The organism is Phytopseudomonas straminea, from assembly GCF_900112645.1.
GTDB lineage: Bacteria > Pseudomonadota > Gammaproteobacteria > Pseudomonadales > Pseudomonadaceae > Aquipseudomonas > Aquipseudomonas straminea.
Genome location: NZ_FOMO01000001.1, coordinates 511,530 through 623,882, shown reverse-complemented (window position 1 = coordinate 623,882; position 112,353 = coordinate 511,530). Strand labels below are relative to the sequence as shown.

Annotated in this window: 108 protein-coding genes (2 of these 108 running past the window's edge); 53 read left to right on the top strand and 55 right to left on the bottom strand. The window is 64.9% G+C overall.

The features are described from left to right. Positions 1-743 carry the 3' portion of a TRAP transporter substrate-binding protein gene (locus BM279_RS02835; protein WP_093500727.1) on the top strand. Its footprint begins 355 nt before the window's first position, so only the last 743 of its 1,098 coding nucleotides appear in the window; its start codon lies beyond the left edge, outside the window; it ends in the stop codon at positions 741-743. Positions 744-1,095: 352 nt separating this feature from the next. Here BM279_RS02835 and argB read toward each other — a convergent pair whose 3' ends face one another. The 4 genes from argB to coaBC all read right to left on the bottom strand — a co-directional run bounded on the left by argB (position 1,096) and on the right by coaBC (position 6,323). After that, positions 1,096-2,001, bottom strand: a complete 906-nt coding sequence (argB, locus tag BM279_RS02830; protein ID WP_013793381.1) for an acetylglutamate kinase — start codon at positions 1,999-2,001, stop codon at positions 1,096-1,098. Positions 2,002-2,024: 23 nt separating this feature from the next. Continuing rightward, positions 2,025-3,416 carry a phosphomannomutase/phosphoglucomutase gene (gene algC / locus BM279_RS23725; RefSeq protein WP_208604520.1) on the bottom strand — a complete coding sequence of 464 codons (1,392 nt, stop codon included), beginning with the start codon at positions 3,414-3,416 and terminating at the stop codon, positions 2,025-2,027. 1,211 nt (positions 3,417-4,627) lie between these two features. Continuing rightward, positions 4,628-5,083: a dUTP diphosphatase gene (gene dut, locus BM279_RS02820; RefSeq protein ID WP_027908551.1), complete on the bottom strand. Its 456-nt coding sequence runs from the start codon at positions 5,081-5,083 to the stop codon at positions 4,628-4,630. A gap of 31 nt (positions 5,084-5,114) precedes the next feature. Then, positions 5,115-6,323: a bifunctional phosphopantothenoylcysteine decarboxylase/phosphopantothenate--cysteine ligase CoaBC gene (gene coaBC / locus BM279_RS02815; protein WP_093500723.1), complete on the bottom strand. Its 1,209-nt coding sequence runs from the start codon at positions 6,321-6,323 to the stop codon at positions 5,115-5,117. Positions 6,324-6,487: 164 nt separating this feature from the next. Here coaBC and radC point away from each other — a divergent pair, with 164 nt between their 5' ends. Next, on the top strand, positions 6,488-7,162 hold the full coding sequence (radC, locus tag BM279_RS02810; RefSeq protein WP_093500721.1) for a RadC family protein: 675 nt from the start codon (positions 6,488-6,490) through the stop codon (positions 7,160-7,162). An 18-nt stretch (positions 7,163-7,180) separates the two neighbouring features. On the opposite strand, the gene BM279_RS02805 is transcribed toward radC, so the two are convergent. After that, complete coding sequence (locus BM279_RS02805) at positions 7,181-8,761, bottom strand: ABC transporter substrate-binding protein (protein WP_093501223.1); 1,581 nt, start codon at positions 8,759-8,761, stop codon at positions 7,181-7,183. A 379-nt stretch (positions 8,762-9,140) separates the two neighbouring features. Here BM279_RS02805 and rpmB point away from each other — a divergent pair, with 379 nt between their 5' ends. Both rpmB and rpmG read left to right on the top strand, forming a co-directional pair. Further along, positions 9,141-9,377, top strand: coding sequence for a 50S ribosomal protein L28 (rpmB, locus tag BM279_RS02800; protein WP_013793374.1), 237 nt, complete (start codon positions 9,141-9,143; stop codon positions 9,375-9,377). A 10-nt stretch (positions 9,378-9,387) separates the two neighbouring features. Next, a complete protein-coding gene (gene rpmG / locus BM279_RS02795) occupies positions 9,388-9,543 on the top strand; it encodes a 50S ribosomal protein L33 (RefSeq protein WP_013793373.1) in 156 nt (51 codons plus the stop codon). A gap of 63 nt (positions 9,544-9,606) precedes the next feature. Here rpmG and BM279_RS02790 read toward each other — a convergent pair whose 3' ends face one another. Both BM279_RS02790 and BM279_RS02785 read right to left on the bottom strand, forming a co-directional pair. Next, positions 9,607-11,985, bottom strand: coding sequence for a penicillin acylase family protein (locus BM279_RS02790; protein WP_093500719.1), 2,379 nt, complete (start codon positions 11,983-11,985; stop codon positions 9,607-9,609). Between the two features lie 145 nt (positions 11,986-12,130). Next, the gene (locus tag BM279_RS02785; RefSeq protein ID WP_093501220.1) at positions 12,131-12,700 is read right to left on the bottom strand and encodes a DUF6436 domain-containing protein; all 570 of its coding nucleotides are present in this window, start codon (positions 12,698-12,700) and stop codon (positions 12,131-12,133) included. A gap of 122 nt (positions 12,701-12,822) precedes the next feature. On the opposite strand from BM279_RS02785, the gene bipL reads away from it, so the two are divergent. Continuing rightward, positions 12,823-13,764: a phospholipase BipL gene (bipL, locus tag BM279_RS02780; protein ID WP_093501218.1), complete on the top strand. Its 942-nt coding sequence runs from the start codon at positions 12,823-12,825 to the stop codon at positions 13,762-13,764. On the opposite strand, the gene BM279_RS02775 is transcribed toward bipL, so the two are convergent. Then, complete coding sequence (locus BM279_RS02775) at positions 13,758-14,489, bottom strand: hypothetical protein (protein WP_093500717.1); 732 nt, start codon at positions 14,487-14,489, stop codon at positions 13,758-13,760. The two genes, bipL and BM279_RS02775, sit on opposite strands and share 7 nt — an antisense overlap. 82 nt (positions 14,490-14,571) lie before the next feature. On the opposite strand from BM279_RS02775, the gene BM279_RS02770 reads away from it, so the two are divergent. Then, a complete protein-coding gene (locus BM279_RS02770; RefSeq protein ID WP_093500714.1) occupies positions 14,572-15,195 on the top strand; it encodes a 2OG-Fe(II) oxygenase in 624 nt (207 codons plus the stop codon). Positions 15,196-15,259: 64 nt separating this feature from the next. Here the strand turns inward: BM279_RS02770 and serA are convergent, their stop codons facing one another. Beyond that, a complete protein-coding gene (gene serA / locus BM279_RS02765) occupies positions 15,260-16,489 on the bottom strand; it encodes a phosphoglycerate dehydrogenase (RefSeq protein ID WP_093500712.1) in 1,230 nt (409 codons plus the stop codon). A gap of 184 nt (positions 16,490-16,673) precedes the next feature. Here serA and BM279_RS02760 point away from each other — a divergent pair, with 184 nt between their 5' ends. The 4 genes from BM279_RS02760 (at position 16,674) to BM279_RS02745 (ending at position 20,369) form a co-directional block, all read left to right on the top strand. After that, a complete protein-coding gene (locus tag BM279_RS02760) occupies positions 16,674-18,065 on the top strand; it encodes an FAD-binding oxidoreductase (RefSeq protein WP_093500710.1) in 1,392 nt (463 codons plus the stop codon). A 25-nt stretch (positions 18,066-18,090) separates the two neighbouring features. Further along, the gene (locus BM279_RS02755) at positions 18,091-18,756 is read left to right on the top strand and encodes a fumarylacetoacetate hydrolase family protein (protein ID WP_093500708.1); all 666 of its coding nucleotides are present in this window, start codon (positions 18,091-18,093) and stop codon (positions 18,754-18,756) included. 251 nt (positions 18,757-19,007) lie between these two features. Then, a complete protein-coding gene (locus BM279_RS02750; protein ID WP_093500706.1) occupies positions 19,008-19,355 on the top strand; it encodes a NirD/YgiW/YdeI family stress tolerance protein in 348 nt (115 codons plus the stop codon). Between the two features lie 99 nt (positions 19,356-19,454). Beyond that, positions 19,455-20,369, top strand: a complete 915-nt coding sequence (locus tag BM279_RS02745) for an SdiA-regulated domain-containing protein (protein WP_093500704.1) — start codon at positions 19,455-19,457, stop codon at positions 20,367-20,369. Positions 20,370-20,405: 36 nt separating this feature from the next. Here the strand turns inward: BM279_RS02745 and rpiA are convergent, their stop codons facing one another. Further along, positions 20,406-21,077 carry a ribose-5-phosphate isomerase RpiA gene (gene rpiA, locus BM279_RS02740; protein ID WP_093500702.1) on the bottom strand — a complete coding sequence of 224 codons (672 nt, stop codon included), beginning with the start codon at positions 21,075-21,077 and terminating at the stop codon, positions 20,406-20,408. 131 nt (positions 21,078-21,208) lie between these two features. Here rpiA and ilvA point away from each other — a divergent pair, with 131 nt between their 5' ends. Together ilvA and BM279_RS02730 are read left to right on the top strand one after the other, a co-directional pair. Next, positions 21,209-22,723, top strand: a complete 1,515-nt coding sequence (gene ilvA / locus BM279_RS02735; RefSeq protein ID WP_093501216.1) for a threonine ammonia-lyase, biosynthetic — start codon at positions 21,209-21,211, stop codon at positions 22,721-22,723. Between the two features lie 102 nt (positions 22,724-22,825). After that, positions 22,826-23,266, top strand: a complete 441-nt coding sequence (locus BM279_RS02730) for a DUF2269 family protein (protein ID WP_093500700.1) — start codon at positions 22,826-22,828, stop codon at positions 23,264-23,266. Positions 23,267-23,314: 48 nt separating this feature from the next. On the opposite strand, the gene BM279_RS02725 is transcribed toward BM279_RS02730, so the two are convergent. Next, a complete protein-coding gene (locus tag BM279_RS02725) occupies positions 23,315-23,968 on the bottom strand; it encodes a histidinol-phosphatase (protein ID WP_093500698.1) in 654 nt (217 codons plus the stop codon). A 165-nt stretch (positions 23,969-24,133) separates the two neighbouring features. On the opposite strand from BM279_RS02725, the gene BM279_RS02720 reads away from it, so the two are divergent. Beyond that, entirely contained in the window at positions 24,134-24,613 is a 480-nt protein-coding gene (locus tag BM279_RS02720; protein WP_013793353.1) for an RNA pyrophosphohydrolase, read from the top strand. Positions 24,614-24,625: 12 nt separating this feature from the next. Continuing rightward, complete coding sequence (ptsP, locus tag BM279_RS02715) at positions 24,626-26,905, top strand: phosphoenolpyruvate--protein phosphotransferase (RefSeq protein ID WP_093500696.1); 2,280 nt, start codon at positions 24,626-24,628, stop codon at positions 26,903-26,905. A 247-nt stretch (positions 26,906-27,152) separates the two neighbouring features. Here ptsP and BM279_RS02710 read toward each other — a convergent pair whose 3' ends face one another. Further along, the gene (locus BM279_RS02710) at positions 27,153-27,899 is read right to left on the bottom strand and encodes an NRDE family protein (RefSeq protein WP_093500694.1); all 747 of its coding nucleotides are present in this window, start codon (positions 27,897-27,899) and stop codon (positions 27,153-27,155) included. A 2-nt stretch (positions 27,900-27,901) separates the two neighbouring features. Then, a complete protein-coding gene (locus tag BM279_RS02705; protein ID WP_093500692.1) occupies positions 27,902-28,267 on the bottom strand; it encodes a hypothetical protein in 366 nt (121 codons plus the stop codon). 122 nt (positions 28,268-28,389) lie between these two features. On the opposite strand from BM279_RS02705, the gene BM279_RS02700 reads away from it, so the two are divergent. From BM279_RS02700 to BM279_RS02685, 4 genes are all read left to right on the top strand, one after another. Further along, positions 28,390-29,172 carry a sulfite exporter TauE/SafE family protein gene (locus BM279_RS02700; RefSeq protein WP_093501214.1) on the top strand — a complete coding sequence of 261 codons (783 nt, stop codon included), beginning with the start codon at positions 28,390-28,392 and terminating at the stop codon, positions 29,170-29,172. A 9-nt stretch (positions 29,173-29,181) separates the two neighbouring features. Beyond that, on the top strand, positions 29,182-29,982 hold the full coding sequence (lgt, locus tag BM279_RS02695) for a prolipoprotein diacylglyceryl transferase (protein WP_093500690.1): 801 nt from the start codon (positions 29,182-29,184) through the stop codon (positions 29,980-29,982). After that, a complete protein-coding gene (locus tag BM279_RS02690) occupies positions 29,979-30,773 on the top strand; it encodes a thymidylate synthase (RefSeq protein WP_093500688.1) in 795 nt (264 codons plus the stop codon). The genes lgt and BM279_RS02690 overlap by 4 nt, the downstream gene beginning before the upstream one ends. Positions 30,774-30,847: 74 nt before the next feature. Beyond that, entirely contained in the window at positions 30,848-31,372 is a 525-nt protein-coding gene (locus tag BM279_RS02685) for an REP-associated tyrosine transposase (protein WP_093500686.1), read from the top strand. Positions 31,373-31,441: 69 nt separating this feature from the next. Here BM279_RS02685 and BM279_RS02680 read toward each other — a convergent pair whose 3' ends face one another. Both BM279_RS02680 and BM279_RS02675 read right to left on the bottom strand, forming a co-directional pair. Beyond that, positions 31,442-31,759: a hypothetical protein gene (locus tag BM279_RS02680; RefSeq protein WP_093500684.1), complete on the bottom strand. Its 318-nt coding sequence runs from the start codon at positions 31,757-31,759 to the stop codon at positions 31,442-31,444. After that, the gene (locus BM279_RS02675) at positions 31,756-32,679 is read right to left on the bottom strand and encodes a LysR family transcriptional regulator (RefSeq protein ID WP_093500682.1); all 924 of its coding nucleotides are present in this window, start codon (positions 32,677-32,679) and stop codon (positions 31,756-31,758) included. Before BM279_RS02675 ends, BM279_RS02680 begins: the two co-directional genes overlap by 4 nt. Positions 32,680-32,769: 90 nt before the next feature. Between BM279_RS02675 and BM279_RS02670 the strand changes: the two genes are divergently transcribed. After that, positions 32,770-33,651: a DMT family transporter gene (locus BM279_RS02670; protein WP_093500680.1), complete on the top strand. Its 882-nt coding sequence runs from the start codon at positions 32,770-32,772 to the stop codon at positions 33,649-33,651. A gap of 119 nt (positions 33,652-33,770) precedes the next feature. Here BM279_RS02670 and BM279_RS02665 read toward each other — a convergent pair whose 3' ends face one another. From BM279_RS02665 to BM279_RS02645, 5 genes are all read right to left on the bottom strand, one after another. Beyond that, entirely contained in the window at positions 33,771-34,088 is a 318-nt protein-coding gene (locus BM279_RS02665; RefSeq protein ID WP_093500678.1) for a cupin domain-containing protein, read from the bottom strand. Between the two features lie 15 nt (positions 34,089-34,103). Further along, entirely contained in the window at positions 34,104-34,376 is a 273-nt protein-coding gene (locus BM279_RS02660) for a hypothetical protein (RefSeq protein WP_075960828.1), read from the bottom strand. After that, the gene (locus BM279_RS02655; protein ID WP_093500676.1) at positions 34,373-35,758 is read right to left on the bottom strand and encodes a GTPase/DUF3482 domain-containing protein; all 1,386 of its coding nucleotides are present in this window, start codon (positions 35,756-35,758) and stop codon (positions 34,373-34,375) included. The genes BM279_RS02660 and BM279_RS02655 overlap by 4 nt, the downstream gene beginning before the upstream one ends. 147 nt (positions 35,759-35,905) lie before the next feature. Continuing rightward, positions 35,906-37,282 carry a DUF2868 domain-containing protein gene (locus BM279_RS02650; RefSeq protein ID WP_093500673.1) on the bottom strand — a complete coding sequence of 459 codons (1,377 nt, stop codon included), beginning with the start codon at positions 37,280-37,282 and terminating at the stop codon, positions 35,906-35,908. A gap of 68 nt (positions 37,283-37,350) precedes the next feature. Next, the gene (locus BM279_RS02645) at positions 37,351-38,457 is read right to left on the bottom strand and encodes a glycerophosphodiester phosphodiesterase (RefSeq protein WP_093500671.1); all 1,107 of its coding nucleotides are present in this window, start codon (positions 38,455-38,457) and stop codon (positions 37,351-37,353) included. Between the two features lie 101 nt (positions 38,458-38,558). Here BM279_RS02645 and BM279_RS02640 point away from each other — a divergent pair, with 101 nt between their 5' ends. Beyond that, positions 38,559-39,083, top strand: coding sequence for a dihydrofolate reductase (locus tag BM279_RS02640; protein WP_167363085.1), 525 nt, complete (start codon positions 38,559-38,561; stop codon positions 39,081-39,083). 60 nt (positions 39,084-39,143) lie between these two features. Here BM279_RS02640 and BM279_RS02635 read toward each other — a convergent pair whose 3' ends face one another. Further along, complete coding sequence (locus BM279_RS02635; protein ID WP_093500669.1) at positions 39,144-40,517, bottom strand: uracil-xanthine permease family protein; 1,374 nt, start codon at positions 40,515-40,517, stop codon at positions 39,144-39,146. Between the two features lie 283 nt (positions 40,518-40,800). Here BM279_RS02635 and tauA point away from each other — a divergent pair, with 283 nt between their 5' ends. From tauA to BM279_RS02595, 8 genes are all read left to right on the top strand, one after another. Then, on the top strand, positions 40,801-41,784 hold the full coding sequence (gene tauA / locus BM279_RS02630) for a taurine ABC transporter substrate-binding protein (protein WP_425272659.1): 984 nt from the start codon (positions 40,801-40,803) through the stop codon (positions 41,782-41,784). Between the two features lie 65 nt (positions 41,785-41,849). After that, on the top strand, positions 41,850-42,638 hold the full coding sequence (locus BM279_RS02625; protein WP_093500665.1) for a taurine ABC transporter ATP-binding protein: 789 nt from the start codon (positions 41,850-41,852) through the stop codon (positions 42,636-42,638). Next, entirely contained in the window at positions 42,628-43,443 is an 816-nt protein-coding gene (tauC, locus tag BM279_RS02620) for a taurine ABC transporter permease TauC (protein ID WP_093500663.1), read from the top strand. Before BM279_RS02625 ends, tauC begins: the two co-directional genes overlap by 11 nt. A 4-nt stretch (positions 43,444-43,447) precedes the next feature. Then, a complete protein-coding gene (gene tauD, locus BM279_RS02615) occupies positions 43,448-44,302 on the top strand; it encodes a taurine dioxygenase (protein WP_093500661.1) in 855 nt (284 codons plus the stop codon). A gap of 218 nt (positions 44,303-44,520) precedes the next feature. Further along, positions 44,521-44,736: a dodecin gene (locus BM279_RS02610; RefSeq protein ID WP_013789361.1), complete on the top strand. Its 216-nt coding sequence runs from the start codon at positions 44,521-44,523 to the stop codon at positions 44,734-44,736. Between the two features lie 108 nt (positions 44,737-44,844). Next, positions 44,845-45,069 carry a DUF1161 domain-containing protein gene (locus tag BM279_RS02605; RefSeq protein WP_093500659.1) on the top strand — a complete coding sequence of 75 codons (225 nt, stop codon included), beginning with the start codon at positions 44,845-44,847 and terminating at the stop codon, positions 45,067-45,069. 159 nt (positions 45,070-45,228) lie between these two features. Further along, positions 45,229-46,224, top strand: coding sequence for an LLM class flavin-dependent oxidoreductase (locus BM279_RS02600; protein ID WP_093500657.1), 996 nt, complete (start codon positions 45,229-45,231; stop codon positions 46,222-46,224). Positions 46,225-46,309: 85 nt separating this feature from the next. Then, positions 46,310-46,735: an OsmC family protein gene (locus BM279_RS02595; protein WP_075928408.1), complete on the top strand. Its 426-nt coding sequence runs from the start codon at positions 46,310-46,312 to the stop codon at positions 46,733-46,735. 51 nt (positions 46,736-46,786) lie between these two features. On the opposite strand, the gene BM279_RS02590 is transcribed toward BM279_RS02595, so the two are convergent. Then, the gene (locus tag BM279_RS02590) at positions 46,787-47,206 is read right to left on the bottom strand and encodes a PA0061/PA0062 family lipoprotein (RefSeq protein ID WP_093500655.1); all 420 of its coding nucleotides are present in this window, start codon (positions 47,204-47,206) and stop codon (positions 46,787-46,789) included. A 104-nt stretch (positions 47,207-47,310) separates the two neighbouring features. Here BM279_RS02590 and BM279_RS02585 point away from each other — a divergent pair, with 104 nt between their 5' ends. Next, positions 47,311-48,387, top strand: coding sequence for an aminopeptidase (locus tag BM279_RS02585; protein ID WP_167363084.1), 1,077 nt, complete (start codon positions 47,311-47,313; stop codon positions 48,385-48,387). A 33-nt stretch (positions 48,388-48,420) separates the two neighbouring features. Then, positions 48,421-48,675 carry a DUF1161 domain-containing protein gene (locus tag BM279_RS02580; RefSeq protein ID WP_093500651.1) on the top strand — a complete coding sequence of 85 codons (255 nt, stop codon included), beginning with the start codon at positions 48,421-48,423 and terminating at the stop codon, positions 48,673-48,675. A gap of 20 nt (positions 48,676-48,695) precedes the next feature. Here BM279_RS02580 and BM279_RS02575 read toward each other — a convergent pair whose 3' ends face one another. From BM279_RS02575 to BM279_RS02560, 4 genes are all read right to left on the bottom strand, one after another. Then, positions 48,696-49,343, bottom strand: a complete 648-nt coding sequence (locus BM279_RS02575) for an HAD family hydrolase (RefSeq protein WP_093500649.1) — start codon at positions 49,341-49,343, stop codon at positions 48,696-48,698. Between the two features lie 63 nt (positions 49,344-49,406). Continuing rightward, positions 49,407-50,369 carry a hypothetical protein gene (locus BM279_RS02570; protein WP_093500647.1) on the bottom strand — a complete coding sequence of 321 codons (963 nt, stop codon included), beginning with the start codon at positions 50,367-50,369 and terminating at the stop codon, positions 49,407-49,409. A gap of 59 nt (positions 50,370-50,428) precedes the next feature. Further along, positions 50,429-50,977, bottom strand: a complete 549-nt coding sequence (locus tag BM279_RS02565; protein ID WP_093500645.1) for a hypothetical protein — start codon at positions 50,975-50,977, stop codon at positions 50,429-50,431. 30 nt (positions 50,978-51,007) lie between these two features. Continuing rightward, positions 51,008-51,547, bottom strand: coding sequence for a CbrC family protein (locus BM279_RS02560; protein ID WP_093500643.1), 540 nt, complete (start codon positions 51,545-51,547; stop codon positions 51,008-51,010). A 94-nt stretch (positions 51,548-51,641) separates the two neighbouring features. Here BM279_RS02560 and BM279_RS02555 point away from each other — a divergent pair, with 94 nt between their 5' ends. After that, complete coding sequence (locus BM279_RS02555) at positions 51,642-52,703, top strand: ankyrin repeat domain-containing protein (protein WP_093500641.1); 1,062 nt, start codon at positions 51,642-51,644, stop codon at positions 52,701-52,703. Here BM279_RS02555 and BM279_RS02550 read toward each other — a convergent pair. From BM279_RS02550 to tssA, 14 genes are all read right to left on the bottom strand, one after another. After that, positions 52,691-53,305 (bottom strand): hypothetical protein, encoded by a 615-nt coding sequence (locus BM279_RS02550; RefSeq protein WP_093500639.1) that lies wholly within the window; start codon positions 53,303-53,305, stop codon positions 52,691-52,693. The two genes, BM279_RS02555 and BM279_RS02550, sit on opposite strands and share 13 nt — an antisense overlap. Further along, positions 53,302-53,460, bottom strand: a complete 159-nt coding sequence (locus tag BM279_RS23325) for a hypothetical protein (RefSeq protein ID WP_167363083.1) — start codon at positions 53,458-53,460, stop codon at positions 53,302-53,304. Before BM279_RS23325 ends, BM279_RS02550 begins: the two co-directional genes overlap by 4 nt. 38 nt (positions 53,461-53,498) lie before the next feature. Continuing rightward, positions 53,499-53,690: a hypothetical protein gene (locus BM279_RS02545; RefSeq protein ID WP_093500637.1), complete on the bottom strand. Its 192-nt coding sequence runs from the start codon at positions 53,688-53,690 to the stop codon at positions 53,499-53,501. Further along, positions 53,687-57,643: an RHS repeat-associated core domain-containing protein gene (locus BM279_RS02540; protein WP_093500635.1), complete on the bottom strand. Its 3,957-nt coding sequence runs from the start codon at positions 57,641-57,643 to the stop codon at positions 53,687-53,689. Before BM279_RS02540 ends, BM279_RS02545 begins: the two co-directional genes overlap by 4 nt. A 138-nt stretch (positions 57,644-57,781) precedes the next feature. After that, entirely contained in the window at positions 57,782-59,851 is a 2,070-nt protein-coding gene (locus tag BM279_RS02535; RefSeq protein ID WP_093500633.1) for a type VI secretion system Vgr family protein, read from the bottom strand. Positions 59,852-59,867: 16 nt separating this feature from the next. Beyond that, positions 59,868-62,570: a type VI secretion system ATPase TssH gene (gene tssH / locus BM279_RS02530; protein ID WP_093500631.1), complete on the bottom strand. Its 2,703-nt coding sequence runs from the start codon at positions 62,568-62,570 to the stop codon at positions 59,868-59,870. Between the two features lie 11 nt (positions 62,571-62,581). Further along, the gene (gene tssG / locus BM279_RS02525) at positions 62,582-63,595 is read right to left on the bottom strand and encodes a type VI secretion system baseplate subunit TssG (protein ID WP_093500629.1); all 1,014 of its coding nucleotides are present in this window, start codon (positions 63,593-63,595) and stop codon (positions 62,582-62,584) included. Next, a complete protein-coding gene (gene tssF, locus BM279_RS02520) occupies positions 63,577-65,436 on the bottom strand; it encodes a type VI secretion system baseplate subunit TssF (protein ID WP_093500627.1) in 1,860 nt (619 codons plus the stop codon). The genes tssG and tssF overlap by 19 nt, the downstream gene beginning before the upstream one ends. Then, on the bottom strand, positions 65,433-65,948 hold the full coding sequence (gene tssE / locus BM279_RS02515) for a type VI secretion system baseplate subunit TssE (RefSeq protein WP_093500625.1): 516 nt from the start codon (positions 65,946-65,948) through the stop codon (positions 65,433-65,435). The genes tssF and tssE overlap by 4 nt, the downstream gene beginning before the upstream one ends. Further along, positions 65,936-66,736, bottom strand: coding sequence for a type VI secretion system accessory protein TagJ (locus BM279_RS02510; RefSeq protein ID WP_093500623.1), 801 nt, complete (start codon positions 66,734-66,736; stop codon positions 65,936-65,938). The genes tssE and BM279_RS02510 overlap by 13 nt, the downstream gene beginning before the upstream one ends. Positions 66,737-66,902: 166 nt before the next feature. Then, positions 66,903-67,391 (bottom strand): Hcp family type VI secretion system effector, encoded by a 489-nt coding sequence (locus BM279_RS02505; RefSeq protein ID WP_013789377.1) that lies wholly within the window; start codon positions 67,389-67,391, stop codon positions 66,903-66,905. A gap of 73 nt (positions 67,392-67,464) precedes the next feature. Continuing rightward, complete coding sequence (gene tssC / locus BM279_RS02500; protein ID WP_093500621.1) at positions 67,465-68,958, bottom strand: type VI secretion system contractile sheath large subunit; 1,494 nt, start codon at positions 68,956-68,958, stop codon at positions 67,465-67,467. A 12-nt stretch (positions 68,959-68,970) separates the two neighbouring features. After that, positions 68,971-69,489 (bottom strand): type VI secretion system contractile sheath small subunit, encoded by a 519-nt coding sequence (gene tssB, locus BM279_RS02495; RefSeq protein ID WP_013789379.1) that lies wholly within the window; start codon positions 69,487-69,489, stop codon positions 68,971-68,973. A gap of 87 nt (positions 69,490-69,576) precedes the next feature. After that, a complete protein-coding gene (gene tssA / locus BM279_RS02490) occupies positions 69,577-70,614 on the bottom strand; it encodes a type VI secretion system protein TssA (protein ID WP_093501211.1) in 1,038 nt (345 codons plus the stop codon). Positions 70,615-70,972: 358 nt separating this feature from the next. Between tssA and tagH the strand changes: the two genes are divergently transcribed. From tagH to BM279_RS02405, 17 genes are all read left to right on the top strand, one after another. After that, positions 70,973-72,583, top strand: coding sequence for a type VI secretion system-associated FHA domain protein TagH (gene tagH, locus BM279_RS02485; RefSeq protein ID WP_093500619.1), 1,611 nt, complete (start codon positions 70,973-70,975; stop codon positions 72,581-72,583). A gap of 55 nt (positions 72,584-72,638) precedes the next feature. Continuing rightward, entirely contained in the window at positions 72,639-73,106 is a 468-nt protein-coding gene (gene tssJ, locus BM279_RS02480; protein WP_093500617.1) for a type VI secretion system lipoprotein TssJ, read from the top strand. Positions 73,107-73,120: 14 nt separating this feature from the next. Beyond that, a complete protein-coding gene (tssK, locus tag BM279_RS02475) occupies positions 73,121-74,455 on the top strand; it encodes a type VI secretion system baseplate subunit TssK (RefSeq protein WP_093500615.1) in 1,335 nt (444 codons plus the stop codon). 6 nt (positions 74,456-74,461) lie between these two features. Further along, positions 74,462-75,808, top strand: a complete 1,347-nt coding sequence (locus BM279_RS02470) for a DotU family type VI secretion system protein (protein WP_093500613.1) — start codon at positions 74,462-74,464, stop codon at positions 75,806-75,808. Next, on the top strand, positions 75,805-79,323 hold the full coding sequence (gene tssM / locus BM279_RS02465; RefSeq protein ID WP_208604512.1) for a type VI secretion system membrane subunit TssM: 3,519 nt from the start codon (positions 75,805-75,807) through the stop codon (positions 79,321-79,323). The genes BM279_RS02470 and tssM overlap by 4 nt, the downstream gene beginning before the upstream one ends. Next, the gene (tagF, locus tag BM279_RS02460) at positions 79,320-79,979 is read left to right on the top strand and encodes a type VI secretion system-associated protein TagF (RefSeq protein WP_075935572.1); all 660 of its coding nucleotides are present in this window, start codon (positions 79,320-79,322) and stop codon (positions 79,977-79,979) included. The genes tssM and tagF overlap by 4 nt, the downstream gene beginning before the upstream one ends. Then, positions 79,976-80,704 (top strand): PP2C family protein-serine/threonine phosphatase, encoded by a 729-nt coding sequence (locus BM279_RS02455; protein WP_093500610.1) that lies wholly within the window; start codon positions 79,976-79,978, stop codon positions 80,702-80,704. The genes tagF and BM279_RS02455 overlap by 4 nt, the downstream gene beginning before the upstream one ends. Before the next feature lie 83 nt (positions 80,705-80,787). Continuing rightward, positions 80,788-83,814: a serine/threonine-protein kinase gene (locus tag BM279_RS02450; RefSeq protein WP_093500608.1), complete on the top strand. Its 3,027-nt coding sequence runs from the start codon at positions 80,788-80,790 to the stop codon at positions 83,812-83,814. After that, positions 83,814-84,530, top strand: a complete 717-nt coding sequence (locus BM279_RS02445; protein WP_093500606.1) for an ABC transporter ATP-binding protein — start codon at positions 83,814-83,816, stop codon at positions 84,528-84,530. Before BM279_RS02450 ends, BM279_RS02445 begins: the two co-directional genes overlap by 1 nt. Continuing rightward, positions 84,530-85,726, top strand: coding sequence for an FtsX-like permease family protein (locus BM279_RS02440; protein ID WP_093500604.1), 1,197 nt, complete (start codon positions 84,530-84,532; stop codon positions 85,724-85,726). Before BM279_RS02445 ends, BM279_RS02440 begins: the two co-directional genes overlap by 1 nt. Continuing rightward, positions 85,719-87,419 (top strand): formylglycine-generating enzyme family protein, encoded by a 1,701-nt coding sequence (locus BM279_RS02435; protein ID WP_093500602.1) that lies wholly within the window; start codon positions 85,719-85,721, stop codon positions 87,417-87,419. Before BM279_RS02440 ends, BM279_RS02435 begins: the two co-directional genes overlap by 8 nt. A gap of 149 nt (positions 87,420-87,568) precedes the next feature. After that, positions 87,569-88,447, top strand: coding sequence for a type VI secretion system-associated lipoprotein TagQ (gene tagQ, locus BM279_RS02430; protein ID WP_093500600.1), 879 nt, complete (start codon positions 87,569-87,571; stop codon positions 88,445-88,447). 347 nt (positions 88,448-88,794) lie between these two features. Then, positions 88,795-89,400, top strand: coding sequence for a c-type cytochrome (locus tag BM279_RS02425; protein ID WP_093500598.1), 606 nt, complete (start codon positions 88,795-88,797; stop codon positions 89,398-89,400). A 149-nt stretch (positions 89,401-89,549) separates the two neighbouring features. Continuing rightward, positions 89,550-90,179, top strand: a complete 630-nt coding sequence (locus BM279_RS02420) for a thiol:disulfide interchange protein DsbA/DsbL (RefSeq protein WP_093500596.1) — start codon at positions 89,550-89,552, stop codon at positions 90,177-90,179. A gap of 21 nt (positions 90,180-90,200) precedes the next feature. Continuing rightward, positions 90,201-91,064 (top strand): endonuclease/exonuclease/phosphatase family protein, encoded by an 864-nt coding sequence (locus BM279_RS02415; protein WP_167363082.1) that lies wholly within the window; start codon positions 90,201-90,203, stop codon positions 91,062-91,064. Between the two features lie 2 nt (positions 91,065-91,066). Beyond that, positions 91,067-93,124, top strand: a complete 2,058-nt coding sequence (locus BM279_RS02410; RefSeq protein ID WP_093500594.1) for a GGDEF domain-containing protein — start codon at positions 91,067-91,069, stop codon at positions 93,122-93,124. Between the two features lie 161 nt (positions 93,125-93,285). Then, positions 93,286-94,182 (top strand): peptidoglycan DD-metalloendopeptidase family protein, encoded by an 897-nt coding sequence (locus tag BM279_RS02405; RefSeq protein WP_093500592.1) that lies wholly within the window; start codon positions 93,286-93,288, stop codon positions 94,180-94,182. Positions 94,183-94,198: 16 nt separating this feature from the next. Here the strand turns inward: BM279_RS02405 and BM279_RS02400 are convergent, their stop codons facing one another. The 7 genes from BM279_RS02400 to BM279_RS02370 form a co-directional block, all read right to left on the bottom strand. Beyond that, positions 94,199-94,942 (bottom strand): endonuclease/exonuclease/phosphatase family protein, encoded by a 744-nt coding sequence (locus BM279_RS02400; protein WP_093500590.1) that lies wholly within the window; start codon positions 94,940-94,942, stop codon positions 94,199-94,201. A 125-nt stretch (positions 94,943-95,067) separates the two neighbouring features. Beyond that, a complete protein-coding gene (locus BM279_RS02395; protein WP_093500588.1) occupies positions 95,068-95,823 on the bottom strand; it encodes an outer membrane beta-barrel protein in 756 nt (251 codons plus the stop codon). 235 nt (positions 95,824-96,058) lie between these two features. Then, the gene (locus tag BM279_RS02390; RefSeq protein WP_093500586.1) at positions 96,059-97,399 is read right to left on the bottom strand and encodes a hemolysin family protein; all 1,341 of its coding nucleotides are present in this window, start codon (positions 97,397-97,399) and stop codon (positions 96,059-96,061) included. A gap of 69 nt (positions 97,400-97,468) precedes the next feature. Beyond that, complete coding sequence (gene phoR / locus BM279_RS02385; protein WP_093500584.1) at positions 97,469-98,776, bottom strand: phosphate regulon sensor histidine kinase PhoR; 1,308 nt, start codon at positions 98,774-98,776, stop codon at positions 97,469-97,471. A gap of 52 nt (positions 98,777-98,828) precedes the next feature. Beyond that, positions 98,829-99,518 (bottom strand): phosphate regulon transcriptional regulator PhoB, encoded by a 690-nt coding sequence (gene phoB, locus BM279_RS02380; protein ID WP_013789402.1) that lies wholly within the window; start codon positions 99,516-99,518, stop codon positions 98,829-98,831. 98 nt (positions 99,519-99,616) lie between these two features. Further along, on the bottom strand, positions 99,617-100,507 hold the full coding sequence (gene ubiA, locus BM279_RS02375; RefSeq protein WP_093500582.1) for a 4-hydroxybenzoate octaprenyltransferase: 891 nt from the start codon (positions 100,505-100,507) through the stop codon (positions 99,617-99,619). 55 nt (positions 100,508-100,562) lie between these two features. Next, positions 100,563-101,105 (bottom strand): chorismate--pyruvate lyase family protein, encoded by a 543-nt coding sequence (locus BM279_RS02370; RefSeq protein ID WP_093500580.1) that lies wholly within the window; start codon positions 101,103-101,105, stop codon positions 100,563-100,565. A 144-nt stretch (positions 101,106-101,249) separates the two neighbouring features. Here BM279_RS02370 and BM279_RS02365 point away from each other — a divergent pair, with 144 nt between their 5' ends. The 4 genes from BM279_RS02365 to BM279_RS02350 all read left to right on the top strand — a co-directional run bounded on the left by BM279_RS02365 (position 101,250) and on the right by BM279_RS02350 (position 103,595). Beyond that, a complete protein-coding gene (locus tag BM279_RS02365; protein WP_093500578.1) occupies positions 101,250-101,417 on the top strand; it encodes a rubredoxin in 168 nt (55 codons plus the stop codon). 42 nt (positions 101,418-101,459) lie between these two features. Continuing rightward, positions 101,460-102,608 carry an FAD-dependent oxidoreductase gene (locus BM279_RS02360; RefSeq protein ID WP_093500576.1) on the top strand — a complete coding sequence of 383 codons (1,149 nt, stop codon included), beginning with the start codon at positions 101,460-101,462 and terminating at the stop codon, positions 102,606-102,608. A 168-nt stretch (positions 102,609-102,776) separates the two neighbouring features. Further along, positions 102,777-103,049, top strand: a complete 273-nt coding sequence (locus BM279_RS02355) for an HU family DNA-binding protein (protein ID WP_013789407.1) — start codon at positions 102,777-102,779, stop codon at positions 103,047-103,049. Between the two features lie 153 nt (positions 103,050-103,202). Beyond that, positions 103,203-103,595 (top strand): helicase, encoded by a 393-nt coding sequence (locus tag BM279_RS02350; protein WP_093500574.1) that lies wholly within the window; start codon positions 103,203-103,205, stop codon positions 103,593-103,595. Positions 103,596-103,643: 48 nt separating this feature from the next. Here BM279_RS02350 and BM279_RS02345 read toward each other — a convergent pair whose 3' ends face one another. From BM279_RS02345 to exbB, 6 genes are all read right to left on the bottom strand, one after another. After that, complete coding sequence (locus BM279_RS02345) at positions 103,644-105,044, bottom strand: aminoacyl-tRNA deacylase and HDOD domain-containing protein (RefSeq protein ID WP_093500572.1); 1,401 nt, start codon at positions 105,042-105,044, stop codon at positions 103,644-103,646. A gap of 94 nt (positions 105,045-105,138) precedes the next feature. After that, the gene (gene recG / locus BM279_RS02340; RefSeq protein ID WP_093500570.1) at positions 105,139-107,214 is read right to left on the bottom strand and encodes an ATP-dependent DNA helicase RecG; all 2,076 of its coding nucleotides are present in this window, start codon (positions 107,212-107,214) and stop codon (positions 105,139-105,141) included. Positions 107,215-107,222: 8 nt separating this feature from the next. Beyond that, entirely contained in the window at positions 107,223-108,146 is a 924-nt protein-coding gene (locus BM279_RS02335; RefSeq protein WP_093500568.1) for a hydrogen peroxide-inducible genes activator, read from the bottom strand. Between the two features lie 141 nt (positions 108,147-108,287). Further along, entirely contained in the window at positions 108,288-109,031 is a 744-nt protein-coding gene (locus BM279_RS02330; protein ID WP_093500566.1) for an energy transducer TonB, read from the bottom strand. Beyond that, a complete protein-coding gene (gene exbD / locus BM279_RS02325; protein WP_093500564.1) occupies positions 109,028-109,456 on the bottom strand; it encodes a TonB system transport protein ExbD in 429 nt (142 codons plus the stop codon). The genes BM279_RS02330 and exbD overlap by 4 nt, the downstream gene beginning before the upstream one ends. A gap of 4 nt (positions 109,457-109,460) precedes the next feature. Further along, positions 109,461-110,588: a tonB-system energizer ExbB gene (gene exbB / locus BM279_RS02320; RefSeq protein ID WP_093500562.1), complete on the bottom strand. Its 1,128-nt coding sequence runs from the start codon at positions 110,586-110,588 to the stop codon at positions 109,461-109,463. 167 nt (positions 110,589-110,755) lie between these two features. On the opposite strand from exbB, the gene BM279_RS02315 reads away from it, so the two are divergent. Further along, on the top strand, positions 110,756-111,613 hold the full coding sequence (locus BM279_RS02315) for an NAD-dependent epimerase/dehydratase family protein (protein ID WP_093500560.1): 858 nt from the start codon (positions 110,756-110,758) through the stop codon (positions 111,611-111,613). 39 nt (positions 111,614-111,652) lie between these two features. On the opposite strand, the gene BM279_RS02310 is transcribed toward BM279_RS02315, so the two are convergent. After that, the gene (locus BM279_RS02310; RefSeq protein ID WP_013789416.1) at positions 111,653-112,033 is read right to left on the bottom strand and encodes a RidA family protein; all 381 of its coding nucleotides are present in this window, start codon (positions 112,031-112,033) and stop codon (positions 111,653-111,655) included. A 181-nt stretch (positions 112,034-112,214) separates the two neighbouring features. After that, positions 112,215-112,353 carry the final stretch of a bifunctional GTP diphosphokinase/guanosine-3',5'-bis pyrophosphate 3'-pyrophosphohydrolase gene (gene spoT, locus BM279_RS02305; protein ID WP_093500558.1) on the bottom strand. 1,970 nt of this gene lie beyond the right edge of the window, so only the last 139 of its 2,109 coding nucleotides appear in the window; the start codon falls outside the window, past its right edge; its stop codon occupies positions 112,215-112,217.

Here is a 112,353-nt window from a genome sequence, read left to right as displayed (position 1 = left end):
TCTTCTGCGCCCTGCCGTTCGGCCCCAACGCCCAGGAAATGAACGCCTGGCTGCACTACGGCGGCGGCATCCAGCTCTGGGAGGAGGTCTACAAACCCTACGGTGTGCTGCCGATGGCCTGCGGTGCCACCGGCGTGCAGACCGCCGGCTGGTTCAACAAGGAAATCAACTCGGTCGATGACCTCAAAGGTCTGAAGATGCGCACCCCGGGCCTGGGCGGCGAAGTGCTGACCAAGGTGGGCGGCACCGTGGTGAACATGCCCGCCGGTGAAATCTTCACCGCGCTGCAGACCGGCACCATCGACGCCACCGAGTGGATCGGCCCGTACAACGACCAGGCGCTGGGCCTGCACAAGGCGGCCAAGTACTACTACACGCCGGGCTGGCAGGAGCCGAACGTCACCTTCGAGCTGGACATCAACCTCAAGGCCTGGGAAACCCTGCCGGCGGACCTGCAGGCCATCGTTCGCGCCGCCGCCCGTGACGTCAACGGCGACATGCTCGACGACTACAACGCCAAGAACATGGAGTCCATGGAGCAGTTAAAAAAGGACGGCGTCGACGTGCGCCGCCTGCCGGACGAGGTGCTCGCCAAACTCAAGGAAGTCTCCGCCGAAGTGGTCGACGCCACTGCCGCCGCGGATCCTGCCGCGCAAAAGGTCTGGGAGCAGCAGAAGGCCTACCTGGCGCGCCTGTACGAGTACGCTGAAGCGAACGAGAAGGATATCTACGCGATTCGGTGACGGGCTGATTGAAGGCAGAAGCAGACATTCGGCGAGTGCGTAGGAGAGGCTTTAGCCGCGAGCTTTATGAGGTTGCAAAGAGCTCGGGGCTAAAGCCTCTCCTACAAAAACCACGTGTTCACCGGCCGCTTGCGCCACCTAGCAGTCAGAGCCAATAAAACCGCTGCGAAGCTGATGCTGCAAAAACAACAACGCCGGCGATAGCCGGCGTTGTTGTTTTCAGCAGATCCAGACCAAGCGAGCTAGAGCCATGCAAGGCAAAAACAGGCGAGAAAGCGGAGTGTACTTTTGTACATGAGCATTTCGAGCCTGTTTTTAACGCAGCAGGGCCGACGCGCAGCTGGTCGCTTTTTTAAGCACGCTTGCGGTTGCTGATCATGGTGCCATTACCCACATCGGTGAAGATCTCCAGCAGCACGGCGTTTGGCACGCGGCCGTCGATGATGTGCGAGCTGGTCACGCCACCCTGTACCGCTTCCAGGGCACATTTGATCTTCGGCAGCATGCCGCCGTAGATGGTGCCGTCGGCGATCAGTTCGTTGACCTGCTCGGTGCTCAGCCCGGTCAGTACTTCGCCCTGCTTGTCCATCAGGCCGGCGATGTTGGTCAGCAGCATCAGCTTCTCGGCTTTCAGTGCTTCGGCCACCTTGCCGGCCACCAGGTCGGCGTTGATGTTGTAGGACTCACCTTTCGGGCCCACGCCAATCGGCGCGATCACCGGAATGAAGTCGCCCTTGACCAGCATGTTCAGCAGGTCGGTGTTCACCCCGGTGACCTCGCCAACGTGGCCGATGTCGATGATTTCCGGCTGGGTCATTTCCGGCGTCTGCCGGCTGACGGTGAGCTTGCGCGCACGGATCAGTTCGGCGTCCTTGCCGGTCAGGCCGATGGCGCTGCCGCCATGGCGGTTGATCAGGTTGACGATGTCCTTGTTGACCTGGCCGCCGAGCACCATTTCCACCACGTCCATGGTCGCCGCGTCAGTGACGCGCATGCCATCGATGAAGTGGCTTTCGATGGAGAGGCGCTTGAGCAGGTCGCCGATCTGCGGGCCGCCGCCGTGAACCACCACCGGGTTGATGCCCACCGCCTTCATCAGCACGATGTCGCGCGCGAAGCCTTCCTTCAGGTCATCACTTTCCATGGCGTTGCCGCCGTACTTGATCACCAGGGTCTTGCCAACGAAGCGACGGATGTACGGCAGTGCTTCGGACAGCACCTTGGCGACGTTGGTGGCGGCTTCACGCTCTAGGGTCATGCGGGGCTCCAGTGCTGGACGGGTCAGAACGGTAGTTTTACGTCAGGGGCGACGCGTTGCATCTGCGAGCGGAACAGTTCCTGAATCCGCTCCAGCTCGGCCTGGCTTTCCGCTTCGAAGCGCAGCACCAGCACCGGCGTGGTGTTGGATGCACGCACCAGGCCCCAGCCTTTGGGGTAATCGACGCGCACACCGTCAAGGTTGGTCACACTGCCTTCGCCCCACTGACCTTCACGCTGCAGGCGCTCGATGATCGGGAACTTGGTCTGCTCGGTGACCTGCACGTTGATTTCCGGGGTCGACACGTCGTTGGGGAACGCGGCGAACACCTGCTCGGCGGTGCGTTTGTCCTGGCTGAGGATTTCCAGCAGGCGCGCGGCGGCGTAGATGCCGTCGTCGAAACCGAACCAGCGTTCTTTGAAGAACACGTGGCCGCTCATTTCGCCGGCCAGCAGGGCGCCGGTTTCCTTCATCTTCTTCTTGATCAGCGAGTGACCGGTTTTCCACATCACCGGGCGACCGCCGTAGCCGCTGATCAGCGGGGTCAGGCGGCGGGTGCATTTGACGTCGAAGATGATGTCGGCGCCCGGGTTGCGCGACACCACGTCCTTGGCGAACAGCATCAGCAGGCGATCCGGGTAGACGATGGTGCCGGTGTTGGTGACCACGCCTACGCGGTCGCCATCGCCGTCGAAGGCCAGGCCGACATCGGCGTTCTCTTCCTTGACCTTGGCGATCAGGTCGACCAGGTTCTCGGGCTTGCCCGGATCCGGATGGTGGTTGGGGAAGTTGCCGTCGACCTCGCAGTACAGCGGGATCACGGTGCAGCCCAGCGCCTCGATCAGCTGCGGGGCGATCACCCCGGCGGCGCCGTTGCCGCAATCGACCACCACGCGCAGTGGCTTGGCCATGGCGATGTCGCTGCGGATCTGCTCCAGGTAGCGCGGCAACAGGTCGACGCGTTCGACGCTGCCTTCACCGCTGCTCAGGTCGTTTGTGTCGATACGGTTCTTCAGCGCCTGGATCTGCTCATTGGCCAGGGTATCGCCGGCGATGACGATCTTGAAGCCGTTGTAGTCCGGCGGGTTGTGGCTGCCGGTGAGCATCACCGCAGTCTTGCCAGCCAGCACGTGGGCGGCGAAGTAGACCACCGGAGTCGGCACCATGCCGACGTCGCTGACGTGGCAGCCGCTGTCGGCCACGCCCTGAATCAGCTGCTCCACCAGGCTCGGGCCGGACAGGCGGCCGTCACGGCCAACGGCGACGTTGGGCTCGCCCTCGGCCAGGCTCTGGGAGCCGATGGCGCGGCCGATCCAATAGGCGGTTTCCGGGGTCAGGCCTGCGCCCACCACACCGCGGATGTCATAGGCTCGGAAGATGTCTGCTGGGAGTTTCGGGGCTTGCGGCGCGCTCATGATCGGTGTCTGCTCCAGTCCCAGGAGATCCTGGTCGTCGTCGAGGATATCGATATCGAGAATATCGGTGTCTTGAAACAGCGGATTCACGAAATCCGCCGGCTTGGCTGCGACGCGGCTACTGGGTGCTTCACTGGCAACGGGCTCCGGGCGGGTCGCCACGGGCTCCTGGGCGCGACGGGGCAGTCGGCTCAGGTTCTGCGCCAGGTTGTTCAGGGCGGGCAGGCTCAAGCTGAAGGCTTTGACGGCTTTGCCCGCGGAGAGTTCTTTTACCAATTCGCTCAGTTGCGCGACGTCGCGCGCCAGGCGCTGCTGCAGGCTGCGGTTGACCAGCAGCAGGCCGACCAGCGCACCGGCCAGGGCGACCAGCAGGGCGAGCCCTAGCAGCGCGGGCGACAGGCCCGTGGCGCCAAGGCCGGCGGCCGGCGTGAAGTTCAGCGTCCAGTGCGGATTACCGGTGGCGAACGCCTGGGGCGTGCCCTCGGCCTGACCGCGCTGGGCCAGCACCTGGGCAGCGCCGGCGTCGAAGCGCTGCACCAGCTGGATCTGCCCGACGTCCGCCGGCAGCGGCGGCAGGTTGCCGAGCAGGCGGTTGAGGTCGACGGCCAGCAGCAGGGTGCCGACCATGGGCTGTTTGTCGTCCTGACGCACCGGCGCCACGCTGTAGGCCAGCCAGCGCTCACCGACCTTGTAGGCTTCCACGGCCGGCGCCTGACCGGCTTCCAGGCGGCGCAGCAGGTCCAGCGCAGCGAAATTCATCGGTGCGGCGCGCGAGCTGTCCGGAACTGCCTGGCCAGGAAGGTTGAGCTGGGCGTCGACCACGCCATTCCAGTAGCGCAGGCCGTTCTCGGCATTGCGCACCTGGGCGTCGTCGCGGCTTTGCAGCGCCTGGGCCAGCGCCGGATTGCGCGCGGCGGCCAGGGTGTCGGCACTGAGCTGCTTGAGGGCCTGCTGCAGGCTGGCTGCCTGGCTGCTGCCCCAGGCCTGGCTGAGCTGTTGCTGCTGCAGCTGCTGCGCCGGGTTCACTGCGGCGAACCACAGGATGGCGCCGGCCAGGGCCACGCCAAGGGCGGCGGCGATCACGCCGGGCAGCAGATCGGCCGAGGCCTTGGCCTGGCTACGAGGAGCGGGTTGCGAGTCGCCGGGGCGTTCTTCCTTGGGCGCGCGTTTGAAGCCTTTCATCCGACGTCTCCTGGCGAACTAGAAGGGGATCACTTGGTACCCGAGTGGCCGAATCCACCGGCGCCGCGTTCGCTGTCGCCGAATTCCTCGACCACTTCGAAGCGCGCCTGGATCACCGGCACCAGCACCAGCTGCGCGATACGCTCGCCGATGCTCATCTTGAAGCTGGTGTCGCCGCGGTTCCAGCACGACACCATCAGCTCGCCCTGGTAGTCCGAATCGATCAGGCCGACCAGGTTGCCCAGCACGATGCCGTGTTTGTGGCCCAGGCCCGAGCGCGGCAGGATCAGCGCGGCCAGGCCCGGATCGGCGACGTGAATGGCCAGGCCGGTGGGAATCAGCACGGTCTGGCCCGGCTCCAGGGTCAGGTCTTGCTTGAGCATGGCGCGCAGGTCCAGGCCGGCGGAACCGGGCGTGGCGTAGGCGGGCATGGGAAATTCACTGCCGAGGCGGGGGTCGAGGATCTTGGCTTGTAAGGCGTGCATGGGGCGATCAGGATTTCCGTGAAAATGAATGTCAGGATTTGGGTTGCTGCGCGGCGATGAAGCTCACCAACTGACGGGCGATCTTGCCCTTGCTGGTCTGCGCGAAGCTGGTCTGCTGCAGCGCGCGATCGATGATGGTGATCGCGTTGTCTTCGCTGTTGAAGCCGATGCTCGGGTTGGCCACGTCGTTGGCGACGATCAGGTCGAGGTTCTTGTCCTTGAGCTTGCGCGAGGCGTACTCCAGCAGGTTCTCGGTCTCGGCGGCGAAGCCGACGCTGAACGGGCGGTCATCACGATGCGCCAGGGTGGCGAGGATGTCGGGGTTGCGCACCATCTGCAACAGCAGACCATCGCCGCTGTTGGGGTCTTTCTTCAATTTGTGCTGGGCGACAACTTCCGGGCGATAGTCAGCCACCGCAGCGGCGGCGATGAGAATGTCGCAGGGCATCGCCGCTTCGCAGGCGGCGAGCATGTCGCGGGCGCTGACCACGTCGATGCGGTTGACCCGATCCGGCGTTGGCAGGTGCACCGGGCCGCTGATCAGGGTTACCTTGGCACCGGCTTCCACCGCCGCTTCGGCAAGGGCGAAACCCATCTTGCCGGAGCTGTGGTTGGTGATGTAGCGCACCGGGTCGATGTTTTCCTGGGTCGGGCCGGCAGTAATCAGCACGTGCTTGCCGGTCAGCGCCAAGTGCTCGAAGCAGTCGGCGGCCAGGTGCGCCAGGTCGTCGGCCTCGAGCATGCGGCCCAGGCCAATGTCGCCACAGGCCTGGCTGCCGGAAGCCGGGCCGAACAGCTTCAGGCCACGGCTGCGCAGCAGCTCGACGTTGGCAAGCGTCGCCGGATCGCGCCACATCGCCTGGTTCATGGCCGGCGCCAGGGCCACCGGGGCATCGGTGGCCAGCACCAGCGTGGTCAGCAGGTCATTGGCGACACCTTGGGCCAGGCGGGCCATTAGGTCGGCGGTGGCCGGCGCGATCAGCACCAGGTCGGCCCAGCGCGCCAGTTCGATATGGCCCATGGCGGCTTCGGCCGCCGGGTCGAGCAGATCCAGATGCACCGGGTGGCCGGACAGCGCCTGCAGGGTCAGCGGGGTGATGAATTCGCGACCGCCCTGGGTCATGACTACGCGCACTTCGGCGCCCTGATCCTTGAGGCGACGGACCAGCTCGGCGCTCTTGTACGCCGCGATGCCGCCACCCACGCCGAGGATGATGCGTTTGCGATACAGCCGCTGCATAACTCTGCCTTTGTCGTGTGTAGTTACAGACGCAGATGCCCGAGACCTCCCCAGGCCCGGCGCCCTGCGAAAAACCGGGCTACGATAGCACAGCGGCAGCAGGGGAGCAGCGGCGTGCCGGGCGAGTGATGGCCGGCGTCATAGCGATGGACAGGGAGCGTCTGATGAGCATTCGTGAGTGGCCCGCGGCAGAGCGCCCGCGGGAAAAACTGCTGGCCCAGGGAGCGGCCAGTTTGACCGACGCCGAACTGCTGGCGATCTTTCTACGCACCGGTGTGGCGGGGCAAAGTGCAGTAGATCTGGCCCGCCACCTGCTCGCCGATTTTGGCAGCCTGCGCGCACTGTTGCAGGCCGATCTGCCGTCCTTCTGTCAGCGCCTGGGCCTCGGCCCCGCCAAGTTCGCCCAGTTGCAGGCGGTGCTGGAAATGGGCCGTCGCCATCTGGCTGAGCAGTTGCGCCGCGACTCGGCGCTGGAAAGCCCCCAGGCAGTGCGCGATTACCTCAAGGCGCTGCTACGCCACGAACCTCACGAAGTGTTCGGCTGCCTGTTTCTCGATGCCAAGCACCGGGTGCTGGCTTTCGAGGCGCTGTTCCACGGCTCCATCGACAGTGCCAGCGTTTATCCCAGGCAAGTCGTGAAACGCGCCCTGGCCCATAACGCCGCGGCGCTGATCCTCACCCATAACCACCCTTCAGGCGTCGCCGAACCCAGCCAGGCCGACAAGGTGCTGACCCAGCGCCTCAAGGACGCCTTGGCGCTGGTCGAGGTGCGCGTGCTCGACCATTTCATCGTCGGTGACGGCGAGCCGCTGTCGATGGCCGAGCACGGCTGGATGTAGCCTGGCCGCGCGATAGCCTCAGTCCTTAAGGCTGACCCTAGAAAAGTCCTGCCGGCCGAACGGGCTTACGCTGTAACCCTCGACGCCCTTGCGGGTCAGCGCGTAGGCGGTCGGGTGAGCCAGGGGCAGCCACAGCGCCTGCTGCTGGATGATCGTCTGGGCATCATTATAGAGAGCGCTGCGTTTGGCCTGGTCGCTGATGGCTTTGCCGTCGGCGATCAGCTTATCGAGCTTGGCGTCGCAGAAGCGCGCGAAGTTGAGGCCCGACTCCACCGAGGCGCAGGAAAACTGCGGGGTTAGGAAGTTGTCCGGGTCGCCGTTGTCGCCGGCCCAACCCATGAACAACAGGTCATGCTCGCCGGCCTTGGCACGGCGGATCAGCTCGCCCCACTCGATCACGCGGATCTGCGCCTTGATGCCGACTTCGGCCAGATCGGCCTGCAGCAGCTGTGCGCCGAGGCTCGGGTTGGGGTTGAGCAGGCTGCCCGATGGGCGCGTCCAGATGGTGGTGCTGAAGCCGTCGGCCAGCCCGGCTTGCTTGAGCAGCTCGCGGGCCTTCTGTGGGTCATGGGCGTAGCCCGGCAGGCTGCTGGCGTAGCTCCAGGTGTTTGGCGGGTAGGGGCCATTGGCCGGTTCTGCGCTGTTCTCGAATACCGCCTTGATATAGCTGCTCTTGTCGAAGGCCAGGTTGATGGCCTGGCGCACGGCGGGCTTGTCCAGCGGCGGGTGCTGGCTGTTGATAGCGACGAAGGCGGTCATGAAGGCGGCGGTCTTCACGGTAGCGAGGTCGGCATCCTTGCTCGCCGCTTCGACATCGACCGGCTTGGGCGACAGGGCGATCTGGCATTCACCGCTGCGCAGGCGCTGCAGGCGCACGTTGGCATCCGGGGTGATGGCGAAGACCAGGTTGTCGACCTCGGGCTTGCCGGCGAAGTAGTCGGCGTTGGCCGTGTAGCGCACCGCGGCGTCCTTCTGAAAGCGGCGGAACACGAAGGGCCCGGTGCCGATTGGCTGGCTGTTGAGCTTCTCCGGCGTGCCGGCTCTGAACAGCTGGTCGGCGTACTCGGCGGAATAGATTGAGGCGAAGCCCATGCTCAGGGTGGCCAGGAAGGTCGCGTCCGGCTTGTTGAGGGTGATGCGCACGGTATGGGCGTCGACCTTTTCCACCGCCTTGATCAGCGCGGGCCACTGCATCGACTGGGCGTGGGGGTAGCCGCTGGCGGCGGTCTTGTACCAGGGATGGTTGGGGTCGAGCATGCGCTGGAAGCTGAACAGCACGTCATCGGCTTCCAGCGTCCGGCGGGTGGGCTTGAAGTAGTCGGTGCGGTGGAACAGCACGTCCTTGCGCAGGGTGAAGGTGTAGCTCAAACCGTCGTCGGAAATTTTCCAGCTGCTGGCCAGGCTGGGTACCAGCTTGCCCTTGGCAGCGTCGAACTCCACCAGGCGATTCATCAGCACGTCCGCCGAGGCGTTGGTGGTGGTCAGGGAGTTGTACTGCACCACATCGAAGCCATCGGGGCTGGCTTCGGTACAGACGCTCAGGGTCGCGGCCTGGGCGAATAGCGGGGCGACGAGCAGCGGCAACAGGGCAAGGCGCATGGTGATCTCCTGAACGAAACGGCGCGCATCCGGCGGGCCGGTCATGAAACACTGAGGGGAGAGGGTCGCGTTAACGCGTGGACAGACCCTAAACGATAAGATGCAGGCTAACAATGCAATACGGCGACGAGCGGTCGTTCGTGTCCATGCCCGCCGCCTGGGGCTCAGTGTCCGAATGGCGTGCATTTTAAAGTGCGTTTGCGCTTGTTGCTGTGGGGCCTTTCTGGTATAAAGCAGCGCTCTTTTCTAGGGGCCCGGTTGCTTGATCGCGATCTATCACCGGTAAGACCCTGAAGAAACGCGGCGCCCAGCGCCGAAAAACAGAGATTAAGCGGCCAACCCATGCCGGGTTGGGCATGTGGTTTTAGAGGGCTGAGGTATGTCGAGAGTCTGTCAAGTTACCGGTAAGGGTCCGGTAACCGGGAATAACATTTCCCACGCAAACAACAAAACCCGTCGTCGTTTCCTGCCGAACCTGCAGCATCACCGCTTCTGGGTCGAGTCTGAAAACCGCTTCGTCCGTCTGCGCCTGTCCACCAAAGGCATGCGCATCATCGACAAGCGTGGTATTGACGTAGTGCTGGCCGAGCTTCGTGCTCGCGGCGAAAAGGTTTAAGGAGACTGTCATGCGTGAACTGATCCGTTTGGTGTCCAGCGCCGGTACCGGCCACTTCTACACCACCGACAAGAACAAGCGCACCACTCCGGACAAGATCGAGATCAAGAAATACGATCCGGTCGTCCGCAAGCACGTTGCGTACAAGGAAGCCAAGATCAAGTAATTGATCGGCTGACTCGAAAAGCCCGCCCCATGGCGGGCTTTTTCATGCCTGCGATTCGTGGTTTCAGGGCGCGGACTGCAGGGTCAGGGTGCTGCGTGTATGGGCAGCGACGTCGTCGGCGCCGAGGTGCTGGGGCACGTACTGGCCCTGGATGAAACGCTGGGCCTGGTCGCTGTAGTGGCGGTCGAACGGTACGCCGCTCTGGCCCAGCGGGTTGATGCCCAGGCTGTGATCGGCATCGGCCAGATCGATCAGCCGGCGCGTCGACGGTCCGTAACTCACTGGCCAAGGTGCAGGCCCGATACGGTGCGACAGGTTGTTGGGCATCTCGTGACCGCCGGGCGCCGGCAGCGGGCCGACGTTGAGCAGCGCATCCAGCGGCCACTGCACGCCCAGGGGGTGCTGGTGGGTGAGGGTATGGGCCTGGCCCCAGTGCCATTGAGCCGGGTTGTCGCCCAGCGTGGTTCGTAAATGCTGGAGGCTGGCGCGCCAGGCCTCGGCCACTGCCTCGCCACGGCTGCGCGGCTGGCCATTGGCGCGCGCCCACCAGGGCGAATCTGCATCGGCGGTCAGGCGCGGCAGTGCGCTGTCTATCATTCGGGTCGACAGCAGTTGCTCGAAGGCCTGCGCGCCCAGGCGCGGCGCCAGTGCCGTGCGGCCCAGTTCATAGGTGAGCTGGTTGAACAGCGTCGCCGGCAGCGATTGCAGCGGGTGATCACCTTGCCAGGCGGCCAGGGCTTCGACCAGCTCACGCTCCTGCTCGTCGGCTGCCGCGGCGCGCAGCTCGCCAAGGATCGGTGCCAGCAGCCTGGGCCCGTAAGCGGTGGCGGTTTCCAGTTGCAGGGCCTGGCTATTGTGGATATCCCAGCGCACCTGCAGGTCGGCCAGCCGTTGGTTCAGGCGCTGACCGCGCTCGGGCGGATTGTAGTAGCCGGGAATCTCGATACCGCTGGTTGGCAGCGGTTGGAAGTTGGCTGAGACGATGTAACCGCGCGGTGGGTTCTCTTCCTGCGGGTTGGCGCTGAAGGGATGGAAGCCCGGTTTGTCGGCGGCGCTCGTGCTGCCATCGAGGATGAATGCCGGGTTCACCCCGGTGGGTCGCATCGGCAGCTTGGCCGCGGCCCACCAGGCGATGTCGCCGCTGGCGTTGGCCCACACCAGGTTGAGGCCCGGCGCATGGATGCGCTCGGCGGCGGCGCGGCCCTTTGCCAGGGTGTCGGCACGGTTCAGGCGGTAGAAGGCGTCGAGCAGCGGGTTTTCGGTTTCCAGAAAGGTCCACCACATGGCGATCGGCGTGGCACCAGCGCTGTCGCCTAGGGCATCGTTGATGATCGGGCCGTGGGGCGAGCGACGCAGTTTCAGGGTGACCGGCTCGCCGTCCTTGACCCGGATGACTTCCTCGCGCTGCTGCAGATCGACCCAATGGCCCCGGTACCAGACCTGCTCGGGGTTCTCCGGGTTGAGGCGTTCGGCAACCAAGTCCATGTCGTCGTTCTGGAACATGGTCAGGGTCCAGGCGAAATCCCGGTTGTGGCCGAGAAAGGCCACCGGGGTCGCGGGCTGGTGATGGCCGTAAAGTTCGAAGCCTGGGTATTTGAGGTGCGCCTCGTACCACACCGACGGTGCCGAGAAGCGGATGTGCGGATCGCCAGCCAGCAGCGGCTTGCCGCTGGCGGTGCGGGTGCCGGCCACTGCCCAGGCGTTGCTGCCCTCGAACTGCGGCAGGCCGCTGTCGGCCAGGGCCTGGTCGCTCAGGGCGGCGATCCGGTCGAGCATCCGCCAGTCGGCTTCGCCGAGTGCTGTGTCGAGCACGCCGTCGGGGTGCCAGTCGAGATTAAAGGTCTTCAGGTAGTCGCTGCCCAGTTCATCGCGAATGCGTGTCAGCAGGGGCTCGCTGCGCAGCGCTGCGGCGAAGCTGTAGGCCAGGTAGCCGGCGATGGACAGGGTATCGGCGGCGGTGAACGGGCGTTTCTCGATGCCCAGCAGGTCGAACTCCAGCGGCGCCGGGCGACTGTCCTGATACTGGTTGATGCCGTCGAGGTAGGCGGCCAGCGCCTTGCCGTGGGGGCTGTCGGGGTCCAGCTCGCGGGCCTGCTGGTCGGCACGCTCGCGGATCTGCAGGGTGCGGAACAGACGGTCGGTGGGCAGCAGTTTGGCGCCGAGCACTTCGGCCAGTTCACCGCGGGCCAGGCGGCGCAGCATCTCCATCTGGAACAGACGATCCTGGGCCTGCACGAAGCCCAGGGCGCGGTACAGGTCAGCCTCGTTCTGCGCCTCGATGTGTGGCACGCCACGCTCGTCGTAGCGCACCTGTACCGGCGCGCCGAGGTGCTGCAGTGTCAGCTCGCCGCTACGCAGCGGCTGCTTGTCGTGCAGGTACCAGGCGCCACCGCCCGCGACCGTCAGCAGGACGACCGCCAGGGTGATCAGGGTGCGTTTCATGCTGCCGTCCTTGTCTCACGCGAGCCGCCATGCTGCGGGCAATCAGCACGGACTGCAAGGCGGCCTGCTCAGGACGTGACGCAGCTCGGAGTGATGCGCAGTGAAGGGGGGACGGTGCTATTGATAACGCCAGGCACGACCGTTTTCATTTCGTCCACTCGCAGAAACAACCGCTGGCCAGGTTATTGTCCGCCAGCACCTTTCGCCCCTCCAGCAATGCATCGAGCAGCGGTTCGATGAAGCTGTTGCCCGAGGTGCAATTAAAGCCGCTGCTGTAGGGCCCGAAGTAGGCCAGCTGGCCGCGTTGATCCCAGATCGCCACGGCGGGGCTGGCCGGCAGTTGCTGGGTGCCCGTCAGTCCGGCCAGCGGCTGCAGTGCGCGCAGCGCTTCCGGCAACTGCCCCTGGCTGCCCGGCTTCTGCACGGCATAGAACTGCACGCCACGCTCGCGGTAGCGCTCCAGCAGCTCGCCGAGGTGCTGTTGATTGCCGACGTTGCAGGGGCAGGCGGGGTCCCAGAAGTGCACCAGGCGAATCTGGCTTGGGCCGGCCAGCTCCACCGGCAGACGCAGGTCGCTGCCGGAAAACAGCGCAGTGCGCTCATCGAAGGGGCGCAGGTAACGGGCTTCGAACCACCAGAAGGCAGCAAACAGGGCGGCCAGCCAAAGTGTCGCGGCGAGGCAGGCGAGGCGGGGGGTGCGGTGGGATCGAGCCATGCGGGCAGCTTTCATAGGCGATTCGGTGGCTTGCCATGGCGAGCCTGGCAGCAGAAGATCGTCACTCTAGCGAGAGTCCTGAGCGGCGACGCTGCCATAAATCAATGAGTCCGATGGTGCCGATGTCCGATCTCTTCCAACCCGAACCGCTGGTCGCCAGCCTGCGCCCGCTGGCCAGCGCTGCGCCGCTGTCGGCGGCGGAGCTGGCCTACCGGCAGTTCTACGGCTTCGTACCACGCGAGGCGGTCGACAGTCGGCTCGGCTGGTTCGAGGTGGACGACTACCGTATCGCCGCCCAACTCTGGCAGCCTGTTGCACCGCGTGCCACCTTGCTGTTGCTGCACGGCTACTACGACCACAGCGGTCTGTACCGTCATGTAATCGAGTGGGCGCTGGAGGCCGGTTTCGCGGTGCTTGCCGTGGATCTGCCAGGCCACGGGCTGTCCAGTGGAGCGCGGGCCAGCATCAAGGATTTTGCCGAGTACCAGGCGGTACTGCGCGCCGCGCTGCAGCAGGCCGATGCCCTGGGCCTGCCGGCGCCCTGGCATCTGTGTGGGCAGAGTACTGGCGGTGCGATACTGATCGACTACCTGCTCAATGACCAGCCGCTGGCCGAGGTGGGCGAAACCATTCTGTTGGCGCCGCTGGTGCGGCCGCGGCGCTGGAACTGGTCGCAACTCAGCTACCGCCTGTTGCACCGCTTCGTGCAGGAGATTCCGCGCCGCTTCAGCGAGAACTCCAGCGACCCGGAGTTCCTCGACTTTCTGCGTAACCGCGACCCGCTGCAGCCACGGATCGTGCCGACCCTCTGGGTCGGCGCCCTGAGCCAGTGGGTGCCGCGCATCGAAAAAGCGCCGCGCAGCACGCGCAGCCCGCTGGTCGTGCAGGGCGAGGCGGACATGACGGTGGATTGGCGACACAACCTGGCGGTGCTGGAGAACAAGTTCAGCGCGCCGCGTATCCTGCGCCTGCCCGAAGCGCGGCATCACCTGGCCAACGAAGTGGCGCCGCTGCGCCAGCGCTATTTCGCCTATCTCGGCGAGCAGCTGGATCGCGCTTACTGACCGACTGCCAGCCCTGCACGGACTGCGGCCAGGGCGGCCTTGTAATAGGCCGCGCCTTCGCTGGACTGGGCGAAGGTGACGAACTCTTCCAGCTCGGGATCCGACAGGCCGCGATAGACGTGCAGCATCGTGTTATCCAGGTCCTTGTCGATCTGTGCCATCAGACGCTGGCGCTGGCCATCGAGCAGGCCTTGGGCGGTACCGCCGCCGAGCAGGCCCGGGATCATCTGGCTGAGGCTGTCGGCCGCCACGCCGGCCAGGGCCAGACTGATTTCCGCACCGGCCTGGCTGGCCGGAATGGCCTGGGCCAGGTGGCGGATCAACAGGCGGCGGGTGGCATCGGCCTGGCTCAGCGGCAGGCCATCGGCGTACTTGGCCAGTTGGTCGGGGTGGGTGGCGAGCAGTTCGGCGCTGACGATCTTGCGGCCCAAGGGCGATTCGAAGAAGCGCAGAGCAGGCGCTGGGTCGGGCAGGTTGGCGCGCAGGCTGCTTTCGGCGCGCTCGTCCATGGCGCGGGCGGCGAAGCGGCGGTTGCTGTTGTCGACCAGCGCCTGGTACACCGCCGGCGGCAGGCTCTTGCTGTAACGCGCCTGGGCGGCGCTCAGAGCGTCGCTGAAATGCGCGCGCTGCTGCGGCCAGCCGGCTTTCTCATACAGCTCGGTATAGGTGTCGGCCATGGCGGGCAGGCTCAGGAGCAACAGCAAGAAACAACACAAGGCGCGCATACGAACTCCTGTCTGGGGCGCCTATTTTCGGCAGCCAGGCGGAGCTTGTCGAGGTGTACGCGACACAGGGTAGAATCGCGCCATGACCACAGACCTCTCCGATTCGCTGCTAAGCCGCATCATCGATGACCTTGCCGAGTTCGGATGGTCGTTGCAAACCCAGTTCGCCCCCGCTTCGCTGACCAGCGAGCTGGCCGAGGAGTGCCGCCAGCGCATCGCCCAGGGCACTCTGGCGCCGGCCGGCACCGGCCGTGGCCACGCAGTGGCGGTGCGTGAAGGCACCCGCAGTGACCACATCCAGTGGCTTGAAGCAGGCCAGTCGCCGGCCTGTGACGGTTACCTGCAGTTGCTCGACGAGCTGCGCGTGGCCATCAACCAGAGTCTGTACCTGGGTTTGGTGGACTACGAGAGCCACTTCGCCTTCTATCCGCCGGGCGGCTTCTACCTCAAGCACCTGGATCGCTTCCGCGACGATGATCGTCGCGCGGTGTCGGCCGTGCTCTACCTCAACGACGACTGGCAGGCTGAGGAGGGCGGTCAATTGCGCCTGTATCTGGCTGACGGCCAGGTGCGTGACGTGCTGCCCGAGGCCGGCACGCTGGTGGTGTTTCTGTCTGCCGATGTGCCCCATGAGGTGCTGCCAGCTACTCGCGATCGCCTGTCCCTGACCGGCTGGTTCCGCCGTCGTGGCGACGGCGTGTTCTGAATCTGATAGTGCAGACATGAAAAAAGGGAGGCTGAAGCCTCCCTTTTTCGTTACCGCGAACGGCTTAGAACAGCACGCGGCTACGGATGGTGCCGCTGACCTGCTGCAGTTTCTCCAGCGCAAGGTCCGAGTAGTCGGCATCGACGTCGATGACCACGTAGCCGACCTTGTCGTTGGTCTGCAGGTACTGGCCGGAGATGTTGATGCCGTTGTCGGCGAACACCTTGTTGATCTCGCTCATCACGCCCGGCACGTTGGCGTGGATGTGCAGCAGACGGTGCTTGCCCGGGTGCGCCGGCAGGGCCACTTCCGGGAAGTTGACCGAGGAGACCGATGTGCCGTTGTCGCTGTACTTGACCAGCTTCTCGGCCACTTCCAGGCCGATGTTGGCCTGGGCTTCGGCGGTGGAGCCGCCGATGTGCGGGGTCAGGATCACGCGATCCAGGCCACGCAGCGGGCTCTCGAAGACGTCGTCGTTGGACTTCGGCTCGACCGGGAATACGTCGATGGCGGCGCCGATCAGGTGTTCGTCCTTGATCGCCTGAGCCAGGTGGTCGAGCTCGACCACGGTGCCGCGGGCGGCGTTGATCAGAATGCCGCCCTTCTTCATGGCGCGGATTTCCGCCTCGCCGATCATCCATTGGGTCGACGGCAGCTCCGGTACGTGCAGGGAAACGATGTCACACATGCCGAGCAGGTCGTGCAGCTTGCCGATCTGCTGGGCGTTGCCCAGCGGCAGCTTGGTCACGGTGTCGTAGAAGAACACTTGCATGCCGAGGGCTTCAGCGAGGACCGACAGCTGGGTGCCGATCGAGCCGTAACCGATGATACCCAGCTTCTTGCCACGGATTTCGAAAGAGTTGGCCGCCGACTTGATCCAGCCACCACGGTGGCAGGAGGCGTTCTTCTCGGGGATGCCGCGCAGCAGCAGGATGGCCTGGGCCAGCACCAGTTCGGCCACCGAGCGGGTGTTGGAGTAGGGCGCGTTGAACACGGCGATACCGCGCTCGCGGGCAGCGTCCAGGTCGACCTGGTTGGTACCGATGCAGAAGCAGCCGACGGCGACCAGCTTCTTGGCGCAGTCGAAGATCTCTTCGGCCAGTTGGGTGCGCGAGCGGATGCCGATGAAGTGTGCGTCGGCGATCTTGGCCTTCAGCTCCTCGCCGGACAGCGCGGTCTTGAGGTACTCGATGTTGGTGTAGCCGGACGCCTTCAGGGTATCCACGGCATTTTGGTGGACGCCTTCGAGAAGAAGGAACTTGATCTTGCTCTTGTCGAGAGAGGTCGTGCTCATCGGAGTACCTGTTGCCCCACTAATTTAAGTGTCAGGAGAAGGATCGGCGCGCTCGCCAATCGGGCCGGCAAGTCGCTGTACAGGGCGATTTGCGGGGGGCATATGCTAGCATGGCTTGCCTTTTCCTTGCTCGGTTGCGACCTGAACGGTTCTCAGGGCGACCATGAACGATTCGAGAGTTGCTATGACCGATCTCAGGCCGATTGACGAACTCAAAACGCTGGTCGACCCCGGCAAGTTACTGACCGACGCCGCCTCCCTGGAAACCTACGGCAAGGACTGGACCCGGCAATACGCGCCAGCGCCCAGCGCCATCGTGTTTCCCAAGACGGTCGAGCAGGTGCAGGCCATCGTGCGCTGGGCCAATGCCCATAAGATCGCCCTGGTGCCGTCGGGTGGCCGTACCGGGCTGTCGGCGGCGGCTGTCGCCAGCAATGGCGAAGTGGTGGTGTCGTTCGACTATATGAACCAGATTCTCGACTTCGACGAATCCAACCGCACCGTGGTCTGTCAGCCCGGCGTGGTCACCGGCGTGCTGCAGCAGTTCGCCGAGGACAAGGGCCTGTATTACCCGGTGGATTTCGCCTCCAGCGGCTCCAGCCAGATCGGCGGCAATATCGGCACCAATGCCGGCGGCATCAAGGTGATCCGCTACGGCCTGACCCGCAACTGGGTGGCGGGGCTGAAGGTGGTCACCGGCACCGGCGAGTTGCTCGAACTGAACAAGGATCTGATCAAGAACGCCACCGGCTACGACCTGCGCCAGCTGTTCATCGGCGCCGAAGGCACCCTTGGCTTCGTGGTCGAGGCGACCATGCGCCTGGACCGCGCGCCGCGCAACCTCACCGCCATGGTGCTCGGCACACCGGATTTCGACTCGATCATGCCGGTGCTGCACGCCTTCCAGAGCAAGCTCGACCTCACCGCCTTCGAGTTCTTCTCCGACAAAGGTCTGGCGCGGATCATGGCCCGCGGTGACGTGCCGTCGCCCTTCGATACGCCTTGCCCGTTCTACGCCCTGCTGGAATTCGAAGCCAGCAGCGAGGAAGTGGCCAGCGAGGCGCTGAGCACCTTCGAGCATTGCATCGAACAGGGTTGGGTGCTGGACGGGGTGATGAGCCAGAGCCAGACCCAGCTGAAAAACCTGTGGAAGCTGCGCGAGTACCTGTCGGAAACCATCTCGCACCACACGCCCTACAAGAACGATATCTCCGTTACCGTTTCGAAGGTGCCGGCATTTCTGCGCGATATCGACGCCATCGTCACCGAGCACTATCCCGACTATGAAGTGGTCTGGTACGGCCATATCGGCGACGGTAACCTGCACCTGAACATCCTCAAGCCTGAGCATATGGACAAGGAAGCGTTCTTCGCCTCCTGTGCACGGGTCAACAAGTGGGTGTTCGAGACCGTCGAGCGCTACAACGGTTCGATCTCCGCCGAGCACGGCGTGGGCCTGGTCAAGCGCGATTACCTGCAGTACAGCCGTTCGCCGGCGGAAATCGCCTACATGAAGGCGATCAAGGCGGTCTTCGACCCCAACGGCATCATGAATCCGGGCAAGATTTTCGCCTGAAGCCAATACAACAACAGGAGCGACCATGAGCTACCAGCACCAGTACATCGACGGTACCCGTATCCATTTCCCGCTGGGCAAGGTGGTGTGCATCGGCCGCAACTACGCCGAGCATGCCAAGGAACTCAACAACCCGGTGCCGACCGAGCCGCTGCTGTTCATCAAACCAGGCAGTTGCGTGGTCGGCCTCGAAGGCGGCTTCAGCATTCCGCTCGACCGCGGGTCGGTGCATTACGAAGCGGAAATCGCCGTGCTGATTGGCAAGCCGCTGTCGCGCACACCTAATGAAGAGGAAGTGCTCGACGCCATCTCCGGTTTCGCGCCGTCTCTGGACCTGACCCTGCGCGATGTGCAGAGCAAGCTCAAGGACAAGGGGCATCCGTGGGAAATCGCCAAATCGTTCGATGGCGCCTGTGTGCTGGCGCCCTTCGTACCGGGTGACGCGATTAGCGACCTGGCCGCTATCGGCATCCGCCTGACCATCAACGGCGAAGTGCGCCAGGATGGCAGCAGCGCGGACATGATCTTCCCCATCGTGGCGGTGATCCAGGCGATGGCCGGCCACTTCAACCTGCAGCCCGGCGATGTGATCCTCACCGGCACACCGGTGGGTGTCGGCCCGCTGAACCAGGGCGACGAGTTGGTGCTGGAGCTGCCCGGCCATTCGAGCTTCGCCAGCCAGGTGCTGTAAGGCGCTAGCTGATTTTTGTGGGAGCGGGCCATGCTCGCGATTCGCGCGTATAAACACCTATTCGTGTGGCTCGCTGTTGCAGAACTCTGCTGGCGATGAGCCGTTCGCGGGCGCGGCCCGCTCCCACATTTGCTCACTTGGCGTCCCAGCTCTTCATATTCCAATTAAGCTTCGCTTAAGCCGCCTTTAAGCCTCGTTTCAGCTAGGCGTCTTAACCTGACCCCGTCATTTACAGATAGAGGGTCATCCCCATGAAAGCTCCCGTTATCGCACTGCTGCTCGCTCCGCTGTTCTCCACCGCCGCTCTGGCTGCCGGCTACACCGGCCCGGGTCAGGTCGCTCAGGTCACTACCGTTGAACAGGCGCTGAAGGCCGGCGACGACACCCCAGTGGTGCTGCAGGGCCAGATCACCAAGCGTCTGCAGGACGAGCTCTACGAGTTCAAGGATGCCACCGGCACCATCCATGTCGAGATCGACAATGAAGACTGGCCGCCACAAGCCATCTCCGAGAAAGCCACCGTCAAGCTCACCGGTGAGGTCGACAAGGACCTGACCAGCCGCGAAATCGACGTCGACATCGTCGAACTGGTGAAATAACCGCCACGCTGTTAGCTTCCCGTCACTGCACTGAATGGCCGCCTCTCGCTACACCGAGGGGCGGCGTTGTCATTTCTGTCGTTGCATATGTGAGTCGCCATGGGCCGTGTGTTTTCAATCAAGCGAGTCGTTCTGCTGCTGGTCGTTCTGTCTCTGGCAGCTATCGCTGTCGTGGGTTACGAATTTCGACTTTTCGAGCGGCTGTGGTTCAACGTCAACCAGCCCACGCGGGCGCCGGATCACTCACTGTGGCTGAATGACTACGAGGTGGTGATCGAAGGCAAACGCCTTGAGGGCGTCAAGGAAGATGTGTCGGCGCTCACCTACGACCCGGATCGCAAGAGCTTGTTTACCGTTACCAATCAGAACTCCCGCCTGATCGAGCTCTCGCTCGAGGGCGAGGTGCTCAGGCAGATCGAGCTGGTGGGCTTTGGCGACGCCGAGGCGGTGGAGTATGTCGCCCCCGGGCATCTGGTGATCGCCGATGAACGGCCCCAGCGTTTGGTCGATGTGCGCATTGATGACGCCACCACCTCGGTTAACGCCGCCGATGGCCAGCAGCTGTCGGTGACCCTGGATATGGGCCGCGCCAACAAGGGCTTCGAAGGCCTGGCCTACGATCTGATGGGCAAGCGTCTTTTCGTCGCCAAGGAGCGTGACCCTTTGCGGATATACGAAGTAAAGGGCTTTCCGAACCTCGATCCTTCGTCGCCCAGTTCGGTGCAGATCAGCGAAAACCTCAAGCGTGACGCCGCCATCTTCGTGCGTGATCTCTCCAGCCTGCATTACGACAGCCGTACCGGCCATCTGCTGGCCCTGTCGGATGAATCGCGGCTGGTCGTCGAGCTGGACCAGGATGGCAAGCCGATCAGCAGTCTGTCGCTGCTATCTGGCCAGCACGGCCTGAAGAAATCGGTGCCCCAGGCCGAAGGCATCACCATGGATGATCAGGGTGTGCTCTACCTGACCAGCGAGCCGAACCTGTTCTATGTGTTCAAAAAGAAGGCCGAGTGATCGCTCACCCGGCCTTGTCCTTTCCCGCCTGAGCGCTTAGCGCTGCAGCGATTTGACGCCTTCGGGAGTACCGAGCAGCAGCAGGTCGGCCGGGCGCGCGGCGAACAGGCCGTTGGTGACCACGCCGACGATGGCGTTGATGTCCGCTTCCAGCTTCGCCGGGTCGGTGATGCTCATGTTGTGCACATCGAGGATCACGTTGCCGTTATCGGTTACCACGCCTTCGCGGTACACCGGGTCACCGCCCAGCTTGACCAGCTCGCGGGCCACATGGCTGCGCGCCATGGGGATCACTTCCACCGGCAGCGGAAAGGCGCCGAGTACCGGCACCAGCTTGCTGCCGTCGGCGATGCAGATGAAGGTACGCGCCACCGCGGCGACGATCTTCTCGCGGGTCAGGGCTGCGCCGCCGCCCTTGATCAGGTTCAGGCGCTCGTCGCTTTCGTCGGCGCCGTCGACGTAGAACTCCAGGTCACTGACGGTATTGAGCTCGTACACCGGAATGCCATGGCCCTTGAGGCGCGCGGCGGTGGCTTCGGAGCTGGCCACGGCACCGTCGAACTCCAGCTTGTGCTTGGCCAGGGCGTCGATGAAGCAGTTGGCCGTGGAGCCAGTGCCGACCCCGATGATGCTCTTGGCGTCGAGCTTGGGAAGGATGAAGTCGACGGCGGCCTGGGCCACGGCTTGTTTGAGCTGATCCTGGGTCATGCGGGTTCCACGAGAAGGAAGGAAACGAAGCCGCGATTATAGCCGGCAAAACCCCGGAATTCGTATGGTCGCTCGGCGGATGGCTAGGTTAGACTCACCCGTTCCCCTCGAAGCCGCCTGCGATGCCCGCCATGCTCGAACAGTACGTCAAGAAGACCCTGACTTCCCGTGTCTATGACGTTGCCGTGGAAACCCCGCTGCAACCCGCTCGCCAACTTTCCGAACGCCTGGGCAATCAGATTCTGCTCAAGCGCGAGGATCTGCAGCCGGTGTACTCGTTCAAGATTCGTGGCGCCTACAACAAGCTCGCCCAGCTCTCCCCCGAAGAACTGGCTCGTGGTGTGGTCACCGCCTCGGCCGGCAACCATGCCCAGGGTCTGGCCCTGGCCGCCAAGCATATGGGCGTGAAGGCCACCATCGTCATGCCGCGCACCACACCTGAGCTCAAGGTGCAGGGCGTGCGCTCGCGTGGCGGCAAAGCGGTACTGCACGGCGATGCCTTCCCCGAAGCCCTGGCCTACTCGCTGAAGCTGGTGGAGGAGAAGGGCCTGGTCTACGTGCACCCCTATGACGATCCCCACGTGATCGCGGGGCAGGGCACCGTGGCGATGGAGATTCTTCGTCAGCACCAGGGCCCGCTGCACGCGATCTTCGTGCCGGTCGGTGGTGGCGGCCTGATCGCCGGTATCGCCGCCTACGTCAAATACCTGTACCCGCAAACCAAGGTCATCGGCGTCGAGCCGGACGACTCCAACTGCCTGCAGCAGGCGCTGGCAGCTGGTGAGCGCGTGGTGCTGCCGCAGGTCGGGCTGTTCGCCGACGGCGTGGCGGTGGCGCAGATCGGTCAGCACACCTTCGATATCTGCAAGGATCATGTCGACGAGGTGATCACCGTCAGCACCGATGAGATCTGTGCGGCGATCAAGGACATCTACGACGACACCCGTTCGATCACCGAGCCCGCCGGCGCTCTGGCAGTGGCCGGCATCAAGAAGTACGTCGAGCGTGAAGGCATTATCGGCAAGACGCTGGTGGGCATCGACTCGGGTGCCAACGTCAACTTCGACCGCCTGCGTCACGTGGCCGAACGCGCCGAGCTGGGCGAGAAGCGCGAGGCGATCATCGCCGTGACCATCCCCGAACAGCCTGGCAGCTTCAAGGCATTCTGCGAGGCCATCGGCAAGCGGCAGATCACCGAGTTCAACTACCGCTATCACCAGGACGGCGAGGCGCACATCTTTGTCGGCGTGCAGACCCACCCGGAGAACGACCCCCGTGCGGCGCTTGTGGAAAACCTTCGCAGCCAGGGCTTCCCGGTGCTGGATTTGACCGACAACGAGCTGGCCAAGCTGCATATCCGCCACACCGTCGGCGGCCATGCCGCGGCAGTGCCGAACGAGTGCGTGTTCCGCTTCGAATTCCCTGAGCGGCCCGGCGCGCTGTTCAACTTCCTCGACAAGCTGGGCGGGCGCTGGAACATCACCCTGTTCCACTACCGCAACCACGGCGCTGCCGATGGCCGCGTAATGGCGGCGCTACAAGTGCCGGAAGACGAGCGCCATCTGCTCACGCCTGCACTGGATGCCATCGGCTACCCGTACTGGGATGAAACCGACAACCCGGCCTACACGCTGTTTCTGGGCTGAGTGCGCTGCTTCACCCAGGCTACGCAGGTTGTGCCGGTAGCCTGGCGTTGAGCGCAGCGATACCCAGGGCCAATCTCTCTATAAACGTTGAAGGAAACCGTGATGGAGCATTATCTGCTGATCAGAATCCTCCATGCGCTGCCCGGCATTCTCCTGCTGCTGGGCGTGCTGGCCCATGCCTTCATGCTCTGGAAAGCCTGGCGCGGTGGTGATCGGGAGGTGCTGCAACGCAAACTGCAGCGCACCCGCACCATCAGCCTGCCGGTGTTCGCCGTACTGGCGCTGAGCCTGCCGGTAAGCGGCTGGTGGATGGTCAATCTGGCCGGCTGGCCGCTGAGCCAGCTGTGGTTGCTGCTGGGTAGCATCCTGTTCGGCGTGCTGATGATCGTCGGCCTGTTGCTGCTCGGCCGCCTAGGTGCCTGGCAGGCGCAGGTAGATGGCGTGGTGCCGGCCAAGTCGCTGCGCCTGGTGATGATCTACGCCGCGCTGATCGTCGTGCTGCTGGTGGTGATCATGGCCGTGATGGGCGCCAAACCGGTCTAGCCAGATCTAGATAGGGCGCTGCCGCTACGGTGGCGCCCTGTAACCGCTTCAGCGCAGCGACATCACCGGCCAGCCGCGCTTCTGCGCCTCGGCCAACAGGTTCGGGTCCGGGTCAACGGCAACCGGATAGCTGACCTGCTCGAGCAGCGGCAGGTCGTTCATCGAGTCGCTGTAGAACGTCGCGCCGTCCAGGGTGAAGCCGTTTTCCTGCATCCAGCGATTGAGGCGGGTGACCTTGCCTTCCTTGAAGCACGGCACGTCGGTGGTGCGCCCGGTGTAGCGGCCGTCGACCATCTCGCATTCGGTGGCCAGCAGGGTGTCGACGCCGAGGCGCTCGGCGATGGGCGCGGTGACGAAGCGGTTGGTGGCGGTGATGATCACCAGCTTGTCGCCGGCTGCGCGGTGCTTGTCGAGCAGCGCCAGGGCCTTGGGCAGGATGATCGGCTCGATGCATTCGGCCATGAACTCGCGGTGCCAGGCGTCGAGCTGGGCCATCTCGGTACGGCCGAAGATAGCCAGGGTGAAGTTCAGGTAGTCGGTGATGTTCAGGCGCCCGGCCAGGTAGTCTTGGTAGAAGGCATCGTTGCGCGCCTTGTAGGTAGCACCGTCGAGAATCCCGCGTTCGCACAGCCAGTCGCCCCAGGCGTGGTCGCTGTCGCCGCCGAGCAGGGTGTTGTCGAGATCGAATAAAGCCAAACGCACAGAATCACCTCTTCATACAGGGCCATGGAGGCGGCCAGAATAGCGGCTTTGCCGGCCCGGGGAAAACCGCGCGACGGGCCATTGCGCTGCGCCGCCCGAGCGCGTTGCCGCTGTCGCGAGCTTTGTGGAACAATGCGGTGACATGCGTTTACGAGGTTGTGTGCCGTGATCGATCCTGATGGTTTTCGCCCCAACGTCGGCATCATTCTCACCAATGATGTCGGCCAGGTGCTTTGGGCGCGTCGAATTAACCAGGATGCCTGGCAGTTCCCGCAAGGCGGTATCAATGACCGCGAGTCGCCGGAAGAAGCGTTGTACCGCGAACTGAACGAAGAAGTGGGCCTTGAAGAGCAGGACGTGAAAATTCTCGCCTGCACCCGGGGCTGGTTGAGGTATCGTCTGCCGCAGCGCCTGGTGCGCACGCACAGCCAACCGCTGTGCATCGGCCAGAAGCAGAAGTGGTTCCTGCTGCGCCTGACCTCCGACGAGCAACGGGTGCGTATGGACCTGACCGGCAAGCCGGAGTTCGACGGCTGGCGCTGGGTCAGTTATTGGTATCCGTTGGGGCAGGTGGTTACATTCAAGCGCGAGGTCTATCGTCGCGCACTCAAGGAACTCGCACCGCGCCTGCTGGCACGGGATTAGACAGGGTCAAGCATGCTCAACACGCTGCGCAAGATCGTCCAGGAAGTGAACGCCGCCAAGGATCTCAAAGCGGCGCTGGGCATCATCGTGCAGCGCGTCAAGGAGACCATGGGCACCCAGGTGTGCTCGGTCTACCTGCTCGACCCGGAGACCAACCGTTTCGTGCTGATGGCCACCGATGGCCTCAACAAGCGCTCGATCGGCAAGGTCAGCATGGCGCCGAATGAAGGCCTGGTCGGCCTGGTCGGCACCCGCGAAGAGCCGCTGAATCTCGAGAACGCCTCCGAACACCCCCGTTACCGCTATTTCGCCGAAACCGGCGAAGAGCGCTACGCCTCCTTCCTTGGCTCACCGATCATCCACCACCGCCGGGTGATGGGTGTGCTCGTCGTGCAGCAGAAGGAGCGCCGCCAGTTCGACGAAGGTGAGGAAGCCTTTCTGGTCACCATGAGCGCGCAGCTCGCCGGGGTGATCGCCCACGCCGAGGCCACCGGTTCGATCCGCGGCCTGGGCAAGCAGGGCAAGGGCATTCAGGAAGCCAAGTTCATCGGCGTACCCGGCTCGCCCGGTGCGGCGGTCGGTACCGCCGTGGTGGTGCTGCCGCCGGCCGATCTGGAAGTGGTGCCGGACAAGAGCATCGACGATATCGATGCCGAGCTGAAACTGTTCCAGAACGCCCTGGAAGGCGTGCGCGCCGACATGCGCAACCTCTCCGAGCGCATGGCCACTCAGCTGCGCCCCGAAGAGCGTGCGCTGTTCGACGTTTACCAGATGATGCTCGAAGACGCCGCCCTCGGTAACGAGGTGGTCAACGTCATCAAGACCGGCCAGTGGGCCCAGGGCGCCCTGCGCCATGTGGTCAGCGAGCACATCAACCGATTCGAGCTGATGGATGACGCCTACCTGCGCGAGCGTGCCTCGGACGTCCGCGACCTGGGCCGCCGTCTGCTCGCCTACCTGCAGGAAGCCCGTCAGCAGACTCTGGTGTACCCGGACAACTGCATCCTGGTCGCCGAAGAACTGTCGCCAGCCATGCTTGGCGAGGTTCCGGAAGGCAAGCTGGTCGGCCTGGTGTCGGTACAGGGTTCGGGCAACTCCCACGTGGCGATCTTCGCCCGCGCCATGGGCATTCCCACGGTGATGGGGGCGGTCGAGCTGCCGTATTCGAAGATCGACGGCATCCAGCTTATCGTCGACGGCTACCACGGCGAGGTGTTCACCAACCCCAGCGAGATCCTGCGCAAGCAGTATTCCGATGTGGTCGAGGAGGATCGCCAGCTAAACAAGGGCCTCGATGCCCTGCGTGCGTTGCCCTGCGAGACCCTCGACGGCCACAAGATGCCGCTGTGGGTCAACACCGGCCTGCTCGCCGACGTGTTGCGCGCTCAAGAGCGCGGCGCCGAGGGCGTTGGTCTGTACCGCACCGAAGTGCCGTTCATGATCAAGGACCGCTTCCCCAGCGAGAAGGAACAGCTGGCCATCTACCGCGAGCAACTAGCGGCCTTCCACCCGCTGCCGGTGACCATGCGCACCCTGGACGTTGGCGGTGACAAGGGCCTGAGCTACTTCCCGATCAAGGAAGACAACCCCTTCCTGGGCTGGCGCGGCATCCGCGTGACCCTCGATCACCCGGAAATCTTCCTGGTGCAGGTGCGCGCCATGCTCAAGGCCAGCGAGGGCCTGAACAACCTGCGCATCCTGCTGCCGATGATTTCCGGCATTCAGGAACTGGAAGAATCCCTGCACCTGATCCACCGTGCCTGGGGCGAGGTGCGCGACGAAGGCACCGACGTGCCGTTGCCGCCCATCGGCGTGATGATCGAGATTCCCGCCGCGGTCTACCAGACCCGCGACCTGGCTCGTCAGGTGGATTTCCTGTCAGTCGGCTCCAACGACCTGACCCAGTACCTGCTGGCCGTGGATCGCAACAACCCGCGGGTTGCCGACCTCTACGACTTCCTCCACCCGGCGGTGCTGCAGGCACTGACCAAGGTGGTCGAAGATGCCCACGCCGAAGGCAAACCGGTGAGCATCTGCGGCGAAATGGCCGGCGACCCGAGCGCCGCCGTGCTGCTGATGGCCATGGGCTTCGATAGCCTGTCGATGAACGCCACCAACCTGCCGAAGGTGAAATGGCTGCTGCGCCAGATCAGCCTGAGCAAGGCCAAGGACCTGCTTGGCCAGGCCATGCGCATCGACAACCCGCAGGTCATCCACAGCACCCTGCAACTGGCCCTGCGCAATCTGGGCCTGGGCCGCATGATCAATCCTGCTTCGGATATCCAGGCTTAAGGGCGGTTGTCAGGCAAAAGTGGTCCCCGGTTCATGGGCCAGCCTGCTCTACAGTTGGCTTTGCAATCTTGACCTGAGCTGACCAATCCTTCGCCCGGCGCCATATATTCGGGCTTCGTGAGAACTGCCGAACAAGAGTGGCTATTGCTGCGTTCTCCTGTGGGAGCGCGCCATGCGCGCGACAGCTTCGCTGGCATGGCCGCTCCCACATAAAATGCGCCGCGCCTACAGTCAGCCAGCTGCCACTCTAACGCTCGAACCGCACCTCACCACTCGGCCTTCCATCATGCCCGAAACTGCGCTCGATAATGCGCCGCGTTCCATCGGCGTATATGAACAGCAGCGTGCTGGCGCGGGTGCCATAGGTCGGGCTGGTGATGAACACGCTGCCGAGCAGCCGCTCCAGCTCCATGCCCACGCCGGTATCCGGCAGGGCTGCGTCGTCTGGCTTCGTAGAGTCGGCGAGCAGCGCGAACAACGACGGCTCGTCCGGTTCGTCCTGAACGGCGGCGAGCGCCGCTTTGGCCCGCTCGAGCTTGGGCCAGGGCGTATTCAGCCCGGCGTTGGAAACCCCATGGATACCGGCGGGCAGCGCCTGGACCTGTCCGCCGTGCGAATTGAAGTGCCATAGTGCGTGGCGGTCGCCGACCAGCAGGTTGAAGCCGCTGTATTCATCCGCCTCACGGCGCAACTCGTTCAGAAAAGCCTCTGGACCCTGGTTTCCCAGCAGAAAGCGCAGCGGCAATTCGCCTCGCGAACGAGAGCCCTGCTCGGCGTGCGGGTCACGGATATTGGTGAGGGCGGCAAAGCGCCTGCCAGGACCGATGCCCAGCCAGGTGCCGCCGGCCTGCAGGTCGCGCCCGGCGATCAGCCCGGGCGCATCCGGCCACTCGGCCATGGCGGCGGTCGGGCGGGTATGGAATTCATCGCGGTTGGCGGCGACCAGTAGCGGCAGGGCGTGGCCGGGGCGCCAGGCGAGCGCGATCAGGCACATGTTTATTTCAGCCTGATGCGTACGCCAGCGGCGTCGAGGATCTCGCCGACATGTACCACGACCTTGCGCGCCCCTGCGCCCATGCCGAGCTCCATCAGAATGCGCTCTTCCACCTGGGAAAGCCCGCCTTCCAGCATCTCGAGCGGCTGGATCAAAAGCTTGGGGGCGGCGTTGAGAAAGGCCAGACGCTTGGGCATCAGGCTCTGCACGGTTTCCTTGATCAAGCGGTCGGCGATGCTGAAATCCGCCACCAGCAGGCGTTGGTTGCTGAAGGGCGGGTCAGCCTCCACTACCGCCACGCGGCTACTTTCCAGGTGGGTGAGGTGCAGATGATTACAGGCGATGCGCAGGTAAAAGGTATTGGCCACGGTGCGGTTCGCTGTCTGGGAGAGCCCCCACTCTACGCAAAGCATCGTGTGGCATCCATCGCCAAAACTAGAGGCTGGGGGCTGCTTCCGCTACCATGCCGCATCGCTTCGCAGAGCACACCATGATCTTCCTTCTCTACATCCTGCTCGGTGCCGCCGCAGGCCTGCTGGCCGGACTGTTCGGCGTCGGTGGCGGCATGGTCATCGTGCCGGTGCTGATCTTCGCCTTTACCGCCCAGGGCTTCGATGTCTCCGTGCTGACCCATATGGCGGTGGGCACCTCGCTGGCGACCATCCTGTTCACCTCGGTCAATGCCGTGCGCGAGCACCATAGCCGCGGTGCGGTGCGCTGGGGGCTGTTCGTCTGGCTGACGGTGGGCATCGTGCTGGGCTCGGCACTCGGCGCGCTGACGGCTGATTCCATCGACGGCCTGGTGCTGCAGAGGATCATTGGCGTGTTCGCCCTGTGCGTGGCGCTGCAGTTGGCACTGGATCTGAAACCCAAGGCCAGCCGCGAGGTGCCGGGCAAGGCAGGGCTGGGCGCTGCCGGTGGCTTGATCGGCTGGGCCTCGGCGATCATCGGTATCGGCGGCGGTTCGCTGACCGTACCGTTCCTGACCTGGCGCGGGGTGTCCGTGCAGCAGGCGGTAGCGACCTCGTCGGCCTGTGGCTGGCCGATTGCCGCCGCCGGCGCCCTGAGTTACCTGTGGCTGGGTTGGGGCGACGCGCGTCTGCCTCACTGGAGCCTGGGTTACGTGTACCTGCCGGCGCTGCTCGGCATCGCGCTGACCAGCGTGTTCTTCGCCCGTACCGGCGCGCGGCTGGCCCATCGCCTGTCGCCGCGGGTGCTCAAGCGGTCGTTCGCCCTGTTGCTGTTTATCGTCGGCCTGAATTTTCTGTTGTGAGGAATCCTGATGCTGCCTTACCCGAATATTGACCCGGTCGCCCTCGACCTGGGCTTCCTGCAGATCCACTGGTACGGCCTGATGTACCTGGTGGGCATCGGCGGTGCCTGGTTCCTCGCCTCGCGGCGGCTGCACGCCTTCGACCCGACCTGGAGCAAGGAGAAACTTTCCGACCTGGTGTTCTGGGTGGCCATGGGGGTGATCGTCGGTGGCCGCCTGGGTTACGTATTGTTCTACGACCTGCCGGCGTACATCGCCAACCCGCTGCTGATCCTCGAAGTATGGAAGGGTGGCATGTCGTTCCACGGCGGCCTGATCGGCGTGATGCTGGCCACCCTGTGGTTCGCCCGGCGCAACGGCAAGAGCTTCTTCGAGCTGATGGACTTCATCGCGCCGCTGGTGCCGATCGGTCTGGGCGCCGGGCGCATCGGCAACTTCATCAATGCCGAGCTGTGGGGCAAGGTCAGCGACGTACCCTGGGCCATGGTGTTTCCGACTGGCGGGCCGCTGCCGCGTCACCCGTCGCAGCTCTACCAGTTCGCCCTGGAAGGCGTGGCGCTGTTCGTCATCCTGTGGATTTACTCGCGCAAGCCGCGCCCGACCATGGCCGTTTCCGGGCTGTTCGCGGTGTGCTACGGCATCTTTCGCTTCATCGTCGAGTTCGTCCGCGTGCCGGACGCCCAGCTCGGTTACCTGGCCTGGGGCTGGCTGACCATGGGGCAGGTGCTGTGCGTGCCGATGGTCCTCGCCGGCCTGGGCCTGATGGTCTACGCCTACAAGCGCCAAGCGGCTGCGGAGGTGGCCCGATGAAACAGTATCTCGACCTGATGCGCCACGTGCGCGAAAACGGCACCTTCAAGGAAGACCGTACCGGCACCGGCACCTACAGCGTGTTCGCTCACCAGATGCGCTTCGACCTGGCCGACGGCTTTCCCCTGGTGACCACCAAGAAGTGCCACCTCAAGTCGATCATCCACGAGTTGCTGTGGTTCCTGCAGGGCGACACCAACATCAAGTACCTGAAGGACAACGGCGTACGCATCTGGGACGAGTGGGCCGACGAGAACGGCGACCTCGGGCCGGTGTACGGCTACCAGTGGCGCAACTGGCCGGCGCCCAATGGCGAGTCGGTCGACCAGATCAGCAAGCTGATCGAGATGATCAGGAAGAACCCGGACTCGCGCCGCCTGATCGTCTCGGCCTGGAACCCGGCCCTGGTCGAGCAGATGGCCCTGCCGCCGTGCCACGCGCTGTTCCAGTTCTATGTGGCGGAGGGCAAGCTGAGCTGCCAGCTGTACCAGCGCTCGGCCGACATCTTCCTCGGCGTGCCCTTCAACATCGCCAGTTATGCGCTGCTGACCCTGATGGTCGCGCAGGTGTGCGGTCTGCAGCCGGGGGAGTTCATCTGGACCGGCGGCGACTGCCATCTGTACGCCAACCACCTGGAACAGGCCGACCTGCAGCTGACCCGCGAACCGCTGCCCCTGCCGACCATGAAGCTCAACCCCGACGTGAAGGATCTGTTCGCCTTCAAGTTCGAGGATTTCGAACTGGTCGGCTACCAGGCGCATCCGCATATCAAGGCGCCGGTGGCGGTCTGAGCCAGACTGCTACTCGTAGGGTGGGCTTTAGCCCACCACCGGCCATCTACTGACGACCAGGCAAAGGACTGCCAATGTCGAACTACCGCCGCCAATCGGTTCCTGGCGGAACCTACTTCTTTACCGTCACGCTTGCGGACCGGCAGTCTGGTTTGCTGGTCGAAAAAATTTCTTTATTGCGTCGAGCCTACGCCGAGGCTTGCGGTCGATTGCCCTTCGAGACCGTCGCTATTTGCGTGCTACCTGATCACTTACATGCGATCTGGACATTGCCGAATGGCGACAGTAACTACTCGCAACGTTGGGCGCTGATCAAGAGTCGCTTTTCCCGCGCGCTTCCCAAAGCTACATCCTTAAGCGCCAGCAAGTACAGAAAGCGCGAGAAGGGGATATGGCAGAGGCGTTTCTGGGAGCATCAGATACGCGATGAGAATGATCTTGCCCGACACGTCGATTACATCCACTTCAATCCCGTCAAGCATGGGTTGGTCAATTGCGTCGCGGATTGGCCGTTTTCCAGTTTCCATCGGTACGTTGAGCGAGGCGTTCTTCCGATGAGTTGGGGCGGTTACGATGATGCTGGAAACTTTGGCGAATGAAGGTTGGTTTTCGTATGGCAGCCCGGCCGGGCTTGGTGGGCTGAAGCCCACCCTACGGGATGGAGTCTGTCAGGGGCGCAATGAAAAGCGCTCGGCGATTTCCTCGATGTGTTCGCGTGGCCCGCTGAGCTTCCACTCGAACCAGTTGTCCCACTCCAGCCTCAGCTCATCCAGGCCACGGCGCAGGCGATAGCTGTCGTAATCGATGCCCTTGTCGAACGCCAGCGGGCTGTATTGCTCGACCTGCCGCCAACCCTCGGCCTTGAGGGTTTCCAGCAGGCGGTTGCCCACCTGCGTATCGATATTCTCCAGCGTGATGTGCTTGGCGGTATCCACCGGCTGCCGTTCCAGGCGCCGCCGTTTCAGCCACTGCCAGAGCCGGGTCATCGCGATGGGCCCTTGCCCAGCCCCTCGGCCAGGTGATCGATCAGCACCCGCAGTTTGGGCGGCAGGTGGCGGGTGGGGTGATAGAGAACCCACGCGGTGCCCTGGTACGAACCGGTGTAGCGCCACTGCGGCAGTACCCTTACCAGCTCGCCTCTGGCCAGTGCCGCGGCGGCGGTGAAGTGCGGCAGGCAGGTGATACCCAGGTGGCCGAGCACGGCGTTCAGGCGCACTTCGCTGTGGTTGCTGGCGAAGCGGCCGCCCACCGTCACCACGCATTGCTCCGGCCCGTTGCTGAAGTGCCAGCGGTGGTCGTCCGGGGTTTCGTCCAGGTACAGGCAGGCATGGCGCACCAGTTCGCTCGGATGCTGGGGCGTGCCGTGGCGCTGCAGATAGGTGGGGCTTGCACACAGCAACTGTTGGACATTGCACAGTGGCCGACCCGCGAGAGCCGGTGGTGGCTGGTCGGTGATGCTCACCAGCAGGTCGAACTGCTCGCTGATCAGGTCCGGGCTGCGGTCGCTGAGGTTGAGGCTGACGTCCACCTCCGGGTAGCGCTGCAGAAAATCCTGAATCAGCGGCATGACCAGGAAACGTCCAAAGGCCTTTGGCACACTCAGACGCACCCGGCCGCGCGGTTGGCTCATCAGCCGCTCACCAACATCCAGGGCGGCCTGGGCGGCGTCGAGCATGTCCTTGCAGCGCTCGAAGACTTCGCTGCCGGCTTCGCTCAGGCGCAGGCGCCGTGTGGTGCGCTCGAGCAGACGAACGCCGAGCGTCTGCTCGAGATGGGCGATCTGTCGGCTCACTGCCGACGCCGTGCTGCCCTGCTGGCGGGCCGCGGCAGAGAAACTGCCGGCCTCGACCACGCGTACGAAGATGGCCAGATAGGGAAGCAGCTGTGGGGTTAGATTCGTGCGCATGGAGAACAGGTCTTGTTCGGTGTTGGCGGATTATCACGCTCAGGGACGCAATGGACAATGCGCTCCCCACCGATTGCAGGAAGTACCCACATGTCCACCCTGGTTAGCCGTTCCCCTTCGCGCCTGATGCAGGCCAGTGATGTGCTCCTGTTGCTGGTCGCCATGGTCTGGGGCACCAGTTACGGCGTGGCCAAGGAGGCGCTGGTGTTCTATCCGGTGCTGGGCTTTCTCGCCGTGCGTTTCTGCCTGACCTTCTTGATCCTGCTGCCACAGCTGCGCGGCGACGGGCGCCAGGCCTGGGCACCCGGCATCCCGCTGGGCGGTGTGATGCTGGCGATCTTCCTGTGCGAAACCTACGGCGTGCTGCACACCTCCGCGAGCAATGCCGCCTTCCTGATCAGCCTGTGCGTGGTCATCACGCCGTTCGTGGAATGGCTGATGTTCGACCGCCGTCCCGACTCGCGGCTGCTGCCGGCCGTCGCGCTATCGCTGTTCGGTACCTGGCTGCTCAGCGGCGGTGTCGACCTGCAGTTCAACCTCGGCGATGGACTGATGCTGCTGGCGGCGTTGCTGCGCGCTGTGCTGGTATGCCTGACCGGCCGGCTGACCGCACACACCCAGGTGCCGGCCCTGGCGCTGACCGCGGTACAGACCGGAGTGATCGGTTTCGGCTGCCTGTTGCTCGGGGCGATCATCCTGCCAGGCGGCTTGCCTGTCTTGCCGGTAGAGCCGGCGTTCTGGATCGGCACGCTGTACCTGGTGCTGTTCGCCACTCTGTTCGCCTTCTTCGTGCAGAACTACGCGCTGCGGCGCAGCAGCCCGACCCGCGTGTCGCTGTTGATGGGCAGCGAGCCACTGTTCGGCGCGCTGTTTGCGGTGCTGTGGCTCAGCGAGCAGCTGAGCGTGCAGGCGTGGATCGGCGGCTTTCTGATTGTCGCGGCAACGCTGTGGACGAGCCTGCTCAGGCGCTGAGACTTGGGGAAGCGTCTTTCACCCTCCGGATGTTTCGTAGCCTGGGTTAGCCGAAGGCGTAACCCGGGTCGATGGCAAGGGCTTGCACAAATCCCGGGTATCGCTGCGCTCAACCCGGGCTACGGGTTGCTGGGGTGCAAATGGATGGCCAGCCACAGGGCGCCTTCGCTGGTGCGCTCCACCCGGTGTGGTGTGCCGGCTGCCAGGAACAGGTGATCGCCGGCAGTCAGTTCGATGGGTTCTCCGGCAATCGTCATGCTCGCCTCGCCGCGGGCCAGCAGTACCCATTCATCCTGTTCCTGCACGTAGTCCACCGACTCGATCCGTGACGAGCTGAGGATCCGCTCGATCTGCAGGTTGCGGTGGCTTAGCAGGGTGTCGAAGCGCTCGTCCTCGGCAGGTGGCTGGCTGTCATGGAACAGGTTGGCGATGGGCATCGGACGTGCTCGTGTTCAGCGGCGGCCGGGTTTGGGCACGCCGGCGACCAGCAGGTGGTGGTGATCACGGCAGTAGAGTTCTTCGTACCAGCCGTAGTGGGGATCGTTGCAGTAGCCATGTTGCAGGCAGGCCGGCAGATGCGCGAGGTCGCTCTTGAAATCATCGCGCAGGGCGGCGAACAGCGAGTCGGGCTGTGGCCAGCCGGCGCGATGCGGCGCCTGGCCGAGGCGGTTGCCGCTGCTCAACTCGCGGGCCAGCACCGCGGCCAGCTCTGCGCACAAGGTCATGACGCGCCTGGCACCGAGCCGATTTCCCGAGCCAGGCGTTCGACCTGTTCCTGGCGTTCGACCTGATCGACCCGCGCGCCCGGGTTCAGCGACGACCACTCCGGCCGTGCGCGGGCGACGCGCAGGGCGCCCGGCAGTTTGCCTTCGCGCCACTGGCTGTCCTGCAGGGCGCCGAGACGCACCGCTTCGACGGCCGCGTGGCCGCGTTGATCCAGCGCGGCCAGCAAGTGCTCCTGGCGCAGGGCGAGCAGGCGCAGCACGGCGTCGTCGACGGTCAGCTCGCGTTGGCCCTGGAGCTTGCCCTTGAGGCGCGAGCCGTAGTTGCGCAGGGTCTGCGCGCCACCGCCGAGCAGCGCGCCAGCCAGGGCGGCGGTGCCCAGGGTCAGGCCGCCGACCAGCAGATCCACACCCGCGCCGGCTGCGGCACCGGCGGCCGCGCCGCCGCCCAGGCGGATGCCCAGTTGCTTGATGGTTTCCGGGTTGAACAGATCCTCGCCCCAGCGGCCATTGAGCAGGGGCAGATCCTCGGTGCGGGCGTCTTCGCGGCGAAAGGCGTACAGGCGCAGCAGGGCTTCAACGCAGCGTTGTTCACGCTGGCGCACCTGGGTGCGCAAATCCTCGATGGCGCTTTTTTCCAGCTCCGGCTGGTTGGCGACGCTGCGCCGGCAGGCGGCGCAGTCGACCAGCAGCTCGGCGATCAGCCGCTTGGCGCTGCGGTGGCGAGCCACGCGCTGGGCTTCGTGATCGTCGATCAAGCGCTGCAATTGCGGGCGCGACTTCTCGTGCATCAGCGCCAGGCTTTCGTACAGGCGGCGCTCACCATCGAGCGGCGGCGCCACGCTGTCGAAACGCACCAGGGCATGCAACCCCAGGCGCGCCAGGGCTTCGCGCCAGTCGTCCTCACGGTGGTTGGCGCTGGCCACGAAATTCAGCACCGGCAGCAGCGGCCGGCCACACATTGCCAGCGCGTTCAGCTCGTCGCGGTACTTGGCCAACACTGGCTCGCGGGCGTCGATCACGTACAGGCCGGCATCCGAGGCCTGTAGCTGGCGCAGCACCTTGGCTTCCTGCTCGAAGCGCTGGCGCGCCTCGCTGCCTTCCATGAAGCGGGCCAGTCGCGCCGGGCCGTCGAGGCGCTCGCCGGGGCGGTCGAGCCCGTCGAGGTAATCGAGCAGGGCGATGGCATCTTCCAGGCCGGGCGTGTCGTAGAGCTCCAGCAGCGCCTCGCCGTCCACCGACAGGCGCGCGCCCTCGACGTGGCGGGTGGTGCTGGGGCGATGGGACACCTCGCCAAAGCCGACGTCACGGGTCAGGGTACGCAGCAGCGAGGTCTTGCCGACGTTGGTGTGGCCGACCACGGCGAGTCTCAGAGCCTGGGTCATGGTCTTTGACCTCCCAGGGCTCGCCACAAGGGCGCGGTTTCTACGCGATGCTTATGGTCATCGTAGGGTGGATGACGCTTCACCCATCCACCGCCCTCTACAGGTACACGGCGGATGAAAAGACTGTCATCCACCCAGCGGTTCTTTTCAGTCATGGCCGGTCTCCAGCCAGGTCAGCGGCGAGCTGCCGCGGTGGACCAGTTGCAGGTCGTCCAGCGCCTTGTGCCAGTCGCCGAGGCGCTCGCTGTCGAGGGTCTCGCCCTGGGGTGGCTGCAGCAGCCAGATGCGCGTTTCGCCGGCACTGCGGGCCAGTTCGGCGAGCAGTGCCAGGCTACCGCGGTCCGGTGAACGCCGTGGATCGCAGGCGATGGCCAGGCGCGCCGGCGGAAAGCGGGTGAGTTGGTCGAGCAACTGACGGCGCTGCTCACGGCTATCGATGATCCCGGCGTCGGCCACCGACTTGGGCAGCGCCGGCGGCCAGGGGCGGCGGTCGTCCAGTTCGATCGCCACCAGCAGTGCGCCGTCGCTTGCGGCCACACCGGCAGCCGGCTGCACCCGATGAAGCTGCGCTGGTTCGGCATCGCAGATGCCCAAGCGTTCGCTGTTGGGCTGCAGGCGGTCACGCAACAGGTCGTAGCCGGGTTGCGACAGGTCCAGGGTCAGCCTGGCCGTGCCGGTTCGCCAGCGCCACAGGCACACCAGGCCCAGTAGCAGGCGCGGCAGCAGCCCGTAGATCATCAGCACGCCGATCAGCCAGCCGGCCCAGGCGTGGCGCGCGGCTTCCAGCGGCAACGGGCTGTCGCCGCTGGCGCGGATGGTGGCGGCATCGGGCACTGGAAAACCGAGCAGGCCAGGCAATGCGCCCAGGGCCTGGGTCAGGGCGACGAAGGTGTTGCCACCGAGCAGGGTGGTTTCCCAGACGAAGCCATAGCGGCGGGTGGAGAGCAGCGCCAGCAGCATCACCAGGGCGGTGGTCAGTGCCACCAGCCAAAGGCCGTGTACGGCCATGCCGACCAGCCAGCGATTGAGGCGCTGGCGGCGCAGCAGCAGAACCAGGGCCGGGCCGGTATGCAGTGCGCTGGCATCGCGGGCCAGCTTTTCGCTAAGCCACAGCCACAGACGGCCGAGCACCGCGCCATGACCACCACCGAACAGCAGGCCGAGCACCCAGCCCAGCAGCATCAGAATATGCAGGCCGAGCAGGCTGCCCAGGGCCCAGAACACGTTCACCGGCGTCTGCCCGTCACCCAGAGCCGCTACCGCCAGGCCGGCGCCGCTGGCCAGGACCAGTAGGCCGAGCAGCAGCAGGGCCAGGCGCGCGCCTTGCAGCCAGTGGCGCTGTGCCTGCACCTGGCCGTCACGCTCGGCCAGGTGCAGGGCGCGGTGTTCGATACGGGTGGCCAGGTCGCCACCGGCTACCTGAGCGCGGCGGTTGGCTTCGCTGTCTTCGAGCAGGCCGGCATGTTCTTCGCGCAGGCGCACGGCCTCGCAGAGCCAGAGGCGTTGCAGCTTGGGTAGGGACACGCGATCTCCCGGTGAGTGTCAGTCTCCGGGAGCATACCCGCTGCGTGGTGAATGACAACAGCTCGCAGTTACCGGCCGGCGGCGTCGCGCAGGCGCACGGCGATATCCGGCTGATCGATGAACAGGCCATCGATGCCCGTGGCCAGGAAGGCGCGCAGCTCGGCGTCGATGTCGCCGCGGGTGGCCGGGTCGCTGCCCCGTTGCAGGTCGGTGGGCAGGAACTGGTTTTCGGCGCGGAAGGTATAGGGATGAACCTTGAGGCCGGCGGCATGGGCATCGGTGACAAAACGTGTCGGCTCACCCAGGCTGCCGTCCGGTTGGCGTGGGATGACGTAGCCCTTGTCCGGGCCGACGCCGTTGGCGTACTCGGCCACTGCCTTCAATCCAGCAGGTGTGGCCATCTGCGCGTAGGTCAGCGGATTACCCAACTCGACCTGATCCTGGGGCTGGCCTTTGCCGTAGAGCTGCACCAGGCGCAGCGGGCTGAGCTGGCGCAGGACCTTGAGGTTGCTGACTTCGAACGACTGGATAAACACTGGCGCTTTGCCGTCGCGGTAGCCGTTGCGGGCCAGCGCCTCGACCAGAGGCTTCTCCATGGCCAGCCCGAGCTGCTGGAAGTGCGCGGGGTGCTTGGTCTCGATATACAGGCCGATCTCGCGGCCCTGGCTGACCTGCAGCGCCTTCACCAGGTCGATGATTTCCTGCAGGGTCGGAATCTCGAACTGGCCGTCCAGGCGCGTGTTGCCTGGGCGGATATCGGGGATGCGCTCGATGGCGCGCAGGCGTTTGAGCTCGGCGGCGGTAAAGTCCTCGCTGAACCAGCCATCGAGCTCGACCCCATCGATGCGCTGCTTGCGTTTGCGCTCGGCGAACTCCGGGTGTTTGGCCACGTCGGTGGTCAAGCCCAGCTCGTTGTCATGGCGGGCGAACAGCTGGCCGTCCTTGCTCATTACCAGGTCCGGCTCGATGTAATCCGCGCCCTGCAGCACCGCGATCGCATAGGCCGCTAGGGTATGTTCGGGCAGATAACCGCTGGCGCCGCGATGGGCGATGATCAGCGGCTTGCCGTCGTCGGCGCGCTTGGCTTCGGGGGCTGTCGGTTGTTCCGCGTTGGCGGTGAAGGGCAGGGCGAGCAGGGCGCTGAGCAGCAGCGCGCGGGGCTGGTGGGTCGGCATGGAGAGGGCTTCCTGGCGATTTGAGGGGTTAGCCTGCACCATCAACCATGGCGCGCGCATGACAATGCAGCAAGTCATACGACGGCACGCAGCCCTCTGCTATGCTCGCCGCCATGACGACTCGACTCCCCCTCTGCCTGATCGCCGCCCTCGCCGAAAATCGCGTGATCGGCCGCGACAATCAACTGCCCTGGCACTTGCCGGCGGATCTCAAGCACTTCAAGGCCAAGACCCTCGGCAAGCCGATCATCATGGGTCGCAAAACCTGGGATTCTCTCGGCCGTCCGTTGCCGGGGCGTCTCAACTTGGTGGTCAGTCGCCAGGCAAGCCTGCAGCTCGAAGGCGCGGAAGTCTTCGCCACGGTCGAGGCCGCGCATCAGCGTGCCGAAGCCTGGGCGCGCGAGCAGGGTGTCGACGAAGTGATGCTGATCGGCGGTGCCCAGCTTTATGAACAAGCGCTGCCGGGTGCCGACCGCCTGTACCTGACCCGGGTGGCGCTGCAGCCCGAGGGCGACGCCTGGTTTCCGTTGTTCGACGAGGCGCAATGGCAGCGCGTCGAGTGCGACGAGCAGGCGGCCACCGACGTGGCCCCCGCGCACCGTTTCGAAACCTGGGCACGCCGCTAGCCCGTTGGCATCAGCATGAAAAAAGGCCGCATCAGCGGCCTTTTTAATGGTCCAGGAAATCTAGGCCGCATCGGCCTTGGCCGCACTTTCCGGCAGGAACCAGTTGAGCACCAGCGCGCAGATACCGCCGGTGGCCACGCCGGATTCCAGCACGTTGCGCAGGGCCGCCGGCATATGGGCGAGGAACTCCGGTACCTGGGAAACGCCGAGGCCGAGGGCCAGGGACACGGCGATGATCAGCAGCGCGCGGCGGTCCAGCTCGATGCCGGCGAGGATGTTGATGCCCGACGCCGCCACGGCGCCGAACATGACCATTGCCGCGCCGCCGAGCACCGGCTCGGGCACGGCCTGGATCACGCCGGCTACGGCCGGGAACAGGCCGAGAATCACCAGCACCAGGGCGATCCACACACCGATGTGGCGGCTGGCGATGCCGGTCAGCTGAATCACCCCGTTGTTCTGGGCGAAGATCGAGCTGGGAAAGGTATTGAACACGCCGGCCAGCAGCGAATTGACGCCGTTGACCAGCACGCCGCCCTTGATGCGTTGCATCCACAGCGGGCCTTCCACCGGCTGGCGCGACACCTTGCTGGTGGCAGTCACATCGCCGATGGCTTCCAGGGACGTCACCAGGTAGATCACCAGCATCGGGATGAACAGGCTCCACGAGAAGCCCAGGCCGAAGTGCAGCGGCGTCGGTACCTGGAACAGTTCGGCCTGGTGCATGCCGGTGAAGTCCAGGCGGCCCAGGTAGCCGGCCAGCGCATAGCCGACCAGCAGGGCGATGACGATGGCGCAGCTACGCATCCACACCACCGGGATGCGGTTGAGCACCACGATCACCGCCAGCACCACGCCGGACAGCAGCAGGTTCTCGCCGTTGGCGAAGGTGCCACCCGCCATCGCGCCGTAGCCGCCACCCATGCTGATCAGACCGACCTTGATCAGCGTCAGGCCGATCATCAGCACCACGATGCCGGTCACCAGCGGCGTGATCAGCTTCTTCACGAACGGCAGGATGCGCGAGATGCCGATCTCCACGAACGAGCCGGCGATCACCACGCCGAAGATCGCCGCCATCACGCCTTCCACTGGTGTGCCCTGCTTGACCATCAGCGCGCCGCCGGCGATCAGCGGGCCGACGAAGTTGAAGCTGGTGCCCTGTACCACCAGCAGGCCCGCGCCCAGCGGCCCGAAGCGGCGGCATTGCACGTAGGTGGCGATGCCGGAAATCACCAGGCTCATGGACACGATCAGGTTGGTGTCGCGGGCCGACACGCCCAGCGCCTGGCAGATCAGCAGGCCCGGTGTGACGATCGGTACGATGATCGCCAGCAGATGCTGCAGGGCGGCGAGGATGGCCACCAGCGGGCGCGGGCGGTCCTCGAGGCCGTAGATCAGTTCGCCGTTACGCGGGGAGTCACCTGGTTGCATGGTCGTGATCGCCTGGAAAAACGGCGGATTCTACTGCCTGCAAACGGCAATCCCAAGTGGCTGGCGACCGGGTGATCGAGGTCCGGCTATCGGCGCGTTTTGCTGTAACCGGCATTGTCTTGTGCAAGCGCTGCCGCTCTGGCTCACGGCTGTGACAGGCGGCTCTAAGCTAATCATTAAATGTTATTGGAAGGATATTTTTTATAACCATAAATTTCTCGCAACAGCGCCACCGAGGCGCAGGCAGCCGGGATGGCTCGGTGCCCATTGCGAGGAGTTGCTCATGAAACATGCCTTGAAGACCCTGCTGCTCGCCGTCGTGGCTGCCACCAGCCTGCAGGCCCAGGCGGCCGATATCGTCATCGGCTACCAGACCGGCGTGGACCCATCCAAGGTCGCCCAGGCCGACGGTGCCTACGAGAAAGCCATCGGCGAGAAGCTCGACTGGCGACGCTTCAATTCCGGCCCCGAAGTGGTGACCGCCCTGGCCTCCGGCGACGTGCAGATCGGCAATCTCGGCTCCAGCCCATTGGCCGCCGCCACTTCGCGAAAGCTGCCGCTGGTGACCTTTCTGGTAGCGGCGCAGATCAACGCCGCCGAGGCGCTGGTGGTGCGTAACGGCAGCGGCATCGACACACCCGAGCAACTGGTTGGCAAGACCATCGCCACGCCGTTCGTGTCCACGTCCCACTACAGCCTGCTCGGTGCCCTCAAGCACTGGAACATCGACCCGAGCAAGGTGAAGATCGTCAACCTCAACCCCGCCGAGATCAACGCCGCCTGGAAGCGCGGTGACATCGACGGCGCCTTCGTCTGGTCGCCGGCCCTGGGCGAGATCAAGCGCAGCGGCAAGGTGCTGACCGATGCCGCTGAAGTCGGCAAATGGGGCGCGCCCACCTTCGAGGTGTGGGTCGCCCGCAAGGACTTCGCCGAGAAGCACCCTGAGGTGCTCGCCGAGTTCGCCGGAGTGACCCTGGACGCCTTTGCCGACTACCAGGCCAACGCCGCCAAGTGGACGGCCGATTCCGAGCAGGCCAGGAAGATCTCCAAGCTGATCGGCGCCAACGCCGCCGACGTTCCCGAGTTGCTGGCCGGCTCGACCTATCCCAATGCGCAGCAGCAGGTGAGCGCCGAGCTGTTGGGCGGTGGCACCGCCAAAGCCACTGCGCGCACTGCCGAGTTCCTCAAGGAACAGAAGCGCATTCCCGCCGTCCTGCCGGACTACTCACCCTACGTGAGCGCCGAGTACGTGCCCAAGGCGCAGTGAACCGAATCACCTTCACGACAGGTTTGCCCCTCTTCGGAGGGGCTTTTTTAATTGAGGAGTCGACCATGAGCCGACTGAATGCCGAGCGGGTCAGCCTGAGCTTCGAGCGCCGCGGTGCTGCGCAGGTGATCCTGGATAACTTCGACCTGCAGATCGACAAGGGTGAGTCGGTGGTCGTGCTCGGCCCGTCGGGCTGCGGCAAGTCGAGCCTGCTCAACGTGCTGGCCGGTTTTCAGCCAACGGACAGCGGCCGTGTGCATCTCGACGGTAAAACCCTGCAAGGCCCGGGCGGCGAGCGCGGCGTGGTGTTCCAGGACGACGCGCTGATGCCCTGGCTGGATGCCCTCGACAACGTCGCCCTGGGCCTGCGCCTGCGGGGTCTGAACAAGGCCGAGCGCCATGCGCGGGCGCGGCAGGTGCTGGAGCTGGTCGGCCTGGCCAGCCATGCCCACCATCAGGTCGGCGAGCTGTCCGGCGGCCAGCGTCAGCGCCTCGGCCTGGCCCGGGCGCTGGCAGTCGACCCGGATTTCCTGTTGCTCGACGAACCCTTCGGCGCCCTCGATGCACTGACCCGCGAGCGCATGCAGGTGCTGCTGCTCGACGTCTGGAAGCGCACCGGCAAGGGCCTGTTCCTGATCACCCACAGCGTCGACGAGGCGCTGTTCCTGGCCACCGACCTGATCGTGCTGGATGGCCCGCCCGCCCGCGCGGTGTTGCGCCGGCAGTTGCCGTTCGCGCGCCGTTACACCGCCGGCGAGCCGGTACGTTCGATCAAGGGCGATCCGGCTTTCGCGCAGTTGCGCCAGGAGTTGCTCGATATTTTCCTGCAGGAGCCCGCCGACCATGCCTACTGAAGCGCTACGCAGCACGCTGAACGTCCGCCGTCGCCGCCTTGTCATCGGCCTCGACCGCCGCCGCGTGGCCGCCTTCGGCACCCTGGCCGCGCTGGCGAGCCTGTGGTGGCTGGCCACGCACCTGGGCTGGATCGATACCATCTTCCTGCCGGCGCCCGAGCAACTGCTGGTGGCGCTCAAGGGCTTGCTGCACGACGGCTACCTGGACGCTACCCTGTGGCAGCACCTGAGCACCAGCCTGTGGCGCGTGCTGGTGGCCTTGCTGGCGGCGGTGATCACCGCCGTGCCGCTGGGCATCGCCATGGGCCTGAACCCGACCCTCAACGCCGCGCTCGACCCGCTGGTGGAGTTCTACCGGCCGATTCCGCCGTTGGCCTATCTGCCGTTGATGGTGATCTGGTTCGGCATCGGCGAGCTGTCCAAGGTGTTGCTCATCTACCTGGCGCTGTTCGCGCCGCTGCTGATCGCCACCGTGGGCGGCGTGCGCCGCGTCGACAAGGCGCGTATCCAGGCGGTGCGCTGCCTGGGCGCCAGCCGTCTGCAGGTGGTGCGCCACGTGATTCTGCCCAGCGCGTTGCCGGACATCCTCACCGGGCTGCGCATCGCCCTCGGGGTGGGCTGGTCGACGCTGGTGGCTGCCGAGCTGATCGCCGCCAATCAGGGCCTGGGTTTCATGGTGCAGTCCGCTGCGCAGTTCCTCGCTACCGACGTGGTGGTGGTCGGCATCCTGCTGATCGCCGGCATCGCCCTGGCTATCGAGCTCGGTTTGCGGGCTCTGCAAAAACGTTTCGCGTCCTGGAGTTGAGTACATGACTATCCAATTCGAGCGGATCGGCCAGGCCCTGGGCGCCCGCGTCACCGGTATCGATCTGGCGCAGCCGCTGACACCCGCCGACCATCAGGCGCTGCATCAGGGTTTGCTCGAACACCAGGTGCTGTTCTTTCGCGATCAGTTGCTGACGCCCGCGCAGCAGCGCAATGCTGCCGCGCTGTTCGGCGACCTGCACATTCACCCGATCTACCCGAAGATCGCGGAGCAGCCGGAAATCCTGGTGCTGGATACCGACCTCAACGACCTGCGCGACAACGCCCTGTGGCATTCGGACGTGTCGTTCATCCAGTCACCGCCGCTGGGCTCGCTGCTCAGCGCCCGGCACGTGCCGCCCCACGGTGGTGACACGCTGTGGGCCAGCTGCTCGGCGGCATACGACGCGCTTTCCGCGCCGATCCGCGGGCTGCTCGACGGCCTGACCGCGGTGCATGACCTGGCCCTGTCGTTTCCGCTGGAGCGCTTCGGCAATACCCCGGACGCCCTGGAAAAATGGAACGCCGCCCGCGCCGCCAATCCGCCGGTGATCCATCCGGTGATTCGCGTGCACCCGGAAACCGGGCGCAAGGGCCTGTTCGTCAGCGAGGCGTTCACCACGCGCATCAACGAGCTGGGGCCGGGCGAAAGCACCGCGCTGCTGCAGATGCTCTTCAAACAGATCGCCCGACCGGAATTTTCCGTGCGCTGGCAATGGCGCCAGGGCGACCTGGCCTTTTGGGACAACCGCCTGACCCAGCACTACGCCTGCGACGACTACCGCCCGCAGCGGCGCATCATGCACCGCGCGACGATTCTCGGCGATCGGCCGTTCGGCTCGGGCGCCGCGTCGGCCTGAGCCGTCCGCCAATCCCTGGCCGCGTCGTAAGCGCCACTCCCGAGGGCCCATCAGTAAGCGATGATGCCGTGCCGCCACGCCTGTTTATGCTGGCGTAGTGACGCCGTGCTCAATACCGCTCGCCCTCGCAAGCGAAAACCTGAACTTAGCAGCGTCCTCCAGTGACTGATTGATTAAGGGCGATCAGCCCACCTGAATTCACAGCCCTGGAGGCGAATATGTCGGATCATCACACCTACAAGAAGGTCGAGCTGGTTGGCTCGTCCACTTCGAGTATCGAAGATGCCATCAACAATGCCCTGGCCGAGGCCAGCAAGAGCATTCGGCATCTGGAGTGGTTCGAAATCACCGAAACCCGTGGTCACATCGCCGACGGCGCAGTGGCTCACTATCAGGTAACCCTGAAGGTTGGCTTCCGCATCGCCAACAGCTGATCGCGGGCATCGCAGCCGCAGGACTTGCCAGACCGGCAATCAGCGGCTTTCATTGAGCCGGGCCAATTTCAGCCCGGCGTTGTTCACTGGTACGAGGGAGCGTTTGTGATGAAGAACGTGTTGTTTGCAGCAGCCCTGATGGCATTCGCTGGCTCGACCTTCGCGGCGGCCAAAGACTGCGAAACGCTGAAAGGCGAGATCGATGCGAAGCTCCAGGCCAAGGGCGTTGCGTCCTACACCCTGGAAATCGTTGATAAAGGCAGCGTGACCGACCGCCAGGTCGTGGGCACCTGCGGTGGTGACACCAAGGAAATCGTCTACCAGCGCAACTGATGACGATGGCCTGAAGCCGGCTCGCAGCCTCTGCGGTGCCGGCTTTTTATTGCCTGCAATTTGCCATGAGGTGGCCTGAGCTGGACGGGAGGCGTAGGATAAGACCTACTGTTTTACTCGGATAAGGCCCCGGCGTTATCCATCAGCAAGGATTTTCTCATGTCCGCACTCGCCAAACTTCCTTTCTCCGTTCTCGACCTGGCGCCGATTCGCGACACCGGCAGCGCCCAGCAGGCGCTGCACAATTCGCTGGCGCTGGCCCGGCACGTCGAGTCGCTGGAGTTCAACCGCTTCTGGGTCGCCGAGCACCACAACATGGATGGCATCGCCAGTTCGGCCACCGCCGTGCTGCTCGGCTACCTGGCCGCCGGCACCTCGCACATCCGCCTGGGCTCGGGCGGGGTAATGCTGCCCAACCACGCGCCGCTGGTGGTCGCCGAGCAGTTCGGCACCCTGGCGACCCTGTATCCGGGACGCATCGAGCTGGGCCTGGGCCGCGCACCCGGCGCCGACCAGTTCACCGCCCATGCGCTGCGCCGCGAGCGCTCCGGCAGCGCCGACGACTTCCCGCAGGACGTTGCCGAACTGCAGCGCTATCTCGGCCCGCGCACCTCGGATCAGCGGGTGATCGCCATGCCTGGCAGTGGCACCAACGTGCCGATCTGGCTGCTCGGCTCCAGCCTGTTCAGCGCCCAGCTGGCCGGTGAGCGCGGCTTGCCCTATGCCTTCGCCTCGCATTTCGCGCCGCGCTACGTACATGAGGCGATCCGCGTCTACCGCAATGCCTTCAAACCGTCCGAGGTGCTCGACAAGCCCTATGTGATGCTCGGCGTGCCACTGCTGGCCGCCGATACCGACGAGCAGGCGCAGTACCTGGCGACCTCCGCCTATCAGCGCATCCTCTCGCTGATCCGAGGCCAGAGCCTGGTGCAGCGCCCGCCGGTGGAGTCGATGGAAGGTTTGTGGTTGCCCCATGAGCGCGATGCGGTGGGCAGCTTCCTGGGCATGGCGGTGATCGGCGGGCCGCAGAAGATTCGTGCGCGCCTGGAGGTATTGCTGGAGCAGACCGAGGCCGACGAGCTGATCTTCACCTGCGACCACTACGACTTCGCCGACCGCCTGCACGCCTTCGATATCCTCGCCGGCCTGCGCTGAGCAGCCGGTCACCCGGCAAAAAACTCGAACTTGCCCGGCCGCTGTCCCTCTGAATTCTGTACCCCTTATCAACAGGAGCGTAAAGATGAAGAAGACAGCATCGGCCCACTGGCAGGGCGGCATCAAAGACGGCAAGGGCACCATTTCTACCCAGAGCGGTGTGCTTTCCGAACAGCCTTACGGCTTCAATACCCGCTTCGAAGACAAGCCAGGCACCAACCCCGAAGAGCTAATCGGCGCGGCCCATGCCGGCTGTTTCTCCATGGCACTGTCCAAGGAACTGGGCGAGGCGGGCATGACTGCCGAGAGCATCGACACCAAGGCCGAAGTGACCCTGGACAAGCAGGACGGCGGTTTCGCCATCACCGCCGTGCATCTGTCGCTGAAAGCCAAGATCCCGGGTGCTGACCGCGCTGCCTTCGAGAAAGCAGTGGAAACCGCCAAGACTGGTTGCCCGGTATCCAAGGTGCTGAACGCCGAGATCACCCTGGAAGCCGTGCTGGAAGCCTGATGGTTCCCCCTGAGCCGCATTGCGCGGCTCAGTCGCTTTTATCCCCTCAGATTAAAAAGTGCCGCAGCGCAGATTCTTGCCCTGCGCCAACGCGTTGCGGTCAGCATCGTAGAGCACGGTATAAGCACGCATCGCTGCCGAGCGGGCCTCGACTCGATAGCGCTGACCAGCCTTGAAGTCGTCATAGCGAATTCGCACATCACAGGTCAGCTGCTGCGGCTCTGAGATCATCGACATGCCACCGCCGCCAGCAATCTCGAAGCGATAGCGCATCTCCAGTTCATGGGCGCCAGGGGTTACCTGGAAATAGCGGCCGTCATTGACGCGCTCGCGATCCAGGCGCTCTGCCATCAGCAGGTCGATACCTTCGCCCTTGAGATCGATCCAGGCCATGTTCGGATCGGCAGCCGGCAGTGGCGACGCACAGGCGCCGAGGAGCAGCAGGCTGGCAAGCAGGAGGGGCTGGCGCATGGTAGTGTCTCCCGGTGAGACGATTCATGGATGACGGCAGTATCGCGCAAAGCGGCCGCGACTTCGCGGTAGGATGAGCCGATCCCCTTTGCATGACGACCGCCATGTTCAAGCAGTGTATATCCCTAGCTGTCGACCTCTCGCGCCGCGCCGCGGTTCCCCTTTTGGCCTTGGCGCTGGCCGGCTGCAGTACGGTCGATTACTACGGGCAACTGGCCCGCGGGCAGCTGCAATTGCTGAGCGCGCGTCAGCTGGTGCAGGCGCTGATCGAGGATCCGGCCACCGAGCCGAAGTTGCGCGAGCGCTTGGAGCTGTCCCAGCAGGCGCGGCGCTTCGCCAGTGAGAAGCTGGCGTTGCCGGATAACCGCAGCTACCGACTGTATGCCGATCTGCACCGCCCCTTCGTGGTGTGGAACCTGTTCGCCACCGACGAGTTCTCGCTGCAGCCCCAGCTGCACTGCTTTCCCATTGCCGGCTGCGTGGCCTACCGCGGCTTCTACGAGCAGAGTCGGGCCCGTGGCGCGGCGGCTCTGCTCAAGGCCCAGGGGCTGGATACTTATCTGGGCGGCGTGGAGGCCTATTCGACCCTTGGCTGGTTCGATGACCCGATCCTCAACACCATGCTGCGCTGGAGCGACGAGCGCCTGGTGGCGGTGATCTTCCATGAGCTGGCGCACCAGCAGTATTACCTGGCCGGCGACACTGCGTTCAACGAGTCCTACGCCACCTTCGTCGAGCAGGAGGGCTTGCGCCAATGGCGCACGGCGCGTGGGCTGCCGGCGCCCAAGGAGGTCGGCGTGCAGCCCCGCGAGCAGTTCACCACGCTGGTGCTGGCCAGCCGTGCACGCCTGGAAAAACTCTACGCCAGCGGCCTGGATGCCGAGGCGATGCGCGCCGGCAAGCAGGCCGAATTCGAGCGCCTGCGCGCCGAGTACCGACAGCTCCGCGCCAGCCAGTGGAACGGCGTCGGCTACTACGACAGCTGGATCGACGGGCCCCTGAACAACGCCAAGCTGTTGCCTTTCGGCCTCTATGATCAGTGGGTTTCAGCCTTCGCCGGGCTGTTCGCCGAGGTGAATGGCGACTGGCCGACGTTCTACCGGCGGGTCGCCGAACTGGGCGCCTTGCCGCAAACGCAACGGCAGATACAACTGCAGGCGTTGTCCGTTGTCCGAGAGTAGGGTCCGAACAACCAGACGCAGAGGAAGGTCGTGATGAGAGGATGGATGGCAGCGATGCTGGTGCTAGGCATGCTCAGCAGCAGTGCCTGGGCGTCGCCCAAATCGTGCGAGGAGCTCAAGAAGGAAATCGAGGTCAAAATCCAGGCCGCGGGCGTGACCAGCTATACGCTGGAAATCGTGCCCAACGAAGAGGTCGAGGATGACGCCATGGTGATCGGCACCTGCGACGGCGGCAGCAACAAAGTGATCTACCAGCGCAACGACCTGACCGGCTCGCGGATGATGTAGCGGCCTGGGCCGCTATCGTTTTAGCCGACGAACGCCTGGTGCAGCTGCGCCAGTGTCTGCACATGGTAAGCCGGGCGCTCGCCAGCGAGCTCTTCCAGGCTGCCGAACCCGTAACCCACCGCCACCGCCTGCAAACCGTTGCTGTGGGCGCCGATCAGGTCATGCTTGCGATCGCCGATCATCAGCGTATCCGCCGCATCTAGACCTTCCTGTTCGAGCAGGTGGGCGATCAGCTCCACCTTGTTGGTGCGCGTGCCGTCCAATTCGCTGCCGTAGATGGCCTTGAAGTAACGGGCGAAGTCGAAGTGACGGGCGATCTCGCTGGCGAATACGTTGGGCTTGCTGGTGGCGATGTACAGGGTGCGACCCTGCGACTGCAGCAGCTGCAACAGCTCGATCACGCCGTCGAACAGCTGGTTTTCATACAGGCCTACCTCACGGAAACGATCGCGGTAGTGGTTCACCGCCTCCCAGGCGCGGGCTTCGCTGAGGCTGTAGGTGTGCATGAAGCACTGCAGTAGCGGTGGGCCGATGAAGTGCTCCAGTGCCACCAGGTCGGGCTCGTGGATATCCAGTTTCGACAGCGCATATTGCACCGAGCGGGTGATGCCCTCACGCGGGTCGGTGAGGGTGCCGTCAAGGTCGAAGAGAACGGTGCGCTGCTGCATGTCGGGGTATCCGCTGGCCTGAATCGGTGCGGATTGTCCCGCACCGCAAGGCGCAGGGGCAACTCAGGCAGCGAGCGGGCGGTAGACCCAGCGCAGGCTCAGGTGGGTCAGCGGCCAGAGCATCGCCAGCAGCAGGATCCCGAACAGCACCATCAACCCCAGCACCAGAAACTCCGAGCCGGCATACAGCGCTACCAGCAAGACGAACGCCAGCACGGCGGCCACCAGCAGCCAGATCGCCATGCACAGCAGTACGCTCGCCAGCAGACGGCCAACGGCCAGCCTTGCCAATTGCGCCGGCAGCGAGCGGTAGGCAGCAATCATCGCTACCAGCCCATACACCAGGCCGACCACGTTGCTAAGCCCCAGCAGCCACTCCATGCCGTAAGGGCTGATCATGTGGGTGGGCAGTAGCGTCAGCAGCTTGGTGTAGAACACGATGAACAGCAGGCCGAAGGCCAAGGCGGCTTCACCGCGGCTCACCTGGGTAAGGCCGCTCTGGAACTGGCCCGCGCGGCGCATCAGATAAAGGCTCAGCCACAGCGGCAGCAGCGTCGCCAGCATGAACGAAACCAGGTTCAGCGGCAGCATCAGCAGCGTGGGCGAAAGGCCGCTGGCGTTTTCATACAGTGAAGGCGCCAGCTGAGCCCACAGTAGGTTGTAGAGCAGACCGACCACGAAAATGGCAATCAGATACAGGCCCACGAACAGCGCGACAAGCAAAGCCGGGCGGCTGACATCCACCAGGCTGTGGCGCTGCAGGTAATAGCGGGCGAGCAGCAGCGCACTGCAGCCGTCGACGGCCAGAGCGCTGAGCCAATAACCGCCCAGCTGCCACAGGTTGTTCAGGTAGGTCTGGAAATACTCCGGCTCCAAGGTCAGCCACATGATGACCCAGCGAATGACGATGCTGGCCGTGCAGCACGCGAGCGCCGTGAACAGCAGGCGCATGGGCAGTTGCGACCCTTGGCGAGCTTCATGGGAAGCGCCTGGCTCGGCCGGATTAATCGCGTAGGGATTGACCATGAAGGTTCCTGATTAGACTGGAGAGCTACGGTTGACGGTATGGCAATTCAGGCGGTGCCTTATCGCGGCGGTGGCGGCAGCCATTGCGAGCGGCCGAACCGATCGCGCAGCCAGGTGAGCGGCCACATGAAGGCCGACAGAATCAGCAGATACTCGAAGAACCGAAAGGGCACCACTATCCAGCTGCTCAGCTCACCCACCCGCTGGCCGCTGACATCGACGAAGTGGAAGTCGTAATTCACCCCGGTACTGGCGCCGCCGTGGGAGACGATCTCGTGGGTCTGCAAATGCGCGCCTGCCGGGGCGAACAGCCACTCCAGCGGCTTGTTGTAGACCGGGTTGCCACGGGCATCGAGGAGCATGGCGACATAGGCGGTGATGGCTATCAGTAACGCCGCCGCCACCGGCTTCGCCCAGGTGACGCGACCCTTCCAGGCAATGGTGGCGAATATCAGCAATACCGACACGCTGGCTACGCCATCGATAAAGATCGCCCCCGTGAAGAACAGGTAGAAGGCCAGGCCAATCAGGCAGAACCCGCCGATCGCGGCGGTGGCGATGGCGAAGATGTAGAGAACGGTCAGGAAATTGGAGCGTGGTTTTTTCATGGGGGCGATTCTAGCGCAGGGCCGAGTGGTTCAGGTGCCGTCGGTATGCAGCCGGTGGGTGCCGCACTGCACGCAGCGAAACAGGTAGCCGGTCGGGCTGTCATCCGCGCTCAGCGCCTGCACATAGGCAGGAGAAAGATCCTGCAGATCACCTGTCAGTTGCGGGCGAAGCTGTTCTATCTCGGCAGCACCGACATACCCGATGAACTGGCACAGCTGCCCGCAATGCACCAGCCATTCGCCCTGCTGCCAGGCCAGGTAACCCGGCGTGCGGTCACACACCTCGGCGATCAATTCTTCACCCAGGGCGTTAGCCGAGGCCGATGGGTCCGGTTCCCAGCCTTCGATGCACAACTCGTCGTTGAATTGCCCTTCGTAATACCTGGCGGCGCTGCCATCGGCGATGCACCAAGGGCAGAGGTAGTCGGGTTTTTGTATGGCGTAGAACGGACCTTGGTACTTCCAGTCGCGCTGCTCGCCGCAGCACGCGCAGGTGCCGGCTTCTCGCTCGAACAGGTCCAGCTGATAAACATTGGGATGCAGGCGGAAGGTGGGTAGATCCTGTGTCACTGGTCATTTCCCGCTGGGTATTGGATCGTTGACAGGCCTCGGCGAAAGCCATGAAGGTAAGCACTGTACCGGTATTTCTGGAGTATTGGATTTGATGGCCAAGCGTAAGCGCAAGACCTTGCCCAAGGATTTCGGCCAACTGCTTGAGCAGGCCTCACTCGAGGAGCTGATTGCCGTGTTCGACCAGTGCGAACTCGAGGCTACCGGCGGCTACAGCAAGAGCACGGCACTGGGCTTCTACAACTGCCCTGATGAGCTGGTGCGCTGGCTGGTTGAACAGGGCGCGGGCATTGATGCCCGCGACACCTATCAGCGTACGGCGTTGCACCATCGCAGCTCCAGCTGGAAGGGCGGCGTTGATCTGTTGCTGGATCTGGGTGCCGATATAGAGGCGCAGGACTACCAGGGTGATACGCCACTGCACGCAGCAGCCAAAAGTCACAAGGTGCAAGCGCTCGCTGCGTTGATTCGTCGTGGCGCTGACATCGATGCCAGGAATCGTCAGGGGCATGGCGTGCTGCAGATCGCGCTGGCCACCACCAGCAACGCCGACATCGAGGCAACCGCGAAGATTGCCCAGATCCTGCTGGATGCAGGCGTGCCGGTAGACGATGCCATGCTGGCCGAGGTGCAGCGTATTGGCCGTGAATTCGAATTTCACCGCGCAGGCTTCAACCCGGACTATCTCGAGGCGACGGATGCAGGACTGGCCAGTCTGTATGGCCTGTTCGGCGTCACGCCTGTCGCCTCGCGCCAGCTTCACGATGGCAAGGCTGCCATCAGTGTCGCGGACGGCCCCTGGCACAACCAGCACCAGCAACTCTGGCAACTGCTGGTGCCATCTAACGGCCCGGCCGCCACCGTGCAGGGTGAGGTGGTTCGCCTCAGCGGGCGTATTTCCCGAGAAATACATCACAACGGTGCGACCAACTGGGATACCGACTTCAAGGCCATGTTGACGGCGTTGGTCCGTCATCTGGGCAGTGCCGTGCCGCTGTCGCCCGGCGAGCTGGCCGAAGCCCAGGCGCTGGCGGCCGCGCTGCGCGGTGGTGACGATGATGCTGCACGCACAGATCGGCTCAGTGCGCTGGCAGTGCAATGGGTAATCGCCAACCCGCAGCCTTTGTCGTTGCCTCTACCGGCTTACCGCCGCTGAACGGTCCTGGATTGACCGGCGAGTAGCCGGCTCAAGTGGTGCGTCAGCGGAGCGCGCGCCTTGCGGGTTTTGAACATGCCAGGCACGTGCAGCAGCATGGCGGCCCAGCGGTATTCACGCAGCTTGCGGTCGCTGGACAGCAGATAGTCGCGCAACTCCAGAGCCGACTCGCGGTGGTAGGCCCAGAGCAGATGGTGCTTGTAGTCCACAGCGTAATACGCCTCGCCTGGCCAGGCCAGCTGGTGGCGACTGCGCAGGCCGCAGGGGGCACAGATCAGGGCACCGAGCGTATGGCCGTACTGTTGGCGCAGGTAGCGCGAATGGCACCAGTCCGCTGCCTGGTAGCCCTCGGGTAGATCATGTAGCGCCTGCCGCGGGTCACCGTGCAACCCTTGGAAGTACACGGCCATGTGCTGGAAATGACCATCGCGGCTGGGGCGTAGCTGGTACTCGAAGGCCGAATGAGCCTTAAATAGCGGCACCTCCAGCTTGCGTCGTATCACCCGTGCTTCGGCGAATTCGAACGAGGCTTCGCGGCTGCACCGGGGGCAGCGTACCGCCAGTTGATAAGGCATCGGGTTCCATTCGTAGAGACCGGTCACGGCTTGCTCTCGATCAGCTGTACCCAGGCATCGACTTTTAACTCGGCCCAGGGCGCCAACTCGACCTGCGGCAGGTAGATACTTTCAAGGCGCAGTTGGTGTGCGGATGCTGCATCGGTATGGCGCGCCGTGCGGGCACGGTGAGGATTGTTCATGGGCATGACAAGGTCTTCGAGGGGGCGAAAAGGTTGGCTCAGCCGTCGAACCAGCTGTCGTGAATCCCTTTGGAGCGCCGGTACAGCAACAGTCCGATCCTGGCGCCCAGCACAAGCACAACGAAGATGCCTACCGTCAGCCAGCTGTCACCAAAGTAATGCTCCAGCACGACGTAGAGCAGCGCCACGGGAATGAATAGCGCGGTGTAGATCAGGTAGCGTTTGATCACTGGGGTGGACACTCCTCTTGCTCGTCTTTCAATGGGCACTTGACCACGGCCTTGCCTGTTTGCCATGCCGCCTGGACTGCCACGGCCTCCTTGATGGTGCTACGGTGCGCGGCCTTGCGCGCCGCCAGCTTGGCCGCGCGGTTGGCGGTATTGGCAGCTTGGCCGGAGAGTGCTCTTAGCGCCTTGCTCGACTGGTAGACCGTCTTGCCAGTGCTCAGCATGCCGGGGGCGACGGTGCCAATGGCCGCCGAGGCCGCTACGTGTTTCCAGTTGATGTCGATGCAGCTCAGTTTGATATCGGTCAGCGAACGGTCATTATCCCAGTTGTCCTTCATTTGGCCGATGATCTGCTTACCGCCTTGCATGCCCACCTCGATGGCGGCACCTAGTGCCGCGCGGCCAAGGAAGCCGGCCACGATTACCAGTGGCACGATCAGGCCAGTGGGGTCGTAGGCCACCACCGGGTTGGCATGGGCGTATTGGTAGGGATTGGCGCCTCCTGCCAGGCCAATAGGATCCTGGCTGGTATAGCGACCCAGCTCCGGTAGATAGTAACGATGACGGTTGTAGTACAGCCCGCTCTCCCTATCGTGGTACTGGCCCTGGAACCGGACGGGTTGGTCTCCCGGGCCGGTTTCATCGCGCACGGCGAGCCAGTCGTCAGGCTCGCCGTGCCAGTGCTCCAAGCCTCCGTCGTCACTAAGACGCAGGGGCGTGCCGATCTGGTCATTGTGGAAGAAAGTGATGTGCGGGGCTTCCATTGCCGGCCGACAGGCATCGGGCAAGGCCTCGCCCTCCAGAGCCAGTGTGCGGCGTACCTGCAGCAGCTCTTCGCTTTGCGGCGCGCACCGTTGCTGCAAGCGCAGCAGCGGAGCGTAGCTACCGGGCTCGTGTACCAATGTGCGTACCTGCATGTCGTCCACCTCGGCACATTGGCGATCGCCGTCCCAACCGAAGCGCGTCAGCGTGTCATGGTCTCCCCGGCGTACCCGTTTGGTAATGCGTCGGCCCAGGCCGTCATAGCGGTACTGGGCCTCCAGGCTGCTGCCATCGGCCTCATAACGCGTGAGCTGCACCAGCCGCTGCGCGCCGTCGTAGCCCAGCAGCAGGCGGCTGCCATCGGCGCCAATGCGTTCAACCAGATTGCCGGCGGCATCGAAGCGATACTTGTTTCCACCATAGCGCGTGACGCGATTGCCTACCCAAATCGTATTGACCTGAGAGGGCCCTGTCCCTTGTCGCTGCTCCGTGTGCTGGTAGCCGGAGCGGTACAGCTCATTGTGTTGATGACTCGACCGTCCTTGGCCGCCAGCCAGCTCGTCGAGAAGGTCCAGGCGATTTCCCGCGGGGTCAAAGCAATAGCGGTACGGGCTGGCATCGCCCTGCTGGCTGGCGACCAGACGCCCGCCGGGCTCGTACTGGTAGCGGCGAGGCAGGTAGTGGTCATCATCGACGGCCGTCAACTGACCCCAAGCATCGTGTCGATAACGGCGTTGCCAGCCGGCGCCTTTGGCGGCGCTGAGCCGCTGTTGAGCTAGCCGGCCCAGCGGGTCGTAGCCTTGCGTTTGTTCGAACAGCACGCCGGGCTGGTCCAGGCGACGCGCATCACGGTATCTCTCGCGGTGTAGTGCATCACGTTCGAAAGCCATCTCCACATGAGCCACACGTATGCCGTGGAGATGCCCGGGGCCGTAGGTCAACCAGGCCAGCGGTGGGGCGTCGCCGTAGCGGCTGAGCTGGCGCACGCCCTGCTCATCGTGCTCATGGGCAACGTCATAGACCCAGCCATCGGCATGAATCTGATTTTCCAGACAGAGATTTCCAGCCTTGTCGTAGGCCAGATGAACCTGGCATTCGGGATTGCTGACACTGGCCAGGCGCCCATCGGCGTGCCAGCAATAGCATTCACGGCTCGGTGCCGCGAAAGGCGTGCCTGGCAGCTCGCGGGCGATCAGGCGACCATCGCGATCATAGGCATAGCGGGTTTCCAGGCCGTCGGCATCCACTCGCGCTATGCATTCATCGGCGGCGTTGTACTGATAACGCTGCACGCGACCGTCGAAGCCGGTCTGTTCCACCAAACGGTCCACGGCATCGTAGACGAAGCGGGCCTGTGCACCGTTTTCATCGATCATGGCGCACAAGCGTCCGGCCGCATCGTAGCGATAATGCTGCGTGCGGCCAGCTGGGTCGGTCGCCTGTACCAGGCGACCTGCGTGGTCCCAGGCGAACTGAGTGGCATTGCCAGCGTCGTCGCTGATCGCGATCTGCCGGCCCTGAGCGTCGTAGCGATAGTGCAGGCGGGTTCCATCGGCAAAGATCACTGCCGTTACTTGGCCGAGTGCATCGTATTGCCAGCGGGTAATCTGCCCTAGTGCATCTTGGCTGGCGACAAGCTGTCCTTCGGCATCGTATTCGTAGCGGGTTGTATGGCCGGAGCAGTCGGTGTGGCTGGTCAACTGGCCAAGCGTGCTCCACTGCAAGATGCGCACGCTACCCGTGGGAGTGGTGATGGAGGTCGGGCGATCCGGGAGCCTGAGGTCACCATAGGTGTAGTGCGTCACGCCTGAGGGGCCTTCGACACGCAGCACGTTGCCTCGCGTATCGCGCTCGAAGCGCCAGGTTCGCCCCTCTACATCCACCAGTTCATCGAGCAGGTCGGTTTGCTCGTTGATAACCTGGCGATAGCGGTGCCGAGCCGGCGACTGCTCTTCGCGCAGACGCCCCTGGCCGTCGAGTCGCCGACGTGTTTCGCGGCCAAGTGGATCGCGGAAAGCCACTTGGCGGCCGAACAGGTCGTATTCGAACTCGAACCTGCTGCCATCGGCGCGCGTCAGCGCCGTCCAGCGCTGTTCTCCACTCGCACCCGTGAAGTGGTAGCGCTCCATACGCCCGAGGCTGTCGACGACCTTGGTGCTGTCTTTCTGGTAGTGGAACTCGCGAACCAGACCGTCCTTTTCGGTTTGCCGTATCACCCGCCCGGTAGGTGTATGCTCGTCCCATTCGTAGCGCACCTCCAGCCCGCCCGGCTCGCCGTGGGCGATCATGAGGTGATTGCACCAGGCGAACACCCTGACCACTTCGCCCTGGCGATTACGCACCGCGATTAGGTCACCGCTGTCGTTGAATTCATAACGCACCAGCCAGTCGAGGCCAGGTGCCTGTGGATCGATGATCGGCGTGGGGCCGGCATGGCTGGCGAGTACCACACCGAACAAACGCATGCCGTCGTCGTTATCGCCGGGCGCGCAGACCATCTGGTAGACCAGCACATAGCTGCGCCCGGCGCTGTCGCGGATGCTGGTCAGATGCCCCCGCTCACCCCAGACATATTCCGTGCGATAGCCATTGCGTCCAAACGTGGCATGCAGACGCCAGTCACCATCAGACTGGCGTTGAAACTGGTAGTGGTCGTTGCCGTCGAGCAGGAAGATCGCGCCTTCGTCTCGCTGCTGAGGCTCAGCTATTGCGGCCCAGCGGGCGTCCCATGGTTGCCAGGGCTGGGCTGATGAGTCATTCAAGCCACCACGGCGGATCCACAGACGTTCGCTGCCGGAATAGAAGGACATTCCGGGCGCCAGGGGGGGAAAGCTGATGCGCCGTGCCTGAGCATCCACCAGCACACAGGCCTGTTCGCTCAGCTCCAACTGCATGCTTTCGCCTGGCAGCCACCAGCCTTGCCCCAGGCTGCCCACACGCGCATTACTGGACAGATAACCGCGCGCGAATGTGAAGGTGTCCGGGGCGGTGAGGGCGAAATCGATCTCTTCAGGCAGCAGCTTGCAGCCCAGCATCGGGTTGACGGGCTGGCCGACACTCGGCAGGCAGGCTGATACGCGATCGGCGATCCCCACCGCGGTGCTGCCCACATGCACTGTCGGCGAGCCTGTGGCGATCACCCCGCCGGCGACCTTTTCGCCGACATGGGATACCGGCAGACCGGAACCACTCATAACCCAATTCCCCGGAACGGGTTTGGCGCAGCTTGCTCGGATTCACCAGCTCGGGCGCCGTAGACGCGCTGCGCATGCGATGCACCGACTGTCGCGATCAGGCTTCTCAACCTATCCATCCGCTGCGATGCCCCTGCACTAACAGTTGATATCCACCTTCGGCGAGAGGATCTCGATCTCGCCGGCGGTGATGCGGATGGTGCTCTGCCCACAGCTCAGGCGGATTTCCTGGTCGGCAGTCAGTTCGATGGTCTGGGCGCCGAGGCGAATGCTCTTGCCGTCCAGGGTGACGCTAGAGCCCGCGTCGTTGCCGCCAACGCTGATGGCGTACTGTTCACCCACTGAAGTGGTTTTCTTCTTCGCCACCTGGGTGCTCTGATTGAGGCCCACCAGGGTGTTCATCATCATGCCGACGTTGAGGCTGTAGCCCAGACCGACGTTTTCCATGCGCCCCATGCCGACGTTCTGCAGCGAGGCCATGAGGATGGTCTCGGATTTGTTCATGCCGATCTTGACCGTCTCGTTCTTGTCCACCGTCTTGCTTCGGTTGCCATGCACGGTGATGGTCTCGTTTCGATCCACGGTCTCCGTGCGGTCGCGCTTGACCTTCACGGTCTCGTCGTTGTCGATGGTCTTGCTGCGGTCGTGGCCGACCCAGTGGGTCTCGTCGTTCTCGACCTCTATGTCCTGGTTTTTCTCGGCGTGGATGAACAGCTGCTCTTCGCCCTTCTTGTCCTCCATGCGGATTTCATTGAAGTTGGCCGGCGTGCCACCTTTGCTGGAGCGGCTTTTCACCCCGCTCTGGGTGGCATTGGCGGGCAGGTCGTAGGGCACCGTCTGCTCGGCGTTGTAGACGCGGCCGGTGATGATCGGCCGGTCGGGATCGCCTTCCAGGAAGCTGACGATGACTTCCTGGCCGATACGCGGGATCTGGATCGCGCCCCAGTTCTTGCCAGCCCAGTTCTGCGAGACGCGAATCCAGCAAGAGCTGTTCTCGTTGGACTGATCGTGGCGGTCCCAGTAGAAGTGCACCTTCACACGGCCGTATTGGTCGGTCCAGATTTCTTCGTCCCTGGGGCCGACCACCATGGCGGTCTGCGGGCCCTGCACGATGGGCTGCGCGGTCAGCGGCAGCGGGCGGAACACCTGGCTGGCGTCGATGCAGGTCAGCGCACTGTCGAACTGGAACGCCACGCTGTCACTACCGCTCTCGTAACGTTCCTGAGTGATCAGGTAGTCGGCGACCACGATCAGGTATTCGCGGTTCTGATCCTCGCGCGGGTAGCCGGTCATGCTGAACAGGTTGCCGGCGCCGAGGCCGCGCGCATTGGTTTTCAGCTGCACCCGCTCGTGCTGGGTGTGGATGGCCTCGATGCGGTTGCGGGCGTATTGCTCGCCGTCCTTGCTCTGCACGTATTCGCCCGGGTAATCGTAGAGCGGATAGTCAGCGTTGCTGTGGGCGCGGGCGATGCTGGAGCGTACTTCCAGGCGCGCGCTGGGGCGCTGGAAGTCGTAGTCGTTGAGCTCCAGGGAGCCGGGCTGCACCTCGCGCGCCATGCGCCAGTCGTGAATGTGGTCACGCTCGCGCATCTGGTCGTCGAGTGGGTAGAAGGGCACGCTGGCATAACCGGGCTCCGTGTGGTGGGCGCCGTAGGCATCGCAGAGCACCAGCACGTGACGGGATTTCTCGTGGCGGAAGTAGTAGTAGATGCCTTCCTGCTCCATCAGCCGGCTGACGAAGTCCAGGCTGGTCTCGCGGTACTGCACGCAGTACTCCCACTCGCGGTAGGAGCGGGTCAGGGCATCCTCGAAATCGGAGAAGCCCAAGTCGCGAAACACCTGCTTGATGATCTCCGGCACCGTCTTGCTCTGGAAGATCCGGCAATCGGAGGTGCGCGACAGTAGCCACAGCCAGGGCTTGAGCGTCACCTGATAACTGGCGAACTGGCCACGGTGGGCGGTCTGGCTGCAGCGCGCGACGATGCCATGGAAATAGCGGTCGCTGCCGTCGGCCAATTGCACTGCCAGGCCCATGGGCTTGCCGAGCAATGCGTCCAGCGACAGGCCGTCATCCTCAGAAATCAGCGCCAGCTCATGGCTGAATGGCCGTCCCAGCTCGTCGTGGCCCTCGAGCCGCTCCAGTACCAGGGTGTCACCGCCCAGGGGGCTGGTGATCACTGCCATGCGCGCTGCCTGGGTGATTGCCATCGTTTTCTCCTACCGATTACTGCGCAGCTGCGAACTCATAGTGCAGATCCTGGTTCTGCACGCTCACCTGCACGCCGGCGAGCGGCTTGCCTTCGAGCAGGCGGCCGAGGAACTCGCGACTCATGTCCGGCAGCATGCTGTTGGTGAGGATCGCGTCGATCTGCCGGCCGCCGCTCTCGTTCTCGGTGCAGCGCGACACCACCAGGTCGACCACCGCATCGTCGTAGCTGAACGGCACCTTGTGGGTGCTTTCGATGCGCTTCTTGATGCGCTCGAGCTGCAGGCGGGTGATGGCCTTGAGCATGTCGTCCGACAGCGGGTAGTAAGGGATGGTCACCAGGCGGCCGAGCAGGGCCGGCGGGAAGATCTTCAGCAGCGGCTCGCGCAGCGCCTTGGCGATGCCTTCGGGCTCGGGCATCAGCTCGGGGTCGCTGCACAGCCCGGCGATCATCTCGGTGCCGGCGTTGGTGGTCAGCAGGATCAGGGTGTTCTTGAAGTCGATCTGGCGGCCTTCGCCGTCCTCCATCACACCCTTGTCGAATACCTGGAAGAAGATCTCGTGGACGTCCGGGTGCGCCTTCTCGACCTCGTCGAGCAACACTACGCTGTAGGGGCGACGGCGCACCGCCTCGGTCAGTACGCCGCCCTCGCCGTAGCCGATGTAGCCCGGTGGCGCGCCCTTGAGGGTGGACACCGTGTGGGCTTCCTGGAACTCGCTCATGTTGATGGTGATGACGTTCTGCTCACCGCCATACAGGGCTTCGGCCAGGGCCAGGGCGGTTTCGGTCTTGCCCACGCCGGAGGTGCCGGCAAGCATGAACACGCCGATCGGCTTGTTGGGGTTGTCGAGTCCGGCGCGGGAGGTCTGGATGCGCTTGGCGATCATCTCCAGGGCGTGGTCCTGGCCGATGATGCGTTTCTTCAGGTGCGCATCCAGCTTGAGAACGGTCTCGATCTCGTTGCGGGCCATGCGCCCGACCGGGATGCCGGTCCAGTCGGCGACCACCGAGGCCACGGCCTGGTAATCGACGGTCGGCAGGATCAGCGGGTCTTCGCCTTGCAGGGCGCTCAGGCGGCTCTGCAGATCGGTGAGCGTGCTGCGCAGGGCGGCGTGCTCCTCGTCGCTCAGGCGGGCAGCGCCGGCCTCGCGGCTGGTGTCGTCCACCGGTTCGGCGGCGGCGCGCAGGCTGGCGCGGGTGGCCAGCAGCTCGTCGACCAGCGCCTTCTCCTCGCTCCAGCGCGTTTCCAGGCCCGCCAGGCGGCTACGCTCCTCGGCCAGAGCCGATTCGCTGTCGCGGCGGCGGCTGCCGATGTTCACACCGATGGCCTCTTCACGGCCGATGATCGCCAGCTCAGTTTCCAGGGCTTCGATGCGTCGACGGCTGTCGTCCACCTCGGCGGGCACCGCGTGCAGGCTGATGGCCACGCGTGCGCAGGCGGTATCGAGCAGGCTGACCGACTTGTCCGGCAACTGGCGCGCCGGGATATAGCGGTGCGACAGCTTGACCGAGGCTTCCAGGGCCTCGTCGAGGATCTGCACCTGGTGGTGCTTTTCCATGGTCGAGGCGACGCCGCGCATCATCAGGATGGCGCGATGCTCGGAAGGCTCGTCGACCTGCACGACCTGGAAGCGACGGGTCAGGGCCGGGTCCTTCTCGATGTGCTTCTTGTACTCGGCCCAGGTGGTGGCCGCCACGGTACGCAGGGTGCCGCGGGCCAGGGCTGGCTTGAGCAGGTTGGCGGCGTCGCCAGTGCCGGCCGCGCCACCGGCGCCGACCAGGGTGTGGGCTTCGTCGATGAACAGGATGATCGGCTTGGGCGAGCTCTGCACGTCCTCGATGACCTGGCGCAGGCGTTGCTCGAACTCGCCCTTCATGCTGGCGCCGGCCTGCAGCAGGCCGACGTCCAGGCTGCGCAGCTCGACGTCCTTGAGGCTTGGCGGTACATCGCCGGCGACGATGCGCAGGGCGAAGCCTTCGACCACCGCCGTCTTGCCCACACCGGCTTCGCCGGTGAGGATCGGGTTGTTCTGGCGGCGGCGCATGAGGATATCGACCAGTTGGCGAATCTCGTCGTCACGGCCGACGATGGGGTCGAGCTTGCCGCTGCGCGCCTGTTCGGTGAGGTCGACGGTGAAGCGCTTGAGCGCTTCCTGCTTGCCCATGGCGCTCGGCGCGATGGCGCCGCTGGCCTCGCCTGGTGCCGCACCCGCCTGGAAGCCGTCGGTAGCGGTCAGGGCGTTTTCCGGCGAGGCGCCGACCACTTCGTCGAAGCGCTCGGTCAGGGTCTCGACCTTGAGCTTGTCGAACTCACGGGAGATGGCCAGCAGCGCGTTGCGCAGGCTCGGCGTCTTGAGGATGCCGACGATCAGGTAGCCGGTGCGCACCTGGCTTTCGCCGAACATCAGGCTGCCGTATACCCAGCCGCGCTCGACCGCCTCTTCGACATGGGAGGACAGGTCGGTGATCGACGTGGAGCCACGCGGCAGGCGGTCCAGGGCTTCGGTGATGTCCTTGGCCAGGCGCGCCTGCTCGATGCTGAACTGACGGATGATCTGGTGCAGATCGGAATCCTGCAGCTGCAGGATCTGGTGCAGCCAGTGGCTCAGTTCGACATAGGGGTTGCCACGCAGCTTGCAGAACACGGTGGCGGCTTCGATGGCCTTGTAAGCGACGCTGTTGAGCTTGCCGAACAACGCGGCGCGACTGATTTCACTCATTTTCCTGTCCTCTAATTCGGGGTAGTGAGCGGCTGGGTGGCGACGTGATGCCTATCCAGCAGCAGATCCTTTGCATCCTCGCGCGGCTTGCCGAGCCAGGTATCGAAGCCGAGTCGGCAGCCGCCATCCAGTGACGCGGGCGGTACCTCCTCCTGTTTGAGCACCAGGTTGGTGTCCCAGTCCAGTTCCATGCCGACGTACTCGGCCACCCACGCCGCCAGTTCGGCGAGCAGCGGCTGGTCGGGCAGGAAGCGGCGGTATTGCGCCAGGCTCAGCGGGCCGATGCGCAGGCGGAATTTGTGTTGCCGATCCCATACGTGGGTGCCCAGGCACAGGTCCATGCCCAGGGTGCAGGTGCTGGCGCCCAGGCGGCTGTACTCGGGCAGCGGCAGCCACTGGCCGACGTACTCCTCGAGCGCCACCGGCACGCCGAAGTACTCGGCGAGGATCGCCTGCAGGCCATCGGGGTAGCGGGTCTGGGCGGCCAGGTGACCGGTGAAGTAACAGCGCGCCGCGTCCGGGATCGGGCCCTGGCCGAGCAGGCTTTCCATACCGCGGCCAGACAGCGCGCCGAGGCGCGGCGACCAGTAGTCGTCGGTGGCGCGATCCTGGGCCACCGTTGGCCGGGCTTCTGCCCAGGCGCGGTAGAACAGGGTCAGCAGGCGGTGGTTGAAGACGTCGAGAAAGCGTTTGAAAGTGGCGTCGCCGTGGTGGCGCTGGCGCTCGCGGGCGTGCTCGGTGAGGTGGATCGGCAGGGGCCCATTGGGCCCGGTCAGGCCGAAGAAGAACTGCTCGATACGCGGCGTGCCGGTGCTGTCATGGATGACGCTGGCCAGGGTCGAGGGCGCGAAGCCGCAGTCCGGCTTCTGGCCCAGGCGCAGCGGGTCGTCGACCAGGCGCACGGAATGGCCCAGGCGCGGGCTTTGCGGGTATTTGCACTCGATGCGCCGCATGGCCTGGAAGAAGTCGTAATTCCAGGGCGTTTCGGCCATCGCCGCCAGTGTGTTCACAGCGTCGGCCGACATCCGGGCTTGGCCCTCCAGCGCATCACTTCGCCACGTTCGGTGGTGCGCAGCACCGTCTCGGTGAAGCTGTTGATCGACACGTATCGGGTCAGGAAGCGCTCCAGCACCGAACCGAGCAGGAACACGCCGGTACCGCGGAAGGCGTTCTCGTCGAACTCCAGGCCGATCTCCAGGCCACGCCCGAATACGATCGGCCCCGGCATCGGCAGGCGCCGCGTGCATGGCTGGGCGGTGACCTTGCGCAGGCCGTCGATCTGCAGCTGCAGGGCGTTGTCGCCGACATCACCGTACAGGCGTAGCAGTTCGCGCAGCGCCGCGGCGCCCTGGCCTTGCTCGCTGAGCGATAAATAGTTGAGCGACAGCTGGCTGATCAGACGCCAGGCACTGGCGTCGTGGGCGCGGCTGGCCCGTGGGCGGCTGGGGCCGGCCAGGCAGCGCACGGCGACCACCGGGGCGCTGTCTTCGAGGGTGAAGTCGCTGCGCGTGCCGCCGATCGGCATCGACAGCGGCAGGTCTCGGTTGGTGCACAGCGCGGCGATGCCCAGTTGGCGCAGGTCATGGCGGTAGGGCGCCTGGTTGGCGTCGACCAGGGAGATGAAGGTCTCGCTGCCCACGTAGGTCGAGCGCGGGCCGTTGCGCCGTTGCTTGCTCGACAGCACGCGAGGCTCGCGGCGCAGGCTGTACCAGGCCTGTTCGCGACCATAACGCGACGGGTCGCGCACCGCGTAGAACGGCTGGAACGGCTGTTCGGGGCCGCTGCCATGGCCGCTGACCTCGGTGACCGAATGGATCTCGAAATCCTGCGGTCGGGTGCGGTCGGCGATGATCTGGTGCTCGTGCACGCGGTCGCTCAGGTGAATGCGGTCGGCACGGCGGGCGAACAGGTTGATCGCCGGGGTGCAGAACAGCCGGAACTGCTCGGCACCGATGCTGTTTTCCAGGCTGTTGTCGAGGCGGTTGAACAGCACCACGAGCTCCAGTTCCTGGCTGGCGTTGCGCTGCACGGCGCGCTTGAGGCCGGTCAGCTCGACGAACAGGAAACGGTTGGGCAGGGCGAAGTATTCCTGCAACAGGCGATAGCCCTGGAAGGCGCGGGGCACCACCGGCAGGGCAGCGTCCTGGTCATCGAAGCCACGCGCGCGCAGGTTGTCCGGCGGCAGGCGTTCGACCCAGGAACCATCCACGGCACGGACGAACAGTGCGCAGACGTTGCCCATCAGTTGTTCGTAGAGGCGGAACGGCTGCTCGTCGGCACCATGCAGGAAGAAGGTCAGGTTATCCAGATCCAGCGCATTGAACGGCAGCCCGGCACCGGTGTGCAGACGCAGCCGCACGGCGGCCTTGGCGCCCGGTTCGCTGGCCGCCAGGCGGCCGAGCTGGGTACTCGGGTTGCCGAAATAGCTGGCCTGGGTGACCTCCAGCGGCCACAGGGTGACTGGCTGGCAGGTGCGGTATTCGCAGGCGGTCTGCGCCTCGCTGCCCAGGGCACCGCGCAATGAAGCGCCGCGCTCCAGGGTGAAGCCGCTGCTCAGCGAGCCTTCGTTGGGGTCGGCGCACAACTGCACCACGGTCATCGACGGCGTCGGTGCCAGGTAGTGCGGATAGGCGATTTCCAGCAGATTGTGGGTGAAGGTCGGGTATTCGGCGTCGAGTTTGAGCTGCACCCGTGCAGTCAGGTAGGCGAAACCTTCTAGCAGGCGCTCCACGTAGGGGTCGGCGCACTCGACGCCGGACAGGCTCAGGCGGCTGGCGATCTTCGGGAATTCACGGGCGAACTCCTCCGCGCTTTCGCGGATGTGCTGCAGCTCCTGATTGTAGTAACCGAGCAGGCGCGGGTTCATCGGCGTCTCCGTGAGGCGTCGGCGGGCAATACCTGGACGTGCCCGGTTTCCAGATCCAGTTCGGTGGTCAGCAGCAGGCGCAGTGGCATCGGGTGGGCCCAGAGATCACCCTCGATCTCGAAGCTGAGGGAGTTGTGGTTCATTTCCTCGGCCTCCTGGCGGGCGCGCACGCGCAGCGACGAGCGCACGATGCGCGGTTCGAAGTCGGCGATGGCCTTGGTCAGCAGGCGCTCGACCGCCCTAATGTCGATGCTCGAGGCGCTATGCCCGGCCAGCGGCGGCAGGCCGAAATTGACCACCGAACTGCCGGCCCGGGTCAGGGCCTCGTCGTCGCTGGTCAGCGGGGCGATGGTATTGAACAGCCAGGCCAGGTCGCGCAGCACCGAGGCGCGCAGCTGGTTGAGGGTCAGCACGCGCTTGTCGACGCTCTCTGCCGGGTTGCTCGGGTCGTCGTCGAGCAGACGATCGAGCAGGGCGGGCTGCAGGCGCTCCTGACGTTTCAGGTCGGCCATGCCGCAGCATTCCCGTGCTCGAAGCTCAGCGTGCGCAGATCGAACAGCGCCTGGTCGCCGCTATCGAAGGCCAGCAGGCGCTGGCCGAGCGGCACGCCGTCGTCCTGCCATTCGGTCTTGCGGGCCAGGCGCAGCGCGCCGTCGCTGCTGGCGTGAGTACCCGGGTAGCGGCTGGGGATCAGCGCCACGGTGCTGCCGCCATTGGTCAGGGTCAGCTGGGCCGGCAGCCAGACCAGGTCACGCAAATCACTGGGCGCTTCGACGCTGAGGCTGGCGATATTTTCCATGGGCAGCCAGACGTAGCGGCCGTTGACGATCAGCTCCAGCACCGGGCCAAGGCGCGGGTCGGCGTCGGCCAGCCAGGTGAAGGCGGTGTCATCGAGCTTGCCCGGCACCGCGGCAGCGGCTTCGAAGGCCTGGTCGCGCAGGCTCTGGGCTGCGGCGGCGTTGCCCTGGGCGTCCTGTTCGAGGGCGAGAATCAGCGGCGCGACCCATTCGGCCGGCTGGCCGAGTACCACGGGCGTGGTCTTGCCGGCGAACACCTGCTCGCGCAGGGCTTCGCAGTTCAATGCCGTGCTGTAGGTCTGCACCATCGGCAGGCAGGCAGCATCCAGCTCGCCGGCGACCTTCAGCTGGTTCTGCGCGCGGCTCCATTGGCCCATCACGGCCAGCAGCTGGAACAGGAACACGCGCAGTTCGGCCTTGGCGGGTTGCGCCCGAACCTGGTCCTGCAGCGCCTTCAGCGCGTCGTCGAGCTGTGCGTTACGCAGGTATTGTTCGGCAGTCATTGTCGGTCCCTGTACTGGCGCGGTCACCGCGTACGTGCGGTGATCCTTCGAGGCGCTGCGCCTGCGTTGGCAGTGAACAGCGCATCATCGAAAATTCGTTCTGGTCAGAACCAGCGATGCCCGGCGCAGTGCCGGGCATCGCTGTGTACCCGCAAGGCGGGTGGTGTTACACCTTGACGTTCTGGCGGATGTTCCAGCCGTACTTGACCGGGCCACCGTCTTTGGCGCCGTCGGCTTTCTGCGGCTGGTAGTCGACCAGCACCTGAGCGAAGTTCAGGGTGACGTTCTCGGTCAGGCGATCTTCACCACCGCTGCCGCCGGTGCTGATGGACGACACCAGCACTTCTTTCAAGGTGATGATCAGGTACTCGACCTGGGAGTCACCGCCGGCTTTGCGGACGGTCAGCTTGGCTTCCGGATAGTGCTTGCCGCTGGAGCAGGCCATCATCAGGTTGGGGCTGGATTTGTCGACGTACTTGGTCAGCGACAGATCCTGGATATTGACCTTGCCGGCACCGCCGCCACCGCCAACGTGCATGGAACCGGACTGGCTCATGCCCCAGCTCCAGGCCAGTACGTCGATTTCGTCGGCGTGGGCCTTGTCTTTGGACTCGCCCTTGACGTCGCCAATCTTGATGAACATATCAACAGCCATCATTCCTCCTTTCGTGGCTTTTGCCACTCTGTTTCAGCTACGCCCGCCAATGCGGGCGCCACAGTGACGAGCCTCAGGCCCCCTTGGCCGAAGGCAGTTTGGATACCAGGCGCAGCGACACGGTCAGCCCTTCGAGCTGGTAGTGCGGGCGCAGATAGAACTTGGAGCTGTAGTAACCCGGGTTGCCCTCGATTTCCTCGACCACCACTTCCGCTTCGGCCAGCGGGTGCTGGGCCTTGGTGGTTTCGGTGGAGTGCGCCGGGTCACCGTCGACGTAGTTGAGGATCCAGTCCTGCAACCAGCGCTGCATCTCGTCGCGCTCTTTGAACGAGCCGATCTTGTCGCGCACGATGCACTTCAGGTAGTGAGCGAAGCGGCAGGTGGCGAACAGGTACGGCAGGCGCGCGGCCAGGTTGGCGTTGGCGGTGGCGTCCGGATCGTCGTACTCGGCCGGCTTGTGCAGCGACTGGGCGCCGATGAAGGCGGCCAGGTCGGTGTTCTTCTTGTGCAGCAGCGGCATGAAGCCGTTCTTCGCCAGTTCCGCTTCGCGGCGGTCGGAAATGGCGATTTCGGTCGGGCACTTCATGTCCACGCCACCGTCGTCGGTGGGGAAGGTATGCGCCGGCAGGTTCGGCACTTCACCGCCCGACTCCACGCCACGGATGCGCGAGCACCAGCCGTACAGTTTGAACGAACGGTTGATGTTGACCGCCATGGCGTACGCCGAGTTGGCCCAGGTGTACTTGCTGCTGTCGGCGCCGTCGGTTTCTTCCTCGAAGGCGAACTCTTCGACCGGATCGGTCTTCGCACCGTAAGGCTGACGCGCCAGGAAGCGCGGCATGGTCAGGCCGATGTAGCGCGAATCCTCGGAGTCACGCAGCGAACGCCAGCCGGCGTATTCGGGCGTGGTGAAGATCTTGGTCAGGTCGCGCGGGTTGGACAGCTCCTGCCACGAGCCCATGCCCATGACCGTCGGCGAGGCCGCGGAAATGAACGGCGAGTGCATGGCGGCGGAAATCTTGGCGATCTCACCGAGCAGCTCGACATCGGGCGGCGACTGGTCGAAGTAGTAGTCGCCCACCAGGCAGCCGTAGGGCTCGCCACCGAACTGACCGTATTCCTCTTCGTAGAGCTTCTTGAAGATCGGGCTCTGGTCCCAGGCGGTGCCCTTGAATTTCTTCAGGGTCTTGTGCAGTTCGGGCTTGGAGATGTTGAGCACGCGGATCTTCAGCTGCTCGTCGGTCTCGGTGTTGTTGACCAGGTAGTGCAGGCCACGCCAGGCGCTTTCCAGCTGTTGGAAGTCCGGGTGGTGCATGATCAGGTTGACCTGAGCGGTGAGCTTGGCGTCGATCGCGGCGATGATCGATTCCACCGACTTGATGGCGTCGTCGGAGATCAGGTCGGTCTTGCTCAGGGCATGCTCGGCCAGGGTGCGCACAGCGGTTTCCACCGCTTCACGGGCACGCTCGGTCTTGGGTTTGAATTCCTGCAGCAGCAGCGAGGCGAATTCGCTGGTCTGTTCGGAGGTGGCAAGCGACTGTTCGGACGCCTGGGGCTGTTGGCTCATCGTGGCGTCCTCTTAGGCTTGCGGCTCGTTGTCTTGGGGCTTGGGCGCACTGGCCAGGGCCTGCAGCAGGGCCGGGTCCTTGATCGCCTTGATGATCAGCTCTTCGGCGCCAGTCTTGCCGTCCATGTAGGTCAGCAGGTTGGCGAGCTGGGTGCGTGCTTCGAGCAACTGGTTGAGCGAATCGACCTTGCGAGCGATGGCCGCCGGGCTGAAGTCGTCCATGCTCTCGAAGGTGATGTCCAGGCTCAGGTTGCCCTCACCAGTCAGCGCGTTGGGCACGTGGAAGGCCGCGCGCGGCTTCATGGCCTTGAGGCGCGAGTCGAAGTTATCAGCGTCGATTTCCAGGAACTTGCGATCGGCGACGGCGGCCAACGGCTCTTCCGGCTTGCCGGCGAGGTCGGCCATCACGCCCATGACGAAGGGCAACTGCACCTTTTTCTCGGCGCCGTACAGCTCCACGTCGTACTCGATCTGCACCCGCGGGGCGCGGTTGCGCGCGATGAATTTCTGGCTGCTGGTGGTGTTACTCATGTTGCTCCTCCTGTGCATGGGCACTGGCTTCTGCGGCCAATGGCCGGTAGCTGTGTGCGTGGGGCTTCCCTGAAGATCCGCCGCACGTTAGTCGTATTCGGGGCCGCGCAGGTTTTCGAACTGCGACATACCGTCGGGAATCAGATTGCGCACGATTTCCGCGAAATCCGCGGTGACCAGCTTCTGCGCGCGCGTCAGTAAGACCGGGACCGGGCTGGAAGGTTCGTGCTGGGCGTAATATTCGAGCAGGCGGTCGAGGGTACGCAGCACATCGTCGCGGCTGGCGATCCGACCGGGTGCGGCAGGCGCCTGGCGCGCTGCTGGTGGCGCACTGCTCGCGTCATCAGCGGCGTCGCTGTAGGCGGACATCTCTTCGCTGTAGGACGAGTCATCGCCGGCCACCGGTGCCTGGTCGTTGAAGATCTGCCGGGTGTGGCGCAGCAACTGCTTGAGGGATTCGAGGTTGGCACTTTGCGCCGAGCCGACGCGATCGCTGAGCAGACCTTCGATATCGGCCAGGGCCGCGGCGGCCTCGTCAAGGGCTACGCGGGTGCTGTTGAGCAGCTCGGCGTCGGTATCTAGAAAGGCGCCACGCAGTTGTTCGGGCGACAGGGTTTCGCTGGCGAAGCGCTGCAGGTCGGCGGCATTCAGGGCTGCGCGGATGCTTACCGCACCGAAGGCCCGCGAGCGGGTGATGCTGGCTTCGCGCAACAGCACGATTACCGGCTCGGCGCTCAGTGCATTGAGCGCGTTGATGCGAATGGTCGGGTCGTTGTCATCGTCGGCGTCGAGCTGCGGGTAGACGCCTTCCCAGTACTGGGTCAGTAGCTCGCGTACCAGGGTCAGGCCCTGGGCCAGGCCATTCAGGCCCTCGAGAGCGATGGCGCTCTGCAGGTACAGGCTGGCCAGGCGCAGGTCCTTGCTACGGACGAACAGGTCGCTGGCGCGCTCGCGCACCTGGCGCCAGTCCGGCGGCTCGGCAGCGATGACCGACTGGCCCATTTGGCGCTCGGGCTGGCCCAGGGCGAGACGCTCGAGCTCGAGAAATTCGGCGTCGTATTCGAGGTCTTCGCCGTGCGGCGTCTCGTCGGATACCGGGTTGAGCAGGTGCGACACATCCACCACGTAGGTGCTCTCCATGTCAGGCCCAGGGGTCGAATGAGCGCTCGCCGCCTAACAGCCTGGCGGCCCGTGCTCATGACGAAAAGCGGCGAAATGCCACTATTCAGGCGGGGTTCGGTGCAGATCGGCGCCATTCTCTGAGCGGCCTTTGAGCATTGTCAAGCGAGGGCAAGGCGGTAGAAACTGTAGTGATGCACAGTATTTCGGTCTTCTGTGCGGTGACTCACAACCGCCTCGAATTTATTCCCGTCCGACCATTGAACCGTCTTGATTAAGGGAAAAAAATAGAGCGCTTTGGCTATTGACGATTGTCCTCGTCAATGGCGTTTCTGTTTTTCCGGCCGCACTGCAAGGAGTCGCAATGCCGTTGCGCTTGTTCATCACCACGTACCACAAGCTGACCCCCGGGCAACGGGCGGAGGTCGAGCTCGATCGCGGTGAGCTGAAGATCGGGCGCAGAGCCGGCAACGACTGGGTGCTGCCCGATCCCGAACGCCTGGTCTCCAGCCAGCACTGCGTGATCCAGTACCGCGACGGTACCTACTACATCACCGATACCAGCACCAACGGCGTGATTCTGCAGAACGCTGGCACGCGCCTGCGCCGCGGCAGCAGCGAGCCGCTGGAAGACGGCGAAGTGCTGAAGATCGGCGAGTACGAGATCCGCGTGCAGATCAGTGGGATCAGCGTCGCGCCTGCTGCGCCACCGGCATCCGGCATGGCTGACGATCCGTTCAACAGCTTTGAGGCGCTGCTCGGCCGCACTGCCCAGCCACTGGAGATGCCACCGGTCAATCCTGCGCCGACCGCCCCGGCGCCGCGCCGCGATTCGCCATTCGATACCAAGCCGGATCTGTTCGATTTTCTCAGCCCGCCGCCGGCCGTGGCGCCGTCGGTGTCCGATCACGTGCCGGCCCAGCAGCATGACTTCCGACCGCCGCGCCCGACGCAGCCGGCGCCTGCCGTGGTGCCTGAAGCAGCGCCGTCCTCGGTGATCCCGGCAGACTGGGACCCGTTCGCCGACTTGCAGGCCGCGGCGAAGCCCCAGCCGATTGCCGATCCATTTGCCGCGCCGCCCAGGGTGGACGCGTTGCAGATTCCGGACCCTTTCGCCGAACCGCCGCAAGCCGAGGCGCCGCCGATCCCGGATCCGTTTGCCGACCTGGCGCCGATGCCGGCCGTGGAAATCCCGGCGTTCACCGTGGAGCAACCGCCGGTTGAGCCGGTTCAACCGCCGCCGGTTGCCGAGCCGGTGGCGAAACCCCAGCCTGCACCTGCACCTGCACCTGCACCTGCACCTGCACCTGCACCTGCACCTGCACCTGCACCTGCACCTGCACCTGCACCTGCACCTGCACTTGCACCTGCGACTGCCGTCGACGATGGCGAGCTGATGGAAGCCTTTCTGCGCGGCGCCGGCCTGCAGCACCTGCGTCTGGACCGCGCGGCGGCCGCGGCGCAGATGGAGGCCATCGGCCGCAGCTATCGGCTGATGGTCGAGGGGTTGATCGACGTGTTGCGCGCCCGTGCCAGCCTCAAGGGCGAGTTCCGCATGGCGCAGACCATGATCCAGCCGGTGCAGAACAACCCGCTGAAATTTGCGCCCAACGTCGACGAAGCGCTGCTCATGTTGCTGCGCCACGACAACCAGGCGTTCATGGCGCCGGACCAGGCGGTGGGCGAGAGCTTCGACGACCTGCGCGCCCACCAGCTGGCGCTGATGGCGGGCGTGCAGGCAGCCATCAAATATTTGCTCGCGCGCTTTGAACCGCGTGAGCTGGAAGGGCGTCTGAACAAGCCGAGCGGGCTCTCGGCACTGCTGCCCAATGGCCGGCGGGCGCATTACTGGGAGTTGTTCACCGAGCTGTACGCGACCATCTCCCAGGAGGCCGAGGACGGTTTCCAGGAGCTGTTCGGCCGTGAATTCAGCCGTGCCTACGAAGAACATATTGCGAGATTGCGAGGCCGTTGAGGCCCTGTGGCCTGCCGCGTCGTGGCGGGCCAGCGGTAACCATCGAGGAAGCGTTATGCCAAGGATTCTGACACTGCTGGTCTTTCTGCTGCTCGGCGCCTGCGCGTCGGGGCCGAAGGAGCCAGCGCCCACCACCGTCGAGCTGCAGCTACAGGCCAGCCGCGACCTCAACCCGGCGCTCGACAGCGCGGCCTCGCCGGTCTGGGTGCAGATCTACCAGCTGCGCAATGCCTCGACCTTTTCCCGTGCCGACTTCTTCTCGCTGGTCGACCGTGCCGACGCCACCCTGGCGAGCGAGCTGATCGAGACCGAGCGTTTCGTGGTGCGCCCTGGCGAAACCCAGCGCAAGTCACTGACCCTCGACGATGCCACCCGCCACCTCGGCGTGGTGGTGGCCTACCGCGCCCTCGACCGTTCGATCTGGCGCCAGGTCATCGAAATTCCTGCCCATCAGGCAAGCGCCCTGCGCCTGCAGCTGGACGCCTATGCCATCAGCGCTGCGCCGCTGACCCCTCTTGAGTGACTGGAGACCCGTTCATGTCCTGGAACAATCGTGTGGTTTGGTCGGAGGGGATGTTCCTGCGGCCGCAGCACTTCCAGCAGCAGGATCGCTACATCGAAACCCTGGTCGAAAGCCGCAATCATGCCGTGCAGCCCGGCGCCTGGGGCTTTTCCCAATTGCTGATCGACAGCGCCCTGCTTGCCCAGGGCAAGCTGGCGATCCTCTCTGCGCGCGGCCTGCTGCCGGACGGCACGCCGTTCAACATTCCCGAGAACGACGCTGCGCCAGCGCCCTTGAACACCGATGAGAACCTGCGCGACGGCATTGTCTACCTGGCCCTGCCGCTGCGCCGTGCCGGCCTGCGCGACACCGTGGAGGCTGGCGAGCCGCTTGGCTCGGCGCGCTACCTGAGCAGCGTGCACGAAGTGCGTGACGACAATTCCTCGCTGGAAAGCCGCGCGCCGGTGGCCATTGGTTCCCTGGCGCTTCGCCTGATCACCGAGCGTGACGGCCTCGACGAGCATGCCGCCGTCGGCGTGGTGCGCGTGGTGGAGAAGCGCGAGGATCGCAGCCTGCTGCTCGACGACAGCTACATCCCGCCGCTGCTCGACGTCAGCGCCTCGCGGCCGCTGTCCGGCTTTCGCAACGAACTGCTCGGCCTGCTGCACCAGCGCGGTGAAGCCCTGGCCGGGCGGGTGGTCGCCTCCGGTGCAGGCGGTGCCTCGGAAATTGCCGATTTCCTGCTGCTGCAACTGGTCAACCGCGCCCAGCCGCTGGTTGCCCACCTGGCGCGCATCGCCCCGCTGCACCCGGAAGTGCTGTACCGCGAACTGGTGGCGCTGGCCGGTGAGTTCTCGACCTTCACCGCCGCCGAGCGCCGGCCGGGTGAGTACCCGGTATACGAACACGACGACCTGACCACCACCTTCGCTCCGGTGATGCTGGCGCTGCGTCAGGCACTGTCGATGGTCATCGACAGCCGCGCGATCCCGATTCCGATCATCGAGAAATCCTACGGCGTGCACGTGGCGATGCTCGCCGACAAATCGCTGCTCGATTCGGCCAGCTTCATCCTCGTGGTGCGCGCCGATGTGCCGGGCGAAAGCCTGCGCGGGCATTTCCCGCAGCAGGCGAAGATTGGCTCGGTGGAGCACATCCGCGATCTGGTCAACCTGCAGCTGCCGGGTATCGGCCTGCTGCCGCTGCCGGTGGCGCCGCGCCAACTGCCGTACCACGCGGGTTCCAACTACTTCGAACTGGACCGGGGCAGCGATCACTGGAAACAGCTGATCCACTCCGGCGGTTTCGCTTTCCATATCGCAGGCCAGTTCCCGGGCCTGAATCTGGCCTTCTGGGCCATCCGAGGCTGACGCGCGATGACCATCGACGATCCATTTGGCGCCTTGCCCGGCCAGCCCGGCAAGGGCAGCGACCCGGCTAACGACCGCACCATGATCATGCCACGCCCTGGTGGCCGCGCGGCTGAGCCGGCGCGCCCGGCTCCCGCCGGTTCGCCACCGCCACAGATGCCCAGCGCGCCGCCGCTGGCCGCCCGTGGCCTGGGCCTGAACCCTATCGAAGCGGCGGCCGGCCCCATGCTGGCGCTGCTGACGCGCCTGCGCAGCACCATTTCCCATCCCGCGCCGGCCAGCCTGCGCGCCCAGCTGCTCGGCTACCTGCGCCAGTTCGAGGACAAGGCCCGCGCCGCCGGCGTGGCCCAGGACGAAGTGATGCTGGCGCGCTACGTGCTGTGCACCGCGTTGGACGAAGCAGTGATGAGCACGCCCTGGGGCAGCAGCAGCGAGTGGAGCAAGCAGAGCCTGTTGATCACCCTGCACAACGAGGCGTGGGGCGGCGAGAAGGTGTTCCAGCTGCTCGACCACTGCCTGCAGAACCCCCGTCAACGCCTCAACCTGCTGGAGCTCCTGTACCTGTGCATCAGCCTTGGCATGGAAGGTCGCTATCGGGTCATGCAGGACGGCCGCAGCCAGCTCGACGCCTTGCGCGAGCGAGTGGCGGCGACCATCCGCAGCATCCGTGGCGAGATCGAGCGCGAGCTGTCGCCGCACTGGCGCGGCCTGGTGGTCGCCCGTGATCGTCTGCGCCAGTTCCTGCCGCCCTGGGTGGCCGTGGCCATCGGCCTGGCAATCCTGCTGGTGCTGCTGTTCGGCCTGCGCATGAAACTGGCCGCCGAGGCCGAGCCGGTGTTCCGCAACCTGCATGCCCTGGGCGACGTGCCGGTGCAGACCATCGACCGCCCGGCGCAACAGCCGCGTATCGTCGAGCGGCCACGCCTGGCCGGTTTCCTGGCCGAGGAGATTCGCGCGCAAAAGGTGGCGGTGGAAGATGCCGTCGATCGCTCGGTGGTGACCATCCGCGGCGACCAGCTGTTCGCCTCCGGCAGTGCGACCATCGCCGATGACTTCCAGCCGCTGCTGCTGCGCATCGCCGAGGCGATCCGCAAGGTCAACGGCCAGGTGCTGGTCACCGGCCACAGCGACAACCGGCCCATCGCCACGCTGCGTTACCCGTCCAACTGGAAGCTCTCCCAGGACCGCGCCCAGCAGGTGATGGATGTGCTGGCAGCCAAGACCGGCCAGCCCGCACGCTTCCGTGCCGAGGGGCGCAGCGATACCGAGGCGGTGGCATCCAACGACACGGCAGAAGGCCGTGCGCGTAACCGCCGCGTGGAAATCACAGTTTTTGCGGAGGGCGTCGAGTGAAGGCGTTTTTCGGTTTCATGGCCCGTTGGGTCATGCCGGTGTTGGGTCTGATCGCGCTGGCACTGGTGATTTGGTTCATCGGCCCGCTGATCGCCATTAGCGGTTTCGAGCCACTGGCGAGCAGCACCGCGCGCTGGACGCTGATCATCCTGCTGTTCGCTGCCTGGGCAGCCTGGCGGGTGATGCGCATTATCCAGGCACGGCGCAATGCCGCCAAGGTCATGCAGGGGCTCGTCGAAGTGGCGCCGGACCCCACCAGCGTGGCCACCGCCGAGGAGCTGGCCACCCTGCGCGAGCGCATGGACGAGGCCCTGGGCCTGCTCAAACGCGCCAAGCTGGGCGGGGGCGAGCGGCGCAATCTCTACGAACTGCCGTGGTACGTGATCATCGGCCCGCCCGGTTCCGGCAAGACCACCGCCCTGGCCAACTCCGGGCTGCGTTTCCCGCTTGCCGAGCAGATGGGCGCCGGTGCCGTGCGCGGCGTGGGCGGAACCCGCAATTGCGATTGGTGGTTCGCCGACGAGGCCGTCTTGCTCGACACCGCCGGGCGCTATACCACCCAGGACAGCCACGCCGCGGTCGACAAAGCCGCCTGGCTGGGCTTTCTCGACCTGCTGAAGAAGCAGCGTTCGCGCCGCCCTATCGATGGCGCCTTCGTGGCCATCAGCCTGTCCGACCTGCTCCTCGGCAGCGAAAGCGAGCGCGCGGCCCACGCGGTGGCCATCCGTTCCCGGGTCCAAGAGCTGTATACCCAGCTCGGCGTACGTTTCCCGGTCTATGTGATGCTCACCAAGCTGGACCTGGTGCCCGGCTTCATGGAGTTCTTCGAGGGCCTGAGCAAGGAAGAGCGCGCCCAGGTCTGGGGCATGACCTTTACCCTGGACGACGGCAAGAGTGCCGAAGGCCCGCTGCAGGTGTTGCGCAGCGAGTTCGACGCGCTGGAGGCGCGCCTCAACGAGCGGCTGGTCGAGCGCTTGCAGCAGGAGCGCGATCCGGCGCGGCGCGACCTGATCTACGGCTTCCCGCAGCAGTTCGCGGCGCTGCGCGAAGCGCTGGCCGGTTTCCTCGATGGTGTGTTCAAACCCAACCCATACGAGGAGCGGGTGCTGCTGCGCGGTGTGTACCTGACCAGCGGCACCCAGGAAGGCAGCCCCATCGACCGGCTGATCGGCGCCATGGCCCAGAGCATGAGCCTGGATCGTCAGCACCTGGCGCGCCAGACTGGCACCGGGCGCAGCTATTTCATCGAACGCCTGCTGCGTGACGTGGTGTTCGGCGAGCGTGGCCTGGTCGGCGCCAACCCCAAGGTCGAGCGGCAGAAGCGCTGGCTGGCCCGCGGGGTGATCGCCGCGACCGTGGTGCTGGTGCTCGGCACCGCCGCCGTCTGGTTCGCCAGCTTCCGCGCCAACCAGGCCTACATCGCCGCAGTGGATGCCCGCGTGCAGCCGCTGCGGGGCGAGCTGCAGGCGCTCAGCCCGGCGCAGCGCGAGGTGCTGGCGGTGCAGCCGCTGCTCAATGCCATCCGCAACGTCAGTGGCGATGCGCCGAGTTGGGCCGAGGGCTTCGGCCTGTACCAGGGCGACATGCTCGACAGCGAGGCCTCCAGTGTCTACCGCAAGCTGCTCATTGCGGTCATGGCGCCGCGGGTGCTGGCGCGTCTGGAAGAGCAACTGCGTGCCGGCGGCAATTCGGACTTCCTCTACGAGGGGCTCAAGGCCTACCTGATGCTCGGTGAAGCCGAGCGCTACGATGCCGATTTCATCAAGGCCTGGATCGCCCTGGATTGGGACCGCAGCCTGCCGCGCGACCTGCTGCCCGAGCAGCGTGACGCGCTCAACGCGCACCTGGCGGCGCTGTATGACCGCCAGCCGCCGGTGGTGCGCCTCGACGAGCACCTGATCGAGGACGTGCGCCGTCAACTGCAGCGCCTGTCCGTCGCCCAGCGCGCCTACGATCGGGTCAAGCGCCAGAAACTGCCCGACGGCATCCCCGACTTTCGCATCAGCGAAGCGGCCGGGCGTGACGCCGCGCTGGTCTTCACCCGCAAGAGCGGCAAGCCGCTGAACGAGCCGCTCAGCGGCTTCTACACCCAGCGCGGTTACCGCGAAGCCTTCCTGGTCGGCAGCGTCAGCCAGGCCGGTACGCTGGCCGAGGAGCAGTGGGTGCTCGGCCGCAGCCTGGACGATGGCCAGAACGCCGCCGCCCTGGCCCTGGAAGTGCGCCGCCTCTATGTGCAGGACTACATGCGCCAGTGGGATGCGCTGCTCGCCGACCTCGACTTCGTGCCGGTGACCAGCGTCGCTCAGGCCGCCGACGTGCTGCGCGTGCTGTCCGGCCCGACTTCGCCGCTCAAGAAGCTGCTGCAGGCAGTGGCCAAGGAAACCGACCTGCAGAAGGAGGAGCGCCTGGTCGCCGAGAAGCTCAAGGAGCGCGGCGGCGATACCGTCGACCGCCTCAAGCAGCAGCTCGGCTCGCTGGTCGGGCAGTCGGAAGAGGGCGCGGCCCAGGTACTGGCCACCGAGATGGATCCGATCACCGCGCACTTCGCCGAGCTCAACCGCCTGGTCGAGGACGCTGACGGCCAGCCGCCGGCCATCGATGCGCTGCTGCAGGACCTCAACGCGCTGTACGTGCAGGTCAGCGCCATGAGTGGTGCCAGTGGCGATGCGCTGCTGGGCGAGTCGCGCAACCAGACCACCGCGGCCGCCGACCAGGTACGCCTGAGCGCCGAGCGTCAGCCGCCGGTGGTGCAGGGCTTCCTGAAGTCGGTCGTGGGCTCCACCACCGGCACCATGATGGGTGGTATCCGCAACCAGCTGAATGCTGCCTGGATGAGCGAAGTGGTCAGCGTCTACCGCCAGTCTCTGGCTGGGCGTTATCCGCTGGATCGCAGCAGCAGCCGTGACGCGACCCTGGACGACTTCGGTCACTTCTTCGGTCAGGGCGGGGTGCTCGACAGCTATTTCCGTCGCTACCTGCAACCTTATGTCGATACCTCGGCCAGCACCTGGCGCTGGCAGCCCGGCGCCGCGCAGAAGCTCGGCATCGGCAGTGGCGTGCTGCAGACCTTCCAGCGCGCCGCGAGCATCCGCGAAGCGTTCTTCCGCTCCGGGGGTACCCAGCCGATGGTGCGTTTCGAACTGCGCCCGGTGGCCATGGATTCTGCCATCGAGCAGTTCCAGCTCGACCTCGACGGCCAGCAGTTTAGCTACGACCATGGCCCGGCACGCCCGGTGGCCATGCAGTGGCCGAGCGCCAACGGCACTGGCGTGGTGCGCCTGAACATCTCGCCGGCCTCGGTCACCGGTCGCTCGGGCATTACCCTGGAAGGGCCGTGGGCGTGGTTCCGCCTGCTCGACCAGTCGGACCTGGCCCAGGGTAATTCGCCGGATCGCTTCACCCTGCGCATGCGGGTGGACAACGCCAGCATTTCCAGCGAGCTGCGCGCCAGCAGCGCGTTCAATCCATTCCGCCGCCAGGTGGTCAGCGGTTTCAGCCTGCCGGAGCGTTTGTGAGTACACCAGGTTTCTACGGCAAGTTGGCCGTACGGGGAGATTTCATTCATCGCGGCCTGAGCCCGGCGTTCATCGAGGCCTGGGATGCCTGGCTGGCAGCGGGGCTGGCAGCCAGCCGGGAGACCCTCGGCGAAGCCTGGCTGGACGCCTACCTGGTCAGTCCGTTGTGGCGCTTCGCCGTGGCGCCCGGCTTGCTCGGCCCGGACGCGGTATGCGGGGTGATGATGCCCAGCGTCGATCGGGTCGGTCGCTATTTTCCGCTGACCATCGCCCTGCCGCTGCCGGCCGATGCCGATATCGGCCAACTGGTCAGCAGCCGTGACGACTGGTTCGAGCGCGCCGAAGGCCTGTTGCTGTCGACCCTCAACGAGGGCGCCGATGCCGAGGCGTTCGAGCGCAGCGTCGAAGCCCTCGGCAGCCCGCTGCCGGCAACCAGCAGCGAACAGCGCCGGGATGCCAGCGGCGCGACGATCTGGCCGGTGGATACCCCCCAGGATCGCGGCCTGGCCCTGATGCAGCAGGCCTGGAACGGCGCCAGCCTGTGGTGGGGCCATGGCTCCGAGCGCGTGACGCCGGGGCTGGTGCGCTTCACCGGGTTGCCGCCGGCCCAGGCGTTCTGCCGCCTGCTCAGCGAGTCTGCGGGAGGTCAGCCATGAGCCCGTCGAGCGTGACGCGCTACCACTCGGCCAGCCATAGCCATGTCGGCATGGTGCGCAAGATCAACGAGGACGCCTGCCTGGATGCCCCGGACAACGGCCTGTGGGCCGTCGCCGACGGCATGGGCGGGCATGCCAGCGGCGACTTCGTCAGCAGCCTGATCATCGATAGCCTGCGCGCCCTGCCGCCCAGTGCGGTACTCGACACCTACCGCGGGGCGATCATCGACACCCTCGATCACGTCAACGGGCAGGTGCGTGTCGAGGCCGAGAAACGGGGTGGCGCGACCATGGGCAGCACCGTGGTGGTGCTCGCCGCCCGGGGTGCCGAAGCGCTCTGCCTGTGGGCCGGCGACAGCCGCCTGTACCGGCTGCGCAATGGCGACCTGCAGCCGATCAGCCGCGACCACAGCTACGTGCAGGAACTGGTCGACAGCGGCCTGCTCGACGACGAAGCCGCGCGCAGCCACCCCATGGGCAACATCGTCACCCGTGCCCTCGGCGTGCAGGACGAGCTGGAGCTGGAAACGGCCAAGCTGGAGGTGCGCCCCGGCGACACCTTCCTGCTGTGCAGCGACGGCCTGAACAAGACGGTCGAGGATCATGAACTGCGTGAAGTGCTGGGCCACGAAGACCCCTACCAGGTGGTGCGCAGCCTGGTGCACCTTGGCTTGACCCGGGGCGCGCCGGATAATATTACCGCCGTGGTGATCAAGGCCGCCTAGGCCGCCACGGCGCCTGCTCCACTCACCATCCAGACATCCGCCGCACCCGGGGCTCCCGGGGTGGCCTCGGAAGACCAGACAGCATGGATATGCAAATACCGGGTTACGACATCGAACGCGAGCTGGGCGATGGCGCGATGGCCGTGGTCTACCTGGCGACCCAGCGCTCCCTTGACCGCAAGGTGGCGCTCAAGGTGATGGCCGCCTCGCTGGCCGCCGACCCCACCTTCTGCGAACGCTTCCTGCGCGAGGGCAGGACCCTGGCGCGGCTGTCGCATCCCAATACCGTGACCATCCACGACATCGGCAATGTCGGCAGCCTCTATTACATGGCCATGGAATACCTGCCCAACGGCACGCTCAAGGAGCGTATCGCCGCGGGGCTGAGCATCGACCAGGGGCTGGTGTGGATCCGCCAGATCGCCTCGGCCCTGGGCTATGCCCACGCCCAGGGCATGGTGCACCGCGACGTCAAACCGGCCAACATCCTGTTCCGCGCCGACGGCACCGCGGTGCTCAGCGACTTCGGCATCGCCAAGGCGCTGGACGATCGCACCCAGTTCACCCAGGCCGGCTTCGCCGTCGGCACGCCGAGCTACATGAGCCCGGAGCAGGCCCGAGGCCTGGATATCGACGGCCGCGCCGATCTCTATGCCCTGGGCGTGGTGTTCTATGAAATTCTCACCGGCAAACTGCCCTATACCGGCAGCGATTCGCTGTCCACGGCGCTGGCGCACCTGACCGAGCCGTTGCCGGCGCTGCCCATGGTGCATGGCCGCTACCAGCCGATTCTCGAGCGTCTGCTGGCCAAGGATCCCAGCGCGCGTTTCGCCGACGCCGCCGAGCTGATCGCCGCTCTGGATCGCCTGGAGTCGCCCGCCGACGATGCCACGCTGTTCCAGCCGCTGGTGCTGCCAGGGGCCGAAAAAGCCAGCGACACCAGCCCACCGCCGTTGGCGCCGGTGACGGTGGACATCCCCACCCACGCACCTGCCGCCGAGCCCACCGCAGCGCCGCGCCCGCAGCCGTCGCCGCTGGCCTCTTCGGTACGCCAGGGCAATGCCGGCGCCAGCAGGAAGCCGCTGATCCTCGGCGCCTCCCTGGCGGGCGTGCTTTTGCTGGCCGGTTGCGGCTACTGGCTGTTCGGCTCGGATGCAGCGGGGCCCGCGGCGCCGCCGGTGGCCGGCCAGCCGGCCCAGAGCCAGTCGCAGGCCCAGGCCCAGCCCAGCGGCGAGGCCGGGCCGATCTCGGCGCTGGCCGACAGCGACGGCGGTGATCGCCCGCTGCTGATGCCCGGCAAGAAGACCCTGTTCCAGCGCGTGCTGACCAAGCCGGGCGCCAAGCTCGCCGATGCGGCTGGCGGCAGCGGTGGCAAGGACATGCCGGCGTTCTCGGTGTTCTACGTCTACGCCCGCCAGGACATCGACGGCCAGCCCTGGCTGCAGATCGGCGCGTCCACCGATGGCCGTCGTGAAGGTTGGCTGCCGGCCAATGCGGTCAGCGACTGGAAGCAGAGCCTGGTGCTCAAGTTCACCGAACGCTCCGGCCGTTCGCCGGTGATGTTCGTGCGCGATGCCTCGGCCCTGGAGCAACTGCTGGCCGAGCCGGCGCGGGCTCGAGAAGCGCTGCGCGAGGCGCTCAAGGGCACCGGCCACAACGTGGTGGCGGTCGAGCCGGGCGGCAGCGCCGTGCCGCAGGATCAGTTCTACCTGTTGCCGATCTTCGACTCCGAGGAAACCTTCGACGCCAATGGCCAGCCGCTGCAACTGCTCAACGTCGCCTCCATCGACCCGGGCAGTGCCCCGCCAGTTGGGGCCGACAGCACGCCAGCGGCGATGCCGGAAGGCTTCAGGACGGCCATCGTGCTGGTGGTCGACACCTCGGTGTCGATGCAGCCCTACATCGACCGCGTGCGCGACGTGGTGCACGAACTGCAGGGGCAGATCGCCAAGCGCGGCGACCTGGACAGCGTCAGCTTCGGCATGGTCGGCTTCCGCAGCAACACCAGCAAGACGCCGGGCCTGGAGTACACCGCCAAGACCCTGGTCAGCCTGGAGCAGGGCCGCGACCCCGAGCGCTTCCTGCAACTGGCGCAGCAGATCAAGGCCACCGACGTGTCCAGCCACGACTTCAACGAAGACGCCTTCGCCGGCGTCATGCAGGCGGTCGACGGCATGGACTGGAATGGCTACGGCGGCCGTCTGATTCTGCTGGTCAGCGATGCCGGCGCGCTGCGCAAGAGCGACCCGCTGGGCCTGACCCAGATGAACGAGGCCGAAGTGCGCGAAGCCGCCCTGCGCAAGCAGATCAAGATCTACGCCCTGCACCTGAAAACTCCTGCCGGCAAGCGCAACCATGGCTTCGCCGAGCAGCAGTACCGCAGCCTGACCGCCGACCCCAACCCGCGCATCGGCGACCTGTACGTGCCGGTGGCTGGCGGTGACGTCAACGCCTTCGGGCAGAGCGTCGCGCAGATCGGCACGAGCTTCGCCGACCTGGTGCATCAGGTGCGAACCGACAGCAGCCTGCCCGAGCCCAAGGGCGGCGCGAGCATCGCCGACAAATCGGCGGCGGTCGGTTACGCCATGCACATGGATTTCCTCGGCCACCAGAGCCAGGCCCGCGCGCCGCAGGTGGTCACTGCCTGGACCAGCGACCGCGACATTACCGAACCGGCCCTGCCGGCCTTCCAGGTTTGCGTGCTGCTCACCAAGCTGCAGCTCAACGACCTGCAGCAGTCGCTACGCATGGTGGTCGACGCGGCGCGGCGCACGCAGAGTTCGCCCAAGGACTTCTTCCAGGAAATCGCCAGCGCCAGCGCGCACATGAGCCGCGACCCCTCGGCGCTGGTCAAGGGCGGCAACCTGGCGCAGAGCGGCGTGCTCGGCGAATACCTGGACGGCCTGCCATACCGCAGCAAGGTGCTGAACATGAGCCAGGACCTGTGGCTGTCGCTCAGCGTCGCCGAGCAGGAAGATTTCATCGACGAGCTGGACTCCAAGATCCGCCTCTACGAAACCTTCCACAACGACACGGCCAACTGGGTTCGCTTCGGCGATGCCGCACCTGGCGACGCGCTGTACCGCGTGCCCTTGTCGACGCTGCCCTGATGCTCAGCCTCGAGGCGATCAGCAAGACCCGCGGTGCCGACGGGCAGCGCTATCGCCTGGAAATCCCGGCGCTGCAGTTGCGCGCCGGACGACGCATCGCCTTGATCGGCACCAGTGGCAGTGGCAAGAGCACGTTGCTCGACCTGCTGGCCCTGGTGCTTTCGCCTGACCCGGGCGGCGCCCAGTGCTGGAACGATGGCACGCAGTCGCTCGATCTCGCCGAACTGTGGCGCCAGGGCCAGCATGACCAGTTGGCCGCACTGCGCGCCCGGGCCTTTGGCTATGTGCTGCAGACCGGCGGGTTGCTGGGCTTTCTCAGCGTGCGCGGCAATATCCAGCTGCCCCGCGAGCTGCTCGGCCTGCCGCTGGGCGACGCCGTCGAGCAACTGGCCGAGCAATTGGGCATCGCCGATTTGCTCGAACGCCAGCCGGGGCGCCTGTCGGTCGGCCAACGCCAGCGCGTGAGCATCGCCCGTGCATTGGCCCACCAGCCGGCCATCGTGCTCGCCGACGAGCCGACCGCATCGCTCGATCCACTGAACGCCGAGCGGGTCATGCAGTTGCTGGTCGAGCAGGCCGCTGCCCGAGACCTGTGCCTGGTGATTTCCACTCACGATCAGGCGCTGGCCGCACGCTACGGCCTGACGCCGATGCAACTGCAGGTCGAGCCCCAGGGCGACGGGCTGGTGGTCGCGCGGCTGGCGGAGTGCGGCTGATGCGCCTGGCGCTGTTCGCCCGTCTGGCCTGGCAGGACTATCGTTGCGACGCGCGGCTATCCTGGTGCGCGATCCTCGCTCTGGTCGCGGTCATTGCGCCGCTGCTGGTGCTGTTCGGCCTCAAGTTCGGCCTGGTCACCACCCTTACCGAGCGCCTGGAACGGGACCCGGCGGTGCGCGAAGTCATCCCTCTGGGCGGCGCCCGCTTCAATTTGCAGAGCATTGAGGCACTGGCTTTGCGCAAGGATGTCGGTTTCGTGATTCCGCGTACCCGTCAGATCGCCGCGACTGCCGACCTGCAAGGCCCGGCGCAGATACTCACCGTGGAAATGCTGCCAACTGCGAACGGCGATCCGCTGCTCGATGGCCGGCCGGCGCCTGCAGATGAACATGCCGTGCTGCTCAGCCAGAGCGCAGCGGAAAAGCTCGGCGTGGCAGCAGGTGATGACCTGCCGGCCAATTTCGGACGAAGCGTGGCCGGTCAGCCGCAAGTGGCCCAGGTCAGCCTGCGGGTGCAGGCCGTGCTGCCGGTGACGGCCTTTTCCCGGGATGCGCTGTTTGCCTCCCTGAGCCTGCTGGAGGCCGCCGAGGATTATCGTGACGGCCTGGCGGTGCCGGCATTTGGCTGGCCGGGCGAGCAGCCGGACGCGCAGCGCGAGCGCATCTACCCGAGTTTCCGCCTGTATGCCCGGGATCTGGATGGCGTGGAAAGCCTGCGCCAGTACTTCCAGCAGTCGCACCAGGCGGTAGCTACCCAGGCTGAGGCGGTCGCTCAGGTGCGGGCGTTGAGCCGTAATCTGGCGTGGGTGTTCTGGTCGGTGGCCTGCCTGTCCCTGACCGGCGCCTTCGCCGCGTTGGCCGCCGGCACCCTTGGCGCGGTGGCGCGCAAACGGCATGAGTTGGCGGTGCTGCGGCTGCTGGGTTTCCCGGCCGTGGCGCTGGTCGCGTTCGTGGTGCTGCAGGCGCTGTATACCGGCATCGCCGCCCTGGCGCTCTCGGCGCTGCTATACGGCTTGGCCGCCAGCGGGCTGAACCTGTTGTTCCAGTCGGCGCCGGGCGAATATGCTTGCCGACTGTTGCTCTCCCATTATCTGCTCGCAGCGATGGCTACTCTGCTGTGCTGCGTGCTCGCCGCCGCTGCCGGTGGCTGGCGGGCGGCTCACCTGGAAGCCTCGGAAGGATTGCGTCATGTATAAGGTGCTCAGCGCCACCCTGGTTCTCTCGTGCCTGGCCGGCGCTGCCTGGGCCGAGCCCGATGCCGATCCGCTCTACAACCCCAAGCCGATGGCCGGTGACGTCAGCCTGCCGCTGCCTTGCGACGGGCAGATGGTGTTCCGTTACGTCTACGTGCTGGCCAAAGGCGCGCTGGACGATCACGAAGTGACCCTCGGTTACCCGTTCAGCGAGGGTGAGCCCGGCTATCAGCAATCCTTCATTTCCGGTTACCGGCGCGACTACATCAACGGCCAGTTCACCCTCAGCGATCTGTCCAAGGACTGGCAGGCCAAAGTGCGCGGCGAGCTGCCCAAGGCCGACGGCGTGACGCCGCTCAAACCAATGCTGTACTTCATCGGCAAATACGAAGTAACCCAGCGCCAGTACGACCTGGTGATGGCCCAGGCGCCGTCCCTGGCTGGCGAGGGCGAGCCGCCGGCCTGCGAGGCGGCGTCCGGGATGGCCGCGCGGTTGCCCAAGGTCAACCTGTCGCGCTTCGACGCCGAACGCTTCGCCGCGGTCTACAGCGCCTGGCTGTTGAAACACCATCGCGACCTGCTGCCGATCAGCGGGCGCACTGGCAAAGGCGAAGACGGCGGTCAGGCCTTCGTGCGCCTGCCCACCGAAGTGGAATGGGAATACGCCGCCCGCGGTGGTCACGCGGTAAGCCGCCAGCAGCTGGAAGCGCGGTTGTTCCCGCGCCCGGTGGAGGGCAGCGACAGCGATGGCCCCCTGGGCGACTGGGCGGTATTCAATCAGGTCGCTGGCGGCACCGGGCAGAACGCGCGTCTGCTGCCCATCGGCCTGAAGAAGCCCAATCCGGTCGGCCTGTTCGACGTCATCGGCAACGCCGCGGAAATGGTCCAGGAATCCTTTCAGCTGGTGCACGCCGGGCGCCGTCAGGGCACTTATGGCGGTTTCGTGGTCAAGGGCGGCAATTACCTGGAAGGTGAGATGACCCTGTTCACCGGCATGCGTCGCGAGTACCCGCTGTTCGCGGCCGACGGCACCGAGCAGCGCAACGAGACCACCGGTTTTCGGGTGGCCATCGGTGCGCTTTCTGCGCCGCGTTCGCGATACAAGGAACTGTTTGCGCAATGGAAGGACGAAGGACGAGTCAGCACGCTTACCGATGAGATCGACGAAGACCAGGACGCCACCAAACTGCTCGATGGGCTGATCGCCAACAGCGACGATCCGCAGCTGCGCGATCGCCTGGGGATCGTCAACGAGGAGCTCAAGCGCAGCGTCTCGCTGATCGCCAAGCAGCGTGAGGATGCCGCCGGCAACCTGATTCAGTCGGCAGCCCTGGTGGCCGAAACGATCAACAACTACAACATTCGCCTGACCAATCTTCGCAAGAGCCGTGACGAGGCTCGCAGCGCCAAGGACGAAGCCTCGGCGAAACTGTTCGAAGCGGCCATGGCCAATGGGCAGAGCGCTCTGGACGGTGCTCTGGCGATTTACATCGACAACCTGGCCAACGGCACGCGCTACAGCGATGCGGTGATCCAGGCGCAGTTCCAGCGCACCAAGGAAGAGCTGGCGCGCAAACCGGTACTGGGCAAGAGCCTGGTCACCCGTGCCACCTTGTTCGTGCGCCACGTGGGCGAATACCGCAAGAACCGCAAGGCGGATGCGGATGTGATTCTCAAGCAATTGCTGGCACCCTGATCGGGTTGCCAGCCGTTACGGATAAAGGCACTGGCGAGCGGCCGGTGCCGATTGTGCAAATCAACGGCGTTAGCCGTGACAACGCAGGTGGTGTCACCCGGCCCCGCCTGAATGGAATAAACGCTCACTCAAGTACGAGATCGACGACGATGCAAACTTTCAACAAGGCTCCCGCTTTTTCCTCGATACGCACTGCGCTGCTTTCTGCCGTCACCTGCACCAGCGTGTTGCTTGTCGGCTGCGCCGGTTCGCCAAGTTCTCAGGTCGCCTCGACCACCAAGGCCGAATACTTCCCGCAGTGCTACGAGCCGGTCACCCAGCTGCGCAGCTCCGACGAAGCGATGAGCCGCAGCGTGGCCATCGGCGCCGTTACCGGCGGCCTGATGGGCGCCATCGGTGGTGCCCTGGTCGATGACGAGAAGCGTGGCCGCAATGCCGCCATCGGTGCTGCCGGTGGCGCCCTGGCCGGTGGCGCCCTGGCGTACTACAACCAGCGTCAGCAGCAGATCAGCGACGACAATGCACGCCTGGCCTCCTACGCTACCGACATCGACACCAACAACCAGAACATCGACCGCAACATCCGCTACGCCAGCGCTGCGCAGAGCTGCTATCAGCAGGCGTTCACCCAGCTGCGCGCTGATCGCAAAGCCAACAAGATCAGCGACGCCGATGGCCGCAAGCGCCTGGCCGAGATCGTCAGCGGCCTGAGCGAGACCAACGCGCTGCTGGCCAAGGTCGACGGCCGCACCGGCGAGAACGTCAACACCTACACCCAGGCTTACGAGAAAGACCTGCAGACTGTGGGTGTCGAGCGCAAGGAAGTGACCAAGGTGGCCACTGCCAAGCAGCCGAAGCCAACTGCCAAGGTCACCAAGGAAGTGATCACCACTGAGCAATCGCTGCAGAAGGCCCAGGCCAAGCAGAAGGAAAGCCAGCAGGTGGCCAGCCGTGGCCGTACGCTGGTCAGCGACGTGTGCAACAACCCGGACATGGGCGACTGGGCACCGGCCAGCTGCAAGGCCTGATCCACGTCCCATCGAAGAAACCGCGCCTGGCGCGGTTTTTTTATGCCTGGCATTTCTATTTTGTTGTCAGTTGGGCGGGCGAATTGAACGGTAATCTGCACCGGGGATTGATGCCGGTCATTATCGCGCCTGCCTTGCTGGGCAATCATGGCGGGTGCCGAGTGGATAACCAGGCTGTTAGGGTGCCGGGCTGGAGGAACGTGCTAATCGTCGCGTTTGCATCCGCCCATACCGCCCCAAGGTTCGTGCAGAAACGCGCGGCTTGAGTATTTTCGCACTGCCATGCATGACATGGCGGGCGGAACGCCCCGGTTCACAACACTTCTCTTAGCCGTTTGGATGAGCTGATGAACAAGACAATAGTGAGTCTGCTGCTGGCGCTGGGCCTGGTCGGGGCTGCCCAGGCGGCGGGTGACCCGGCCGCAGGGCAAGCCAAGGCGGTGGTTTGCGGGGCCTGTCATGGCGTCGATGGCAACAGCGCGCTGGCCAATTTCCCCAAACTGGCCGGCCAGGGTGAGCGCTACCTGCTCAAGCAGATGCAGGACATCAAATCCGGCGCCCGGCCAGTGGTGGAAATGACCGGCATGCTCGAGCCGCTGAGCGAGCAGGACATGGCCGACGTCGCCGCCTACTTCGCCAGTCAGAAGATCAGCGTGGGGGCGGCCGATCCGGCCCAAGTCGAGCGCGGCCAGGCGCTGTTTCGCGGCGGCAAGCTGGCCGAAGGCATGCCGGCCTGTACCGGGTGCCACGCGCCCGACGGCGCCGGTATCGCCACGGCGGGTTATCCACACCTGGGCGGCCAACACGCCGGTTACGTCGCCAAGCAACTGAGCGCCTTCCGCGAGGGCGAGCGCAGCAATGATGGCGACGCGATGATCATGCGCGATATTGCCGCCAAGCTCAGCAACAAGGATATCGAGGCGCTGTCGAGTTACATTCAGGGCCTGCACTGAGGCGTCGATGGCATTTGCCAGACGGTGAAAAAAGGGTGGCGAAGGCCACCCTTTTTCGTTGGCGAGCCCGCTACAATGTCAGGAACCTGCCGGGTGGCGACCAGTCGAACCAGAGCTGTCCGCAGCACCTTCATCGTTAGGAGTCATGCATGCGTAATCTGATCCTCTCCGCGCTTCTGGCCACTGCCAGCCTGTTCGGTGTTACCGCCCACGCCGCCGATATTGAGGCTGGCAAACAGTACGTCGAGCTGAGCAACCCGGTCCCAATCTCCAAACCCGGCAAGATCGAAGTCGTCGAGCTGTTCTGGTACGGCTGCCCGCACTGCTACCAGTTCGAGCCGACTCTCAATCCCTGGATCGAGAAGCTGCCGTCCGACGTCAACTTCGTGCGCATTCCTGCCCTGTTCGGCGGCCTGTGGAACGTTCACGGTCAGCTGTTCATCACCCTGGAAAGCATGAAGGTCGAGCACCAGGTTCACGACGCCGTGTTCCGCGCCATCCATAAGGAAGGCCGCAAACTGGCTACTCCGGAAGAAATGGCTGATTTCCTGGTCACCCAGGGTATCGATCGTGACGCCTTCCTCAAGGCCTTCAACTCCTTTGGCGTGAAGAGCCAGATGGAGAAGGCCAAGAAACTGGCCATGGCCTACCAGATCAATGGCGTGCCGGTGATGATCGTCAACGGCAAGTATCGTTTCGATATCTCCAGCTCGGGCGGCCCGGAGCAGACCCTGCAGGTCGCCGACTTCCTGATCGCCAAAGAGCGCGCCGCCAAGTAATCGACCTCCGGAGCGCCTGCCATGCTGCGTCGCCGCTCGATGCCTCGTCAGGCTGGCCTGTGTGATCCACAGGTCAACCCCGACTGCACGCCTGACAGCGAGTGGCCGCAGGACGGACGCTTGCGGTTGCTCAGCTTCAACATCCAGGTCGGCATCAGCACCGAGCGCTACCATCATTACCTGACCCGCGGCTGGCAGCACCTGCTGCCGCACCAAGGCCGTGCCGGTAACCTGCAGCGCATCGGCGAGCTGCTTGGCGATTACGACATCGTCGCCCTGCAGGAAGCCGACGGTGGCAGCGTGCGCTCCGGCTTCATCAACCAGGTTGAACACCTGGCGCGCATGGGCGAGTTTCCCTACTGGTATCAGCAGCTCAACCGCAACCTGGGGCGTTTCGCCCAGCACAGTAATGGTCTGCTCAGTCGTTTGCGACCGACCCTGCTGGAAGATCACCCGCTGCCCGGCCCGGCCGGTCGCGGGGCGATCCTGCTGCGTATCGGCGAGGGCGACGATGCCATCGCCGTGGTCATGATGCACCTGGCGCTGGGCGCGCGTACCCGCACCCGGCAGTTGGCCTATATCCGTGAGCTGATCGGCGGCTATCGCCACCAGATCCTCATGGGCGACATGAACACCCACGCCATCGACCTGCTTGAGCATTCGCCGCTGCGCGATCTCGGCCTGCTCGCACCCCAGGTCGAGGCGACCTTTCCGAGCTGGCGCCCGCAGCGCTGCCTCGACCATATTCTGCTCAGCCCAGGCCTTGAGCTCGAGCGCTTCCAGGTCTTGGCCCAGCCGATCTCCGACCACCTGCCGGTGGCTGTGGAGATTCGCCTGCCCAATGCCCTCACGCCTTCGTTGACGCCCCGTGTACAGGAGCCCTGAGCATGGCCGACGACGCCAAACGCTGGCGCGAGAAGTACCTTGCCAATATCGAGCAGCAGGAAAAGCTCGAGCGCCGCTGGGACATGCGTGTCGACCTGCTGCGGCGTGGCCTGGTGCGCAGCAGTCTGGCGGCCGAGGGCTCTGACAAATCGGTTGACCAGTGCATGCAGGAACTGCGCGAATTGCTGCGTCGTGATGACATGGACGCCGGCCTCAGCGCACTGATTCCTCGCCTGGAAAAGACCGTTCTGGATTCCGAGCAACGCCGTCAGCAGCGCATCGAACAGGTCGCCAGTGGCATGGCGAGCCTGGTGGCGCAACTGTTGAAGACGGATTTGCCGAGCGATGTACGCAAGCCGCTCAAGCGCTTTGCCAAACAGGTCGAGCAGCGCGCCCGGCAGTCGCGGGAAATGCCGGCGCTGCTGGCCGAGCTCGGCCAACTACAGCAGCAGGCCTTGCAGGCGCTGGGCGGCGAGCAGGTCGAACGTCCGGGTTTTATCGAGCGGCTTTTCGGTAGCCGTGACAATGCCAGCCCGGCGGCCAAAACCGAGCCGGACGCGTCTGCTGCGCCGGTGGCAGTGGGCGAGCAGGCGGCGGCGACTGCCGACGACGAATCTGTCGAGCAGTCAGTGACTGAGCGAGTGATGGCTGAGCCGCAAGCGCAAGCCGTAACTGCCAAAGCGGAGACCGTACCTGCGGTTACCGCCGAAACTGTCTCGCCATCGCCATCGCCATCGCCATCGCCATCGCTGGAAGCTTTCCCGCAGCCTGCCATTCGCCCAGTCCCCGTCTCTGCCAGCGCGCCTGCCGTGGTCAGCCGTGTGATGCTGGACAGCCTGCCGCTGCCGTCCGCCTTGCTGATGCCGTCGCCCGAGGCCAAGGCGGCTGCCGAGCCGGCCAACGAGAGCGTCACCGTAGCGGAGTCTGCTGAGGAAGTGGCGCTCGAGGCTGTCGTCGTCAATGCGGCAGTTCCGGCCGATCCCGACTATGCGTTACCGCCGGCGCCCGAGCCGGGCTACAGCGCGATTGCCAGCCATGTGGAAGGCAGCCTGCTGAAGCTGCTGGAAGAGTTGCCACTGCCCGAGCGGCATCAGGGGCAGGCCGATGCGCTGCGCCAGCGCATCGCCGCTGGCCTGAACATGTACGAGCTGGTGCCGGTACTCGATGACCTGGCCGTGCTGATGCTGGCGATCGCCGATGTTGGCCAGCGCGAGTTCGAGGGCTACCTCAAGCAGCTTAACGAGCGCTTGGCCTCCTTCCAGGGCAGCTTGCAAGACGTCCATACCGACTACACCGAATCCGCTGAGGCGGCGCGTAGTCTGGACAGCGAGCTGCGCCAGCAGGTCGACGGCTTGCACAGCAGTGTGCAAGAGGCCACCGATCTGAACAACCTAAAGGAGCTGGTGGAAAGCCGCCTCAGCGGTTTGCTTGGCACCATGAGCCAGTACCAGCAGCAGCGCGATGCCCGCGAGCTGCAAGTCGGCGAGCGCCTGCAGATTCTGGTCGACCGGGTGGCCAGCATGGAAGTGGAAGCCAAGGGTTTTCGCGATCACCTCGAAGAGCAGCGGCAGAAGGCGCTGCTCGATCCGCTTACCGGCCTGCCCAACCGGGCTGCCTGGACCGAGCGCCTGGATCTGGAACTGGCGCGCCTGCAGCGTTACGGCGGCGACTTGCTGCTGGCGGTGCTGGATATCGACCACTTCAAGCGCATCAACGACGACTATGGCCACTTGGCCGGCGACAAGGTGTTGAAGATCATCGCCGGCGAGCTGTTCAAGCGGCTGCGCAAGACCGACTTCATCGCCCGCTTCGGCGGCGAGGAGTTCGTGCTGCTGATTCCGTCCACGCCTATGGACGGCGGCCTGAAGCTGCTCGACACGCTGCGCACGGCCATCGAGAACTGCCCGTTCCACTTCAAGGGCGAGCGGGTGACCATCACCCTGTCCGGCGGCATCAGCGCGTTCAGCAGCGCCGAGCGTAGCGAGCAGGTGTTCGAGCGCGCCGACCAGGCCCTGTACCGCGCCAAGCGTGGCGGGCGCAACCGCATCGAGGTGGGTTGAGCCTCAGCCGAGGCCTGACCTTACCGCCATTCATCCCTTCTGTGCTTCAGGCACGCCCGGCGTGTGCCGGTTGTCGCAAAGCGCAGCGCCGGCAGTCGCCTGGCCATCACAGCGCTGCTAGTCTTGCCCTGCCGAACACTTGATAACCAGATCGACTTCTTATGCTAGGGCGCCTCTCACTGCTGCTGGGGCTTGCCGCGTTCGCCTGTCAGGCGAGTGCGCTGACCGTCTACAAATACACCGATGCCAATGGCGTGGTCACCTACAGTGACCAGGCTGCGCCCGGTGCGAAGGTGTTCGTGTTCAGCGATCGCATGGTCGAGAAGCTCGACAATCAGGTGAAGCTGGAAACCCGCAAGCACGCCGCCGGCGAAACCCTGCTGGTACGCAACGACCTGTTCGCGCCGGTGCAGGTGGAACTCAAGCTGGAGCAACTGAGCAACGTCAGTGGCGCGCCGGGCAAGCCGATCAACTGGGTATTGCCGCCGCGCAGCGAAATTCGCCTGGCCACCCTGGCGCCGCTGGACCCGGCCAAGCCGCTGCGCTACACCCCGAAACTCAGCTACGCCCTGGGCGATCCGCGGTTGCTGCCCATCAAACAGGCCTATCCGCTGCCCTGGCGCGGCGGCCCGTTTCGCCTGACCCAGGGCGCCAACGGCCAGTACAGCCACTTCACGCCCAAGGGCCGTTACGCTCTGGATATCGCCATGCCCGAGGGCACGCCGATCATCGCCGCGCGCGCTGGTATGGTGGTCAAGACCGAGAACGACCAGAGCGGGCGCGGCACCAACCCATCCGGAAATTTCGTACGCATCCTGCATGACGACGGCACCATGGGCGTCTATCTGCACCTGATGCAGGGATCGGTCAGCGTGCGTGAGGGGCAGCGTGTGCCAGTCGGTGCGCCGATCGGCCGTTCCGGCAACACCGGCAATAGCACCGGCCCGCACCTGCATTTCGTGGTGCAGCGCAACGTCGGCATGGCGCTGGAGTCGATCCCTTTCGAATTCGCCCAGCCGGTGGATAGCCTGCCCAACTTCGCCGTGGGCGGTGACTGAGGCATCCGCCTCGCGATCAGGCCTTGCCCAGGCGACAGCTCAGCGCGCAGTGATCGGATACGCCAGTGCTCAGTCTGGCGTTTTCCAGCCGATAGCCCGGCGTGTGAAACAGCCCATCGACCATGAACGGAATCTCGCCGGCGCGGTGCAGTGAGCCGTCGATGCTGCTGGTGTAGTGCGCCGGTACGCCATCGATGAAGTGCTCGGCGATCAGGTCGAATGTGGGGCGACCACGCGGCGCATTGAAGTCGCCGGTCAGCAGCAGGCCGCCCGCTGCCTGAGCTTGCGCCTGAGCCAAGTAGATCAGCTTGCCGGCGCTCTCGCGCTGGTACGGCGTGGAGCTGCCGAGCGGGGTGACGTTGAGGTGGGTAGTGGCGACACGAAAGCCGCCAAGCGTGGCGCTGAGCAGCACTTCGGCGATGCTCAGCGGGTCGGCCACGCGTCGGCCCTCGGCCACAAAGAAAGTCATCTCCTGAATGCGCTCTGGGCTGCCCGAGTAGTACTCGGCCGTGACATCGAGTAGTGCCTCGCCACGGGCCAGCATGCCGACGCCCACCACGTTGGCCGGGCCTTCGTCCGGGTAGCGGGCCATCGGGGCGAAAGCCATGGGCGCCCCCATCAGCGCCTCGAAGAACGCAATGTCGCGCTCGCAGACTTCCTGCAGGCAGAGCAGATCCGGGCGTTCACGGTCGATAAAGGCTTCGACGCGGCCCAGATGGCGGGAGCGTTCAATATTGATGGAGGCGATGTTCAGGGGCATGGAATCAGCAGGTGCGAAGAGGGGGCGTGATCAGCCGCGCAGTATACCCGACGGCCATGGCCGACATGCGCCGGCCCCAACGCAAATCGCCCGGCGAGCCGGGCGATTTGTTTACAACAGCATGATCAGAACGCCAGACCGATCTTCAGGCCGACCTGCTCCTGCTTGAGCTTGCTGCGCTCGGCCAGCTCGGAGTTGCTGTCCAGCTCGTAGCGAGTCTGGGTGTAGTACAGGCTGGTGCTGATCGGCAGGTTGTTGATGCCCTTGTTCCACAGCACGCTCAGTTCGCCATACGGGTTGACCTTGTTCTTCAGGTCCACCGAATCGCTGTCGCCATCGACCTTCAGGCGTGCTTCGGAATCCACCGAGTAGCGGGCGCCGACTTCCAGGCGCACGGTGTAGTCGTTGGTCAGGTAGTTGTAGCCCAGGCCGGCCTTGGCGAACGGCGATTTGCTGGTCAGTTTGACGTTGCTGTCCAGCGGACCGACGTCGTCCTGCTCGATACGACCCCAGTCGTAACCGCCACCGACCAGCACGTCGACGTACTGGTTGCTGCTCAGCGCCGCGCGCAGGCCCAGGTCGAGATCGGCACGGGCCGACTTGTATTCCACGTCGTCCTTGTCGCGATATTGGCCTTCTATGCCGGCCTGGTAGATGAAGCCTTCCTGGCCGGTCAGCTTGTTGCCGAAGGTGTAGAACAGGCCGCCCTGGTTCAGGCGCTCCTTGTCGCTGTCGTCATCCACGGTGAGCTTGTACTGGTTGTGGGAGCCGATTACGCCGATGGTCGAGATCGGGTCGGTGATGGAGTCGGCGTAAGCCTGGGACGCGCCGGCCAGGCAGAGGGCGAGGGCGGTTTTCGAGGTAATTCCATTGAGTCGCATGGCTGAATCCTTGGCAGTCTGTTCATGTGATGGCGTACACCGATCCAATCGGTGCCCGCGGTGGACTGCCCGGCTTTGCGAGGTATTCGAGTATGCCGACGAACGGTCGTAAGTGATTGTTTCAGAAGGCCGGAGTCATGGCGCAAAGAAGCGATAGATGACCGCTTGGTCAACTTGCTGGAAGGTTTTGCGGCGGCACATTCCCAGGCGCGTGCACGCCTGGGAGCGCGTGCCTTCAGTCGAGCTTGATGACCTTGGCCAGGACGATCTTCGGGCCTTTCATCTTCTTGACGATCAGGCGCAGGCCGGCGACCTCCAGGGATTCCTCTTCTTCGGGCACGCGTTTTAAGGTTTCGTAGATCAGCCCGGCGAGGGTTTCCGCCTCGATATGGTCCAGGTCGATGCCCAGCAGGCGCTCGAGCTTGAACAGCGGCGTGTCACCGCGCACCAGCAATTTGCCGGGCTGGTAGGCGAGGATGCCGCGCTCGGTCTTGCGGTGTTCGTCCTGGATGTCGCCGACCAGGGCTTCGAGCACGTCTTCCATGGTCAGGTAGCCGATCACCTTGCCGTCGGCTTCTTCGACCAGTGCGAAATGCGCGCTGCCCTTACGGAACTGTTCCAGCAGCTCGGACAGCGGCAGGTTGCGGCTGACCTTTTCGATGGGGCGCATCAGCTCGGCCAGGCGCAGGGTCGAGGGCAGCATCTCCAGCAGCGACAGATGCAGCAGCAGGTCCTTGATGTGCAGTACGCCGACGAACTCGCCCGCGGCTTCATCGAAGATCGGGAAGCGGCTGTACTTGTGGCGGCGGAACAGGCTGAACACTTCGTCCAGCGAGGCGTTGAGTTCCAGGTAGACCAGATCTTCGCGTGAGTTGGCCCAGTCGACCACTTCCAGTTCGCCGAGCTCCACGGCGGAGGCGAGCACGCGCATGTCCTGGTCTGTCGGGTCGCTGGCGCGGCTGGAGTGCAAGATCAGCTTGAGCTCGTCGCGGCTGTAGTGGTGCTCATGGTGGCCGGCCGGCTGGTCCTGGCCGGCGATGCGCAGGATGGCGTTGGCGCTGGCGTTGAGCAGGAATATCGCCGGGTACATGGCCCAGTAGAACAGGTACAGCGGCGCGGCCGTCCACAACGACAGCAGCTCTGGCTTGCGGATCGCCCAGGATTTCGGCGCCAGCTCGCCGATCACGATGTGCAGATAGGAAATGATGAAGAACGCGGTGAAGAAGGCGATGCCGTGGATCAGCTTCTGCGACTCGATGCCGACCGAGGTCAGCAGTGGTTCGAGCAGGTGCGCGAACGCCGGCTCACCGACCCAGCCCAGGCCCAGGGAGGCCAGGGTGATACCCAGCTGGCAGGCGGAGAGGTAGGCATCGAGCTGGCTGTGCACGGTGCGCAGAATGTGGCCGCGCCAGCCGTTCTTCTTGGCCAGTGACTCGACCTTGGTGGCCCGCAGCTTGACCATGGCGAACTCGGCGGCGACGAAGAAGCCGTTGAGCAGCACCAGAAAGAGGGCAAACAGCAAGAGGCCCATGTCAGCGAAATAACTGGAGAAGGAGACGCTCGTAGAGGGATCCATAAGGGGTTCGTGTGACCGGATGTTGCTAAAGGGTGGGGCCTGGACCGGCGCTTTGCAAGAGGGCCGCGGTCAGTGGGCTGACGCGGCGATCTGCGCTGGCTGGAAATGGCAGGTGAACAGGCTGCCCTTGCCCAGCACGCTGGTGATCTCCAAGTGGCCGCGGTGGCGCAACAGCACATGCTTGACGATGGCCAGGCCCAGGCCGGTACCGCCGGTATGGCTAGCACGGCTGGAGTCGACCCGGTAGAAGCGCTCGGTCAGGCGCGGCAGGTGCTTGGCCTCGATACCCGGCCCGGTGTCCTGCACCGACAGATGCGCGCCCTGGCTGTCCTGCCACCAGCGAATGCGGATCTCGCCTTCGGCCTGGGTGTACTTCACGGCGTTGAAAACCAGGTTGGAAAATGCGCTGCGCAGCTCCGACTCGCTGCCCTTGAGCTTGAGACCGGCATCGGCCTCCAGGCTGATACGGTGGTTGCGCTCGGCGGACAACGCCAGGGCGTCATTTCTGATCGCTTGCAGCAGGGTGTCGACCGCCACCGGCTGGTTGTCGGAGGGATAATCGGTGGCTTCCAGCTTGGCCAGCAGCAGCAGATCGTTGAGCAGGCCCTGCATGCGGGCCCCTTGCTGCTGCATCTGCTGCAGGGCGCGGCGCCAGCGTGGGTTGATGTCGTCGACGTTGTCGTGGAGGGTTTCCAGGTAACCGGAAATCACCGTCAGCGGTGTGCGCAGTTCATGGGAGACGTTGGCGACGAAGTCCTTGCGCATCTGCTCCAGCTGATGGAGGCGGGTGACGTCGCGCACCAGCATCAGGTGTTCCTGGTTGCCGTAACGGGTGACGTTGAGTTGCAGCTGCTTGCGTGGGTTGACCGGTGAGGGCAGTTCGAGGGGCTCGAGGAAATTGCCACGCTCGAAGTACTCCTTGAAGCGTGGGTCGCGCACCAGGTTGGTGATCGACTGGCCGCTGTCCTGGGGCGTTTTCAGGCCCAAGAGGGTTTCCGAGGCCTTGTTCCACCATTCCAGGTTGCCGTGGCTGTCGAGCATGATCACCGCATCGCGCAATGCTGCGGTGGATTCCTGCACGCGGTCGATCACCGCCTGCAGGCGGCCGCGGGCGCGCTGGTTGCGGCGCTGCAGGTGGTAGATGCTGTCGAAAACTTCGCCCCACAGGCCGTAACCGTCGGGCGGTGGTTCGTCGGGTTGATGATCCTTGAGCCAGGCATGCAGGCGCAGCAGCTGGCCAAGGTTCCACAACAGATGAGCGGCCAGGCCGATGGCGATGGCCCAGGCATATTCGCCGGTGATCACACCAGCGGCCAGGCAGGCCGCGATCAGCAGCACTAAACGGCGGGTTATGGCGCCACGCCAGTTACTCGTCACGTTTCGCTCATCCGCCGGCGGGTCCCTGTGATGGTCAGTTGCAGGCTATCGATCAGCCTTTGGTGGAAAAACGATACCCGGTGCCGCGTACCGTCTGCACCAGATTTTCGTAGGCCTCGCCCAGCGCCTTGCGAAGACGGCGGATGTGCACGTCCACGGTGCGCTCTTCCACGTAGACGTTGCCGCCCCACACCTGGTCGAGCAGCTGGCCGCGGGTGTAGGCGCGCTCCTGATGGGTCATGAAGAACTGCAGCAGGCGGTATTCGGTCGGGCCCATCTCGGCGGGCTTGCCGTCGATGGTCACGCGGTGGCTGATTGGGTCGAGCAGCAGGCCGCCCACTTCGATCGGACCTTCGTTGTCGCCGGGGCCGGCACGGCGCAGCACGGCCTTGAGGCGGGCGACCAGCTCGCGGGGCGAGAAGGGCTTGGTGATGTAGTCGTCGGCGCCGACTTCCAGGCCCTGGATCTTGTTGTCCTCTTCGCCCTTGGCGGTGAGCATGATGATCGGAATATCGCCGGTCAGCTCGTCACGCTTAAGGCGACGCGCCAGCTCGATACCGCTGGTGCCGGGCAGCATCCAGTCGAGCAGGATCAGGTCGGGTTTGCGGTCGACGATGATGGCGTGGGCTTGGGCGGTGCTTTCCGCTTCCAGGCACTCGTAGCCGGCCATTTCCAGCGCCACCACGATCATTTCGCGGATCGGCGCTTCGTCATCGACGATCAGGATGTTCTTGCCAACCATGGGTTGAGCCTCTGTTCATTCAACTGTCATGCGGCGCATTAGATAACGGAATTATTGCAGTGATATGACAGCTGTGCGGCAGGCCTCCCGCGCGGTTCTCAGCGCAACGCGTAATCCAGCACGATGCCGACGAAGATCGCCAGGCCGGCCCAGTGATTGTGCAGAAAGGCCTGGAAGCAGACCATCGGCTCGCGCTGACGGGTGATGTGAAATTCCCAGGCGAAGCAGCCGGCGGCCACCAGCAGGCCCAGATAGAAGTACAGGCCCAGTTCGAAGTGTGCGCCAGCCAGCAGCAGGCACAGCAGCGCCAGCCCCTGCAGGCCGAAGATGATCACCCGGTCGGCGTCGCCAAACAGGATCGCCGTGGACTTCACGCCGATCTTCAGGTCGTCCTCGCGGTCGGCCATGGCGTAGTAAGTGTCGTAGGCCACGGTCCAGATCACGTTGGCCAGCAGCAGCAGCCAGGCCGCTACCGGCAGCTCGCCGGTCTCGGCGGTGAAGGCCATCGGCATGCCCCAGGAGAACGCCGTGCCGAGCACCACCTGGGGGTAATAGGTGTAGCGTTTCATGAACGGGTACAGCGCTGCCACGCCCAGGGCGCCGAACGACAGCCACACGGTGGTGGCGTTGGTCAGCAGCACCAGGGCGAAACTGAGCGCGATCAGCACGGCGAAGAGGGTCAGCGCCTCGCGCGCGGTGACCTTTCCGCTGGCCAGCGGGCGCGCTTTGGTGCGGCTGACGTGGCCGTCGAAGTTGCGGTCGGCGTAGTCGTTGATCACGCAGCCGGCGGCGCGCATCAGCACCACGCCAACCACGAAGATCACCAGGTTCTTGAGGCTCGGCACGCCTTCGGCGGCAATCCACAGCGCCCACAGCGTCGGCCATAGCAGCAGGTAGATGCCGATGGGTTTGTCCATGCGCATCAGCTGCAGGAAGTCCCAGGTGCGCGGATGCAGGCGATTGAGCGATTGCAGCAGACGGATGTACATCGGGCGGTTCTCCTGGCGCGGTGCGCGGATTATACGGCGGCGCGCCGGCCGCGGGTCAGCGGCTCGCCGCGGGCCAGAAAGCCGGCAGGAATACTTCGGCGACCAGCACGGCCAGCTGTTCGCGGCGAAAGCACGAACGCCGCGCCCACAAGCCGTCCTGCACGGCTTCTGCCGGTAGCCAGGCGCCTGGGTAGCGGCAGACCTGTAGTTCGCCGCGAGCAAAGGCCTGGTCGCTGAACAGCAGCTCGCCCAGCGAGCGGCTGCCCAGTTGCTGAAGGTCCAGGCCCGAGCCTTCCAGCGCCTGCCGGGCAGCCACGCTGCGGGCGAACACCCAGGGTTGGCCGTTGCCGCGCAGGTAGACTTCGCGTACCCAGCCCTGGCTGCCCGGTGGTACGTCCAGCGCGGCGCATTCGTCGTCGCGCAGGGCCAGCCAGCCCTCGCACAGCGGCGTCACGCTGAAACCGTTCGCGGACAGTTCGGTCAGCCGCCGGGTCAGGGAGTCCTGGTTGAACAGCCAGTCGCAAACGCCGGCTGTCGGTGCGCTTGGCAATTGGTCGCGGGTAAGCCAATCGGCTGTTTGCAGGGCGGAACAGGGCACGGTGCAGGTTCGCGAGAGAAGGGAGCGCGGAGTCTAGCATGGGCGTTGTGCAGCCCCTGGCATTCGTCGTGCGCGCTTGGCGATAGCGCGGCATTTGCGGTAGCGTGCCCGCGCAATAACCGTGACTAGCGCCGGAGAGCCTGTATGAAGAAGTGGCAATGTGTGGTCTGCGGACTGATCTATGACGAACGCGAAGGCTGGCCCGATGACGGCATCGCCCCCGGCACCCGCTGGGAAGATGTGCCGGATGACTGGCTGTGCCCGGATTGCGGTGTGGGCAAGATGGATTTCGAAATGATCGAAATCAACTGAGTGGGCAGCACCGCCCATCGAGCGTCGTAACAGGAGCAAACAATGAGTGATCCCGTCGTTATCATCGGCACCGGCCTGGCCGGTTACAACCTGGCCCGCGAGTTTCGCAAGCTGGACAGCGAAACGCCGCTGCTGCTGATCACCGCCGACGACGGGCGCTCGTACTCCAAACCGATGTTGTCCACCGGCTTTGCCAAGAACAAGGATGCCGACGGACTGAGCATGGCCGAGCCGGGCGCCATGGCTGATCAGCTCAATGCCCAGGTGTGGACGCATACGCGGGTTACTGGTATCGATCCGGGCCATCGCCGCCTGTGGATCGGCGAGGAGGCGGTGGCCTACCGTGATCTCGTGTTGGCCTGGGGCGCCGAGGTGCTCAGCGTGCCCATCGAGGGCGACGCGGCGGATCAGCTGTTCACGGTCAATGATCTGCAGGGCTACGGGCAGTTTCGCCGCGCCGTGGAGGGTAAGCGCAAGGCGCTGATTCTCGGCGCCGGGCTGATCGGCTGCGAGTTCGCCAACGACCTGTCTCTAGGCGGCTATGAGGTCGATCTGGTGGCGCCCTGCGAGCAGCTGATGCCTGCCTTGCTGCCGGTCGAAGCGGCGGCGGCGGTGCAGGGCGGCCTCGAAGCGCTGGGCGTGCGCTTTCACCTCGGCCCAGTGGTCAGTCGCCTGCAGCATGCGGCCAGTGCGCTCGAAGCGCATCTGTCCGATGGCCGCACGATTGCCTGCGATGCAGTGATCTCCGCCGTTGGCCTGCGCCCGCGTACCGAGCTCGCCGCCGCCGCTGGCCTGGCGGTGAACCGTGGCATCGTGGTCGACCGTCTGCTGCGTACGTCCCACGAGCACATCTACGCCCTGGGCGATTGCGCCGAGGTCGACGGCCTCAACCTGCTCTACGTCATGCCGCTGATGGCCTGTGCCCGGGCGCTGGCCAAGACCCTGGCCGGCGCGCCGAGCGAGGTGGCCTACGGCGCCATGCCGGTCACCGTGAAGACCCCGGCCTGCCCGCTGGTGGTGTCACCGCCTCCACGCGGCAGCCAGGGCAAGTGGACGGTCGAAGGCAGCGGCGCCGATATCCGCGCGCTGTGCTACGACGCCAGCGGCGCGCTGCTCGGTTATGCGCTGACCGGCTCCGCGGTGCAGGAACGGCTGGCACTCAACCGTGAGCTCCCAGCGCTGCTGGCGTAGCGATCTGCCATCGATTCGACAAAAATGGCCGATTTAGCCTGGTGCGGGGCTGGCGAAGGCCCCCAGAGCGTGCCATTCTCACCAGGCCTGGCCGCAGCGTAGAGCTGTCGGCGCGCATCGGCGCCAGGGCGCGGAACACAACAACAACAAACCGTAAATGAGGCAATCATGCGTAAACCGGAACTCGCCGCCGCTATCGCGGAAAAAGCTGATCTGACCAAGGATCAGGCCAATCGTGTACTCAACGCCGTTCTCGAAGAAATCACCGGGGCATTGAACCGCAAGGACAGCGTCACGCTGGTCGGCTTTGGCACCTTCGTGCAGCGCCACCGCGGCGCCCGTACCGGCAAGAACCCGCAGACCGGTCAGCCGGTGAAGATCAAGGCCAGCAACACCGTTGCCTTCAAACCGGGCAAGGCCCTCAAGGACTCGATCAACTGAGTCTGCGGGTCTGCTGAGATTTCCGCCCGGCCGCGGCGTTGAAATCTCAGCAGACCTTCATCCCTCGCCAGCACGTCCGGCGCACCCAGCTGTCAGGCGTCGGGCGGGTCGCTACAATGCGTGGCTCTCCTACCTCTGCGAACAGGCCATGCCATGAAATTTCGTTTTCTTCTGTGGATGCTCGGCCGTCTGATGGCCAAGGCCAGCCGCGATAATCCGGCGTTCCGCCAGCAGCTCGAAGGCCGTGACCTGGTATTCCAGTTGCACACCCTGGACGGCAAGATCGCCCGTCACTTCATCGTTGAGAATCAGCGCATCACCAGCAAGCGCGGTGCAGCCAATGCGCCGGCTTTCGCCATCGGCTTCAAGGATGCTGCTTACGGCTACGCCACGCTGACCGCCCAGAACAAGCAGCTGGCGTTCATGCAGGGCATTCAGAACAAGGACATCCAGATTCAGGGCAACCCCGCGCTGGTGATCTGGTTCCAGGGTCTGACCAAGTACCTGCGCCCGAAAAAGCGCTCGGCCGACAAGAAAGCCGCCTGAAAAAACGCCACGGCCTGCTTTCAATGCAGGCCGTGGCGCAGGCGTGGATCAGTTCTGCGGAAACTGCGCGGCGAGGTCGCGCAGGGCGACTTCGGCAGCCAGTACCTTGTTTAGCGCTTCTTCGGCTTTTTCCCAGGTGATGCCCAGATTGTCCAGCAGGCTCTGCGGGATCTCGCGCGTCGGGCCGTTGCCGATGCCGTGGTTGTGCAGCAGGCTGACCGCCAGGTAGACGAGGTTCGGATAGGTGGCGTGGTTACCGGTGTAGGTCGGGTCGTGCTGGAAGCGCAGGGCCACGGCGAGCTCTTCGGGCATGTCCCAGTAACGCATCAGCCAGGAACCGATCTGTTCGCGGCTGATGCCCAGCAGGTGCTGCTCGATGTAGCTGTGCGGCAGGTGCGGGTTGACCTCCAGATGACGGCAGATCAGTGAGAAGTGCGGCGGGAACACGTGGGCCAGCACCAGGTTGCCAAAGTTGTGCAGCAGGCCGGCCAGGTAGGTCAGGCCGGCTTCCGGGCGCTGGGCGCGGGGCATGGCACGGGTCAGACCCTCGATGACGGCGGCGGTGTAGATTGCCTGCTGCCAGTAGGGCGTGGCCTGCTGCGGCTGGTCCTTGGGCAGGCTGAGGGTTTTGCCCAGGGCCAGGCCGAGGGCCAGGTTGACCACCAGATCGAAGCCCAGCACGCGCACGATGGCATCTTCGACCGAGCGGATTTTACCGGGCGCGGCGTAATAGGGCGAAGCGGCCCAGCTGACCACCTGAGCGGCCAACGCCGGGTCGGTTTCCACCACACCGGTGATGTCGTCGACCGTAGCATTGGGGTCGACGCGCAGCTTGATGATCTTTTGCGCGGTTTCCGCCAGTGGCGGGATCTCGATGGTTTCTTCCAGGCGCTGCTGGATGCGCCGCGCGGTAAAGGCCTGCACCGCGTGGCTGATCTCTTGGCGGTCGTCTTCAGGACGGCTGAAGTTGGGCCGCACCTTGCTTGCCGGCTCGCCGAAACGCGCGGCGCTGGCTTTGGTCAGCAACCCCTTGAAGGCTTCGGTACCGAATTCCAGAAGCACGCCGGCCTGGCCGGACTGGATGTACAGGCTCGGCACATCGAGCAGGCGCTCGTCGTACAGGCAGGGCGAGCTGGTCAGGGCAGGAATGCCCGGCAGCAGGGCCAGGTCATGCTTGCCCAGCATGCGATTGAGGCGCTCGGGCTTCACTGCCGTGAGCTTGCGGCCGGTCAATTCGGCCAGACGATTGAGGTCGAGCAGCTGATTTTGCGGGAACAGCACCAGCAGGGCACCCACGGTGTCTTCGAGCAGCACGGTCTGCACACGCTGTGCAGCCGGGATGCCGGGTTGGTCGTGGCGAGCCTGATAAGTCAAACCGAGTTTCTCCAGCAGCTGACGGATTACATGGGGCGGTTGGGGTGATGTGTCGGCAATGGCTAATTCAGTCATGACCTATTCCGTCTTCGAGGGGAGCGCAATGTCCCAAGTATAACCAGCAAGCTGATTAGGCGAGTGTGCAAAGCGACCATCGTCCTGTGTTTGCTCACACTTGCCCATATTGTTGCCCGTGGCGCAGCCAGCGCTCGAGCAGCGGGCTGACGTGTTGTGGCCATTGCTCCTGCAAGGCCTGGGCGGCGTCGCGTACCGCCGGCAGCAGGTCGGCGTCACGCATCAGGTCAGCTACCTTGAACTGCAGCAGACCAGTTTGTCGAGTGCCGAGCATTTCCCCGGGGCCGCGCAACTCCAGATCCTTCTCCGCAATGACGAAGCCGTCACAGGTTTCACGCATGATGCCCAACCGTTCACGGCCGATCTGCGACAGTGGCGGGTGGTAGAGCAGCACGCAGTGGCTGGCGGCGCTGCCCCGGCCTACCCGCCCGCGCAGCTGGTGCAACTGGGCCAGGCCGAGGCGTTCGGGGTTCTCGATGATCATCAGGCTGGCGTTTGGCACGTCGACGCCCACTTCGATCACCGTGGTGGCCACCAGCAACTGTAGGTAGCCCTGCTTGAACTGATCCATCACCGCCGCTTTCTCGGCCGGCTTCATGCGCCCATGGATCAACCCGACCTGCTGGCCGACCAATGCAGCGGCCAGATCCTCGTAGGTGGTCTGCGCAGCCTGGCAGGTCAGCTCCTCGGATTCCTCGATCAACGTGCACACCCAATAAGCCTGGCGACCTTCGTTGCAGGCCGAGCGCACGCGCTCGACCACTTCGAAACGGCGGCTGTCGGCGACCAGCACGGTGTTTACGGGCGTGCGGCCGGGCGGCAGTTCGTCGAGGATCGAGGTATCCAGGTCGGCGTAGGCGCTCATCGCCAGGGTGCGCGGGATGGGTGTGGCGGTCATGATCAGCTGGTGCGGGCTGAGCCGGCCACCCACGCCCTTCTGACGCAGGGCCAGGCGCTGCTGCACACCGAAGCGGTGCTGTTCGTCGATGATCGCCAGGGCTAGGTTGCGAAAGCGCACCTCGTCCTGGAACAGCGCGTGGGTGCCGACCACCATGGGCACGCCGGCGGCAATCTGCTCCAGGGCAGTGGCCCGCGCCTTGCCCTTGAGCTTACCAGCCAGCCAGGCAGTTTCCAGGCCCAGGGGCTGTAGCCAGCGGGTGAAGTTGATGAAGTGCTGCTCGGCGAGAATTTCCGTTGGCGCCATCAGTGCCACCTGATAACCGGCCTCGATGGCTTGCAGCGCTGCGAAGGCAGCGACCACCGTCTTGCCAGCGCCGACGTCGCCCTGCACCAGGCGCAGCATCGGCTCGTGCTGGCTGAGGTCGTAGGCGATCTCCGCGCCGACGCGTTGCTGCGCACCGGTGGGCTTGAAACCGAGGTTGTCGAGAAACTGCTGGGGCAGGCGCTTGGCCACCGGCAGGCACGGCGCCTGCTGCACCCGGGCGCTTTCGCGCAGGCGCTGCATCGACAGCTGATGGGTGAGCAATTCCTCGAAGGCCAGCCGGTGCTGGGCCCAGTGGCGGCCTTCGGCGAGTTCTTCGAGGTCGGCGTCCGGTGGCGGGCGGTGCAGGTAGCGAATCGCCTGATCCAGCGGCGCCAGGTTGTACTCTTTGGCCAGCTCACTTGGCAGCCAGTCCGGCAGGCTGTGCGGGCCTAGGCGCGCCAGGGCCTGTTCGCTGAGCTGGCGCAGGCGCTGCTGGGTCAGGCCTTCGGTGGTCGGGTAGATCGGCGTCAGGGTCTGTTCGACGGCTGGCGGCTCGTCACCGGTCAGCGCGCGGTACTCGGGATGATAGATTTCCAGGCCGGACGAGCCGGGACGGATTTCCCCGTAGCAGCGCACCTGGGTGCCGCGCTTGAGGCCTTCCTTCTGGGCGTTGCTGAAGTGGTAGAAGCGCAGGCTCAGGGTGCCGCTGCCGTCGCTCAGGCGCACCAGCAGGCTGCGACGCCGGCCCATCACCACATCGGCGCCGGCAACCGTGCCTTCGACCACCGCATCCTGGCCGGGACGCAGCGCGCCGATGGGTATGATGCGGGTACGGTCCTGGTAGCGCAGCGGCAGGTGGAACAGGATGTCCTGCAGGGTTTCCAGGCCGACCTTGGCGAGCTTTTCCGCCAGGGCCGCGCCGACGCCTTTGAGGTCGGTAACGGAAACCGTCGACAGCTCGCTCATCGCGGTCCTCAGGTGTTACGTGGCAGTGGCTTGGCGACCGAGCACAGGCGAATGGAGTCGGCCAGCACTTCGATGGCCTTGGGGCGCGGGAAGCTGGCACGCCAGGCGATGGCCACGGTGCGGAACGGCGCCGGCGGGCTGAGCGGGCGAACCTCGATCACGCCGGGCGCGTAGTGGTGGCTATCGACGGCCGAGAACGGCAGGATCGATACGCCCAGGCCCGAGGCGACCATGTGGCGAATGGTTTCCAGCGAGCTGGACTCCACCGTGGTGTGCTTGGCGTGCTCCTCGCCCTTGCGCAGCGTCGGGCAGGCTTCCAGCACCTGGTCGCGGAAGCAGTGGCCTTCGCCGAGCAGCAGCAGGCTCTTGTCGTTGAGCAGCTTGGTGTCGATGGTCTGCATGGCGGTCCATGGGTGATCCGCCGGCAGCAGCGCATAGAAGGGTTCGTCGTACAGCGGCAGGGTCAGCACGTCGGCTTCCTGGAACGGCAGGGCGACGATGATCGCGTCCAGCTCGCCGGTGCGCAGCTTGTCGCGCAGCACGTGGGTGAAGTTTTCTTCGATATACAGAGGCATCTGCGTGGCCACGCGGTGCAGCTGCGGGATCAGATGAGGAAACAGGTAAGGGCCGACGGTATAGATGGCGCCGATCTTCAGTGGCGCGGCCAGCTGGTTCTTGCCGACCTGGGCCAGCTCGCGAATGCCCTGGGCCTGCTCCAGTACCTTTTGCGCCTGGGTGACGATGCCTTCACCGACGGGCGTCAGGCGCACCGCGCTCTTGCTGCGCTCGAAGATCAGCACGCCCAGCTCGTCCTCGAGCTTCTTGACCCCGACCGACAGCGTGGGCTGGCTGACATGGCAGCGCTCCGCGGCGCGGCCGAAGTGCTGTTCCTGAGCGAGCGTCACGATATAGCGCAGTTCGGTGAGGGTCATAGTCTTTATCCATTGAGATGGCGCCAAGCATAGCCGCTGTCTTCAATGGAACCAACCATTCACGATGGCCAAATGTGTGTTCGTTGAAGGGACACAAATACAAAGGCCCCGGCGATTGCCGGGGCCTTTGTGATGCTGGGGTCAGCGGCGCCCGCCGCGCTCCAGCGAGTAGATGAAGGGCGCGACGATTTCCACGCTGCCGTTCTTGAGCATTTCCGCTGGCGGCTTGGGCAGCGGCTGGGCGCGGCGGATCATCTGTAGCGTGGCGCGATCTAGCGAGGCGCTGCTGGATTTGCCCACCAGTTCGTAGGACAGCACCTTGCCGTTGGCGTCGACCACGAAGCGCAAGCGGTTGAGCCCTTCGAGGCCGCGGCGGCGTGCATCTTCCGGGTACTTCTTGTACTTCGCCAGGTGCGCGAGCAACTCGCCCTGCCAGGTTTTCTCGGCCTTGCTCGGCGTGCTGACCGGTGCCTGCTGCGGTGCAGCCGGCTTGGCTTCGGTCGGCGCTGGCGGCGCAGGTGGCGCCTTTTCTGGCGGCGGCTCCTGGGGCTCCGGAGGCTTGGGCTCGGGCGGTTTTGGCTTCGGCGGCTTGGGTTTCGGCTTTGGCTTGGGCGGCGTGACCGCCAGCGTCGGCTTTGGCGCTTCGGCGATCTTCGGCTGCGGCTCGGGCTCTTCCGGCACCACTTCCGGTGGTGGTGGCGGTGCAGGCTTGGGCGCGGCTGGCGGTAAGGGCTCCAGCTCGACGATCATCGCCGCCGGTGGCGGCAGTTCGATCGGTGTCGCCTGGGGCTGCCAGTACATCGCCCAGAGAAATAGGCCGACGTGCAGGCCGACCACGATGGCCAGGCTGGCAGCCCAGGAAAACGTGCGGCTGGATTTCTTCATTGCGCGTCGACCGTCTCCAGGCCCACCAGACCGATCTTCAGGTAACCGGTGCCGCGCAGGTTATCCATGACCTCCATCAGGTCGCCATATTCGACGCCCTTGTCACCGCGCACGAAGATGGTCTTGTCCTTGTCGCTCTTGGTCAGCTTGTCCAGCGCCGCGCCGAGCATCGCCGGCTGCACCTCGTCATTGTCGAGGTACAGCTTCTTGTCTTCTTTGATGCTCAGGTAGATCGGCTTGTCGGGCCGCGGCGCTGGCTTGGCGCTGGAGGCGGGTAGGTCGATCTTCACGTCGACGGTGGCCAGCGGCGCGGCGACCATGAAGATGATCAGCAGCACCAGCATCACGTCGATGAAGGGCGTGACGTTGATCTCGTGGTTTTCTTGGAGATCGTCGCCGCCGTTTTCGTTGAGATGAAGCCCCATGGTCTTAGCCCACCTTGACCACGTGAGGTTGCTGGGCGCGATCATGAGCCGGCGGCTGCATGTCCAGGTCGCGGCTGACCAGTAGCAGCACCTGAGCCGAAGCGTCGGCGACCTGGGCCTTGTAGGCGCTGATCGAGCGCGAGAAGGCGTTGTAGATGATCACCGCCGGAATCGCCGCGACCAGGCCCAGAGCGGTTGCCAGCAGGGCTTCGGCGATGCCAGGGGCCACCACGGCGAGGTTGGTGGTCTGGGTTTTGGCGATGCCGATGAAGCTGTTCATGATGCCCCACACGGTACCGAACAGACCGACGAAGGGCGCGGTGGAGCCGATGGTGGCGAGCACGCCGGTGCCCTTGCTCATGTCGCGGCCGCAGGCGCCGACCAGGCGCTCGAGACGGAAGCTGACGCGCTCCTTGATACCTTCCTTCTCACGGCTGGTGGCCGAGAGTTTCAGTTCTTCGCGAGCGTCTTCGATGAGGACTTCGCTGAAGCTGTGCTTGGCGCGGGCCTGCTCGCTGGCCTGGGCCAGGTTGCGGGCACCCTTGAGCTCGACGATCTCGCGGCGCAGGCGGCGGCGTGCGGTGACCAGCTCGATGGTCTTGGCGATCCAGATGGTCCAGGTGAGGATCGAGGCCAGCACCAGGCCGATCATCACGCTTTTCACCACCACGTCGGCGCTCTGGTACATACCCCACGGCGACAGGTCGTGGAAGGCTTGTTCGGCTTCGACGGCGGCTTCGTTGTTCAGCGCCTGAGCGTCGGCGCTCTCTTGGGCAGCTAATGCCTGGCTGAGCTTTTCCGCATCCTGCGGGGCGATGTTGTTCTCGCTGAAGAACTGTTGGCGCGCCTGGTTCTGCTGCTCTGGCGTGGCCTGCGGGCCAAGCGCTTCTAGCTTTTCACCCAGCGCGTCGACCTGGGCAGCGGCCTCTGGCGACAGTTGCGGGACTTGCTGTTGGGCGGTGGCAGGCTGTTCGTTGTTCGGTTGCGCGGCAGGTTGTGCCGGCGTCGACTGGTCAGCAAAGCCCGCGACCGGGGCCAGTGTCAGGCTGAGCAGCAGGGCGAGAGCGGCGCCGAGGCGTTGCGGCCGAGCGGCGACGGTGGTTGGCTTGGCGCTATGGGCGATAGAGTTCATGCTTGCCGGACCTAAATGTGGAGGGCGGTTATCTGCGCGGCCAATAGAGGCGCACGGAAAAAAAGGCTAAACATTATTGCAAGTAATTCTTGTTCGTGAAAGGGGTGGCGTAACTCTATTACGTTCATGGGTATTTTTTGAACGCTGGACAGCTTGAGAGAGGATCGATGACTAAAGGTGCAAGTGTGCTGATCGCTGGTTGCGGCGATGTGGGCGGCCGCCTGGCCGGGCGACTGCACGAGGCGGGGTGGCAGGTTCATGGCCTGCGCCGCAGTGTGTCGGAACTGCCCGCGGGCATCCTGCCGGTCGCCGGTGATCTGCATCAAGCTGATTGCCCGGCCCAGTGGCCGCAGGGCGAGCTTGATTATCTGGTGTACAGCGCGGCGGCCAGCCAGCATGACGAAGCGGGCTATCGCCAGGCCTACGTCGACGGGCTGCGTCACGTGCTGAGCTGGTTGCAGGCATATGGACAGCGGCCGAAGCGGCTGCTCTTCGTTTCCAGTAGTGGCGTCTATGGCCAGGCGAGTAGCGAGTGGGTCGACGAAAGCTCACCGGCCGAGGCGCAGAGCTATTCCGGGCGCATCATGCGTGAGGCCGAGCAAGTGGCCTGGAGCAGCGGCGTACCAGCCACCGTGGTGCGCCTGACGGGCATCTACGGGCCTGGCCGTGAGTGGCTGCTAAAGCAGGTGCGCATGGGCTATCGGGTTGCCGTTGAGCCCCCTTTGTATGGCAACCGTATTCATGCCGATGACGCGGCCGGCCTGCTGGCTTTTCTGCTGCAGGCCGATCTGGCCGGCAAGGCGCTGGATAATTGCTATCTCGGCGTGGACGACGAGCCGGCGCCGCTGCATCAGGTAGTTGGCTGGTTGCGTGAGCAGCTGAGTGTCGAGCATTGGGCAGAGGATGCGGCGGTGCGCCGCTCCGGCAGCAAACGCTGCAGCAATGCCCGCGCCCGGGCGCTGGGCTGGGTGCCGCAATATCCCAGCTATCGCGAGGGTTATGCCGCGGTGTTGCGGGAACGCTGAAGGGAAAGCCCGGATGCGATGCTCCGGGCCTGCGGCAGGTCAGTCGATGACCAGGATTCCGTCCATTTCCACCTGAGCGCCTTTCGGCAGGGCGGCCACGCCAATCGCGGCGCGCGCCGGGTAGGGCTGCTGGAAGTAACGGCCCATCACTTCGTTGACGGTGGCGAAGTGGGAGAGGTCGGTGAGGAAGATGTTCAGCTTGACCACATCCTTGAACGAGCCACCGGCGGCCTCGATCACCGACTTGAGGTTCTCGAAGACCTGCACGGTCTGAGCTTCGAAGCCTTCCACCAGCTCCATGGTCTTGGGATCCAGCGGGATCTGCCCGGACAGGTAGACGGTGTTTCCGGCCTTGATGGCCTGGGAGTAAGTGCCGATGGCGGCCGGGGCCTTGTCGCTGTTGATGACGCTCTTGCTCATGGAGAACTCCTGGATAGGGCAGCCTCAGGCTGCAAGATGGACGCAGGCAGGCTACAGGCTGGCGTTCTCGGCCTCAAGCCGCGGCAGGCATGGTTGCGCCTTTGGGATAAGCGGTGACGCTTCCAGGCAGCAACACTGCTGAGCAGGGCGCTTCTCTTCAGAGCGGCAATGGTGCGACAGGTCACGCCTTGGTGCGGGTGATGCGCATGACGCCGGGCAGAGTGCGCAGCTTCTTGATCACCCGGGCCAGGTGTACGCGGTCATGCACGCTGACCACCAGCTGAACCACGCTGACGCGGCCGTCGCGCTCGTCCATGCTG

What these genes read in the sequence shown, in the direction of transcription:
- argB (WP_013793381.1), bottom strand. Translation starts at nt 2,001, where the DNA reads ATGACCCTAGAGCGTGAAGCCGCCACCAACGTCGCCAAGGTGCTGTCC.
- algC (WP_208604520.1), bottom strand. Translation starts at nt 3,416, where the DNA reads ATGAGCGCGCCGCAAGCCCCGAAACTCCCAGCAGACATCTTCCGAGCC.
- dut (WP_027908551.1), bottom strand. Translation starts at nt 5,083, where the DNA reads ATGCACGCCTTACAAGCCAAGATCCTCGACCCCCGCCTCGGCAGTGAA.
- coaBC (WP_093500723.1), bottom strand. Translation starts at nt 6,323, where the DNA reads ATGCAGCGGCTGTATCGCAAACGCATCATCCTCGGCGTGGGTGGCGGC.
- radC (WP_093500721.1), top strand. Translation starts at nt 6,488, where the DNA reads ATGAGCATTCGTGAGTGGCCCGCGGCAGAGCGCCCGCGGGAAAAACTG.
- BM279_RS02805 (WP_093501223.1), bottom strand. Translation starts at nt 8,761, where the DNA reads ATGCGCCTTGCCCTGTTGCCGCTGCTCGTCGCCCCGCTATTCGCCCAG.
- rpmB (WP_013793374.1), top strand. Translation starts at nt 9,141, where the DNA reads ATGTCGAGAGTCTGTCAAGTTACCGGTAAGGGTCCGGTAACCGGGAAT.
- rpmG (WP_013793373.1), top strand. Translation starts at nt 9,388, where the DNA reads ATGCGTGAACTGATCCGTTTGGTGTCCAGCGCCGGTACCGGCCACTTC.
- BM279_RS02790 (WP_093500719.1), bottom strand. Translation starts at nt 11,985, where the DNA reads ATGAAACGCACCCTGATCACCCTGGCGGTCGTCCTGCTGACGGTCGCG.
- BM279_RS02785 (WP_093501220.1), bottom strand. Translation starts at nt 12,700, where the DNA reads ATGGCTCGATCCCACCGCACCCCCCGCCTCGCCTGCCTCGCCGCGACA.
- bipL (WP_093501218.1), top strand. Translation starts at nt 12,823, where the DNA reads ATGTCCGATCTCTTCCAACCCGAACCGCTGGTCGCCAGCCTGCGCCCG.
- BM279_RS02775 (WP_093500717.1), bottom strand. Translation starts at nt 14,489, where the DNA reads ATGCGCGCCTTGTGTTGTTTCTTGCTGTTGCTCCTGAGCCTGCCCGCC.
- BM279_RS02770 (WP_093500714.1), top strand. Translation starts at nt 14,572, where the DNA reads ATGACCACAGACCTCTCCGATTCGCTGCTAAGCCGCATCATCGATGAC.
- serA (WP_093500712.1), bottom strand. Translation starts at nt 16,489, where the DNA reads ATGAGCACGACCTCTCTCGACAAGAGCAAGATCAAGTTCCTTCTTCTC.
- BM279_RS02760 (WP_093500710.1), top strand. Translation starts at nt 16,674, where the DNA reads ATGACCGATCTCAGGCCGATTGACGAACTCAAAACGCTGGTCGACCCC.
- BM279_RS02755 (WP_093500708.1), top strand. Translation starts at nt 18,091, where the DNA reads ATGAGCTACCAGCACCAGTACATCGACGGTACCCGTATCCATTTCCCG.
- BM279_RS02750 (WP_093500706.1), top strand. Translation starts at nt 19,008, where the DNA reads ATGAAAGCTCCCGTTATCGCACTGCTGCTCGCTCCGCTGTTCTCCACC.
- BM279_RS02745 (WP_093500704.1), top strand. Translation starts at nt 19,455, where the DNA reads ATGGGCCGTGTGTTTTCAATCAAGCGAGTCGTTCTGCTGCTGGTCGTT.
- rpiA (WP_093500702.1), bottom strand. Translation starts at nt 21,077, where the DNA reads ATGACCCAGGATCAGCTCAAACAAGCCGTGGCCCAGGCCGCCGTCGAC.
- ilvA (WP_093501216.1), top strand. Translation starts at nt 21,209, where the DNA reads ATGCTCGAACAGTACGTCAAGAAGACCCTGACTTCCCGTGTCTATGAC.
- BM279_RS02730 (WP_093500700.1), top strand. Translation starts at nt 22,826, where the DNA reads ATGGAGCATTATCTGCTGATCAGAATCCTCCATGCGCTGCCCGGCATT.
- ptsP (WP_093500696.1), top strand. Translation starts at nt 24,626, where the DNA reads ATGCTCAACACGCTGCGCAAGATCGTCCAGGAAGTGAACGCCGCCAAG.
- BM279_RS02710 (WP_093500694.1), bottom strand. Translation starts at nt 27,899, where the DNA reads ATGTGCCTGATCGCGCTCGCCTGGCGCCCCGGCCACGCCCTGCCGCTA.
- BM279_RS02700 (WP_093501214.1), top strand. Translation starts at nt 28,390, where the DNA reads ATGATCTTCCTTCTCTACATCCTGCTCGGTGCCGCCGCAGGCCTGCTG.
- lgt (WP_093500690.1), top strand. Translation starts at nt 29,182, where the DNA reads ATGCTGCCTTACCCGAATATTGACCCGGTCGCCCTCGACCTGGGCTTC.
- BM279_RS02690 (WP_093500688.1), top strand. Translation starts at nt 29,979, where the DNA reads ATGAAACAGTATCTCGACCTGATGCGCCACGTGCGCGAAAACGGCACC.
- BM279_RS02685 (WP_093500686.1), top strand. Translation starts at nt 30,848, where the DNA reads ATGTCGAACTACCGCCGCCAATCGGTTCCTGGCGGAACCTACTTCTTT.
- BM279_RS02680 (WP_093500684.1), bottom strand. Translation starts at nt 31,759, where the DNA reads ATGACCCGGCTCTGGCAGTGGCTGAAACGGCGGCGCCTGGAACGGCAG.
- BM279_RS02675 (WP_093500682.1), bottom strand. Translation starts at nt 32,679, where the DNA reads ATGCGCACGAATCTAACCCCACAGCTGCTTCCCTATCTGGCCATCTTC.
- BM279_RS02670 (WP_093500680.1), top strand. Translation starts at nt 32,770, where the DNA reads ATGTCCACCCTGGTTAGCCGTTCCCCTTCGCGCCTGATGCAGGCCAGT.
- BM279_RS02665 (WP_093500678.1), bottom strand. Translation starts at nt 34,088, where the DNA reads ATGCCCATCGCCAACCTGTTCCATGACAGCCAGCCACCTGCCGAGGAC.
- BM279_RS02660 (WP_075960828.1), bottom strand. Translation starts at nt 34,376, where the DNA reads ATGACCTTGTGCGCAGAGCTGGCCGCGGTGCTGGCCCGCGAGTTGAGC.
- BM279_RS02655 (WP_093500676.1), bottom strand. Translation starts at nt 35,758, where the DNA reads ATGACCCAGGCTCTGAGACTCGCCGTGGTCGGCCACACCAACGTCGGC.
- BM279_RS02645 (WP_093500671.1), bottom strand. Translation starts at nt 38,457, where the DNA reads ATGCCGACCCACCAGCCCCGCGCGCTGCTGCTCAGCGCCCTGCTCGCC.
- BM279_RS02640 (WP_167363085.1), top strand. Translation starts at nt 38,559, where the DNA reads ATGCTCGCCGCCATGACGACTCGACTCCCCCTCTGCCTGATCGCCGCC.
- BM279_RS02635 (WP_093500669.1), bottom strand. Translation starts at nt 40,517, where the DNA reads ATGCAACCAGGTGACTCCCCGCGTAACGGCGAACTGATCTACGGCCTC.
- tauA (WP_425272659.1), top strand. Translation starts at nt 40,801, where the DNA reads ATGAAACATGCCTTGAAGACCCTGCTGCTCGCCGTCGTGGCTGCCACC.
- BM279_RS02625 (WP_093500665.1), top strand. Translation starts at nt 41,850, where the DNA reads ATGAGCCGACTGAATGCCGAGCGGGTCAGCCTGAGCTTCGAGCGCCGC.
- tauC (WP_093500663.1), top strand. Translation starts at nt 42,628, where the DNA reads ATGCCTACTGAAGCGCTACGCAGCACGCTGAACGTCCGCCGTCGCCGC.
- tauD (WP_093500661.1), top strand. Translation starts at nt 43,448, where the DNA reads ATGACTATCCAATTCGAGCGGATCGGCCAGGCCCTGGGCGCCCGCGTC.
- BM279_RS02610 (WP_013789361.1), top strand. Translation starts at nt 44,521, where the DNA reads ATGTCGGATCATCACACCTACAAGAAGGTCGAGCTGGTTGGCTCGTCC.
- BM279_RS02605 (WP_093500659.1), top strand. Translation starts at nt 44,845, where the DNA reads ATGAAGAACGTGTTGTTTGCAGCAGCCCTGATGGCATTCGCTGGCTCG.
- BM279_RS02600 (WP_093500657.1), top strand. Translation starts at nt 45,229, where the DNA reads ATGTCCGCACTCGCCAAACTTCCTTTCTCCGTTCTCGACCTGGCGCCG.
- BM279_RS02595 (WP_075928408.1), top strand. Translation starts at nt 46,310, where the DNA reads ATGAAGAAGACAGCATCGGCCCACTGGCAGGGCGGCATCAAAGACGGC.
- BM279_RS02590 (WP_093500655.1), bottom strand. Translation starts at nt 47,206, where the DNA reads ATGCGCCAGCCCCTCCTGCTTGCCAGCCTGCTGCTCCTCGGCGCCTGT.
- BM279_RS02585 (WP_167363084.1), top strand. Translation starts at nt 47,311, where the DNA reads ATGTTCAAGCAGTGTATATCCCTAGCTGTCGACCTCTCGCGCCGCGCC.
- BM279_RS02580 (WP_093500651.1), top strand. Translation starts at nt 48,421, where the DNA reads ATGAGAGGATGGATGGCAGCGATGCTGGTGCTAGGCATGCTCAGCAGC.
- BM279_RS02575 (WP_093500649.1), bottom strand. Translation starts at nt 49,343, where the DNA reads ATGCAGCAGCGCACCGTTCTCTTCGACCTTGACGGCACCCTCACCGAC.
- BM279_RS02570 (WP_093500647.1), bottom strand. Translation starts at nt 50,369, where the DNA reads ATGGTCAATCCCTACGCGATTAATCCGGCCGAGCCAGGCGCTTCCCAT.
- BM279_RS02565 (WP_093500645.1), bottom strand. Translation starts at nt 50,977, where the DNA reads ATGAAAAAACCACGCTCCAATTTCCTGACCGTTCTCTACATCTTCGCC.
- BM279_RS02555 (WP_093500641.1), top strand. Translation starts at nt 51,642, where the DNA reads ATGGCCAAGCGTAAGCGCAAGACCTTGCCCAAGGATTTCGGCCAACTG.
- BM279_RS23325 (WP_167363083.1), bottom strand. Translation starts at nt 53,460, where the DNA reads ATGAACAATCCTCACCGTGCCCGCACGGCGCGCCATACCGATGCAGCA.
- BM279_RS02540 (WP_093500635.1), bottom strand. Translation starts at nt 57,643, where the DNA reads ATGAGTGGTTCCGGTCTGCCGGTATCCCATGTCGGCGAAAAGGTCGCC.
- BM279_RS02535 (WP_093500633.1), bottom strand. Translation starts at nt 59,851, where the DNA reads ATGGCAATCACCCAGGCAGCGCGCATGGCAGTGATCACCAGCCCCCTG.
- tssH (WP_093500631.1), bottom strand. Translation starts at nt 62,570, where the DNA reads ATGAGTGAAATCAGTCGCGCCGCGTTGTTCGGCAAGCTCAACAGCGTC.
- tssG (WP_093500629.1), bottom strand. Translation starts at nt 63,595, where the DNA reads ATGTCGGCCGACGCTGTGAACACACTGGCGGCGATGGCCGAAACGCCC.
- tssF (WP_093500627.1), bottom strand. Translation starts at nt 65,436, where the DNA reads ATGAACCCGCGCCTGCTCGGTTACTACAATCAGGAGCTGCAGCACATC.
- tssE (WP_093500625.1), bottom strand. Translation starts at nt 65,948, where the DNA reads ATGGCCGACCTGAAACGTCAGGAGCGCCTGCAGCCCGCCCTGCTCGAT.
- BM279_RS02510 (WP_093500623.1), bottom strand. Translation starts at nt 66,736, where the DNA reads ATGACTGCCGAACAATACCTGCGTAACGCACAGCTCGACGACGCGCTG.
- BM279_RS02505 (WP_013789377.1), bottom strand. Translation starts at nt 67,391, where the DNA reads ATGGCTGTTGATATGTTCATCAAGATTGGCGACGTCAAGGGCGAGTCC.
- tssC (WP_093500621.1), bottom strand. Translation starts at nt 68,958, where the DNA reads ATGAGCCAACAGCCCCAGGCGTCCGAACAGTCGCTTGCCACCTCCGAA.
- tssB (WP_013789379.1), bottom strand. Translation starts at nt 69,489, where the DNA reads ATGAGTAACACCACCAGCAGCCAGAAATTCATCGCGCGCAACCGCGCC.
- tagH (WP_093500619.1), top strand. Translation starts at nt 70,973, where the DNA reads ATGCCGTTGCGCTTGTTCATCACCACGTACCACAAGCTGACCCCCGGG.
- tssJ (WP_093500617.1), top strand. Translation starts at nt 72,639, where the DNA reads ATGCCAAGGATTCTGACACTGCTGGTCTTTCTGCTGCTCGGCGCCTGC.
- tssK (WP_093500615.1), top strand. Translation starts at nt 73,121, where the DNA reads ATGTCCTGGAACAATCGTGTGGTTTGGTCGGAGGGGATGTTCCTGCGG.
- BM279_RS02470 (WP_093500613.1), top strand. Translation starts at nt 74,462, where the DNA reads ATGACCATCGACGATCCATTTGGCGCCTTGCCCGGCCAGCCCGGCAAG.
- BM279_RS02455 (WP_093500610.1), top strand. Translation starts at nt 79,976, where the DNA reads ATGAGCCCGTCGAGCGTGACGCGCTACCACTCGGCCAGCCATAGCCAT.
- BM279_RS02450 (WP_093500608.1), top strand. Translation starts at nt 80,788, where the DNA reads ATGGATATGCAAATACCGGGTTACGACATCGAACGCGAGCTGGGCGAT.
- BM279_RS02445 (WP_093500606.1), top strand. Translation starts at nt 83,814, where the DNA reads ATGCTCAGCCTCGAGGCGATCAGCAAGACCCGCGGTGCCGACGGGCAG.
- BM279_RS02440 (WP_093500604.1), top strand. Translation starts at nt 84,530, where the DNA reads ATGCGCCTGGCGCTGTTCGCCCGTCTGGCCTGGCAGGACTATCGTTGC.
- BM279_RS02435 (WP_093500602.1), top strand. Translation starts at nt 85,719, where the DNA reads ATGTATAAGGTGCTCAGCGCCACCCTGGTTCTCTCGTGCCTGGCCGGC.
- tagQ (WP_093500600.1), top strand. Translation starts at nt 87,569, where the DNA reads ATGCAAACTTTCAACAAGGCTCCCGCTTTTTCCTCGATACGCACTGCG.
- BM279_RS02425 (WP_093500598.1), top strand. Translation starts at nt 88,795, where the DNA reads ATGAACAAGACAATAGTGAGTCTGCTGCTGGCGCTGGGCCTGGTCGGG.
- BM279_RS02420 (WP_093500596.1), top strand. Translation starts at nt 89,550, where the DNA reads ATGCGTAATCTGATCCTCTCCGCGCTTCTGGCCACTGCCAGCCTGTTC.
- BM279_RS02415 (WP_167363082.1), top strand. Translation starts at nt 90,201, where the DNA reads ATGCTGCGTCGCCGCTCGATGCCTCGTCAGGCTGGCCTGTGTGATCCA.
- BM279_RS02410 (WP_093500594.1), top strand. Translation starts at nt 91,067, where the DNA reads ATGGCCGACGACGCCAAACGCTGGCGCGAGAAGTACCTTGCCAATATC.
- BM279_RS02405 (WP_093500592.1), top strand. Translation starts at nt 93,286, where the DNA reads ATGCTAGGGCGCCTCTCACTGCTGCTGGGGCTTGCCGCGTTCGCCTGT.
- BM279_RS02400 (WP_093500590.1), bottom strand. Translation starts at nt 94,942, where the DNA reads ATGCCCCTGAACATCGCCTCCATCAATATTGAACGCTCCCGCCATCTG.
- BM279_RS02395 (WP_093500588.1), bottom strand. Translation starts at nt 95,823, where the DNA reads ATGCGACTCAATGGAATTACCTCGAAAACCGCCCTCGCCCTCTGCCTG.
- BM279_RS02390 (WP_093500586.1), bottom strand. Translation starts at nt 97,399, where the DNA reads ATGGATCCCTCTACGAGCGTCTCCTTCTCCAGTTATTTCGCTGACATG.
- phoB (WP_013789402.1), bottom strand. Translation starts at nt 99,518, where the DNA reads ATGGTTGGCAAGAACATCCTGATCGTCGATGACGAAGCGCCGATCCGC.
- ubiA (WP_093500582.1), bottom strand. Translation starts at nt 100,507, where the DNA reads ATGTACATCCGTCTGCTGCAATCGCTCAATCGCCTGCATCCGCGCACC.
- BM279_RS02365 (WP_093500578.1), top strand. Translation starts at nt 101,250, where the DNA reads ATGAAGAAGTGGCAATGTGTGGTCTGCGGACTGATCTATGACGAACGC.
- BM279_RS02360 (WP_093500576.1), top strand. Translation starts at nt 101,460, where the DNA reads ATGAGTGATCCCGTCGTTATCATCGGCACCGGCCTGGCCGGTTACAAC.
- BM279_RS02355 (WP_013789407.1), top strand. Translation starts at nt 102,777, where the DNA reads ATGCGTAAACCGGAACTCGCCGCCGCTATCGCGGAAAAAGCTGATCTG.
- BM279_RS02350 (WP_093500574.1), top strand. Translation starts at nt 103,203, where the DNA reads ATGAAATTTCGTTTTCTTCTGTGGATGCTCGGCCGTCTGATGGCCAAG.
- BM279_RS02345 (WP_093500572.1), bottom strand. Translation starts at nt 105,044, where the DNA reads ATGACTGAATTAGCCATTGCCGACACATCACCCCAACCGCCCCATGTA.
- recG (WP_093500570.1), bottom strand. Translation starts at nt 107,214, where the DNA reads ATGAGCGAGCTGTCGACGGTTTCCGTTACCGACCTCAAAGGCGTCGGC.
- BM279_RS02335 (WP_093500568.1), bottom strand. Translation starts at nt 108,146, where the DNA reads ATGACCCTCACCGAACTGCGCTATATCGTGACGCTCGCTCAGGAACAG.
- BM279_RS02330 (WP_093500566.1), bottom strand. Translation starts at nt 109,031, where the DNA reads ATGAAGAAATCCAGCCGCACGTTTTCCTGGGCTGCCAGCCTGGCCATC.
- exbD (WP_093500564.1), bottom strand. Translation starts at nt 109,456, where the DNA reads ATGGGGCTTCATCTCAACGAAAACGGCGGCGACGATCTCCAAGAAAAC.
- exbB (WP_093500562.1), bottom strand. Translation starts at nt 110,588, where the DNA reads ATGAACTCTATCGCCCATAGCGCCAAGCCAACCACCGTCGCCGCTCGG.
- BM279_RS02315 (WP_093500560.1), top strand. Translation starts at nt 110,756, where the DNA reads ATGACTAAAGGTGCAAGTGTGCTGATCGCTGGTTGCGGCGATGTGGGC.
- BM279_RS02310 (WP_013789416.1), bottom strand. Translation starts at nt 112,033, where the DNA reads ATGAGCAAGAGCGTCATCAACAGCGACAAGGCCCCGGCCGCCATCGGC.